Below are 106,460 nucleotides of genomic sequence, written 5' to 3' on the forward strand. Positions count from 1 at the left end.
CTCGGCGAGTTCCACGTCCTCGGCCACGTCGGGTGCGGTGAGCAACGGCTCGGGCAGCCACGGCCCGACGTAGGACTCCCTGCGCCGGCCGAGCGTGCGGAGCCGTTTGAGGGCTTGGCGGGTGGTGATGCGCACCAGGTAGGCGCGCATGTCCCGCACGGTGCCGAGATCGACGCCCGCCCACAGCAGCCAGGTCTCCTGCAGGACGTCTTCGGCGTCCGCGGCCGAGCCGAGCATCTCGTAGGCCACGGTGAACAGAAGGTTGCGGTGGGCGACGAAGGCCTCCGTGGCCGGGTCCACGGGCTCCCCCTGAGCAAACGGCCCGGCTGTGCCCGCCGGTGTGCCCGCCGGTGTGCCCGCCGGTCGCTCGCTGCGTTCGCTCATCGCTGCTTCCTGTCTGCTGGTTCTCGACGGTGCCATGCATAAGAGGCCGGTTTCCGCCGCCGTGTGACAGCCGTGCTCGGTGGCGTACGTCACACAGCGGTGCTGTCACAAGGATCGGGTCGCCGGGATCTCGTGCTCGTCAGGACGCCGCGCCGGCGATCGGCGCGGTGTGCACCACCACGAGTGAGGACAACGTCATGGGACCCCGTATCGACCTGATGGCGAGCGAGCTCGGCGCCAGGATCGCCAAGCGGATCTACAACGTCGCCGCCGTGATCCGGCAGTCGCCGCTCCCCCAGGCCATTCAGGACCTGGTGATGCTGCGGGCCAGCCAGATCAACGGCTGCGGTTTCTGCGTCGACTATCACACCAAGGATGCCGCGGCCGCCGGGGAGAGCGCGGTGCGGCTCCATCTGGTGGCCGCCTGGCGCGAGTCCACCGTGTTCACCGAGGCCGAGCGGGCCGCGCTGGCGCTCACCGAGGAGGGCACCCGGATCGCCGACGCCCACCACGGCGTGTCCGACCAGACCTGGGCCCAGGTGCGCGCGCACTACGACGACGACCAGATCGTCGCGCTGGTCTCCCTGATCGCCATGATCAACGCCAACAACCGGCTGAACGTGATCGTGCGTAACCCGGGGGGCTCCTACGAGCCCGGCATGTTCGCCGGCATGGCGAGCTGAGAGGAACATCATGAACGCAGCGCTTGAAACCCTTCGCCGTGAGTTCGGCGGCGACGTCGTCGAACCGGGAGCGGCGGAGTACGCGTCGGCCAGTCGCTCGGTGCTGGCCTCGGGCAGTCCGGCCTTTGTCCTGCGGCCCAGGAGCGTCGGGGACGTGCAGGCAGGTGTGCGGTTCGCCGCCCGCGCGGGGCTTGTGCTGTCCGTGCGGGGCGGCGGCCATGGTTTTGCGGGCTTCGGCACCAACGACGGCGGCGTCGTGATCGATCTCAGCATGCTCGCGAAGGTCGAGGTCGTCGACAAGGACCGTCATCTCGTGCGGATCGGCGGCGGCGCCACCTGGGGGCAGGTCGCGGCCGCCCTGGCGCCGTACGGGCTGGCGATCTCCTCGGGCGACACCAAGAGCGTCGGTGTCGGCGGGCTGACGTTGGGTGGCGGCATCGGCTGGAAGGTCAGGAAGCACGGCCTGGCGGTGGACAACGTGGTCGCCGCCGAGGTGGTCACGGCGGACGGCGAGGTCGTGCATGCCCGCGCGGAGGAGAACGCCGAGCTGTTCTGGGCGATTCGCGGGGGCGGTGGCAATTTCGGGATCGTGACGGCCTTCGAGTTCGCGGCCCATCCGACGACGGACGTCTTCCACGGCAGGATCACCTTCCCCGCGTCGGAGGCGGCCGCCGTGCTTCAGGGGTGGGCGGACCGCCTGCGCACCGCTCCGGACGAGCTCACCTCGATCGTGAACCTCGCCAATCCCCTGGCCGGCGGTCCTCGGGCGCCGATCGAGGTCCACGTCGCCTTCGACGGGGACGATCCGCGGCGCGCGGCCGAGGCCGTCGATCCGATCCGCCGGCTCGGCACGGTGGTCCAGGACGACGTCGCGCTGAAGCCCTACGCCGACACGCTCGTGGAGGGCGTCATCCCGCCGCCGGGCATCCGGCTGGTCACCCGCAGCGCGTTCGCCGGCGGGGAGCCGGTGCCCGAGGTCCTTCGGATCCTTGCCGAGGTGGGGGCGGCGGAGGGAGCGCCGTTCATCGCCGTGCGCAGCCTCGGCGGCGCGGTGTCGCGAGTCCCCGACGACGCCACCGCCTACGCCTTCCGCCGGGCGGAGTTGATGATCGTGACCACCGTCGCGGGGCCGGCGCCGGTCGTGGAGGCCGCCCGGCCCGCTTTGGAGACGGTCTGGAGCAGGCTCGCGCCGCACGTGGGCGGCGCCTACGCGAACTTCCTCAGTTCCGCCGGCGAGGAGGACGTGGCCGCCGTCTATCCGGCGCGGACCTATGAGCGGCTCGCGGCGGTCAAGCGGCGATACGACCCCGGCAATCTGTTCGCCCGCAACCACAACGTGCGGCCTCGGTAGGCCCCGCGGGCGGGGCCGTTCAGGGCGCCCGGCCGGGTCGGACGGTCGACGTCGTTCCCGGCCGGGCGCCGAGCGCGGCTTCGCGGGATGTGCGTGGTCAGGTGGTGGCGTCGGGCAGGCAGACGGTGACGGCCTGGGGCACGACTTTGACCGTGATGCGCGTGACCCGGTCGCGGGCTCCCCCGTCCAGTTCGTACGCCATTGGGGTGCGGAGTTTGACCGACACCTTCTTGGCGCGGGTGATGCGGACGAAGGGGGATTTCTCGGCGTTGCCTGCGCTCATGCGGCCGAGGGTGCGGGCCCATTGGATGGGGCCTTCCGCGGTGGAGACGCCGACTTCGAGCCAGCCGTCGTCGTAGCGGGCGTCTTCGAAGACGTCGATGCCGCCGGTGACGGTGCCGACGTTGCCGACGAGCACGCAGCTGGCGTCGCCTTCGAACCAGTCGTTGTCGTCGATTTTGATCTTCATGGGGCTCACGGCTCCGCCGACGTGGCGCAGGCCGGTCCAGATGTAGGCGAAGCGGCCGAGGCGGTCCTTGAGGCCGCGGTCGGCGTCGGCGATCATCTCGGCGTCGAAGCCGACGCCCGCCATGACCGCGAAGTGCTCGCCGTTGATCTTGCCGAGGTCGAGTTTGGCGCGGCGGCCCTCGAAGCCGATCCGTACGGCCTCGGGGAGGTCTTCGGGGATGCCGAGGTTGCGGGCGAGGAGGTTGGCGGTCCCGGCGGGGACGATGGCGACGGTGGCGTCGCGGCCGGCGAGGGCGTCGATGCAGCGCTGCACGGTGCCGTCGCCGCCCCAGATGAAGAACAGTTCGGCGCCGTCCTTGAGGGCCTGGCGGACCTTCTTGGGGGCCTTCTTGCTCTTGGGGACCTCATACCAGAGCAGGTCGTCGACGTCGTAGCCGGTGATGAGCTTGCGGAGCTCGTCGAGGCCGCCGCCGACGGTCTTCTTGCGGTGCGCGATGACGGCGACGCGGGGTGCCGGGGTCCGGGGGGGTGCGGGTGCGGCGGCGGGGTCGTCCGCGGGCCGCCGGTCAGCGGATTTCACCATGGACCGGCGGCTACCCGGATGAGGGCCGGTTAGGCGTCGGGGAGGGTGTAGTCGAGGAGGTAGTGGTGGCCGTCCTCCGCGCGGATGGTGCCCTCGCCGGTGAGGCCGGCGAGTTCGCCGGTGCCGCTGGTGGGGACGATCTGCCATTTCATCCACTGTTCGCCGTTGTGGCTGGCGGCGCTGTGCTGGAGTACGAAGGTGCCCTTGCGTCCGTGGAGGGTGCCTTCGACGTGTTCGATGCCGACATACGCGGCGGGGCCGTCGGGGGTGACGACGGTGAGGATTTCGGTGGTGCTGGTGCCGACGAGGTCGCCGTGGAAGGTCTTGGCGATGTGATTGCGGCCGAAGGTGGCGCCTTCCTTCTCCTCGGCGGCCAGTTCGGTCCAGTTGGTGATGTCGAAGGTGCCGATGGCGTGTCCGTTCATGTGTCCAGCATGCCGCGTGTTCCTGTCACTTCTTGTCAGGTACGGCGGTGTCTGATGGGTGAGGGGAAGGAGAAATTCTGGCGAATGCCGTGAAGCCCGTCACTTTGCAGCCGTTCATGACAGATGATCGGAGGCATGCGTTACCCCCGACCGGCCGTCCCGGTCCTCGCCGGCCGGTTCGTCCAGGCCGGGCCGGCGCGATGCTGATCTCCCCCTTCCCTTCCCTGGAGAGCCGCAGGACCGCGTACAAGGTGTTCGGGTCGGTCGCGACCGCCCCGCGCCGGGCGCGCGCGTTCGTGCGGTGCCAGTTGCGGGGGTGGGAGCTCGCGGATCTGGCCGAGACGGCGGAGCTGGTCGTCTCCGAGCTGGTGACGAACGCGGTGCGGGCGACGGACGCCGTGGTCAGCCCGCCGGTGGCCTCGTCGATGTTCCCGGTGGCCCTGCGTACGGTGGCGTTGCGGGTCCGGGTGGCGCCGGAGCCGCGCAGCCTGTTCATCGAGGTGTGGGACGTCAGCGACCGTGAGCCGGTGGCGCATGGCGACGCGGGAGGCGAGCTGGGCGACGGCGGCCGGGGGCTCGTGCTGGTCGGCAGCCTGGCCCGGCGCTGGGGTCACTATCCGGCGCCGGACCGGGGCAAGATCGTGTGGTGTGAGCTGACCATCTCGCCGCGGGAAACGGCGCGGCCGCCGGAGGCGGCGGGTGCTCCGGGGGCCGGTTTCGTGCCGCGCGTGCGGCCGAGGGCGGCGGCGAGAGCGGTGGAGGGGGCGGCGGAGGGGGCGCTGCCGCAGCGGGTGCGGCGGCATCCGGTGGGCGCGCGTGCGGACGGCCCGGACGAGGCGACGTTGCTGCGGGTGCTGGAGGGCCTGCGGGCGCTGGACGTGTCGGGCCCGGACCGCCGCTGAGCCGGCTTGCCCCTGCCGGGTGGACGCGCGGTGGTCAGGGGACGACGGTGACCGGCCAGCGGCCGGTGCGGACCAGGCGGAGCGCGACCGAGCCGATGAAGCGGTGGCCGGCCTGTGTGGAGGCTCCCACCACGACCGCGTCCGCCCTGATCTCATCGGCGATCTTGGCGAGGACGCCGGCGGCGTCGCCGTACTCGGTGCGGAAGGTGTAGTCGACACGGGAGTGGGCGGTCTGGGCGAAGCGCTCCACTTGTGCGCGCAGGTCCGCGGCGACCTCCTCCCCCGCCTCGATCACCGAGGCCGACGCGGCCGGCACCATCGTGCTGATCGCTCCGGGGTTGGTGACGTAGACGAGGACGACGTGCGAGCCCTGGCGGCGGGCGAGCCCCCAGGCGTACGCGGCGGCGCGCAGGGAGGTCTCCGAGCCGTCGATGCCGACGAGGATCACTCGCGGGCCGTCGGTGCCCAGCTCGAACGTGTTCACGCAAGTCAGGGTACGGCCACCGGGGGGCGTCCGGATACGGGCCCGGCCCCGGGGCGGGCCGTGGTGGATCAGGCGGCGGGTGACGGTCTTTACCGGGCCGGGGAGGCGGGGAGGCGGGGCAGGGCCCGGCCGGGGGCGCGGATAACCTGTTGCGGAAATGTCGGGGCCGTTGGTTAGGGTCTCGGATCGTGGCTGATCAACCTCTCATCTACGCGCGCGGCCTGGTCAAACGCTTCGGGGACTTCACCGCCGTCGACGGGATCGACCTTGACGTGGCGCCGGGAGAGGCGTTCGGTTTCCTCGGGCCCAACGGGGCCGGCAAGTCCTCGACCATGCGGATGATCGGGTGTGTGTCCACGCCGACCGCCGGGGAGTTGCGGATCCTGGGCATGGACGCGGTGCGCGACGGACCGAGGATCCGCGCGCGTCTGGGGGTCTGCCCGCAGCTCGACAACCTCGATCCCGACCTGACGGTGCGGGAGAACCTGGTGACCTACGCCCGTTACTTCGGGCTGTCGCGGGCGGAGAGCCGCAGGCGGGCCGACGAGCTGCTGGAGTTCGTGCAGCTCGCCGACCGCGCGGGCGGGAAGGTGGAGCCGCTGTCGGGTGGCATGAAGCGGCGACTGACGATCGCGCGGGCGATGGTGAACGAGCCTGATCTCGTGCTGCTCGACGAGCCGACGACGGGGCTGGACCCGCAGGCCCGCCACCTGCTGTGGGAGCGGTTGTTCCGGCTCAAGCAGCGGGGCACCACGCTGGTGCTGACGACGCACTACATGGACGAGGCCGAGCAGTTGTGCGACCGGCTGGTCGTGATGGACGGCGGCAAGATCGTGGCGGAGGGGTCGCCGAGGTCGCTGATCGAGACCCATTCGACGGCCGAGGTGGTCGAGTTGCGCTTCCCCGGCATGCCGGAGGCGGGGCCGCGGTACGCGGCGGCACTGGAGGGAATGGGCAAGCGGGTCGATCCGCTGCCCGACCGGGTGCTGGTCTACGTGGACGACGGCGACGCCGCGCTCGCCGAGATCCAGCGACGTGGCTTGGAGCCGTCGAGCGTGCTGGTGCGGCGGTCGACGCTGGAGGATGTGTTCCTCCATCTGACGGGCCGGACGTTGGTGGACTGAGATGGCCGTGACCCAGGGAGTGCATCCGACGCTCGCGGTGCTGGAGCGGCACCTGACCCTCTACCGGCGGTTGTGGCAGGCGTCGGTGTTCTCCTCGTTCGTCCTGCCGGTGCTGTTCCTGCTGAGCATCGGCATCGGTGTGGGGGGCTACGTCGGCAGGGTGCAGGGGGTCGGCTACCTGTCGTGGATCGTGCCGGGCGTGCTCGCCTCGACGGCCTTCCAGATCGCGGTGGGCGAGTCGACCTATTCGGTGCTGGGCGACTTCAAGTGGGTCAGGGCCTATCACGCGATGCGGGCCACGCCGGTGGGGCCGGCGGACATGGTCCGGGGTCATCTGCTCTACCTGGTCTTCCGGGTGACGGTCGCGGTCGTGGCCTTCCTCGTCGTGGTGGTGTTCTTCGGTGGGCTGCATTCGCCGTGGGCGCTGGTCACCCCGCTGGTGTGCGCGTTGCTGACGGTGTCGGTGGCGGCGCCGGTGACGGCGTTCGCCGCGACGATCGACCACGACAGTTATTTCTCGCTGCTGTTCCGGTTCGTGGTGATCCCTTCGACGTTGTTCGCGGGGGTGTTCTTCCCGGTCGAGCAGCTCACGGCGGTGTTGCGCCCGCTGGCGTACGCCTCGCCGTTGTGGCATGCGGTGGAGCTGTGCCGGGCGGCGACGCTCGGAAGGGCCCCGGCCTGGCCGGTTCCGGTGCATGCCGGCTATCTGCTGGTGTGGGCGGTGGCGGGTCTTCTCCTGGCGGTGCGGGCGTTCCGCCGGAAGCTGGAGGACTGATGGTGACGACGCTGGTGGCGTCCCGGGTCTCCCCCGGCCGGGTGGGCGCCGTCATCGGCCGCAATGTGGGGGCGCTGCGCTCCGGGCCGTCGTACTGGATCGTGCTGCTGTCGGGCTTCTTCGAGCCGCTGCTGTATCTGCTGTCGATCGGTGTCGGCGTCGGCGCGCTGGTCGGTGAGCTGACGGTGGACGGGCGGACCATGTCGTACGCGTCGTTCGTCGCGCCGGCGATGCTGGCGGTGTCGGCGATGTCGGGAGCGCTGGCCGAGACGACCTTCAACTTCTTCTTCAAGTTGAAGTACATGAAGACGTTCGAGGCGGTGCTGGCGACGCCGGTGCGGCCGATCGAGATCGCGGTGGGCGAGCTGGTGTGGTCGATCGCCCGGGGGTCGCTCTACACCGCGATCTTCCTGGTCGTGATGGTGGCGATGGGGCTGGCGGAGCCCGGCTGGGCGCTGGCCGCGTTTCCGGCGACCGTGCTTGTGGGGCTGGCCTTCGGCGGGCTGGGGATGGCCGTCAGCACGCTGATGCGCGGCTGGCAGGACTTCGACCTGATGGGCACCGGGCAGTTCGCGTTGTTCCTGTTCTCCGGGACGTTCTCCCCGGTGCAGGACTATCCGGTCGGGGTCGAGGTGCTGATCCAGCTCACGCCGCTCTACCACGCGGTGGAGCTGGTGCGCGGCCTGTGCATGGGAGTGCTGGAGTGGGGGCTGCTCGGGCACGCGGCCTACCTGGTCGTGCTGGCCGGGGCGGGGGTCTGGTTCGCCTCCCGGCGCCTGACCAGGACCTTGTGCGACTGACCGTGTGACCTGACCGGCGCTGTGGCCGGCTGGGCACCTGAGGTGTGTGACTGACCCCGACCCGCGCCCGCGTCCCGGCGCTCAGACGGGAGAGGGCCCGATCTGTACGCGGTCGTCGTCGCCGTCGGACAGGAACGACGCCAGTGACCGCCCCTCCTCGATCACCGCGGCATGGTCGGATCGGGACAGGCGGCGCAGCGGGGTGACGATCACGGTGCCGGCCGTGACGTTCCAGGTCGCGGCGACCCGGCCGTCCACCAGGACGACGCGCGCGCCGGCGACCGACAGGCCGCGGTGGGCGTCGTCGACGATGCGGCTGCGGTCGTGGTAGCCGAGGAGCGCATTGTCGAACGCCGGCAGGAACCTCACAGGTGCGGGGGTGTCCGGGTCGGGACGCGGCGCGTCGGGCAGGTCCAGCAGTCGCCGGCCCCGTTCGTCGCGGAAGGCGACGAGTTCCTCCCGCACGGCGTCGACCGCGGCGGGCAGCCCGGCAAGACCGCACCAGGCGCGCAGGTCGGCGGACGCGGCCGGCCCGTAGGCGGCCAGATAGCGGCGGACCAGCTCCTGCCCGGTCTGGTCGGATCCGTCCGGGTGGAGCGGGGCGACCTCGCGTCCCAGCCATGAGGCGAGGGGAAGGTTGCGTACCCCTGCTCTGGTGCGCCACAGTCCGCGCGGGGGCAGCTGGGCCATCGGGATGAGCGCGGCGACGAGCAGCTCACCCAGCGCCCGGCGCGGCGGCGCGGGCCGGCGGCCGGCGAGCGCGTCGACGAGTTCGGCCATGGTGCGGGGCCGGCCGTCGGCCATCACCTCCCTGCCGGCCGCTGCCACCTCGTCCGGATCGAGGCCGGCGAGTTCACGGCGGTACGTGGTCAGCACCCGTTGCCGCAGCATGCTGTCGTGCCGGGCGCGCCAGGCCAGTGCGTCGTCGGCGGTCACCAGGTGGACGGTGCGGCGCATGAGGTGGGTGCGCACCACGTCCCGTCCGGTCAGCAGACCGTCCAAGGTCGTGGGGTGGAAGGCTCGCACCCGCGACCACAGCCCGACGAACGGCTCCTGCGGCTCCTGTGCCTGCATGCCGCACAGGTGCGCGACGACGTCGAGGACCGGTGCGTCGGTGCGGTCGAGCAGGAACTGCCGGGCGAGCGTGGCGCGGTTGAGCGCGCGGCTGTGGAGGACCGTCATGGTGTCAGTCCGTGGCCCGGTCGCCGGCCGGGCGCCTGCGCAGCGCCGGGTTCGTGACGGCCGGTGGGTTGTAGGAGATGCCGAGCGGGCCGATGACGGCCGCGCTGATTGAAGTTGACGCCTCGCGCGTTCTCACGGTGATCCGGTTCCTCTTGATTCAGGGGGCCGCTTCCCGCGGCCTTGCCAGGCGGTCCCGCTCCTGCCGTACGGGCAGGAGCGAAGGGTTCGCAGAGGGGTGCGGCGGACAGGCGGATGCCCGCACCCCTCTGCGTGGGGAAGGTCGGTTGTGCTCAGCCGTTGTAGGGGGCCGCGACGTCCAAGACCCAGACGACGCCGAAGGGGTCCTTGAGCATGCCGTAGAGCGGCGCCCACTGCGCGGGCTCCAGCGGCCGCACGACGGTCGAGCCGGCGGCCAGCTTCTCCCACAGGGCGGCGATCTCGCCGGTGTCGTCGCCGCGTACGGAGACGAAGACGGCGTTCTCCCCCGGGTTCCACGGTGTGTGGGAGGGCACGTCGTAGGCCATGACGTGGAAGCCGTTGTCCGCGATCACCTGGCCCCACATCACCCAGTCGGCCTCTTCCGGGTTCTGCGCGGTGCCCGCGTCCTTGTAGGTGACGGCGACGACGTTCCCACCGAAGACGGAGTGATAGAAGTCGAGCGCCGCGCGGGCGTCGCCGCGGAAGTTCAGGTGGGTCGTGGTGGTGATGGACATGAAGGCTCCTCGCCTTGGATCACTCGGACAAGCGCCGGACGCGCTCGCGTCGCAAGCGGCAGGGCATGCGTCGCTGCCACGGGTGCGACCCCCGGCCCGGCGTCGATGACCTCACGCTTCCACGGGTAGAGGACAGGATGTGTCCTCTACGGGAGCAGGATGGGTCTCATGCCGAAGACGTCCGCGCGACTGCTCGCCCTTCTGTCGCTGCTCCAGACCCGTCGGAACTGGTCGGGCGAGGACCTGGCCGAGCGGCTGTGCATCAGTGCGCGTACGGTCCGCCGTGACGTGGACCGTCTGCGCGAGCTCGGTTATCCGATCACGACCTTCAAGGGGCCGGACGGCGGATACCGGCTCGATGCGGGTTCGCAGATGCCTCCGCTGCTGTTCGACGACGACCAGGCCGTCGCCCTCGCCGTGGCCCTCCAGACGGCCACCACAACCGGTGCCGGCATCGGGGAGGCCTCGGCGCGTGCGCTGAACACCGTCCGGCAGGTCATGCCCGCGCGGCTGCGCCGCCGGATCGACACCCTCCAGGTCACCGCCGTCGAGCGGCCCGCGACGCGGCCGGACGTACGGGTCGACGGCAGCGTGCTCGTGGCGCTCAGCGCCGCCGTCCACGCCGGTGAGGTGCTGCGTTTCGACTACGTGGCCGCGTCCCCGCAGGAAGCGGACGACGACGGGGTGCTGACGCCGCCGCGCCGGGTGGAGCCTCATCATCTGGTCACCTGGGGCGGGCGCTGGTATCTGGTCGCCTGGGACCTCGACCGCGAGGACTGGCGCACCTTCCGCGCCGATCGGATCACCCCCCGCTCCCCCACCGGGCCGCGTTTCCCCCCGCGCGAGGTGCCCGGAGGCGATGTGTCCGCCTTCGTGGCCGGAAGGTTCCGGGGCTTCGACGGCTCCGGCGACTGGCCCTGCCGCGGTGAGGTGATCCTCGATCTGTCCGCCGCCGTCGTGTCCCGATACACCCGCGACGGAGTCGTGGAGGCGCTCGGCCCCGACCGCTGCCGGCTCGTCCTCGGCTCGTGGTCGTGGCCTGGCCTGGCCGCCGCCATCGGCAGGTTCGACGCCGACATCGAGGTCGTCGGCCCGGCCGAGCTCAGGGAGGCTTTCGGGCAGCTGGCCCGCCGCTATGCCAGAGCCGCGAGCGGCGCGTCCACCGCCGCGACCCCCGACCGCCTCGACTCGGCCCCGTTGTCCTAGCTCAGACACCAGAGGATTCGGAAGCGCTCGCTCGACAGGGCGAGCCCGCCCACCAGTTGGCTTCGCTGTAGTCCCGGGGAAATTTCCAACGGATTTGCCTGACCTGCGGCGATACACAGGACCTGGTTACTCGGCACGCGGATACGGCGGGGGCCGGCGGGCCAATGTGAGTTCTGTGTCACAGCTGGGATGGGCCGAAGGCTCTGCCGCGAGCACGTGTTCCGCGCTCCTGAGTGGCGTGACGCACGTCACGTCACGTCCTGTCACGTCGCTGCGATCCCCGGTGTCTTGAGGGCATGACCGAATACAACACATCCCACAAGGTCGTGGTCATCGGTGGCGGTTACGCCGGAACGCTGGCGGCCAACCGTCTGCGGATGCGCGACGACGTCGACATCACTCTGGTCAATCCGCGCCCGGAGTTCGTCGAACGCATCCGGCTGCACCAGTTCGTGGCCCGTACCGGCGACGCCACGATTGACTACGGCACGCTGCTCGGCGAGGGCATCCACCTGGTCGTCGACAGCGCCACGCGCATCGACACCGCCGCCCGCACCGTGCGGCTGGCGTCGGGCCGCGCGCTGGACTACGACTACGTCATCTACGCGGTCGGCAGCACCGGCGCGGTGCCCTCGGTGCCAGGCGCGGCCGAATTCGCTTGGCCCATCGCGGAATTGGAGTCCGCGCAGCGGCTGCGCGCCAGGCTGGAGGAGTTGCCCCTCGAGGCTCGGGTCACCGTGGTCGGCGGCGGATTGACCGGCGTCGAGACGGCCGCCGAACTGGCCGAACAAGGGCGCAAGGTCACGCTGGTGTGTGGCCGGACCCTGGCGCCCTACCTGAGCGCAGGGGGGCGCCGATACGTCGCCAAATGGCTGACCCGCCATGGTGTCACCGTGCTCGAGGGCGGCGCGGTGACCGAGGTCCGGCCGGACGCGGTCGTCCTGGCCGACGGTTCTGCCGACGGTGTGGTACGTCCGAGCGCACTGACTATCTGGACGGCCGGTTTCGGCCTGCCGGAGCTGGCGGCGGCGAGCGGGCTGAGCACCGACGCGCTCGGCCGGCTGCTCACCGACGAGACGCTGACCAGCATCGACGACGACCGCATCGTCGCGGCAGGCGACGCCGCCGCACCGTCGGGCCAGCCGCTGCGGATGAGCGGCTACGCCGCCGGGCCGCTCGGGGCGCAGGCCGCCGACACCGTGCTGAGCCGCATCGCGGGGACCGAACCGGCGGTGATCAACCTGGCCTTCACTGGCGCGTGCGTCAGCCTCGGCCGGCACGCCGGCATCAGACAGATCGCCGGTAAGGACGACACCGCGGTGGACATCTACATCCCCGGCCGCATAGGCGCAATAATCAAGGAAGTGACCTGCAAGTTCGTGGTGTCGAAGCGGATCCGCGGTGAGGCACGCAAGCCCGGTTCCATGGGCTGGCTCAAGGGTGGCCCGCGCCCCGAACAGCCGGCCTCCGCTGCGCGGGCGGTCACCTCCCCGTGAGCACCGACGAGCACGCCGAGCGATTCACCGTGTTGCGGCCGCTGCTGTTCACCATCGTGTACGAGATCCTCGGCTCGGCAACCGAATCCGACGACGTGCTGCAGGACAGCTATCTGCGGTGGGCCAAGGTGGATCTCGCGGCGGTGCGGGACACCAAGTCGTATCTGGCGCGGCTGGTGACCCGTCAGGCGCTCAACGCCTTGCGGGCGAGCACGCGCCGTCGCGAGGAGTACATCGGCTCCTGGCTGCCCGAGCCGCTGCTGCTGGAGGAGAACGACGCGTCGGCCGATGTGGTGCTCGCCGAGTCGGTGTCGATGGCGATGCTTGTGCTGCTCGAAACGCTCACCCCCGATGAGCGAGCGGTGTTCGTGCTGCGCGAGGTGTTCGGGTTCGACTACGACGAGATCGCCGCAGCGGTGGGCAAGTCCGTGGTGACGGTGCGCCAGATGGCGCACCGCGCCCGCAGGCACGTACAGGCGCGGCGTAAACGTTTCGATCCCGTCGACGCTGGGACGACCATGCGGATCACCGAGCAGTTCATGTCCGCGGCGGCGACCGGTGACATGGAGGGGCTGCTCTCGCTGCTCGCGCCGGGCGCCACGTGGACCGCCGACAGCGGCGGCAAGGTCACCGCGGCGCGCCAGCCGGTGGTGGGCGCGGAGAAAGTGGCCGTGCTTGTCATGGAACTGTTCCGCGTGGGGCGGTTGCCGGACTCGCGGATCGAGATGGTCAACTGCAACAACGCGCCCGCGATGGCCGCCTACGACGGCGATCACCTGGTAGGCGTCTGCCTGTTCGAGGTCGGCGACGGGAAGATCACCAACTTCTACGTCATCCGTAACCCGGACAAACTCCTCGCGCTGACGGTTCCGCGTCAGATCAGCCGGTAGGACTCGGCGAGCCGCAGCGCAGCAGGTCGCGATCGCGCATGTCTGGCGCAAGCGGAGTTGCCGCTGCAATGCGGCGCGGCAGGTGACACGTCCTGTGGCGATCGACGAACCCGTCTCCCGCCCCTTTGCGTGTGTTGACCACTTCGACTGAAGGATGACCAAGGAGTTGACCATGACCGATACACAGGTAGTGATCGCTGGGGCGGGGCCGACCGGGCTGATGCTCGCGTGCGAGCTGGGGCTCGCCGGGATCGATGTGCTCGTCCTCGAGCGGCTCCCGGAGCCTCGAACGGTGGAATCGCGGGCCGGAGGCCTGCACATCCGCACGATGGAGATGCTCGATCAGCGGGGTCTGCTCGACGGGTTCCTCGAGCGCGGACGGCCGCGGCAGGACGTGCACTTCTCCGGACTCGGTCTCGACCTATCCGATATGGCGACGCGATATCCGTACGCTCTGCTCATCTTGCAGGCCGAGGTGGAACGGCTGCTGGAGGAGCGCGCGGCGCAGTTGGGGGTACGGCTGCGCCGCGACGCCGAGGTGACGGGGTTCACCCAGGACGAAACGGGTGTCACGGTGGAGCTCGCGGACGGGTCGCGCGTCCGGGCGGACTACCTCGTCGGCTGCGACGGGGGCCGCAGCACCGTGCGCGGGCTCGCCGGCATCGAGTTCCCCGGCACCCCGGCCACGATGACCGCGATGCTCGGCGACGTCGAGCTCGCCGAGCCGCCCGCGGCCGACATCTTCCAGGAGCGGCGCGAGCACGGCAGATTCTCAGTGCTGTCGTACGGCCCGGACTGGTACCGGGTGCTGACCAACGAGTTCGATCATGTCGCTGGCCGGGACGAACCGATGAGCCTGGAGACCCTCCGCAAGGCCATGCTCAAGATCGCCGGTACGGACTACGGGATGCACTCACCGCGCTGGCTCTCCCGGCACGGCGACGCGGCCCGCCAGGCCGACCGTTACCGTGTGGGCCGGGTTCTCCTGGCGGGCGACGCCGCCCACATCCACTTCCCGGCGGGCGGCCAAGGCCTGAACACCGGCGTGCAGGACGCGGTCAACCTCGGCTGGAAGCTCGCCGCCGTCGTCCACGGCCACGCCCCGGAACCGCTGCTCGACACCTACCACGCCGAACGCCACCCGGTCGCCGCCCGCGTCCTGCACAACACCCGCGCCCAGACCGCCCTGTGGCGGGTGGACGACCACACCTCTGCTCTACGCGAGATGCTGAACGATCTCATCGGCATCGACGAGGTACGGCTGCGGCTGGCCGGCATGATCACGGCAACCGACCTCCAGTATCCGATGGAGGGGACCGACGACCTTCTCGGCCGCCGGATCCCGGATCTCGACCTCGACCGCGGCCGCGTCTACGAACTCCTGCACCGCGCCCATGCGGTTCTGCTGGATCTTGGCGGTCTCCCACCGCTCGACAGCGTCGTGACCGGCTGGGCGGACCGAGTCGATCTCGTTCGCGCCTGTCCAGCCGAGGGCTCCGATCTGGGCGCGGACGCCGTATTCATCCGTCCCGACGGACATGTCGCCTGGGTCACCCGCGCCGGCGAGCGGCCAGACTTCGACGCGCTCCGGACCGCCCTCACGACGTGGCTCGGGCCGGCCGGCCACCTTCGCGGCGCGCACGTACACCACCAGCCCGCCCCACGGACCACGCCAACCCCGGATTAGTGCGCGAATCCCGCTCCAGCCGGCTCATCTGGCTCCTCGACCATGTCCTTGCCACCAGATCGAGCCCATGACGTTCTAGCGCTGCCGCTGCGCCCAGCCCGCCGAACTGGTACGACTCTGCGGGGACAATCCAACCTCCCGATCACACAGTCGCGTCCGTGACGGCCGGGCGCAGCGGCCGCCGGCCGCCGCCATCTAGCTTGGCCAGCTCCGCTTCTGTCAGGGTGAAGTACCGGATGAGATCGTCGCGGCCGATGCCGGGGTGGGACCGCAACCGCTCCAACTGGTCTTCCGAGAACGTCCGGGTCGACATCGACCACCCCCCGCACCGCTACCGGTCAGGACCATACGAACCGGAGCGGAAGTGATCAACAAAGGGGACAGGCCTACATCAGTGCAGGTCAGGCAGATCCGTTGGGAATTTCCCCAGGACTACAGCGAGGCCCGGTTCCACCAACCGCGGGTTGCCGATTGGACGCGAGCACGTCGAACGCGCGTCCCTCCACGAAGGCGGGCACCTGGTCACAGTCGAGACGCGACGTCCGTCTTCGTCCCCTTCGAGGAGGACGGGGGAATGCTGCCGGTCATCCTGTCCAAGGCGTTCCTGCTCGCCGGCGATGCACCCCATCACCATTCCGACGATCACCCGCCGGCTGAGGGCCGCGCCCCTCAGCTCGGGGGCGCGGCCTCGCCGCGCCAGGCGCGCTGGTGGCGGGCGATCTCCCGGAACAGGCGCTTGAACTCGGCGAAGACGTCCGCGCCGACGGCCTGGGCGTGGCGCCGTTCGATCGCCTGGAGGATGGCGTCGGAGCGGGTCATCTGGTCGAGTCCCAGTTCGGTGGGGACGACGAGCTTGGCCCGCCGGTCGGCTGGGTCCGGGCGCCGTTCGACGTAGCCGAGGGCCTCCAGCTCGTCCAGCAGCTTGCCGACGACCTGTTTGTGCTGGCCGGAGGCGCGGGCGAGATCGGTGGCGCGGCTGCCCTCGACGTCCAGGTAGGCCAGGACCGCGCCGTGCTGCGGCCGCAGGCCTGGGTGCCCCTCGCGGGCCAGAGAGTCGAACAGCTCCTCCTGCAGGGCGAACAACAGCCGGCCGGTGAGCACCCCCAGGTCGGGATCCGACTGTTTACGCTCGCTCCGTCGCATCATTTAGTCACCTCTCATGATTGTCACTTATCTTGACTATCATCAAAGGTGACTATAACGTCCGTGGTGCACGCCGATCAAGGAGGTAGTGATGAGCACGACCGTGGAGTTGACCCGTTTCAAGGTGGCCCCCGAGAAGACCGAGGCCATGCTGGCGGCGCGGCCGGGGATGCTGGCGGACTTCCGCGCCGACCGCAAGGGCTTCCTGGGCGCCCGGCTGGTGCGCCTGCCGGACGACGAGTGGCTGGACATCGTGGAGTGGCGCTCGGCCGCCGACTTCGCCGCCTCACGTGCCAAGGGCGGGAACCTGCCGGGCATCGCCGCGTTCTTCGCCACCATCGAGGCGCTCGTCAGCGCCGAGGAAGGCGTCCTGGCCGCCGAATCGACGGCGGGTTCACCACCGCGGAGCCGGCCGACGACCGCCTGATCGCCGAGCGGCTGGCGGCCCACCGGCCGTACTGGGAGCCGGGGACCGACTACGGCTACCACGCCTTCGTCATCGGGCGCTCACCGGCGAGGTGGTGCGCCGCGTCACCGGCCGGTCGACCCAGGAGCTGTACGAGGAGCGGGTGCGAGCGCCGTACGCGCTCGACTTCCACCTCGGACTGCCCGAGGAGCTCGAGCCTCGCTACGTCGAGGTGCGGCCGCTGCTCCCGGACGAGCAGGCACGGTCGGGAGCCGGCGCGCCGCCACCCGACAGCCTGACCGGCGTCGCCTTCAACCTCAACGCGACCCCGCCGACCGATCTGGTGGAGTTCGCCGACAGCCGTTCGGTACGCGCCCTCGGCCCCACCTCGTCACATGCGATACCCGTCCCTCGGCGCCGACGCCTTCGGCCACAGCGGCGCGGTGGGCGCCCAGGCGTTCGCCGACCCGCCCAGCGGCGTCAGCTACAGCTACACCCGGCGCCGCGCCTCGCCATGAAGCTCACCACGCTCACAAAGACTCGCAAGGAGAAGAACAATGTCGCTGAAGAAGATCAACACCGTCCTGGCCGCCGCCTTCATCGTCTTCATCCTCTGGTTCGGGATGGAGTTCATCTTGAGCCCGGAGACGACGGCGCCGGGCTTCGGCCTGCGGAGCTGGCCGTCCGGCGACGGCGGCGGCTTCCTGATCATCAAGGGAATCCGCGACGTCGTCTTGGCCCTGGTCCTGGGCATCCTGCTGGTGACGGGCCACCGCCGGGCGCTGGGCTGGGTGCTGGTGGTGGAGGCCCTCGCCGCGTACGGCGACATGACCACCGTGCTGGCCCACCACGGCTCCGTGGCCACCGCGCTCGGCGTCCACGGCCTGACCGCGACGCTGATGGTGGTCAACGGCCTGCTGATGATGCGCGAGACGCGCAAGGTCGCGGCCGCTCCGGCGACGCCCGCCCCGCAGCCCGCCTGACGCCACCGTGGCGCGTGTCGGCGTTCGCGTGCGACATCGCCTCAGGGCTGTTCACCTTCATCGTGCTCATCGCGGAAACCGCGCGGTCCGGCGGCCGGAGCTCTTTGGAGCGTCCCGCCATCCAGCAGCCGGTCGAGCTGGACCAGAACAGCGCGGTCGGGCGCGTGCTCCTGGCCGACGACGACGGCTTCGGACCACCGGGGCGGCTGGGCCGGCAGCTACTCGCTCCGGGACTCGGGCGCCTCGCCGGCGGCGGCCGCGTCGGCCTGGATGCCGTCCAGGAGCCAGCCGAGGCCGATGGCGAAGCTGGTGTCCCAGTCGCCGTCGACGGCCAGGGGGCCGTGGGCGGCGAGGACGGGATAGCGGTCGCTGTCGGCGCGGAACCGCTCACGGGCGGCCTGTCCTGTTGCTGATCCTGGGTGCTGCTCTGCTCTGGCCGTCCAGGTCGCCTGCATGAGCGCCGATCCGATGACGTAGTTGGACAGCCCGTACGCGGCGGCGGTCAGGTGGGGTTCGACGACCCCGGCCTTCACGAGGGTGGCGTACAGGAACTCGCTGCGGGCGAGCACGTTGGGGCCGAGCATCGGGCGACCCAGCAGGGCCGCCGACCAGGGGTGGGCCAGGAGGACGGCGCGCCATCCGGTGATCAGGGCGGTGACGGCGGCGCGCCAGTCCCTGCCGTCGTTCCCAGGGATCTCCACCGCCGCGAAGATCGCATCGAGGGCGAGGTCGAGGACGTCGTCCTTGGTCTTCAGATGCCAGTACAAGGTGGTCGAACCGGTGCCGAGGCGCTCGGCGAGCCGGCGCATGGTCAGCCGGTCGGCGCCCTCCTCGTCCAGGAGGGCGATGGCCTCCTCCACGATCCGGTCCCGGCTGAGCGGGGGCGCCTCGCGCGCCGTCCGCGTGGGTGGCCGCAGCCACACGTCCCCGGCCGATCCAGAGCCTTTCCCCGCCACTTTCGGTCCTCCTCCGCGTCCGGGGCCGAGTCTAGTATGGTGATCGAGCACTGGATCATTGATCCGGTCACTGGAACGTCGATCCGGATGGCAGGGAGGAACGACGGTGGCGGGACATGTGGAGGTGGACCGGCTCACCTACGTGCTGCCGGACGGGCGGCTGCTCCTGCACGAGGTGTCGTTCCGCGTGGGCGACGGCGTCAAGGCCGGGCTGGTGGGGCCGAACGGCGCGGGCAAGACCACCCTGCTGCGGCTGATCGCCGGGGACCTGCGCCCGGACGACGGCCGGGTCGGCCACTCGGGCGGGCTGGGGGTGATGCGGCAGTTCATCGGCGGTGTCCGCGACGACAGGACCCTGCACGACCTGCTGCTGTCCGTGGCTCCTGAGCGGGTCAGGGCCGCTGCGGCGGCCCTGGGTCGGGCGGAGTCGGCACTGGCGGCTCGTGACGACGAGACGGCGCAGCTGGCCTACGCGCAGGCGATCGGCGACTACGCCGACGCCGGCGGCTATGACATGGAGGTGGTGTGGGACACCTGCGCGACGGCGGCGCTGGGCCTGCCCTACGACGCGGTCAGGTCGCGGCCGGTGGGCACGCTGTCGGGCGGGGAGCAGAAGCGCATCGTGCTGGAGGCGCTGCTGCGCGGCCCGGACCAGGTGCTGCTGCTGGACGAACCGGACAACTACCTGGACGTGCCCGCCAAGCAATGGCTGGAAGGGCGGCTGCGCGCCACGTCGAAGACGGTGCTGCTGGTCTCCCACGACCGGCGGCTGCTGGCCGAGTCAGTGGACCGGATCGTCACGGTGGAGTCGCGCGGCGTGTGGGTGCACGGCGGGGGTTTCGCCACCTACGCCCAGGGCCGCCGCGACCGTATCGACCGGCTGGAGGAGCGGCGCCGCCGCTGGGACGAGGAGCACGCCAAGCTCAGGCGCATGGTGCAGACCCTCCGGCAGACGGCGGCCAACAACGACGCGCTGTCGTCCGCCTACCGGGCCGCCCGCACCCGGCTGGAGCGGTTCGAGGAGGCGGGCCCGCCCGAGCGCCCGCCCAGGCGGCAGAACGTGCGGATACGGCTGCGCGGCGGCCGGACCGGCAAACGCGCCGTCGTCTGCGAGGGCCTGGAGCTCATCGGGTTGATGCGGCCGTTCGACGTGGAGATCTGGTACGGCGAGCGCGTGGGCGTCCTCGGGTCGAACGGCTCGGGCAAGTCGCACTTCCTGCGACTGCTGGCCGAGGCCGCGGACGGCCCGGCCACTCCGGGCTCGGTAGCCACAGGCGCGGCCACCACGGTCCGCTACCGCGGTTCCGTACGGCTGGGCGCCCGGGTGGTGCCCGGCCACTTCGTGCAGACCCATGCCCGGCCCGAGCTGCGCGGACGCACTCCCGCCGAGCTGGTGACGTCCGGTCATGCGCTCACGTTGAACGACGCGATGGCCGCGCTGGCCCGCTATGAGCTCGCGCCGGCCGCCGGGCAGCCGTTCGAGACCCTGTCCGGCGGGCAGCAGGCGCGGCTGCAGATCCTGCTGCTGGAGCTGTCCGGTGCGACCCTGCTGCTGCTCGACGAACCGACCGACAATCTCGACCTGGCCAGTGCCGAGGCCCTGCAGCAGGGGTTGGCGTCTTACTCCGGCACGGTCCTGGCCGTCACCCACGACCGCTGGTTCGCCGCGGACTTCGACCGCTTCCTCGTCTTCGGCTCCGACGGGACCGTCTACGAGAGCGCCGAGCCGGTGTGGGACGAGGCCCGTGTCCGGCGCGGCCGCTGACGCCGTGCCGTCAGGGCGGGCGCGCACCGCCGAACGGGCACGCCGCGCCCGGCGTCCCGGGCGCGGGCTCGGGCGTGATGCGTTCAGGACACGCAGACGCAGAACTCATTGCCTTCGGGATCCCGCCAGACCTGCCAGAGATCCTCGTGCATCTCCCCTGCCGGGCTGGCTCCCAGCGCGGCGGCGCGGGCGACCGCCTCGGCGAAGTCGTCGGCGACCAGATCCAGGTGGATGCGGTTCTTCACGGTCTTGGGCTCGGGAACCCGTTGCAGGGCCAGGTCGGGACCGAGACTGATCCAGTCGTCCTCGCGGCGGGTGATGTCCCGCTCCAGCAGCCGGCTCCAGAACATGGCGAGCCCGTCGAGGTCGTTGGCGTCGATGACCACGCCACCCAGGCGAATGCTCATTCTTCCCTCTCGGCGTACGGATCGATCACGGCCGGGTCCGTTGTCCAGGCCGGCCCGGATCTCGACCATGGCAGAAAGAGGATCTTCCGAGGAAGAGCGAGGGAGCGCACGCATGAACCCGGTTGTCATACGCCGTCTCGGCGGTGAGGACTGGCGCACCTGGCGCAGCCTGCGTCTGGCGGCCCTCGCCGACGCGCCCGGCATCTTCCACGGGGACCTGGAGGAGGAACGGGCCTACGACGCGGCGCGGTGGCGCGCCTGGACCGAGGCCGGTGTCACGGTGGCGGCGTTCGAGGCGGACGAGCCGGTGGGGGTGGCCGCGGGGCATGTCCCGGCAGATTGGGCCGGGACGGTGGAACTGTTCGGCATGTGGGTGCGTCCCCGGGCCAGAGGCGGGCGGATCGCCGAGCGGCTGGCACTGGAGGTGGTGGCCTGGGCACGCGAGACAGGACGTTCCCGGGTGGAGCTGTGGGTCGTCTCCGGCAACGAGCCCGCCGAACGGCTCTACCGGCGGCTCGGATTTCACGACACGGGCGAGTACGAACTCCATCCGCACGACCCGGGCCTGCGCAAACACGTCATGGCCATGGGCATCGGCGAAGGGTGACGCCTGATCCCCGGTGGCTCCCATTGGGTGAGTCGGCGATGCCGCTGCGGGCCGGGTTGGCCTGTGGGCGTACGTCCCCGGGCCGATGCCGCGTGGGTGGCGGCCGGTTAGTCTCGCGGCATGAACCCCGTGACGGCCACCCCGTTGCCTGTGCGTGTCGCCTACCGCGGCCTTGTTCCCCGAAGGGCACACCGGCGATGACGAGAACGCCGCTGACGAGAACGAAGGCCATGGCCTGGGCCGGGGGCGTCTCCTACCTCCTCATAGTGGGCCTGCTGGTGGTGGGCACGGCGCAGACGCCGGGCACGGTCCAGGGTGCCGGTTGCCTGCTTGCCGTGGGCCTGCTCGTCGGTGTGGTGCGGCGGATGCCGCTGCCGGCTCTGGCGATGGCCTTGTTCGGATCCACCGTCGTGGTGGTGGGCGCTGCGAGCCCTGTCACCGAGAGCCTGGCAGCGGCGTATCAGGGCCGGTTCCTGTCGTATCTGGCGGTGGACCTCGTCCTGGGCTTCGTCGTCGCCACGTGCGCGCGCCGGGCTGCGATCGTCGCCGTGGCCGTGTCCTTCACCGTGCAACTCCTGGTGATCGGCGGCTTTTCGCAGGGGAACGACCTGACCGTCAACGGGGTGATCGCCCTCCTGGCGATGGCCGCGTCATGCATGGCCGGTCTGCTGATTCGCGAGCGCCGCGAGCACGCGGTGGCGCTGCGTTCGCAGGAGGTGGCCGAGGCCGTGACCGCGGAACGGCTGCGGATCGCACGGGAGCTGCACGACATGGTCGCGCACAGCATCGGCATCATCGCCATCCAGGCCGGTGTGGGGAGCCGGGTCATCGCGACGCAGCCGGCGGAGGCCGGTGAGGCGCTGCGCACCATCGAGGCCACCAGCAGACAGACCTTGTCGAGCCTTCGGCGCACGCTTGTGGCGCTCCGTCAGGCCGACGGGGGCGCGTTCGGCTCGGCGCCGCTCGCCCCCTCGCCGGGCCTGGCGAACATCGAGCAACTGGCGGCGGCGACCGCGGACGCGGGGGTACGCGTCGACGTGCGCCGCAGTGGTGAGCAGCGTCCGTTGCCGGCCGACATCGATCTGGCCGCCTACCGCATCGTGCAGGAGGCGCTGACCAACGTCGTCCGCCACGCGGGCACCGGCCATTGCCGGGTGGGCATCGAATTCGGGGATGAGGAGCTGTCGGTGGAGGTCGTCGACGACGGGTGCGGGGCCACCTGGAACGACTCGCACCAGGGCTTCGGCATCGTCGGCATGCGGGAGCGGGTCGGCCTGCTCGACGGCCACCTCAGCGCCGGGCCGCGCCCCGAGGGCGGCTTCCGGGTGGCAGCCCGGCTGCCGCTGCCCGAACCCACCGCAGTCGCGGTGGAGGCCCGATGACCGTCCGGATCCTGCTCGCCGACGACCAGCCGCTGGTGCGGTCCGGATTGCGCGTGCTCATCGCCGACCACCCCGACCTGGAAGTCGTCGGTGAGGCCGCCACGGGCTCCGAAGCGGTCCGGCTCGTCGGCGACCTCGGCCCCGACGTCGTGGTGATGGACATCAGGATGCCCGGCATGGACGGGATCGAGGCCACCCGCCGGATCACGGCCGGCCCGACGGCGACCCGCGTCCTCGTCCTGACCACCTTCGACGAGGACGAGCACGTGTACGGCGCGCTGCGGGCCGGCGCGAGCGGCTTCGTGGTCAAGGACATGGCGCTGGACGACATCCTGGCGGCGATCCGCGTGGTCGCCGCCGGCGACGCCCTGCTCGCGCCGGGTGTGACGCGCCGTCTGATCGCGGACTTCGTCGCGCGCCCCGGGGCCGCCCCGGAGCGCTCCCCACGACCGATCGAGGGCATCACCGAGCGCGAACGGGAGGTGCTGACCCTGATCGGACGCGGCCGGTCGAACACCGAGATCGCGGAGGACCTCTTCATCACGGTGGCCACCGCCAAGTCGCATGTGTCACGGCTGCTCACCAAACTGGGCGCCCGGGACCGCGTCCAGCTCGTGATCACCGCCTATGAGATGGGGCTCGTCACGCTGCCACGCTGACGGCACCCGCTCACGGCGGGGTCTGGACGCGGGTGTCCCTCAGTCCCCATCCCCACCAGGGCCCGGGGGCGGTGCGGATTCGGTCATCCGCTCGATGATCTTCGTCAGCGCGCTGTGCAGGTGGCGCCGCTCTTCGTCGGTGAGGGTCGCGGTGGCGTGTTCGGCCAGCAGGCGCCTGGCCTCGGCGATGGGTTGCTCCGCGGCGCGGGCCTTGGGGGTCAGGTGCAGCCGGACGAGCCTGCCGTCCGCCGGGTCACGGCGCCGCACCAGCAGCCCGGCCGCCTCCATCCGGGTGGCGGTGTTGACGACGGTCGGGGTGGTGACCTGCAGGCGGGCCGCCAGCTCCCCCGGCGTCAGCCCGTCGGTCTCCCACAAGACCTCCAGCACGAGGTTCTGTCCCACGCGCACGCCGTGGCGGCTCATGGCCTCGTCCGCCGCCGCGCGTAACAGCTTCTGCGCCCGCGTGAGCAGCCTCAGCACTTCGGTCACCTGGCCATCCTACGATTCGTTTGCCTGCTAGCGATCTCACCGTTACGCTGATCGTTAGCGTGCTATCGAATTGGAGGGATCCATGATCCTCGTGACGGGCGGCCGCGGCTTCATCGGCGCGCACACCGTGCGGGCCCTGCTCGACCTCGGCGAACACTGCGTGCTCGGTCAGCGGGCGGCCGGACCGCCGCCGGCCCTTGTGGACGAGCGGGAGGCCCGGGACGGGCGGGCCGTGGTGGAGCAGGTGGACTGCACCGACCTCGGCAGCGTCCTGGCGGTCGGCAGGCGTCACCGCGTCACCGGCATCGTGCACCTGGCCGCGGCGAGGATGGGCGCCTCGGAGCCGTTGGACGAGCTGTCGGCGAACGCGGCCGGGCTGTTCACCGTACTGCGCGCCGCACGGGAGTGGGGCGTCGGCCGCGTCGTCGTCGCGAGCACGATCGGCCTGTACGCGGGGGTCGCGGGCCCGGCTCTCCGCGAGGACGCGCCGTTGCCGCTCGCGAGCCCGCATCCGATCCCGGCCAGCAAGAAGATCGCAGAAGTCGTCGCCGACGTCGCCGCGTCATCCGGGCTGGACGTGGTCGCCGCCCGGATCGGGGCGATCTGGGGCCCGTTGGGCAGGCCGTCCTCGCCGTTCTTCGCCGCTCCCCGGCTCGTCCATGCCGCCGTGCGCGACGCGGCGGCGGACGGTGACGCGGGCACTTCTCCTGCCGCCGCCGAGGCCGGCAGGACAGACGAGGGGACGCCCTCCTACGCGGGGGACGCCATCGACATGTGCTACGCGCGCGACTGCGGGCGGGCCCTCGCGCTCCTGCAGACGACCACGACGCTGCGCCACCGCACCTACAACGTCGGCGGCGGCCGGGCCGTCGCCAACCAGGAGGTCGCCGCCGCCATCGGCAGGGTCGTGCCGGGGTCGGCGCCCGCGCTGCTTCCCGGGCGCTCCCCCGCAGCGCCCGCCGTGGACGCCTGTCTCGACATCACCCGGCTGCGGGAGGACACCGGCTACGCCCCCGCGTACGAGCTCGACCGGGCCGTGGCCGACTACGTCGGCTGGCTGCGGGCGGGCAACCCCCGCTGATCGCCGCGGGCACGGGATAATGCCGGGCATGTACCGGGAGAGGGTGTCGCGTGTGCCGGACGCGGTGCTGTGGTGGAGCACCGCCCCCGGCTCCGCGACCGCCGAACGGCGCGTGCTGCCGGACGGGTGCATGGACGTGATCTGGGTGGACGGCGCGCTGCTGGTGGCGGGGCCGGACACCGCCGCGCACGTCGTGACCGACCGGCCCGGCGCCCGCTACGTCGGGTTGCGCTTCGGCCCGGGCACCGGCCCGGTGGTGTTCGGGGTCCCGGCACACGAGCTGCGCGACCGGCGGGTGCCGCTGGCCGACCTGTGGCCGGCCGCCGAGGCGCGGCGGCTGACCGAGCGGGCGGGCGAGACCGCCGGCGCGGGCCCTCGTCTCGGCGCGGTGCTGGAGGAGGAGGCGGCGCGCCGGCTGGGCACGGCGCCCCGCCCCGTCGACACCGCTCTCGTCGGCGCGGTCGTCAGGGGCGTGCGCGCGGGCCTGCCGGTCGCGCGGATCGCCGCCGAGGCGGGCATCGGCGAGCGGCGGCTGCACCGCTGGTGCCTGGACGCGTTCGGGTACGGGCCGCGGACGCTCGGCCGCATCCTGCGGATGAACCGGGCGGTGGACCTGGCCCGCGGGGGCACGCCGCCGGCCACGGTGGCCGCCGTGGCGGGGTACGCCGACCAGGCCCACCTGTCTCGTGAGGTGAGGTCGCTGACCGGCGTGACCCTCGGCGCGCTGACCCGCTGACCGCCGAACCGGACCTGCCGGCCCGGCGGCCTGGGCCCGTCAGCCGGCGGGCAGGGCGGCGAACAGGTCCACGCCGTTGCCGTCAGGGTCGTGCACGACCGCGTAGCGCTGCCCCCAGAACGCGTCCCACGGCGGCAGGTGTCCCTCGTATCCGGCCTTGACCAGGTCCTCGTACAGGCGGTCGACCTCCTCGGGGGCGTCGCAGCGGAAGGCGAGCCCCATGCGCGGCCCGCCGCTCGCGGGCGACCAGGAGGGGTCGAACGAACGAACGGTCGCGGTGGTGTCCCAGGCCAGGCGCAGCCCGCCGGGAAGGGTCACCTCGACGTGGGGCTCGGTGTCGGCGGAGAGCGGGATGTCCAGCCCGAGCCGGCGGTAGAAGGACAGGGATGCGGCCATGTCGGTCACGACCAGGCCGATGAGATCGAACGTCGGTGCCATGACAGCCACGGTAGGAGGCGGGCGGGTCCGCCGTCTTGAACGAATCGGACACCCAGCGCCGGACATTCGACGCGGGGCTCTCAGCGGGAGAAGGGCGTGACGGCCGTGACGGCGGTCACCGGGATCGGCCCGTAGATGTGGGGGAACGCCTCGTCCGCCCCCTCGGGCACCTCCAGCCTGACCGGGCAGCCGAGCCGGTCCTCGTCGATCTCCAGCAGCACCAGGGGCTCGGTGACGTGACCGTAGTAGCGGCCCGCGACGCCGCGCGCCTGGGCCGGGTTCGCGGAGGCGTGGATGTAACCCTCCTCCTCCAGGGTCCGGCCGAGGGTCGAGACGCGGTACTCGCCCGCCGTGACGGCCGCGTCCCAGTCGGCGGCCAGCGCGAGATGGAAGATCATGGGCCGACCCTAGCGGGCGGTCCGAGCGCGGCCAGCGCCCGGGCCACCGCCTCCCGGGCCCGCTGCCTGCCGTCGGGGCGGGTCTCGACGACCTCTTCCACCCACAGTCCCGACAGCAGACCGGCGACGAAGCGGACCTCCCCGGGCCCGCAGGGGTAGCCGGCGCCCTCCAGCACCGCGGCGACGATGTCGTCGCAGCCGTCGGTCCAGGCGCGGGCGATGGCCTGCAGCGCCGGGTCGCGGCCCGCCTGCAGGTACAGCTCCCACAGGCCGAGCTGGCGCAGCCGGTCGGAGGCGTACACGCCGGTGAGCGTCTCGGCGACCGCGAGGGGCGTACGGCCCGCGAGCTGGTCCACCGTCGCCCGCATGCGGGCGAGTTCGCGCTCGACCAGCAGGGCGAACGCCTCGGCCAGCAGCTGGTCGCGGCTGGTGAAGTAGTAGGAGGTCGCGGCCAGGGGGAGACCGGCCCGGCGGGCGACGGCGCGGTGCGTCACGGCGGCGAAGCCGCCGTCGCCGAGCAGGTCGACGGCGGCGTCCAGCAGCGCCTCCCTGCGGCGTACGGCGCGCTCCTGCGGCCGCCGCGGCTGGGATGAGACGGCCCGCACGGCGACGCCGCGTGCGGGAGCCGCCGCCGGGACGGGTACGGGCCGGTCCTGATCGGGCACGCCGTGATCCTCCCCTGGATCGTCGAGGCTCCGCCGTCGAGCCGGGAGCCGTCCGGATCACCCATAGCGGGCGCGCGCCGCGGGGTCAAACGACGGGTGTCGATCGGTCAGTGCGCGCCGGAGAGGTTGAGCACGGCAACCCCGGCGATGATCAGGGCGATGCCCGCGGCCTTGACGAGGTTCATGTGCTCGCCGAGGAACAGCGCGCCGATCAGCGCGATCGCGGCGGTCCCGGTGCCCGCCCACACGGCGTACGCGATGCCGACGGGCATGCGGAGCTTGAGCGCCCAGGCCAGCAGGAGGAACGAGGCGATGTATCCGGTGGCGACCACGATGGTCCAGCCCCAGCGGGTCAGGCCGTCGCTGAGTTTGAGCGCGGAGGTGGCCAGGACCTCCGAGGCGATCGCGCCGACGAGCAGGAGCCAGGCCATGGGAACCTTCCGATAAAAAACCATACGCTTGTCCCAATTTTACGCGGCGTGGCTTCGCAAAGCCATGGGCGGGCCGACCAGGCGCTCCAGCCTTGTTGACCGATCGTGTGTTACAGGCGCGAGCGGGGCCGGTTCATCCCGGCCATGCGACGCGGCTTCGCGTCGACGCTGAAGTTCTTCGAGCCGGCGGCTCCGAAAGAGCCCGCGTGAGGTTGCGCTGGAGCGTCTCCGTTGCTTATCTTGGAATAATCGTTCCAAGATAAGGGGTGGCGAGATGCCCGACGTCAAGCACTTCGATCCCGAGGTGACGTTGGATCAGGTGGTGGCCTTGTTCTGGCAGCGCGGGGCCGAGGTCACCGGCATCGCCGACGTCGTCCAGGCGACGGGGGTCAGCCGCTCCAGCCTGTATGCGACCTTCGGCGGCAAGGCGCAACTGCAGGCCGCCGCGCTGGGCCGCTACCTGGAGCGGCAGTCGCGGCCGGTGTTCGAGGCCTTGGCCGCCGACGGTCGCGGCCTGCCGGCCATCGCCGCGTTCTTCGAGCGGCTGGTGGCGGCGCGGTGTTCAGGCGTACACGCTCGCTGGGGCTGCCTGGTCACCAACACCCACGTCACGGCGAACGCCGGTCTGCCGGAGATCCGGGAGATTCTGGAGCGCCACCACGATGCGCTGCGGGCGGCGATGCGCGCCGCGCTGGAGGCCGCGCGTACGAAGGGCCAGCTCCGGGCTGGTCTGGATCCGGGGGCGGCGGCCGAAGCGCTGACCCTGCAGGCCTATGCGGTCAATCTGCGCTCGCGGGCCGGCGCCGAGGCGGGCGTCCTGCTGGCCGGCGTGCGCGCCGTTCTTGATGGTTTCGCCACTAGCGAGGAGAGATGATGAGCGGCTTTCGCACCTACGACGAAAGTGACGCGCCCGAGGGGGCCCGGCCGATGCTGGAGGCGGCCAAGAAGCGGATGGGGTTCGTGACCACGCTGAACGGGGTGATGGCCGAGTCGCCGGAACTGCTGGCCGGCTACAACGCGCTGGCCGAGCAGTTCGGCAAGTCGTCGCTGCCGGCGGCGGCCAAGCAGGTGGTGCTGATCACGGCCAGCGTGGCCAACGGCTGTGAGTACTGCGTGGCCGCGCACTCCACCCTGGCGCTGCGCGCCCGGGTGCCGGCCGAGGTGGTCGAGGCCCTGCGTGCGGACCGGCCGCTGGACGACGAGGCGCTGGAAGCGGTGCGTCGCCTGACCCGTGCGATGGTGATGCAGCGCGGCTGGGTGGACGAGGCCGAGATCGAGGCGTTCCTGGCCGCCGGGCACACCCGTCGTCAGGTGCTGGACATCGTGCTCGGTGTCGGCATGAAGACACTGTCGAACTACACCAACCACATCGCCTGCACGCCGCTGGATCCGGCCTGGGCCGGCCAGGAGTGGACCCGGGAACAGGCGGCAGTGTGATCCGCGCCGGTCGGATCCCGGCGTCGTCCGGTGCACCCGGGCGACGCCGGGGCGCCTCCGGCTCAGCCTCGGTAGGCCCGACGCCAACGCGACTGCTCCGGCGGGCGGTCAGTAGTAACCCTTCTCGCCGTCGATCAGTTCTCTGATGGTGTCGAGGTGACCGGCGTGCCTGGCGGTCTCCTCGATCATGTGGAGCAGCATCCAGCGCAGGCTCCCCGCGGCCGAGCGGTAGTCGGGGTGCTTGCCCACGTCGTCGAGCGGGTGGGCGGCGACGATCTCGTTCGAGATCCGGCACTGGCGCTCGTACTCGTCGAGAAGCTGCGCCAGCGGGACGCCCTCGATCCGCATGTCGGCGTTCTCCACGCTCTCGTCGAACTGCGGGTTGCCGTCGGCGGAGCGGCCCAGGAAGAGCACCTCGAACCAGCCATGCTCGGTCCAGCGCAGGTGCGATACCAGGCCCGCCACGGTCATGAGCGGTGAGGTGGGCAGCACCGGCCGGTAGGCGTCCTCCTCCGACAGCCCTTCGCACTTCCACTGGACGATCGCGCGCTGCATGTCGAGCCAGCCGACGAGCTGGGTGCGTTCGTCGGCGGCGAGGGGCGGACGTTCGCGGGAAATGCTCATGAGGGGCGATGCTACTTCGTGATCCTGGGATCGCGCGCTATTTTCGGCCGTTCCGATATCGCCCAGGCATTCGACCGTTATAGCCAGGCGCCGGCATTGCGACGAGGTCCTCGGCGGCCTGTTTCCGTGCCCGCTGCTGCTGGCCAAAGGTCTTGCCGTGCCACCGGTGGTTGCTCACCTGGAACGTGCACTCGCCCCGCAGCCGGGCGACCGGGGTGGGGTTGTAGGAGCGGTGGCTAATTTGCCCGTGATGCTGCCGACCCGAGTGGAGGCTTAGCGAATGACGGCGCGGGCGAGCAGGCGCCGCAGGGCGTCCTGCTCTTCGGAGGCCAGGGGGGCCAGCGGGGAATCCTCGGACAGCATGCCGAGGAGACGTTCGCGGAGCTCGGCGCCCTCGGGGGTGAGGACGAGTTGCTTGGCGCGGCGGTTGCCCGGGTGCGGGTGGCGTTCGAGGTAGCCCTGCTCTTCGAGCCGGTCGGCGACGAAGGTGGCGTTGGAGGGCTCGCAGCTCATCCGTTCGGCGAGTTCGCGCAGGGTCATGGGGCGGGTCAGCTCGCGCAGCGCGGCACCCTGTGAGGCGGTCAGGCCGAGGGCGGACGCGCGGGTCCGCAGGTGGGCCTCGATCTGCTTGGCGAGACCGTTGATCAGCCCGCACAGCTCCCGGTCGGTCTGGGCTCGGGTCTCGTGCTCGGTGGTCACGGCAGCAGTCTACTGCAACTCAAATGATTGCAATTAGAATCGTTCTAGTTGTAGCTTTTGCTTCGCGTCGCCGTCCGGCGGCGATCCACCCGAGCGCAAGGCAGAGGTCCATGACCACGACCACGACCACGACCGCCGTTTTCGACCCGGCGCGGCTGAGCAGCGCGCCGCGCATCCGCACGCTCCGCCTGGGCGAGCTGACGATCAGCTATGTCCCCGACGGGGTGGTACGGCTCAAGCCGCGCGGGTGGCTGCCCGCCGCCACCCCCGCCGACTGGGCGGCCAATCCCGACCACCTCGACGAGGGCGGTTTCCTGGTCGCGGGCATCGGCGCGCTGCTGGTGGAGCGCGGTGAGCGCGCGCTGCTCATCGACACCGGATTCGGGCCCGAGTCCCAGCCCGACGACCCGGCCAACCCGCTCCTGGGCGAGCTGTACGGCGGCCTGCTGCTGGACAGCCTGCGGCGGCTGGGCCGCGAGCCGCACCAGATCGAGGCCGTCGCCATCACCCACCTGCACCCCGACCACCTCGGCTGGGCCTGGAGCGCCGCGCCCGGCGCCGGCACCCCGCCCTTCGCGCATGCCGCCCACTTCGTCGCGGCGCCCGAGTGGGAGCGGCGCGACCTCGCCGCCGAGGGCGGGGCGCCCGAGGAACGCCTGGCCGCCTTCGCCTCCCGCGTTCACCCGGCGGCGGACGGCGAGGAGATCTTCCCCGGCGTCCGGGCCTCCTTCGCGGCCGGGCATACCGTCGGCCACACCACCTACACCATCACCGGCGGCGACCGGCGGCTCATCGCGTTCGGCGACGCACTGCACTCCCCCGTCCAGGTGACCCACCCCGAATGGTCCTGCGGCATCGACCACGACCCCGGCGACTCCGCCGAGCACCGCCGCCGCCTGGTCGAGGAGCTGAGCCGCCCGGACACCGTCGGCTACGGCGGTCACTTCGCCGACGTGGTCTTCGGGCGTGCCGAGCGCCGCTCCGACGGCCGGTTCACCTGGGTCCCCGTCGCCTGACCCGGCCGCAGAGCGAGCGCGAGCCGTAGGCCGTGCCTCAGAGGGTCACCGGCAGCGCGGCCAGCCGCCAGGTGCCGGGGTCGGGGGCGCGCAGCTCGTCGGGCGGGGCGGCCATGGCCATGCCGGGGAAGCGGCGCAGCAGCGCGGTGAGCGCGACCTGGGTCTGCACGCGGGCGAGGGACGCGCCGAGGCAGAAGTGCGGGCCGTGAGCGAACCCCAGGTGGCCGGCGCCGGGCACCCGGGTGACGTCCAGCCGGTCGGGATCGTCGAACACGCGCGGGTCGCGGTTGGCCGCGGCGACCAGGGCGGTGACCTTTGCTCCCTCGGGCACGGTCGCGCCGTACAGTTCGACGTCCCGGCGGGCGTGGCGCGGGATCGCCAGCAGTGTGGGACCGCACCAGCGGATGAGCTCCTCGACGGCCCCCGGCATCAGCGCGGGATCGGACCGTACGGCGGCGAGCTGGGCCGGGTGGGACAGCAGGGCGGCCACGGCGTTGGCGATGAGGTTGGTCGGCGTCTGCCCGGCGATGACCAGATGCCAGACCATGGTGACGATCTCGACGTCGCTCAGCCGGTCCCCGTCCTCGGCCTGGACGCGCACGAGGTCGCCCAGCACGTCCCCCGGGCCGTCCTCCTCCTCCCCGGACCGCGCGCGGCGGGCGGCGACGGCGTCCCTGGCGCCCGCCATGATGCCCGGGATGGCCCGCGCGAAGTCCTGACCCGCCCCGGCGGCGACGGTGGCGCCCCATTCGCGCCAGCGCGGGCGGTCCTCCTCGGGGATGCCGACCAGCGCGCAGATGACGTCCATCGGCAGCGGCCGGGCGAAGTGCCGCAGCAGGTCGACCCGCCCGCCGTCCGCCTGAGCGGGCAGGTCGTCGAGCAGGGCGTCGACGATGGCCTCGATCCGGGGCCGGAACTCGGCGGCACGCCGAGGGGTGAAGGCCGGGGCGGCCAGTTTGCGCAGCCGCGCGTGCTCAGGGCCGTTCATCTCGCTCATGGTCCGCATGTACGGCAGGCAGTCGTCGGGGACCTGCGGGCGCATGAAGCTGTCGGCGTTGATCTCGAAACGGGCGTCACCGAGCATCGCCCGTGCCCCGTCGTGCCTGGTCAACGCCCATATCGGGCCGAGGCCGGGGACCAGCAGCCGGGCGAGCGGCGCGCGTTCGCGGACCCGTCCATAGGCGGTGAAGGGGTCGCGCAGGACCTCGGGGTCGGTGAGGTCGACCTCGGGCAGGGTGATCACGGGCAACTCCACATGTTGTGTCCAGATGCTCATATCATCTGAGTGGTGACGGTATCTTGGGTCCGCCCGTACGGCAAGCGGGCGTACGCGGACGAGGAGACGGATGGGACGCCTCACCAGGGCCGAGCTTCAGGCACGCAACCGGGCCAGGGTGCTGGCCGCCGCCCGCGACGAGTTCGCCGAGCGGGGGTTCCGCGACGCCAAGGTGGACGCGATCGCCGATCGGGCCGGACTCACCCGCGGCGCGGTCTACTCCAACTTCCCGGGCAAACGGGCCCTGTACTTCTCGGTGCTGGCCGGCCTGGCCGAGCGGGAGGCCGGGCCGGACGGGGCGTTGCGGGCCTCCACAGCGTCAGAGGAGACGCCCGACCCCGGGACAGCCGACGCATCCGATGCGGGGACATCCGGCGTGGCCACGGCCCGGGAGGCGCTCGCGGCCTTCGCCCGCGCCTGGGTCTCCCGGCTGCCGCTGGCCACCGACGGTCCGGGCAGGCTCGGCATGGACCTGATGCCGGAGGTGCTCGCCGACCAGCGGGTCCGCCAGCCGTTCGCGCAGCTCATGAAGCTGAACGCGATCGTGCTCGGTCTCGCGCTGGAACGACTCGACGGGCCCGCCTCCGGGCGGCGCCGGGTGCGGGTGGCGGAGACGGCCCTGACCACCCTGCACGGCGCGAGCCAGATGGCCGACGCGGCGCCCGGGTTCGCCGAGCCGTTCGACATCGTCACCGCGTGCGCCGCGCTGGCGGACCTCGATCTCGGCGACCGGTGGGACCCTCCTCACCTGCCCTTCGTCCCCCGCGCCCGGCCCGCCGACGAGCCCTGGTCGCCGCCGCTCGCGGTGGACGCGGTGCGGGGCGAACCGGTCCCGCTCACCCGTGACGGCGTGGTGGCCGTTCTCGGGCTCCACCGTCTGGAGGCCGTGGAGGAGGCGGTGCGGGCCACGCCGCCCGGCGGCGAGGTCACCGCGGTCCTGGTCACCGGCGATCCCGGCGAGCTGGGGCCGCTCGCCCGGCTGACCCTCGCCGACCTGCGCGCCTGCCTGCGGCAGGCGGTGCCCGCGCCGTCCTGGCCGCGCCTGCGCGTGGTGCACGACGACGAGGGGGCCGTGGCGGCGGCGGCCGGCGTGACCGCCGTGAGCGACGGGACCGAGGCGGCCGTCCTGGTGCGGTCGGGGCGTGTGGTCGCGCGCGCCGACGGATACGGAGCCTGTCACGCCGCCGCCTCCGCCGAGCCCTGACCCCCACACCGTGACGACCTCCAGAAGGCCCTACACGGGCGGGCGCGTTCGGGCGTGGACACTTGGCGCGGCGGTCGAATGCGTGTTCTACTGAACCTCATGCGTCTCGACGCCACTTCCCGCGTGGGGGACCAGCCCCCTGCGCCGCCGCGCGAGCAGCAGCAGACGGTGCGGGAGCCCGGGCAGCCTGTGCCACAGTCTGGACAGGAGTCCGTGCAGCAGTCGCTCGTCGGTGAGGGGCCCGCCCGCCCGCGCATCGAACGGCAGGCCGTCACTCGCGTCTTCGACGGCATCACCTGCTACGAGGTGCCGGCCCGCGCGGCGCTCGAGCGGGTGCCCGAGGCCGCCGAGCTGCCCTTCGCGTGGGGCGCGAGCCCCTACCGCGGCTGCGAGTCGGGCTGCGGCTACTGCACCGCCCGGCGCGGCCACCGCTACCTCGGGCTGGACCCGGGCCGCGACTTCTCCACGAAGATCGTCGTGAAGACCGACCTGGCCCGCCGCCTGCGCCGCGAGCTGGACTCCCCCCGCTGGAGCGGCGAGCCGGTCGCGCTGGGCCTCACCGGCGACTGCTACCAGCCGGCCGAGGAGATCTACCGCCTCATGCCCGGCGTCATCCGGGCCCTCGCCGACGCGGCCAACCCGTTCACCGTGCTCACCAAGAGCCCCCTCGTTCTCCGCGATCTGGACCTGTTACGCGACGCGGCGAAGGTGACCCAGGTCGGCGCCCTGGTGTCGGTCGGCTTCGTCGACGACCGCCTGCGGCGCGCCGTGGAGCCGGGGGCCGCGACACCGCAGCGCCGTCTGGAGATCTGCGCGACGCTGAACGAGACCGGCATTCCCTGCGGGGTGCTGATGGCGCCGATCCTGCCGCTCATCACCGACTCCACCGATCACCTCATGGCGACCGTACGGCGGGCGGCCGAGGCGGGCGCGGTCAGCGTGACGCCCGTCGTGCTGCGCCTGCCCCCCGGCGCGCGGGAGTGGTACATGGGATGGCTGGAGCGGGAGCACCCCGGACTCGTGCCGCGCTACCAGGCGCTGTACGGCAGGGGCCAGGTCGCCGAGGACGGCTACCGGCGGCGGATCGCCGAGCAGGTGCGCGTCCTCGCCGAGACCTACGGCATCGGCAGGGACGCCCGGCGGTGGCGGCGGCGCCGCTCCCCCACCCGCCAGCTCGCCCTTGTCTGACCGAAGTCCCGCCGAGTCCTGCCGAAGTCCGGCCGAAGTCGGATCGGGGCCGTCGCGGCGGAAGTCCTGTCACCGCTGCACGGCCAGGCCGGCGAAGCGGGCCGGACAGCTCACGACGGTGCCGGGCGCTGCGGAAAGGACAGACCCCACAGTTCGGTGATGCGACCGTTCAGCACCCGGAACATCTCCAGCATGGCCGGCGGCTGCTGCCCGAGGATGCCTCCATCGTGACGGACATAGAGGCCCACAACTGTCCTGAATAGACGGGAGGCTGACTGCCGTGAGCACACCACGACCGTTTCGCATCGACATCCCGCAGGCCGATCTCGACGACCTGGCGGGCCGTCTGGCCCGCACCCGCTGGCCCGACGAGCTTCCCGGCGTCGGCTGGTCCTACGGGGTGAACAAGGACTACCTCATGGAGCTGGTCGAACACTGGCGCACCGGCTACGACTGGCGCGAGCACGAGGCCCGCCTCAACGCGGTCCCGCAGTTCACCACCGAGATCGACGGCCAGAACATCCATTTCCTGCACGTACGCTCCCCCGAGCCCGACGCCACCCCGCTGATCATCACGCACGGCTGGCCGAGCACCGTGTACGACTTCCTGGACGTCCTCGGGCCGCTGACCGACCCGCGGGCGCACGGCGGGGACCCGGCGGACGCCTTCCATGTCGTCGCGCCCTCGGTGCCGGGCTTCGCGTTCTCCGGCCCGACCCGCGAGACCGGCTGGGGGGCCGGCCGCGTCGCGCGGGCCTGGGCCGAGCTCATGCACCGCCTGGGATATGAGCGTTTCGGCGCTCAGGGGGGCGACTTCGGCAGCATCGTCTCCCCCGAGCTCGGCCGGATCGCGCCGGAGCGCGTGATCGGCGTCCATGTCAACGCGCTGGCCACCGCCTCGACACCGATCGGCCCCGGCGAGCTGGACGAGCTCTCCGACGACGAGCGCGACCAGGTCAGGCGCAACCAGTCGTGGTGGCAGGCCCATTCCGGCTACGCCACCCAGATGTCCACCCGGCCGCAGACCCTGGCGTACGCGCTCAACGACTCCCCGGCCGGTCAGCTGGCGTGGAACCTGGAGTGGTTCGTGGACTGGGATCCGACCCGGACCGAGCGGACCCCCGTCGACCGCGACACCGTCTTGACCAATGTCACGATCTTCTGGCTGACCGGAACGGCGGGATCGGCCGCCCGGCTGTACCTGGAGACCGGATCGGAGGCGTGGGGCCGCCGCCCCCCGCCCTCGCCGGTGCCGACGGGGGTGGCGAACTTCCTCGGCGACCGGGCGATCCGCGGGCTGGCGGAGCTGTCGAACACCGTCGTCCACTGGTCGCGGTTCCCCCGCGGCGGGCACTTCGCCTCGCTGCAGGCCCCAGATCTCCTGGTCGCCGACATCCGGGACTTCTTCCGGAATCTGAAAGCCCGGTAGGCGTGTACGGCCGAGGGCGGCCGGAGACGGGCGCGGCGCAGCCCTGGGCCCGCGGACCACGTGCGGAGCCGGTCTCGGCCGCAACTCACTCCGGCTCCGGCAGGTCCATCGCCGCGAGCTTGGCCGGGTCGGCCACGACCGCGATGCCGGCGATCCGGCCGTCGACGACGGTGAACGCCATAAGCGAGAGCGGGGTGCCGTCCTCGCGCCACGTCACCATCCCGGGCAGGCCGTTGACGAGCACCGCCCGGCCTCGCACAGCCCCTCCGGCGACCAGACGGCGTTGCGCGCCGGTGGCGACCTCGGTGGCGCCGAGGACGACGACCACGCCGCCGGGGGTGTCGGCGGTCAGCTTCACCTCGGGGTCGAGCACGCGCAGCAACCCCTCGAAGTCGCCGCCGCGCGCCGCCGACAGGAAGGCTTGGATCACCTCGCGCTGCTCCCGTCCGGCGGCCGCCGGGCGCTCGGCCGCCTGCACCTTCCTTCGGGCACGGCTGGCGAGCATCTTGGCGGCGGCGGTGGACTTGCCGAGGATCTTCCCGATCTCGTCGAACGAGACCGCGAACAGGTCGTGCAGCACGAACGCCAGCCGCTCGCTCGGCCCGAGCGATTCCAGGACGACGAGGAGCGCGAGCCCGACCGAGTCGGCGAGCGCCACGTCGTCCTCGGGCGCGGGGCCGTCGTCGACCGTCACGACGAGCTCCGGCAGCCGGTCGTCGTAGGACGCCTCGGGGCGGGCCTGGCGCGACCGCAGGACGTCGAGGCTGATCCGGCCGACCACCGTGGTCAGCCAGCCGGCGAAGTTGTGGATGGCCGCGGTGTCCTGGCGGGACAGCCGCAGCCAGGCCTCCTGGACCACGTCCTCGGCGTCGGCGTGCGATCCGAGCATGCGGTAGGCGACCGCGCGCAGCCGGTCGCGCTGGGCTTCGAACGCCTCGGCCATCGGGTTCGCCGGGCTGGTGTCGGACATGGTTGTTACCTTCCTCGGATCTGCTCCGTCATGGGGATGACGGGCCCGGACGGGCCGAGGTAACCGATGAAGGAGCACGACCGATGGAAGCACGCATGAAGAGCGCGGCGAATCCCGACGTGATCACGGCGATCCAGCACCTCGTCAAGGCTATCGGCGCAGGTGGAGTGGATCCGCTCGTCCTCGAACTGGTCCACCTGCGCGCCAGCCAGATCAACGGCTGCAGCGCCTGCGTGTTCGCCGGGGTGGCGTCGGCGAAGAAGCACGGAGAGACCGACGAACGGCTGCACAACGTGGTGACGTGGCGTGAGACGCCGTTCTTCACCGAGGCGGAGCGGGCGGCGCTCGCGCTGGCCGAGGCCGCCACCCGGATCCAGGACGGCGCGCCGGGCGTGACCGACGAGATCTGGGAGGCGGCCACCGCCCACTTCGACGACAGGCAACTGTCCGCGATCATCTTGAACATCGCGATGACCAACTTCTTCAACCGGATCAACCGCACGCTCCGGGAGCCGGCCGGCAAGACCTGGTGAGCCGGGCGGGGGCGTCATCCCCGCGCGACATCACGGCGTGACGCCCCTCAGCCCCGGCATGGTCAGCGAGCAGGGCAGATCCCCGCCCTCGCCGGGCACGGCGCCGCTGCCCCTTCCTCGCCGGGGTGGTCGTAGGCGATGACCAGGAGATGCATGTGCCGGCCCTCCGCCGTCCCATCCGTCGTCGCCGTGCGATGGGGCACGGCCCCCGATCCGGACGATCCGCCCCCAGAACAGTAGTACGCCCGGGCGCCGGTCGACATCGTCGCGGAGTTCGGAGCGCCGGATTAATCGATCGACACCCCGTGCGGGGGATCGCTACCGTCCGGCCATGCCTGTTTTCACCGACGCCGACCTCGACCGCTTCGTCACCGAGGGCTTCCTCAAGGTGGAGGAGGCGTTCCCCCGCGAGACCGGGGACCGGCTCAGGAATCTGCTGTGGCGGCAGATCGGGCTGTCCCCCGACCGGCCGGAGGACTGGACGCGGCCGGTGGTGTGGGCCGCCCCCGACCCTGCGGGGCGGGGCCCGTTCGGAGAGGCGATGCGCGGCCCGCGCCTGACCGAGGCGCTGGACCTCGTCGCAGGCAAGGGCGGGTGGGTGCCGCGCGGCACCATCGGCAACACGCCGGTCCGCTTCCCCCACCCCTCCGACGCCGGGGACACCGGCTGGCACATCGACCAGAACGACCCCGGGCCGGCCGGCGCCTGGGGGAAGGTCACCCTCGCCTCCCGCACGATGCTCGTGCTGGTGCTGCTGTCGGAGATCGGACCGGACGACGCGCCCACCCGCATCAGGACGGGCTCCCACCTCGACACGGTGCGCGTGCTGGAGCCGTACGGCGAGCAGGGGCTGGAGTTCTTCGCCTCCGGCCCGCTGCTGGACGAGGCGACCGCGCACCGGCCCGAGGCCCTCGCCACGGGACTGCCCGGCGACGTCTATCTGTGCCACCCGCACCTCGTCCACGCCGCTCAGCCCCACCGCGGCGCCCGGCCCCGCTTCATGTCCCAGATTCCGCTCTTCCTGGCCGAGCCGCTGGCCTCCGGCGACGTCACCCCCCTCGCCCGGGCCGTACGGCTCGGGCTCGGCAACTGAGCGGCCGCACCGCGACACGCCTTCACCACGACGCGCCTTCACCACGACGGCCGATGCCGTCCGGTTCCTCTCGCGAGCTAAGCTGACTTTAGGTCTAAACTCTGAGGAGGAACGGGCATGACGCGCACGGTAGTGATCAGCGGGGGCGGCACCGGCATCGGCAAGGCCGTGGCGGCGCGCTTCGCGGCCGACGGGGACCGGGTGGCGATCATCGGCCGCCGCGCCGACGTCCTGGAAAGGACGGCAAAGGAGATCGGCGGCATCGCACTGGCGGCCGACCTCAGCGAGCCCGCGGAGGTCGAGCGGGTGCGCGCCGACCTGGCCGAGCGCTTCGGCACGATCGACGTGCTGGTCAACAACGCGGGCGGCAACATCGAGAGGCACGGCGGTTCCGGTGACGTCGCGGCGCGGTGGACCGGCAACTTCCGGGCCAACGTGCTGACGTCGGTGCTGCCGACCGAGGCGTTCCGCGAGCTGCTGAACCCGAACGGGACAGTCGTGTTCGTCAGCTCGATCGCGGCCTTCCGCGGCTCGGGCGGCACCTCGTACGGCCCGATGAAGGCGGCCCTGCATCCCTACGCGTTCGACCTCGCCTCCGCTCTCGGGCCGCGCGGCATCACGGTGAACGTGGTCGCCCCGGGCTTCATCGAGGACACCGAGTTCTTCCGCGGCACCATGGACGACGAACGCCGCGCGATGCTCGTCGGGCAGACGCACACCGGCCGGGCCGGGACGCCCCAGGACATCGCCGAGACCGTGCACTGGCTGGCCTCGCCCGGCGGCGGGCACGTCACCGCGCAGATCATCCAGGTGAACGGCGGGGCCGAACGTGGCCGCTGAGCCGCCGCGCGACGGCGCCGACGCGATCCAGGACGCCTGGCGGCGCGAGCTGCCGGGCGTCCCGGTGGAGTCGATCGGAGTCATCACCCGGATCTGGTGGGCCGCCAAGGTCTTCGGCGATGAGCGCCGCCGTCTGCTCGCGACCCTGGGCGTGGACGTCGCGACGCTGGATCTGCTGTCCACGCTGCGGCGCTCCGGCCCGCCCTACCGGATGAGCCCGGGTGAGCTGGCCGACGCGTGCATGGTGACGCGCGGCGCGATCACCCAGCGCGTGGAGCGGGGGGTCAGGGCCGGACTGGTCGGGCGGACCGCCGCCGGGTCGGGCTACCACGCACGCGAGGTCTTCCTCACCGACGCGGGCAACGCCCTGCTCGACCGCGTCGTCGCCGACCTTCTCGTGGCCGAGGACCGCCTCGTCGGCCATCTGACACCCGAGCGCCGCGAGCAGCTCGCCGACCTGCTGCGCGAACTGCTCGCCGGACTCGGCGGGCCGCACCTGACCGGGCAGGTCGGCGACTGACCCTTCCTCCGCTTCTGCTCAGTGGGACGGGGTGGTGGCGGCCTGCGCCGGCGGGTGCGCCGTGTCCCCGGCGCGGACGCGCTGGCCGAGGAAGAAAGCCGCGCGGTCCAGTGCCTCGTCCGCCTCGTCGAGGACGCCGGCGAACGACTGGAACACGTGCGGCACGCCGGCGGTGACGTCCAGGATGACATCCACTCCGGCCGCCCTCGCGCGCGCGGCCAGGCGCGTGGAGTCGTCCAGCAGGATCTCGTTGGTGCCCACCTGGAGCAGCATCGGGGGGAAGCCGGTCAGATCGGCGAGGACGGCCGGGCTGAGCAGGGGCTGGTGCGGGTCGGCTCCCGCGAGGTACATGGCCCCGGTGTGTCCCACGGTCTCGCGGGTGAAGATCGGGTCGATGCCGTCCTTGCTGTCCATGCTCTCACCCGTTCGGGTGGCGTCGAGGCCCGGGGAGAACGCCACGATGGCGGCGGGCAGCGGAAGACCCGCGTCGCGGGCGGCGAGGCAGGTGGTCACGGTGAGGCCGCCGCCGGCGGAGTCGCCGACGAACGCGATGGCCGAGGGGTCCGTGCCGCTGTCGAGGAGGGCGCGGTAGGCGCCCACGGTGTCTTCGATCGCGGCCGGGAACGGATGCTCGGGGGCGAGCCGGTAGTCCACCGAGTACGCCTCGAAACCGGTCTTGGCCACCATGTTTCCCGTCAGCGACAGCGCGGTCTCGGGAGAGCCGAACACCCAGCCGCCGCCGTGGAAGTACAGGATGGTCCCGGCGCGGCGCCCGCTGTCCGGCTCGACGTGCAGTGCGGGCCGGTCGCCCAGCCTGGTCTGCGTGACGCGGATGCCGCCGGGCACGATCATCCGGGACATCAGCGCCGCGAATCCCGCTCGGATCGCCTCGACCGACCGGGGGCCCTCGGGCCGCGGCTGCCGCAGCATCGCGTCGACCTGAGCGCGCTGTTCCTTGCTCATGGGTGTGCTCCCGCCATAAGTAGATGCCGCTACACTATATGCCATGGCATCTAAATCGACCGGCGGTGACAGAGCCGACCTCCAGGGCTTCTTCTCCGATCTGGTCCGATGCGAGACGCGTCTGTACAACGCGCTCAACGACCGTCTCCGCGAACGGCACGGGATCGTCACCTCACAGTTCGAGGCCCTGCGCTACCTGCGCGACCACCCCGGATCTCGCGTGGCGGACCTCGCCGCCGAGTTCGCCATCGGCATCGGCGCGACCAGCAAGAGCGTCGACCGCCTGGAGAAGCGGGGATGGGCCGTCCGGCAGCCGAATCCGTCCGATCGCCGGTCCTCGCTGCTGGCCCTGACCGACGACGGCTCGCGGCTCGCCGACGCGGCGGAGGCGACCGTCACCGACGCGCTGGCCGAGCTGGTCGGAGGCACTCTCGACGGTTCCTCTGGGTCGGCCGCCCTGCAGGCCATCTCGACGCTGCGCTCCCTGCTCGAACGCAACCAGATCGGCACCCCCACAGGCTGACGGGCACCACCTCGGCCGCCAGCCGGGTGCGGCGAGCGGCCCAGCGGGCAGGGTCACGTGCGAGAGCCGGACGCCGGCGGCGTCATGGGTCTGCCGACGATGAGCAGGTGCAGCGCGCCTGCCAGCACGGCGACGCCGGCGCCGGCGTAGCACAGCCCGGTCGCCGGGATCACGCCGAGCAGGACCCCGCCGAGCCCCGCGCCGATCGCCTGGCCGAGGTAGATGCCCGAGGAGTTGAAGGAGATGACGACGCTCGGAAGGTGCGGGACGACCTCGGTGAGCCGGTGGTTGTTCGGCGTGGACACCGCCCACCCCGCCGCGCCGTTGAGCGCCATGACGGCGAACGCGAGCGGCAGCGAGGACGAGACGGCGAACGCCGCGAGGGTCACGGCGAGCAGGCCGATCGCGACCGACAGCGTGCGGTCGGCGCCCCAGCGGTCGGTGAGCCGCCCGCTGCCGAAGGCGCCGACGGCGCCGCCGAGACCCCAGGTGAGCAGGAGCAGCGTCAGGGTCGTCCCGTGGGCGTGCACGGTGTCGTCGAGGACGTCGGCGATGTAGGTGTAGACCATGATCGCCGCCGCGCTCTCCAGGAGCATGAACCCGACGATCGCCACCACCCGGGCACGGGCCAGCACCGCGAACCGGGCGCGGAGCGGCACGGCGGGCGGCAGCGGCAGCGCGGGCAGGACGGTGAGCAGGCCGGCCAGCGCGACCGCGCCCACGCACGCGACGAAGATCAGGCTCGCCTGCCAGGACAGGCTCTGGCCGATCCAGGTTCCGGCGGGCACGCCGAGAACGGTGCCCACGGTCAGCCCGCCGAGGATGGCCGCGAGCGCCCTGCCGCGGTGAGCCGGCCCGGCGAGCGCGGCGGCCGCCGCGCTCGCGTTCGGTGTGTACAGGGCGGCGCCGAGGCCGGCCGCGATCCGCGCGACGAGCAGGAGCGCCAGCGTCGGCGCGGCGGCCGAGGCGAGGTTGGCCGCGACGAACACGGCCAGGGCGAACGCCATCAGCGGCTTGCGGGGAAGTCTGCCGGTGAACGCGGCGAGGAACGGCGCGGTCACGCCGTAGGTGAGGGAGAAGACGGTGATGGCCTGACCGGTCGCGCTGACCGTCTGGCCGAGTCCGCCGGAAATCTGCGGCAGGATCCCGGCCAGCACGAAGGAGTCGGTGCCCATGGCGAAGGATCCGACGGCGAGAATCGTGACCTGCCTGACCCAGGCGCTGTTCGCGATGCTCGACGGGCCGGTTGGAGATGTCGTTTGCGGAGTGCTCACCCGGCCATCCTTGGGCCGGTAGTTATCCTGGTACAGATTGTGTTTATGCTGGTATAAATCCCACCAGCCTGGACGCCCGCCGATTGCGGTTTCATGGTCAGCATGACGAGGCACAAGGAGCTGGCGGGCTTTCTCCGCTCGCGGCGGGAAGCCCTCAGTCCCGAGGCGGCCGGCATTCCCGGCGGCTCCCGCAGGCGCACACCCGGCCTGCGGCGCGAGGAGGTCGCGCAACTGTCCGGGGTGAGCGTCACCTGGTACACCTGGCTGGAACAGGGCCGGGACATCACCGTCTCCCGGCAGGTGCTCGAGAGCCTGTCTCGCGCGCTGCGGCTCACACCGGCCGAGCGCGGTCACCTGTTCGCCCTCGCCGGGGCGCCCCTCCCGGCCGAACCGGCACGCCGGACGCCGGTCGGTCCGACGCTACGCGCACTGCTGGAGACACTCGACCCCAACCCGGCCCACGTGATCAGCCCGTGCTGGGACCTGCTGGCCTACAACCGCGCGTACGCCGGCCTCGTCGGCGGACTGGACGACCTGCCGGAGGAGGAGCGCAACAGCGTCTGGCTGCTGTTCACCCGCCCCGGCATGCGAACGCTGCTCGTGGACTGGCAGCGTGAGGCGCGCGACATCCTCGGGCAGTTCCGGGCCGCGGCCGGCAAGAACCCCGACGACCCGCGGACCATCGCGCTGGTCGACGCGCTGCTGGCGGCCAGTCCCGCGTTCGCCTCGATGTGGTCGGCCCATCCCATCCGGGCGTTCGCCTCGGCGACCAAACACTTCGACCATCCGCAGGTAGGGCGGATCACCCTCAACTACACGAAGCTGACCGTCACCGAGGACGTCACCCAGCACCTCGTCGTCTTCCTGCCCGTGACCGCGGACGACGCGACGGCGCTGCAGCGCCTCGCGCGACTGGACCCTCCCGTGCCGCCGGGCCGAGGCTGACCCCGGCCCCCCGAGCCGGCGGCGACTTGACGGCCAAGGTCGTCGGAGAATTCGTCAGACGGGCCGAGCGAGGCGGGCAGTAGTCTGCGTTCATGTTCCACCGCAAACCCATCGAAGAGCGCATCGCCGAGCGCGTCGCCAAGCGGCCTCCGCTGAAGGAGGGCAAGCACTTCGAGCACCGCCCCGCGCTCATCGTGTTCTGCGTGGTCATCGCGCTCGTCGCGCTGAAGATCCTGGGCGCCTTCGCCCTCATGAAGTGGGGCGTCCAGTAGGACCGCGGCCTCCCCTCACGCCGTGGGCCGGGCGCCGGCGCCCTGGTCCGCGCCAGAGGGCAGCAGCGCGTCGCCGAGCATCCGCCAGTGCGGCATCGCGGACCGCCCCGGCTCGATGCCGATGACCTGGATCGCGACGTGGTCGGCGCCGGCGTCGAGGTGGGCGCGGAGCTTGGCCACGATGGTGTCCAGGTCGCCCCAGAACACCAGGTCGTCGACGAGACGGTCGCTTCCGCCGCCTGAGATCTCCTCGTCCGTGTAGCCCAGCCGCCGGAACTTCGCGATGTTGTACGGCGTGTTCAGATAGGGGTGGAGGTGCTCGCGCGCGGTCGCACGGGCCCTGGCGGGGTCGGACTCGAACAGCACCGCGTGCTCGACGCCCAGGAACGCCTCCGGCCCGAGAATCTCCCGCGCCCGCGCGGTGTGCGCCACGGTGACGTGATAGGTGAGGGCGCCGGCGGAGCGGTCACGGGCCAGCTCGAGCATCTTGGGCCCGTAGGCCGCCAGGATGCGGCGCATCGGCGTCTGCGGCAGCGGGTTGGACGTCTTCAGCCCGTCCATCTCGTCGAGATATTCGGCCATCGCCGCCAGCGGCGTGATCCCCGGCCGCGGCGTGCCGCCGAATCCCAGGCCGAGCACGTGCCGGCCGGGGTAGGCGTCGGCCAGGAGCAGCGCGGCGCCGTACGCCCACGCGGCCTCGCGCGACCAGATCCGCGCGATGCCGTTGACGACCGTGATCCGCCGGGTGCAGGAGAGCAGGTAGCCGGCGTGCGTGAACGCCTCACGCCCCGCCAGCTCGGGGATCCAGAAGGCCGGCCATCCCCGATCCTCCAGCTCCTGGATCGACTCGCGCATCCGCGCGGCGGGCTGGTGCTCGAAGTCGAAGGTGTAGATCCCGAACCTGCCCAGATCCAGGCCGTCGAGGTCGCCCATCGGTGATCTCCTCGTGCTCGCGTACGATCCGTACATATCGAAGTATCGCAGAATTTCGATATGAGTCGCAACGCGAGACGCCGTCGTACGGCGTCGTGGTTCTAGAGGGTCTCCCCCAAGGCGGCGACGAGCTGGGCGATGCGCTGCTCGTCCCGCTTGTAGTGGGTCCACTTGCCCACCCGCGTGGCCTTGACCAGGCCCGCCCGCTGCAGCTCGGCCATGTACGCCGACACCGTCGACTGCGCGAGCCCCGCCCTGGCCTGGATGTGACTGACGCACACGCCGACCTCGGCCGGGTCGGCGATCGCCTCCTCCAGCGGGAAGTGACGCTCGGGCTCACGCAGCCACATCAGCAGCTGCAACCGCATCGGGTTCGACAGCGCACGCAACGCGTCGACCAGCCCGGGATCCGGTGAGGTCGCGGTCTCCGCCATGAGCCCAGGCTACAGCTCCCCCACCGATGTTTCGGAATTCCTCGATGTGAGCCGAGAGATCACGATTCCAGGGCGCTGCCCTGCTTCCACTTGCTGAACGGCATCTGCCAGAAGCCCCAGCCGTTGTTCCACTCCAGGATCCGGTTGGTGCCGACGATCTTGACGATGTCGCCCCGGTGGAAGTTGTCGTAGAACCACTTGGCCTGGGAGGGGCTGGCGTTGACGCACCCGTGGCTCACGTTGGCCCGGCCCTGGGAGCCCACCGACCAGGGGGCGCTGTGGACGTACTCGCCGCTGTTGGAGATGCGCACCGCGTGGTTGACGACCTCCTTGTAGTAGCCGGGGTCGCCCTCCTTCTTGCCTGGAGAGATCATCGTGACCGGGTTGCCGCGTTCCATGGTCAGGTGGATGCCGCTGGTGGTGGTGTACTCGCGGGTGGTCGCCTTGCCGGCGCTGATCTTCATGGTCTGCACGACCTTGCCGTCGCGCCGGACCACCATCATGTGGGTCCTGGTGCTGACCGAGCTGACCCAGGCCGCGCCGATCTTGATGGTCGTGGAGTGGTCCTCGAGGCCGTAGGTGTTCGGCCCGGCCTTCACGCCGGTCAGGTGCGCGGTGAACTTCACCTTCTGGTGGGCGGGCCAGTACTTGGCGGTCCGATAGATCACGTACTGGTCGTCGATCCACCGCCAGGCGCCCTCGACCGGCTTCTCCGCGTCCACCTCGAGGGCTTGCTCCACGGCGGCCTTGTCCTGCACCGGCGCGTTGAACCTCACCATGATCGGCATGCCGATGCCGACGGTCTCCCCCTTGATGCCGGGGGTGACGTCCACGACCTCCAGCCCGACCTTGGGCTTGAGCGTGGTGAAGCGGCTGGTCGCGGTGGCCGGGCCGCCCTTGCCGGTCGCCTTGGCCGACACCGTGTACTTGGCGGAGGGCTTCAGCGGCTCCTTGGAGGTCCACTTGGTGTGCGTGGAGTCGAACTCGCCCTCGACCGTCTCGTCGCCCGCCTGGACGGTGACCTCCTCCAGCTCGCCGTCGGCGGCCGTGACGACCACGGTCTTGTCGGGACGCACCTTCGCGCTGCCCGTCGCCGGACTGATCGTGATCTTGGGAGCCGGGACGGCGGGCGCGGTCTCGCCGGAGTCTTTGCCCGTCGAGCCTGGCGTCTCCGATCCGCCGGAGCATGCCGAAAGAGCCGCGGTCAGCGCCACGGCGACTCCGGCGATCGGCCACCTCGAACGACTTCCAGTGCTCAGCACAACTACTCCCCCATGAGCGCGAAGGGCACCATAAGACCTTATTCGGGGTTGCCTCTTATGTTGGCATTTTCTCCTGCGCGTAGGTCACATTTCGGTCGCTTCTCCGGTGGACTCGTCTCTGTAGACGGTAAGGTGCGCGTCAAGACTGATCAAGCGGGGAGTCAGCGCCCGCCGTGACGAGGGCCTGAACGTCCTCGTACGACGGAAGACCCGCGGGGATCTGCCCACCTGTGGCGACCGCCCGGGCGGTCTCGGCCACCGCGTGCAGGGCGGCCCGCAGCAGCAGCGATCCGGTGCTGATCCGGCGGACACCGAGCGCGGCCAGACCCGCGACCGTGTGGCGGCCGGGCAGGAACAGCACGTTGAGCGGCAGATCGACCGCGTCCACCAGCGCCCGCACGTCGTCGCCGTCGGCGACCCCCGGGACGAACACCCCGTCGGCCCCGGCCTCGGCGAAGGCCCGCAGCCGGGCGACGGTCGTGCTCAGGTCCCCGGCCCCCAGCCAGTAGGTGTCGGTGCGGGCGTTGACGAACAGCCCCGGCACCCGCGACCTGACCGCCGCGATCGTCTCGCACCGCTCGCCGAGGTCCGCGAGTGTCCCGTCCGGCCGGCCGTCCTCGATGTTGACGCCGGCCACGCCGAGCGCGGCCAGTTCGGCGGCGATGTCAGCCACTCCCTCCGGTGTGTCGGCGAAGCCGCCCTCGATGTCCACCGACACCGGGCACGGCAGCCCGGCCAGCAGCCGGGCCAGCGCCAGCGTCTCCGACGCGGTGTCGCCGGTCGCGTCGGGCTTGCCCGCCGCCGCGGCGACGCCGAGGCTCGTGGTCCCGACCGCGGCGAACCCGGCGGCGGCCAGGACGGCCGCCGAGGCGTAGTCCCAGGCGTTGGGCAGCACCAGCGGACGTTCCGCATAGTGCATCGCACGGAAATCATCAGGGTGCATTGCACGGAAATCGGCAGGGTGCAGGGCGCGGAACGTCTCGGCGTCGTTGCTCATCGGGGTCCTTCCGTAGTCGTGGCGCTTTCGAGGTGGAGTCGGGCGGGCACGCGCAGGTTCGGCGACGGCTCGTATGGAATCTCGGGGTCGGCGAGGCGGTGCCCGAGGGCGGCCTCCACGACGCCCGCCGCCAGGGCGAGCGCGGCCCGCTCCCCCGGGCACGGCCTGATCCCGCTGCCGAAGCCCAGGTGCCCGCCGCCCTGCGGCAAGAGGCCCTCCCGGAAGCGGTCCGAATCGAAACGGGCAGGGTCGAAACGGGCAGGGTCGAAACGGTGCGGGTCGGGGAAGACCTCGGGGTCCCGGTTGGCCGCCGCCAGGTCCAGCACGAGGACGGCCCCCGCGGGCACGGTCGCTCCCCCGGCCGTCGCGTCCTCGGCCGCCACCCGGCGCGTGAGCCGTACGGGCGGGTCCCACCGCAGGGTCTCGGCGAGCAGCGCCTCGACCGGCCACCGCACGGACAGGTCGGCGGGCAGGCGGGCCACGACGGCGAGGGTGTTGCCCACCAGACCGGCGGTGGCGTCGCACGCCTGGATCAACGCCCCCGCCACCGCGGCCAGCAGGCCGGGGTCGGGCTCCTCCCCCTCACCCAGCGCGGCCGCCAGCACGCCCACCGCCGCGTCCCCCGCGGACGCCGTGCCGGGAGCGGGCGGAAGGTGGTAGGCGGCGGCCATGGCCGTCACCGCGGCCACCACCTCCTCCCGCCGGTCCTCCGGCACGCCGAGCCGCGTGGCGAGGACTCCGACCGGGACACGGCGGGCGAGCGTGGCCATCACGTCCACGCGGGCGCCGCCCGCCAGTTCGACGCCGGCCCGCTCGCAGGCCTCGCGGCGCAGCCGTACGGGGTCGAGGGCGTCGAGCAGCCCCGTCACGCGCGCGCGGCGGCGGGCGTGCTCGGCCCCGTTGCTGAACCTGCTGACCGCTCCGCGCAGCCACGCCATTCCGGCTTCCGGTTCTGCGGCGGGGGCGGCGGGGACGAGGAAACGGGGATCGGCGAGCACTGCGCGCACGTCCGCGTACCTCGTGAGCCGCCGGTGGCCTCCGGCGGGCGGTTCTGCTGTCATCGGTGTCCGGGGGCGCGTGGAGGCGGCCCCCTTCCCCCCTTCGCTGGGTGGTCGTCGCCTCCCTGGGAGGCTAGGGCCGCGATGCTTCGGCTCCGGTCGAACGGTGAACGTTTCACGCCCGGGCATGCGGTGGCGCGGCTTGTGGACCTTTGGGCCTTTTCAACGGTCGCCGCGCGGGTTATCACAGGGCGAGAGGGCGAATGTGATCTCCTGCCCTCCGAGCGCGATCCACGGCTCCACCGACGTACGGGTTCCACGCGCCGGGCCACCGGCGTCGACATCTGCACGCCCACTGGGCACCACCGCGATGGAGGATGGCATGCGCCTGTTACGTACCGTGGTCACTCGATTACTCCTGTTGTGCGCGATGGTCGCCGCAGGCGCCGCCGCGGGGGCGGGGGCCGCGAACGCGGCGGTTCCCGACGTGTGGGGATTCGCCTACGTCGACGTCACCTCCGGGGTGCCGAACCTGGCCTACCAGGCGGGCAGCTGGGCGCCCGGGCCGACGGTCAGCGTCTCGCCCGGCGGCACCGGCGAGTACTTCGTGCGGTTCCCGAAGATCGGCATCCCCAAGGGCGGGATCGCGCACGTGACCGCGATCTCGCAGTCGGCCGAGTGGTGCCAGATCGAGAAGTGGGGGCAGGCCGGCTCCGACGAGATCGTGGCGGTGCGCTGCTACAAGTACGGCGGAACCCCCGTCTACGCGCGCTTCTCGATCGTCTTCGCCAGCAGCAGCGGGGCGCTGGCCTCGGCGACGCAGGCGTACGGCTACGTCTACTGGGACGGCACGTCCATCGCCTCCGACTACAACTCCTCGCTCGGCGTGAACGCCGTCTTCCCCAACACGACCGGCGACTGGACCGTCTGGCTGCCCGGGCTCGGCTCCGCCGTGCAGGCCGGGAACATCCAGGTCACCGCGGTCGACTCGGGCAAGCCGGCGCGGTGCAAGGTGGGCGCCTGGAGCTGGGCGGCGTCGGGGCAGAAGATCCAGGTGCTGTGCCACGATGTGGCCGACAAGCCGTACGACACCGGCTGGACCCTCACCTACCAGCGTGAGCGGGCGATCACCGGGGCCTTCGCGCCGCCGAAGCTGTTCGCCTACACCTTCGACAACGTCCCGGCCAACCCCGGGCCGTACGCGCCGGTCCCGACCGGGATCAACTACAACTCCCAGAGCGGGGTCAACACGGTGCGGACGGCCGGGACCGGCATGCGCCTGGTGTACTTCCCCAGGGTCGGGGCGACGCCCAACAACGTGCAGGTGACGGCGTTCGGTCCCGGGCCGGAGTACTGCAACCTGCTCACGCTGTGGACGACCTCGGGTTCGGACGTCTACGTCCGTGACGTGGTCTGCTACAAGGGCACCACCCAGGTCGACCAGCCGTCGTTCGTGACCTACACCTCGAAGTACTGACCCGCGCGGGGGGCGGGCCCGGCCGGTCAGAGCACGCGGAGGCGGTGGGTGAGCCCCGTGTGGCGGCGGCCCGCCCCCCGCGTGCGCACAGCCTGGCCGAGCGCCCGCCGCGACCCGACGATGACCACGAGCTTCTTGGCCCGGGTGATGGCGGTGTAGAGCAGGTTGCGCTGCAGCATCATCCAGGCGCTGGTGGCCAGCGGAATGACGACGGCCGGATACTCGCTGCCCTGGGAGCGGTGGATGCTGACCGCGTAGGCGTGGGCGAGTTCGTCGAGCTCGTCGAAGGAGTAGTCGACGTTCTCGTCCTCGTCGGTCAGCACGGTCAGCTTGCTCTCCTCGGGGGTGATGGCGGTGACCACGCCGACCGTGCCGTTGAACACCCCGGCCGCGCCCTTGTCGTAGTTGTTGCGCAGCTGGGTGACCTTGTCGCCGACGCGGAAGACCCGCCCGCCGTACCGGCGCTCCGGCATGCCCTCGCGTGCCGGGGTCAGCGCCTCCTGCAGGGCGATGTTGAGCGCGCCCGCGCCGGCCGCGCCGCGGTGCATGGGCGCCAGCACCTGTACGTCCCTGCGCGGGTTGAGCCCGAACTTCCTGGGGATGCGCCGGGCGACCACGTCCACGGTCAGGGCGGCGATCTCCTCGGGTTCCTCGCAGGGGAACAGGAAGAAGTCGGGGAACTCGCGGACCAGCGGCTGCTGGCCGGTGTTGACGCGATGGGCGTTGACGACCACGCCGGACTCCTGCGCCTGGCGGAAGATCTGCGTCAGGCGCACCCGGGGGATGCCGGGGGCGGCCAGCAGGTCGCGCAGCACCTCGCCGGCGCCGACCGAGGGAAGCTGGTCGACGTCGCCGACGAACAGCAGGTGCGCGCCCGGGGCGACCGCCTTGGCGAGCTTGTTGGCCAGCAGCAGGTCGAGCATGGACGCCTCGTCCACCACGACCAGGTCGGCGTCGAGGGGGTTGTCGCGGTCGAAGGTGGCGTCTCCGCCGGGGCGCAGCTGGAGCAGCCGGTGCACGGTGGTCGCCTCGTGGCCGGTCAGCTCCGCCAGCCGCTTGGCCGCCCGGCCGGTCGGGGCGGCGAGGATGACCTTGGCCCGCTTCGCGCGGGCGAGGGCCACCACCGAGCGCACGGTGAAGCTCTTGCCGCAGCCGGGGCCGCCGGTCAGGACGGCGACCTTCTCCGTCAGCGCGAGCCGTACGGCCTGGGCCTGCTCGGGCGCGAGGTCGGCGCCGGTCCGGCCGCGCAGCCAGTCGAAGGCGGCGGGCCAGTCCACGTCCGTGAACGCCCCGAGCCGGTCGTGGCCCGAGGTCAGCAGGGTGCGCAGGGTGCCGGCCAGCGACAGCTCGGCGCGGTGGAAGGGGACGAGGTAGATCGCGGGGACGCTGCTCTCGCCGTTTTCGTCGCTCTGGCCGTTCTCGCCGTTCCCCCTGGCCGGGACCTCCTCGCGGACCACGCCCTCCTCGGCGACCAGCTCCTCCAGGCATGCGGAGGTGAGGTCGGGCGGCACTTCGAGGATCTTGACGGCGTCGGCGACCAGGTTGGGGGCGGGCAGGTAGCAGTGGCCGTCGTCGGCGGCCTGGGAGAGCGTGTAGCGCAGGCCGGCCTTGACCCGTTCGGGACTGTCGTGCGGAATGCCCACAGCCTGCGCGATGGTGTCGGCGGTCTTGAACCCGATGCCCCACACGTCGTCGGCGAGCCGGTAGGGCTCCTTGCGGACCACGTCGATGGAGTCCTCGCCGTACTGCTTGAAGATGCGCACGGCGATGGAGGTGGACACCCCGACGCCCTGCAGGAAGATCATCACCTCTTTGATGATCTTCTGTTCCTCCCAGGCGGCGGCGATCATCTTGGTCCGTTTGGGCCCGAGGCCGGGGACCTCGACCAGGCGCTTGGGCTCCTCCTCGATGATCCGCAGCGTGTCGGTGCCGAAGTGGTCCACGATCCGCTCGGCCATCTTCGGGCCGATGCCCTTGATCAGCCCGGAGCCCAGGTAGCGCTGGATGCCCTGGATCGTCGCCGGCAGGACGGTGGAGTACGACCAGACCTCGAACTGCCTGCCGTACTTGGGGTGGGAGCCCCACCGGCCGGTGAGCCGCAGCGACTCGCCCACCTGCGCCCCGAGCAGCGGCCCGACGACGGTCAGCAGCTCGGTGCCGGACCGTTCGGTGGCGACCCTGGCGATCGTGTAGCCGGTCTCCTCGTTGGCGTAGGTGATCCGCTCCAGCACGGCGTCGAGCTGAACGCCGGGCGGCCTGCCCGCGTCGCCTCCGGGAGGATTCGTCATGGGTGGCATTGTCTCCCACTTGGCGGGACCCGTCTGACCGGAACCGGCGCCGCCGTGGACGCACACCGCGACTTGTCGGAGGCGCGACCTAGGCTGGGGCGCATGCGGCCGAGCGGGAGATCAGGCGACTGGGCGGGGGTGGACGTCGCGGTCCCGCGCGCGGCAGGCCGGCTGCCGGGGACGAGCATGGCCGGGTTCCGCCGGCACGCCTCCGTGCCCTGGGAGATCCGCATGGTCGCGTACCCGTCCGTGACCCTGTTCGTGGACCTGGGCGAGGGGGAAACCGTCGTCTACGACACCCATGACCGGCGTGGGCGGGGCAGTGTCGTCGTCGGGCTCCTCCCCGGCGATCTGCGGGCGGCCGTCTGGAGGGTCGAGTGTCTTCAGATCCGTCTGGACCCGGTCGCGGCGGCCGCGGTGTTCGGCGCATCGCCCGAGCTCAGCGGGGAGGTGGTATCCCTCGAGGATGTCTGGGGCCGCGACGCCGGGCGGGTCGAGGACAGGCTGCGCGCCGCCGCGTCGTGGGACGAACGCTTCACGATCGCGAGGGACATCATCGGCCGGCGGCTCGACGCCCGCCCACCGGTCGATCCGGAGGTCTCCTACGCCTGGCGGCGGACGCTCGCCGGCCGGGGGCGGGTGCGAATCGACGGCCTGGCGGACGAGGTCGGCTGGAGCCGCAAGCGTTTGTGGTCCCGCTTCCGGTCCCAGTTCGGCATCACCCCCAAACGCGCCGCCCAGCTGGTGCGGTTCGACCACGCCGCCCACCTGCTCGCGGCGGGGCACGCCGCCGCCGGCGTGGCCGCCGAAAGCGGCTACGTCGACCAGTCCCACCTCCACCGCGAGGTCAAGGCGTTCGCCGGGCTTACGCCCACAGCCGTCGCCGCCGCGCCGTGGCTCGCGATCGACGACGTCGCCTGGCCGGCTTCCTCGCCGGCTTCATAACCGGCCCGGACCCCGGTGAGTGCCGAAGCACGGACACGGCCTAGCGCGGCAGGCGCAGCCCTGCGATGAGCAGTCCGGCCAGCCGGCGCGCGTCGTAGTGGGGGTCGCGCTCGGCGCCGATGCAGAGGTTTCCGACGCCGCGCATGAGCTCGATGGCCGGGATGTCCGCGCGGATCTCGCCGGCGGCGGCCGCGGCGTCGAGCAGCCGGGTGCACACGGGCACGAGACGGTCGAGGAAGTAGGCGTGCAGGGCGTCGAATCCCGCGTCGTCGGATCGCAGCACGGCGGCCAGACCGTGCTTGGTGACCAGGAAGTCGACGAAGAGGCTGATCCACCGCTCCAGCGCGGTGAAAGGCGTCGCGCTGGTCTCCAGCAGGGCCGGTCCGGCCTCGGCGCAGGCCTCCACCTGGTGCCGGTAGACGGCGATGATGAGATCCGCTCGCGTCGGGAAGTGGCGGTAGATCGTGGCCGTCCCGACGCCGGCCTTGGCCGCGATGTCGCGTACGGGCGCGTCCACGCCTGAGGTCACGAAGACGGCGGCGGCCGCGTCGAGCAGGGTCTTCTCGTTGCGCCGTGCGTCCGCCCGTTTGGGCCGGGCCGCCGGCCCCGCGCCCCGGTCGCTGTCGTTCATCGCGCGGCTCCCTCCGTTACCGGACTTGCTAAACGGGACATCGTTCCGTATGGTCGAAACGGAACACGGTCCCACTTGCTCATGATGCCAGAGCAGGGGACCGGCGACCAATCCATGCGTCGCCACCACGCTTCCCGCATCCCCTCTCGCCTGAACGCCGATGGCGCATCCACTGCGGCGCCGCCGGTGTCGAAAGGACCCACGACCCCCATGTCCCACTCCCTCCGCCCCAGTTTCGGGATCATGACCGCCCCGCAGCAGGTCGGCTACCACGACGTCCTGCGGGTCTGGCGCGAGGCGGACGCGATCCCGGAGATCGAGCACGCGTGGCTGTTCGATCACCTCATGCCGATCGGCGGCGACCCGGACGGGCCCGCCTACGAAGGCTGGACGCTGCTCGCGGCCCTCGCCGCGCAGACCCGGCGACTGCGGCTCGGCGTGATGGTGACCAGCAACCGGTTCCGGCCGCCCGCGGTGCTGGCCAAGATCGCCGCCACCGTCGACGACATCTGCGGCGGACGGCTCGACTTCGGCATCGGCGCCGGCTCGCGGCCCGGCCACCCCCTGGCCCGGCGTGAGTACGAGGCACACGGCCTGCCCTTCCACGACGCCGCACACGCCGTGGGCAGCCTGGCGGAAGCCTGCACCGTGATCCGGCGGCTGTGGACCGAGGCCGAACCGTTCGACTTCCACGGCACCTACGTCCGGCTCACCGGAGCGTTCTGCAACCCCAAACCCGTCCAGCGCCCCCATCCGCCGATCCTCATCGGCGGACGCTCGTCCCCGACGCTGCGCGTGGTCGCCGAGCACGCCGACCTGTGGAACGTCCCCGGCGGGGACATCGACGACGTCGTCCGCCGCAGCGCACTGCTCGACCGCTACTGCGCCGAGATCGGCCGCGATCCCGCCTCCGTCACCCGCTCGATCCACCTGCCCGTCTCCTACAACCGGCCGGGCCCCACCAGGGACGCGATCGGCGAGGCGATCGACGCCGGCTTCCGGCACATCGTCCTCGGACTGCCGGCGCCCTACCCCGCGGGCGTCGCCCGGTGGGTCACCGACGAACTCATCACTTCCCTGAACGACTGAGAGGAAGACCGACCCATGAACGAAGCAGGCCTGGCGACCGCCGATGTGGCCATCGGCGCGCCCACTCCCGTCATCTCGATGAAGCCGGTGGTGCTGCCCGCCCCCGGCCGCGGCGAGGACCTGCGCGTATGCGTGTCCGCGCCCGCGACCGGCGACGGACTGCCGGTCATCGTCTTCTCGCACGGCTTCGGGCAGTCGATGGACGGCTACCGCCCGCTGGTCGACTTCTGGACCGCCCACGGCTTCGTGGTGATCCAGCCCACCCATCTCGACTCGCGGACGCTGAACCTTCCTCCCGACGACCCCCGTACGCCGCTGATCTGGCGTTTCCGGGTGGAGGATCTGAAGCGCGTCCTCGACGGGCTCGAGCTTGCCGAGGCCGCCGTGCCCGGCCTGGCCGGACGCCTCGACCCTCGCCGCATCGCCGTGGCCGGGCACTCCTGGGGCGCCCAGTCGGCGAGCATGCTGCTGGGCGCGCGCGTCCTCGGCTCCGGGGGTGAGCCGGGAGAGGACATGTCCGACCCGCGGATCAAAGCGGGCGTGCTGCTCGCCCTCCCCGGCACGGGCGGAGCGGACCTGACTCCGTTCGCGGCCGAGCACTTCCCGTTCATGAACCCGAGCTTCGCGGAGATGACCACACCGGCCCTCCTGGTTGCGGGAGATCGCGACCAGTCCCTGCTGTCGGTCCGGGGGCCGGACTGGTTCACCGACGCGTACTTCCTGAGCCCGGGCGACAAGAGCCTGCTCACCGTGTTCGGGGCGGAGCACTCGCTCGGCGGGATCTCCGGATACACCGTCACGGAGACGACGGACGAAAGCCCCGAGCGGGTCGCCCTGATCCGGCGGCTCACGTGGGCCTACCTGCGCACCGCGCTCGGCCTCGACGCTTCCAGCTGGCCGGCGGCGCGGGCCGCTTCGGCGCAGTCCGCCGAGCCGCTGGGCCGGATCGAATCCCGGTGAATCCCTGACACGCGCACCGCGCCCCTCCACCGGCTCGTCACCGGCGTGAGGGCGCGGTGCGCGGTCAGTAGGGGGACGTCGCGTTGCTCGCGGCCCAGAGCCTCTCGGCGTCGGAGCCCGCCGGGGGCGGCGCGATCCCGTTGATCATCCAGAGGTCCTCGCTGGTCTCGTCGACATGGAACTCCCAGTGCAGCCCTGCGTGCCGTTCGAGGAAGGGCCGCAGCATCCCCTTGATCCACGTGGCGGTGCGGCGCCGGCTCTCCCGATCGGGGTTGCTGCGGGCGATGTGGTCGATGGCGATGCGGACCCCGGCCGAGGTGGGCTCTCCGCCGACATGGAAATCCTCGGGCCTGGTCTCATGGAACAGCGTGACCACGTAGAACCGGGGCAGCCCGACCTGTTCGTAGTGGTCGGCGATGCGAGAGGCGAGCTGGCGTTTCTCCTCGTCGGTGAAGATCCCGGGCGTGTGATGAACGGTCCACAGTGGCATGGCGGTTCGGTGCTCCTTGCGTGCTGAGGTGCGATCTCAACGGGCGGCCGAGAAGGTCAGGTTCTCCACGGGACCGGACAGCGCCGCCTTGACGGCGACGGTGACGTCGTCGGCGAGCACCTCCGCGGCCCCCGACTCCAGGCCGTCGACGATCCGCGCGGCAACCTCGGCCGGAGTCGCCTTCGGCAGCTCGACGGCGGCGACCATATCGGTGTCGATGAACCCTGCGTGCACGCCGACGACCTGGGTGTTCTGCCGCGCCAGTTCGAGCCGGAGCGAGTTCGTGAGGGACCACGCCGCCGCCTTGGACGCCCCGTAGGCGCCGCTGCCGGCCAGCCAGGACAGCACGGAGTGCATGTTGACCAGCGCTCCCCCGCCGTTCGCGGCCAGGATCGGCGCGAACGCCCGAGCCACCCGCAGCGGCCCGAAGACGTTGACGTCGAACGTCGTGGTGACGCGCTCGAAGTCACCCGTGAGCAGCGGAGCCGGCAGCAGGATCCCGGCGTTGTTGAACACGATCTCGGCGTCGGTGGCGACCTCCGCGAGGGCGGCGACCGACGCCGCCGAGCGGACCTCCAGCGCGGCGGCGACCACCCCGGGACGGTCGTCCATGTAGGCCGAGCGCGCGGTCGAGTACACCTTCCGCGCGCCGCGTGCCAGCACCTCGTCGACCAGCGCCGCGCCGAGTCCCCGCCGGCCCCCGGTCACCACGACCACCCTGCCCGCTACCGCGACCACGACATCTCCCCCTGGGTAACGTAATCGTTAGTAAGTGGATCCAATCACGCCATGCTGGATAACGCAAGCGTTAGTTACAATGGCGACGTGGTGATGAAGTTCGAAGAACGGCTGTGCGACCGGGACGCGTGGTCGATCGGCGACGGATGCTCGGCGGCGCGGGTGCTGGACCTGCTCAGCACCAAGACGGTGTTCCTGGTGGTCCGCGAATGCTTCTACGGCACGACGAGGTTCGACGACTTCGTGGCGCGGATCGGGGCCTCGGCGCCCGCGGTGTCGCGGGCGCTCAAACAGCTGAAGGCCGCGGGTATCGTCGCGCCCGTCGTCTATCGGGAGCCGGGCAGCCGGGCCCGCGACGAGTACCGGCTGACCGAGGCCGGCGAGGACCTGCTGCCGGTGTTTCTGTCGCTGATGCAATGGGGTGACAAGCACCTGCAGGAAGGACGCCCGCCCCTGTCGTTCGTCGAGGCAGGCAGCGGCCGTCCGATACAGGTCCGCGTCACCGCCGAGCCGGCGCCGGAGACGATGTGCGACGACATCGAGATCCGGCTGAACCCCGCCTGGCCGCGTGACTAGCGGCGCACCCTGAATCTCAGGTGCAGCACTCCGTCGCCCTGGACGACCACGTGCGGATCCTCCAGCAGATGCTGCCCGTCGACGCCGCCGAAGTAGCGTTTGCCCGACCCGAACACCACCGGCACCACGTCCATCGCCACCTCGTCCACGAGACCGGCCGCGAGGATCTGGCTGCCCACGTCGCCGGCGTTCACGCTGACGATTCGCTCACCCGCCAGCTCCTGCGCCTTGTCGATCGCAGCCGTCACGTCGTCGACGAAGTGGTACGACGCCTCGGGGTGCCAGCCCTCGGGCTTGGGCCGGTGGGACACCACGATCACGTGGTCACCCGCGGGCGGCCGGCCCTCCCAGCCGTTCACCAGGTCGAACAGGTTGCGGCCCATCACGATCGCGCCGATCGCCTCCCATATCGGCCGGACGTACTCCGCCGACGCACGGGAGAGCATGAAGCCGCTGCCGACGCCGGAATGGTCGTACTGCTGCTCGCCGCCTTCGGTGATCGGGGTGTCCCCGTTGAAGTACCAATCGTGGAGTGGCCCGACGCCGTCGTTCTCGTCGGCGATGAACCCGTCCACCGACACCGCGTTGTGCATGATCACTGTGCCCACTGATTCTCCTCGAGCTTCTCGCGCATTCACCCCGATCTTGTCGGTCCCGAGGGCGGCCGGGCTTGTAGAAAATCAATCAGCGGGCATCGGGCCGCTGTCCGGCGGAAACCCCTGCTCGGCGGGGAACCGGCGCCGCAGGGCCAGGTATTGCGTCGGGGTGTGGCCGGTGAAGTCCTTGAACTCCCTGCTGAAGTGGGCCTGGTCGAAGTAGCCCGCCGCATGGGCGAGCTCCGACCAGTCGACCGGACGCAGGGCGTCAACGGACAGGATCAGCCGCGCGAAGCGGTAGATCCGCGCCACCCGCTTCGGGGTGACCCCGACATGAGACTTGAACTGCGTGGCCAGATGATTGCCGCTCACCCCGGCGGCGCCGGCCAGCGCACCGACCGGGACCGCGCCGTGGGAGATCTCCAGACGCCCGCCTGTGTGCCGGACCAGGTCGAGACCGAGCGAGGGTCCCTCGGCGAATCGCGATCGCAGCTCCTCCTCCACCACCCGCAGCGTCTCGGTGGCCGATGCGATGTCGCCGATCCGGTTGCGAATGCGGTCCACCGACCGTCGCCATACGGCGTCGACCGGCACCCATCGGTCCCGCAGCTCGTTCGCCGGCATGCCGACGAACGGCGACAGCCCCCAGGGTTTGAAGTGCACCCCGACCAGCCGCACCCGTGTCGGGTACTCGATGAGGAAACGCCTGGTCCACAGCCCCATGAACCAGCCATCGGTGAACGTCGCCGGCGGCACGGCAGGGTCGCAGTCCCACAGGCGGGCGGGTTCGCCCAGGTTGACGAACAGGTGTGCCGACGGCATCGGCGGGACGTTCATCCGGTGGTGTCGCGGCACCCCGGTCAGGCAGTAGATGTCGTCGATGAACTGGTCGAGCGGCGGCGCGGGCACCCGGCCGACGTATTCCATGGACTCAGTGTGGCCGACGGGGGGTGAGTTCCGCGACAGAGGCCGCCGGCCCTGCCTGCGACTGCCTCTCCGCCTATGTCCCCCGCGATACGGGGCATGTCGAGCATCGGAACGATGTTGCTGCTCGGTCTCGCCGACGGGATGTGCCCGCGCTGCCGGTCTCACCAAGCTCGGCGGGTCATAACGGTCTCCCGCTCCACGCGCGACAGCTTCTCGGGATTGCGCACATGGTAGGCGCCGGTGACGTAGCCGTTCTCCACGCGCACCGCCACCACTCCGTCGATCTCCCCGTCGACCCGTACGAGCAGCCCGGGGCCTCCATTGATCTGAACCAGCTCGACCGACCGCTCTGCGTCGCGTTTCCACCAGCCGACGGCCAGCAGGCGAGCCACGTTGTCGATCCCCACGACGGGCCGCAGCAGGGCGTGCCTGACTCCGCCGCCGTCGCTCAGCGCGACGACATCGGGCGCGAGGACGTCCAGCAAGCTCTGCAACTCCCCGGTTTCGACCGCCCGTTGGAAGGCCTGAAGCGCGGCCTGGGTCTCGGCCGGGGAGGCGATGCCACGGGGCCGGCGGGCGGCGACATGTGCCCGCGCCCGGTAGGCGATCTGGCGTACCGCGTTCGGGCTCTTGCCGACGGCCTCGGCGATCTCGTCGTAGTCCAGGTCGAAGACCTCGCGCAGCACGAACACCGCCCGCTCGGTCGGCGACAGCGTCTCCAGCACCAGCAGCATCGCCATCGAGACGCTGTCGGCCAGCTCGACGTCCTCGGCCACATCGGGTGCGGTCAGCAACGGCTCGGGCAGCCACGGCCCGACGTAGGACTCCCTACGCCGGCCGAGCGCGCGCAGCCGGTCCAGCGCCTGCCGGGTGACGATCCGCACCAGGTAGGCGCGCTCCTCCCGCACGGTGCCGAGATCGACGTCCACCCAGCGCAGCCAGGTCTCCTGCAGGACGTCTTCGGCGTCGGCGGCCGAGCCGAGCATCTCGTAGGCCACGGTGAACAGAAGGTTGCGGTGGGCGACGAACGCCTCCGTGGCCGGGTCCACGGGGTCCACGGAGTCAACGTGGCCGGCACGATCGAGCGGCTCGGCTGGGCCCGCACTTCGTCCGCTCCGCTCGGTCATGCCCCGCCCTTGTTTGTCCGTTCTCAGCACTGCCACACGCACAAGACGTGGGTCCCCACCGCTTTGTAACACCCACGGGAGGTGGCCTATGTCACACGGCCGCGCTGTTACAGGGACCGGGGCACCGGCGTCTCGTGGTCGTCAGGACGCCGCGCGGACGATCCGTACGGCACTACGACGAGTTGAGAGTGAGAAGGGAAGTCTTCCCATGTCCACGCCCACGACGACCGATCGACGGTCACGCATGCCCAACCCCCTCCCCTTCCTCCCCGAGATGGCGGAAGTCGGCGAAGGTCTGCACAAAGCCCTCCAGAACGGCGCGATCCCGCAGACCACCATCCACCTGCTGCAGCTGCGCGCCGGACAGCTCCTCGGCAGCACGTACTTCACCATCAGGGAAACCGGCAACCTCCGCAGGATCGGGGAATCAGAGGAGCGCATCACCGCCGTGGCCACCTGGCGGGACGCCACCTACTTCACCGACGCCGAACGGGTCGCGCTGGAGCTGGTGGAGGCGGTCCTCACCCCGAACCCGGCAGGGGAGCGCGTCCCGGATGAGCTGTACGCCAGGGCGTCGGCGCACTACGACGACCAGGCGATGTGGTCGCTCATCATGGCGATCGCCCACATCGGCTTCTTCACCCCCGCCGCTCTCATCGCCAAGCCGACCCCCGGCATGCCCCCCGGCCAGAACTACAGCGAGTAAGGAAGGCATCCAGCATGAGCATCACCACGTTCGCGGTGGCGGGAGCGACCGGGCGGCTGGGCAGCCACGTCGTCGACGTCCTGACCGAGCGGGGACACCAGGTCGTGCCGATGTCGCGCGCCACCGGCGTGGACATCATCACCGGGCAGGGCCTCGCCGAGGCCCTCACCGGAGTCGAGGTCATCATCGACGTCGCCTCCTGGCACTCCTCCGACCAGGACGCCGCGACGGAGTTCTTCCGTACGTCGGCCCGCAATCTGCACGAGGCCGGCCGGAAGGCGGGGGTCGCCCAGATCGCCGTGGCGTCCATCATCGGCGCCGATAAGGCTACCGCCGGTTTCCTCGCCGCGAAGAAGGTGCACGAGGAGCTCCTCGTGCCCGGCCCGATCCCCGTCCGCATCCTGCGGGCCGCGCAGTTCCACGAGTTCGTCGGTCAGCTCCTGGACTGGCAGCAGGGCGACGTCGCCTACCTCACGGCGCTGCCCACCCAGCTCGTGGCCTGCCGCACCGTGGCCGAGGAACTGGTCGACCTGGCCACCGCCCCCGAGGCCCCAGGAACACCGATCCCCGAGATCGCCGGACCCCGCAAAGAGATCATGGCCGAGGCGGCCCAGCTCCTCGGCGCCCGCCGAGGCATCAAGGTCGTGGGCGTCGACGGGTCCGGCATGCCCGATGCCGAGATCGCCGCCGCGGGCGGGTTTCTCCCCAGCCCGCACGCCAAGCTCGCCGGACCCACCTTCCAGGAGTGGCTCGACACCCAGCCCTGAGCCGACCTTGCCCTTGTTCTCGGAACTCCACCACCCGGGGCCCCGAGAACAAGGGCTTCCGTCGTTCGGGTAGAAGAACCGCTCCAGCTTCGCCTGCGACGGAGCACCCGAGAAGCGGCCGTACGCGGCCACCTCAAACTCAACCGGCAGAGACGCCGAAGGTAGGGCAGCCCCAGCAAGTAGGACGAGCAGAAGATCAAATAGTGAGCTGTGGCCACCCGCTGACGGCCCCGGACTCCTCCCTCTGCCCCCAGGGGAATGGCGTCTGGCACTCGGTTGGGGCGCGATCGTTTGCCGGTGGAGTACTCCGCAGCGTCGCATGATGCCAAGCTCCGCTGACCCGTACACGTGGAAGCGGCTAGCGAGCTTGGAGTACGCCGGCGTCGAGAGGCGTCGCGAACGTCTGCACGTAGTCGATGGCTGTCTGCAGCGCATCTTTCAGTGGAGTGATGTCCCGCGCGACCTGGGCGAGGAGCATGCCGCCCTGGAAGGCGGCAAGGAGCAGATTGGCCAGTTGCGTGGGATTCGCCTCAGCGCTGATGCGGCCGAGTTGCTGCATGCGCTCGATTCCGTCGCGGAAGATGTGCCTCCACTGGTCGAACGCACTCGCGAGCTCGTCGTGAACGTCAAGGTCCGTCTTGATGATCTCGCTCGCCAGGGAGCCGAGGCTGCAGCCTTCCTGGTAGGCGCGCTCGTAGCGGACGTAGAAATCCGCCCACGCCCGGAACGCGTCGAGGTTGTCGAAGCAGGCGAACTGCTCGCCGCGGTGGAACGTGAGAACGCGCTCGGCCTGCCAGGCGATCACGGCCAGGACGAGATCCTCCTTCGTCGGGAAGTAGTGGTTGAGCTGCGACCCGCTGACGCCGGCGGCGCGGCGGAGCTGTTCGTTGTTCGTCGCGTGGACCCCCTTGGTGTAGATGAGCTCCGCGGCGTGCTCCAGGATGCGGGCCCGCGTCGCCTGTCCCTTGTCGGTGAGCTTGTGGGGCTCCCGAGCTCCTGTGGTGGGTTTCATGCTTCAGACGATACCTGGATTGGGCTTGACAGCCCAGTCTTGAGCGGTGTTCACTCGAGAAGTGGGCTGACAAGCCCAAAAAATCTCGAGCGCAACCCGGGTGGCGACGACCACTCGCCGGAGGCTGATTCGCCATGTCACGACTGAACGGTCCCTCTCCTGACGACGTCCCCGACGGGGTGGAGGGCATCCTCGGCAACGTCAGCGCACAGTTCGGCTTCGTCCCGAACATGTTCGCGACTCTCGCGTCGAACCCGACCGTCCTCGACGTCGTCATGACACTGCAGGGCACCTTGAGCCGGGTTCTGGACGCGAAGACGCGGCACACCATCGCGCTCGCCGTGTCGCAAGCGAACGGTTGTGATTACTGCCTGGCGATGCACACGTACGTATCGTCCGAACTCGGTGGCATGTCGAGCGATGACATCGACTTGGCCCGGGCCGGGAGCTCGGTCGATCCCAAGCGCGCCGCGGTCGCTCGTTTCGCCCAGCGGATGGTGGAGAGCCGCGGTCAGGTGAGCGACGCCGACCTGGCGGCTGTGCGAGGTGCCGGGTACACCGACCCGCAGATCCTGGCGATCGTCACGGTGGCGGTGCAGGTCCTGCTGACCAACTTCATCAACAACGTCAACCAGACCGACATCGACATCCCCGCCGTCAGTTCGGTCGGCACGCCGGGATAGAAGAAGCGCTTTACACCCACGCAATGGAGGCGCTCGAACAGGCTTCCAAGGCTCTCGTCGTGGGTGACCTCACCGCCGCGACGGCAGGAATCAGCTTCGAGCGCATCAGCGACCTACTTGCCCGCACGAACTAGCCCCAAATCACGCGAAACCACCGCTCCTCATCCATTCATCGCAAGAAGAAGGCACATCGCCATGAATCTCGACAAGCTCATGAACAAGCACCTCACCAGGTATTTCGACCCCAGCAAGACCATTCCGGAGGAGACCCTTCAGCAGCTGCTGAGGTTCCTTCGCTCCACGCCGTCATCGGTGAACGTACAGCCCAACCACTTCTACGTCCTCGCCACGCGCAAAGGCAAAGAGCGGCTCGCCAGCAACCTCGGCGAACGATTCCAGGACAACGGCGAGAAGATCCTGAACGCGTCGCACACCATCATCCTCACCACCCGGGCAGATGTGCCTGACAGCCACCTCGAGGCGGTGTTCGCGAAGGAGAGGGCCGACGGCCGGTTCCCTGACCCGTCAAAGCAGGAGCTGTGGGAATCGATGACTCGAGACTTCCTCAACCTGCGCAACTACGGCTACAAGGACCTGAACCACTGGATGGAGAAGCAGACCTACATGGCGGTGGGCCTGACCATGATGGCGGCCGCTGAGCTCGGCGTCGAGGCCACGCCGCTGGAAGGGTTCGACCCGGCCAGTGTCGACAAGGCGTTCAAGATCCGCGAGACCGGACACAGCACGACGGTGCTGCTGGCCCTCGGCTACCCCGACCCGGAGAAGGTGTACACCAGCCCGATCTCGCGATTCGACGCCGACCAGCTGTTCACCTTCATCTGAACACCCACCCGGAAACCGAAACCCACAACACATACGAGGAAGGGGACGATCTCAATGAAAGCCATTGTGGTAACCGACCAGGCGGCGGGAACGGCCGGGATGACGCTGACGGAGCGCCCTGAGCCGGTCGCGGCGATCAACGACGTCATCGTTCAGATCCATGCATCGGGCTTCGTCCCGACCGAGATGGAGTGGCCGTCGACCTGGACCGATCGCGCCGACCGTGACAGGACACCGTCGATCCCCGGCCACGAGCTGGCCGGAGTGGTCACCGCCCTCGGCTACGGCACGACGGGGCTGTCGGTCGGGCAGCGGGTGTTCGGCCTCGCCGACTGGTACCGCGACGGCACCCTCGCGGAGTACGTGGCGATCGAAGCACGCAACCTCGCACCGCTGCCCGGCGACGTCGACTTCACCGTAGGCGCATCCCTGCCGATCTCAGGTCTGACCGCGTGGCAGGGGCTGTTCCAGCACGGCCGCCTTCAGGCCGGCCAGACCGTCCTCGCCCATGGCGCAGCCGGGGCGGTCGGGACGATGGTGACCCAGCTCGCACGCGAGGCCGGCGCTTACGTCATCGGCACCGGACGCGCCGCCGACCGTGAGAAGGCACTCGACTTCGGCGCGCATGAGTTCGTCGACCTCGAGAACGACGCGCTGAAAGACGTCGGGGGCGTCGATCTGGTCTTCGATGTCATCGGCGGCGACATTCAGAAGCGGTCCGCCGCCCTGATCAGGGCCGGAGGAACGCTGGTGTCCATCGTCGGCCCGGTCGAGGCGCGGCCCGCTGACGGCCTGGCGGTGGACTTCGTCGTCGAGGCCGATCGCGCCGAGCTGGGTGAGATTGTGCAGCGGGTGCGGGACGGACGGCTGCGGACGAACATCGGTGACGTCGCGAGCTTCGACGATGCCATCAGTGCCCTCAACCCGACCACGCGACGCAGCGGGAAGACAGTCATCCGCGTACGCCCGTAGGGAGCGGATCGCCGCAGTCCGACCGGCGGCTCGAAGCCGCCGTTCGGGGCGGCCATGCGGAAGACACCACCGTGGTCCTTGGCCGGGCGGTCAGGGCACTCGGATCGACAGAGGAGTTGATCACCTTGGACGGACAGGAGCTGCAGAAGATCGCGGGCGACCGCGCTGCGGGACTGCCCGGCGCCGACGTGGAGCATCGTTTCGGCCCCGACTGGCACCTCTACAAAGTGCGCGGCAAGGTCTTCATGCTCATGACCGACATGCCAGGGCGCCCCGTCGTGATCGTGAAAGCCGATCCGGACGACGCCGCAGCCCTGCGTGAGCAGTACGCGGACATCACCCCCGGCTATCACATGGACAAGAGGCACTGGATCACGGTGGAAGGCGGGGGAACCATCGACGAGAAGCTGGTGAAGGAGCTCGTGATCGACTCCTATCGTCTCGTGGTCGGCGGGCTTCCCAAGTCCGAGCAGCCCGTGGATCCGCGCACCTACGGCCGTCGCGCCTGACCTTCGTCATGCCCAGGACGGCCGCAGCCTTGGCACCGCAGAGAGTGCGGCCAACACCCCTCACCCACGACCGTCGGCAGCACACCAGTAGCCACTCATCGTGCGCGATCGATTACATCTTTCCTTCGGCAAGTTAGCATGCTAAGTTATTGCCATGGAACGGAACCTGAGCCTGAACCTGCACGTGCTCACGGCCCGGCTGGACCGGGCGGCCGACCGGATCCTCCGGGCCGAGCACGACATCTCCTACAGCCGCTTCCTGGCGCTGACCCTGGTGGGAGAACTCGGGGCCTCGACGCAGCGGACCCTCGCCGAATACCTCGGCGTGACCGAGCCGTCGGTGAGCCGCATGACCGCCGTCCTCGCGGCCGACGGTCTCCTCGACGTCCAGCCCGACCCCGCCGGGGGCAACCGCCGGCGGCTGAGCCTCACCGACGAGGGAAAGCGGCGGGTGGCCTCGATCCGGCAGGAGTTCGAAGACCGGCTGGCCGCCGTCGTCGCGGCAAGCGGCGTGCCCTACGCCGAGTACGCCGAACACACCGCGCGGCTGCTGGCCACCTTCGACCGGCTGGAGCGGGAGGCGGGCAAATGAGTCCGAACGTCGACACCCCGGCCTTACGTTCGCGCACGGCCGTTTCGGCCGACGGCACGCCGATCGGTTACCAGACCCTGGGCGCGGGCCCCGATCTCCTCGTGGTCGGCGGCAATCTGAGGACCTCTGACGACTACCTGCCGCTGGCCGCCACCCTGGCCCGCTCGTTCACCGTGCACGTCGTCGACCGGCGCGGACGCGGCGCCAGCGGCCCCCAGGGACCTGAGTATTCCCTGGCCAAGGAAGTGGAGGACCTCCGCGCCGTCCAGGCCGCGACCGGGGCCCGCCTGGCCTTCGGGCACAGCTACGGCGGGCTCGTCGTCCTGGAGACCGCACGCTCCTTCCCGCTGTTCGACCGCATCGCGGTCTACGAGCCGGGAGTGCCCTGCTCTCCCGTCCCCACCGCCTGGATGGCCCCCTTCCGGGAACGGCTGGCCGCCGGCGACCACTACGGCGCATTCATCCACTTCATCCAAGGCTCCGGCGGGGCACCGGCCATCATGACCAAACTGCCGCACTGGTACCTGCGCATGGTCTTCCGCATCGCCTTCCGCGGGCCGGCCTGGCACAGGATGCGGCCCCTTCTGGGAGCCTGCCTGGCCGAGCACGAGCAGCTCGCCGCCCAGTACGGCCGGCTTCCCGAGTTCGCCGACGTCACCGCCCCGGTGCTGCTCCTCGTCGGCGGCCGTTCCAAGCCCGAACACCGAGCGGATTTCGCCACGCTCCGCGACACCCTTCCCGACGCCACCCTCACCACCGTCGACGGCCTCGGCCACCTGTCGCCGACCGAGCCGAAATCTGGCCCGGTCGTGGCCGAACGGGCGCTGCCCTTCCTCCTGGGACGATGACGTGGACCCCCGGATCGCCGGCCCGTGCTCACGATCACGGCACCATGCCGTGCACGTCCACGTCGCGGCCGGGCACTCGGCCGTCGGCTGACGGCACCGTGCCCCGGCCGGCCATCATCGCGACGATCACCTGGCCGACCGCGGCGACACACAGCAGAGCGATCGGTGCCTGCCAGCCGGCGCTGACGGTGCGCAGCAGTCCGAAGATCACCGGTCCTGCGGCGGCCAGCAGATAACCGATCGACTGCGCCATTGCCGACAACGCCCCCGCCACGGTCGCGTCCTGGGCGCGCAGGCTGAGGAAGGCCAATGCGAGCACCAGGCAGGCTCCACCGCCCAGCCCGAGGACGACACTCCACAGCAGTGCCCATCCAGGCGTCAGCAGAAGTCCGAGGTAGCCGACGAGCAGGACCACCGAGCTTGTCACCGCCACGGCACGTTGGTCACGCGCCCACCGCAGCGCGGCGGGCACCGCCAGGCTGGTCGACACCGCGACCGCCTGGAACACGAACAGCAGCCATCCCGCTGCTTCCGCACTCACCCCACTGGCTTGGAACACCTGAGGCAACCACGTGACGACGACGTAGAAACCCAGCGACTGCAAGCCCATGAACGCCGTGACCGCCCACGCCAGCGCCGAGTCCCACGGCAGCCGGTGCCTGCGAATCGCTTCCGAGGCCGGGCGCGAAGTCCGCACCTGCGGGAGCCACAGCACGACGGCCGCCAGCGCGAGCACGATCCAGCACCCCAGCGCGGTGTGCCAACCGCCGGGGGCGACCTGGCTCACCGGCACCGCCACCCCGGAAGCCACCGCGGCGACAGCCCCCATCACAGTCGCGTACGCGCTGGTCAGCAGGCCCACTCTCGCAGGGAAGTCGCGCTTGATAAGGCTCGGCAGCAGCACGTTGCCCACGGCGACTCCGGCCCCGATCAGCACGGTTCCCGCGAACAGCCCGATCGCCGCCGGCACCCACCGGATGGCGATCCCGAGGGTCAGCACCACGAGCGCACCCCAAAGGAGCCGTTCGGGTCCCCACCGTGCGGCCAATCGCGGAACCATCGGTGACATCACCGCGAACGCCAGCAGGGGCAGCGTGCTCAGCAGACCCGCCACGGCCGGGGCCAACTCCAGATCGGCCTGCACGCGATCCAGCAACGGCCCGACACCGGTCAAGCTGGGCCGTAGGTTCGCCGCCACCACCAGCAATCCCCACACCAGCAGCGCTCCACCGGAACGCCGTGCCGAACGCCTTGGATGTAGCGAGAACTGGATGAAACGCTCCTTCGACATGGTGTCGACCTCTCGTACATAATGAGGAATGCGGAATCCGGATTCCGCCGAGAGTCTAGGCAGAGGATCGTTTGGGATGTCAACTCCGCGGACCCGCAAGACACGCACCGATGCCGAGCGCAATCGAGATCGCGTCCTGGAGGCGGCTCGCGCGTTGTTCGCCGAGTCCGGCTACGAGGTGCAGATGTCGGAGGTCGCACGTGCGGCGGGCGTCGGCATCGGGACCCTCTACCGCAAGTTCCCGACCCGGGAGGCCCTGATCGAGGCCGTCGCCGAGCACCGGGCCGCCGACATCGTCGCCGCCGCGCGCCGGCTCGCCGACGCCGACGATCCGGCTCAAGGCCTGGCCCGCTTCCTGCACCACATGGGCGAGGTGCTGTCGGACGATCGCGGCATGTCCGAGGTCGTCGAGAAGGCCATGGGTTCGAGCGAGCCGCGAGAAGAGACCCGCGAGGCGCTGCTCGCCGTCGCCGCGGAGCTGATCGACCGGGCACGGGCGCGCGGCGCGGTTGGGCAGGAGGTGACGACCGGAGACGTCAACATGATCATCTGCGGCCTGGCCGCGGTCATCCGCAACGAGGCAGGCGATTGGCGGCGATACGTCGAGGTCGCACTCGGCGGTCTCCGGCCCCTCTGATCGGGCGCGAGTCGCGGAGCCTCCGGGCCTGGGCCGGAGGTGAAGCCTCATGTGGCGGAATCGACTTCCTGCCATGCTGCGCGCCCGCAGACACACGATTCCGTGGTCGTACGGCACAGGCGGCCGCCGGTGGGGCCTCGGGTACGTCGTCGCCGCGCGTCGAAATGCTGTACGCGTTGCGGGCGCCCGTTGCCTAGGGTTCTGCCGTGAGAGATCTCCGCCTGTTGCCCAAGGCTCACCTGCACACCCACCTGGAAAGCACCGTCCGTCCCGCTACGATCCGCGAGCTGGGAGGCGAGCCGCCGGTCCAGGAGCGGCCGTTCACCGATTTCCGGGAGTTCGCCGACCAACGGGCGATGGTGCGCGCGCTGCTGCGCGACTACGGGCATTTCCGTCGCATCGCCGAGGAGTTCTGCCAGGACGAGGCGGCCCAGGGCGTCCGCTACGCGGAGGTCACCTTCACCGCGGCGGCTCACGGCGAGCGTCTCGGCGATCCGGACATGCCGCTGCAGGCAGTGCTGGATGGACTCGCCACCGGCGCGGAGCGGTACGGCATCCAGACGCGGGTGATCCTGGACCACTCCCGCCGTCGTCCCGTCGAGCGGCTGTGGCACAGCCTCGACCTGGCCACGCGGCACCCGGAGGTGATCGCCGTCGGCCTGGCGGGAGACGAGTCCTACCCGGCGGCGCCGTTCGCCGAGGTGTTCCTGGCCGCCCGCGAGGCGGGGCTGCACCTGGTGCACCACGCCGGGGAGACGGCCGGCCCGGCCAGCGTCCGGGAGGTCCTGGCAGTGGGGCACGCGGAGCGGATCGGCCATGGCATCCGCGTGCTGGAAGATCCGGATCTGGTGGCCGAGCTGCGCCGACGCCGCGTGCCGCTGGAGGTCTGCCCCTCCTCCAACGTGCTGCTCGGGCTGGTCCCTTCGCTGGCGGAGCACCCGCTGCCGCGCCTGGTCGACGCCGGTCTGACGGTCACCGTGAACACCGACGGGGAGACGTCGCTGGCGGCGGAGTATCAGCGCGCCAGGGAGATCTTCGGGTGCAGCGACGCCGAACTGGCGAACCTGGCCCGCGCCTCCGTCGAGAGCAGCTTCGCTCCCGCGGCGGTCAAAGCGCGGCTCGGCGCCGAGATCGACCGATGGCTGAGCGGATGAAAGACCGCTCCCCGGCGCCGGCGTGCCCGAGACGAAGCGCGGCCTGGGCCGACTCCCGGGCCGCGTGGGCGGCGGGACGCTAGCCTGGTGCGGATCACGGAAAGGGGACGACCGGAATGGTGCTGGAGGGGACGGCCCGCGCGCTGCTGCGCAGGCTGGCGGCCGAGCAGGCGGAGGCCCGGGTGCCGTCGGTGGTGGCGGCGATCGTGCGGGGTGGTGAGATCGCCTGGTTCGGGGCGCGCGGCAGGGTCGGCGGGGAGCCGCCCACCCGGGACACCCAGTACCGCATCGGGTCCATCACCAAGACGCTCGTGGCGACCGTCGTCATGCGGCTGCGCGACGAGGGCCGGCTCGATCTGCTCGACCCCCTGGACAAGCACGTGCCCGGCACACCGCTCGGCGACGTGACGGTCGCCCAGTTGCTGTCCCACAGCGGCGGGCTGACCGCCGAGTCGCCCGGCCAGTGGTGGGAACGCACCCCGGGGGTGCCGGTGGGCGACCTGGTCGCCGCGCTCGGGCCCGAGTCCGCCCGGCACCGGCCCGGCCGCCGCTACCACTACTCCAACCTCGGCTTCGCCCTGCTCGGCGAGCTGGTCGCCCGCAAGCGGTCGGCGCCGTGGGACGAGGTCGTGCGCGAGGAGGTCCTTGAGCCGCTCGGCATGCGCGACACCACCCCGCGCCCCCGTGCGCCGCACGCCACCGGGTATGCCGTGCACCCGTGGGCCGACGCGCTGCTGCCCGAGCCGGAAAACGACCACGGTGCGATGGCCCCCGCCGGGCAGATGTGGTCCACGGCCGCCGACCTGGCCCGGTGGGCGGCCTTCATCGGCGGCGACACCGGCGAGGTGCTGCGCCCGGCCACGGTCGCCGAGATGCGCGAGCCGGCCGTCGTGGAGGACGGCGACGCCTGGACCCGGGGCTACGGGCTCGGCCTCCAGCTCACCCGGCACATCGGGCCCGGCGGGCCGCGGCGGCTGGCCGGCCACACCGGGTCGATGCCCGGCTTCCTCGCCACCGTCTGGGCCGACCCCGCCGACCGCGTGGCCGTGCTGTGGATGGCCAACACCACCTCGGGCGTGCGCAACCTCGACACCGCCCTGCTGGACATCCTGGCCGAGCACGAGCCGCCGCTGCCGGCCGAGTGGTCGCCCTCCCCGGTGGACGAGGACCTGCTGGCGCTGACCGGGCCGTGGTACTGGGGGCCGACGCCGTACGTGCTGCGGGTCCTGCCGCAGGGGGGCCTGTCGCTGACCCCGGTGAGCGGGCAGGGCCGCGCCTCCCGGTTCGCCGCCCGGGCCGACGGCACCTGGCTGGGACTCGACGGCTACTACGCCGGGGAGACCCTGCGGGTGGTCCGCTCCCCCGGCGGGGTGACCCACCTGGACCTCAACACGTTCATCTTCACGCGTGAGCCGTACGACCCGGCGGCCCCGGTGCCGGGCGGCGTCGACCCGGCCGGCTGGCGGTGACCGGTCAGGTGGTGGACAGCGCGACCGTCGGCGACAGGCGGGCCGCGCGCATCGCCGGGTAGAGACCGGCGAGGGTGCCGATGACGAGCGTGGCGCCGACGGCGCCCGCGAACGCCCAGGCCGGGACCACCGGCGGCCAGCCGCGCGACAGCGCGTAGCCGGCGGTGGCCAGGCCGCCCAGCACGGCGCCCGCGATCCCGCCGAGCGCCGACAGCAGCAGCGACTCGGCGAGGAACTGCAGGCGCACCTGCCCCCGGGTGGCGCCCAGCGAGCGGCGCAGGCCGATCTCCTTGCGCCGCTCGAGCACCGAGATCACCATCGTGTTGGCCACGCCGACCCCGCCGACCAGCAGCGCGACCGCGCCGAGGCCGAGCAGCAGGTTGGTGAACGCGCTCGCGGCCGCCGCCCGGGCCGCGAGCGCGTCGGAGGGCCTGCTGACCGTGACCTCCTCCGGGTTCTCCGGGTTGACCGTGCGCGGCAGCACGGCCCGTACGGCCTCCACCGACTCCTCGGCCGACCGCTCGTAGATGGTCGTCGGGTGGCCGTCGAAGCCCAGATATTTCTCGGCGGCCGGGAACCCGACGAGCGCCGAGCGCTCGATCTCGGGGGCGAGCGGCATCGGGCCGAGGACGCCGACGACGGTGAACCACCGTTCGCCCATCCAGACCTGTACGCCGGTCCTGGAGATGCCGAGCCGTTCGGCGGCCTTGGCGCCCAGCACGACGGCGGGCCGTGACTCGGTGGCGGCGTTCAGCCAGGCGCCCTTGACGACCCGGCCCTCCAGGGTGGTGAGCAGGTCGGCGGTCGCGGCCTGGACGGCGATGCCGCCGGTCACGGCCTTGGGGATGCGGTCGGTGCGCCGGATCGTGGTGTCGACCGTTCCGGTGGCCGAGGCCGTGTGGACCGGCCCGATGCGCCGGACCATGCCGAGCGCCTCGACGGGCAGCTTGGCCTCCTCGCCGAACAGCGTCTGCCCCGGCGCGACGGTGAGCAGGTTGGTGCCGAGCCGGTCGAGCTGGCGCAGCAACTGCTCGCGGGAGGAGGACGAGATGCCCAGCACCGCGATCATGGTGGCGATGCCGATGGCGATGCCGAGCGCGGACAGCACCACCCGCGCGGGGCGGGTGCGCAGCCCGGCCGCGCCGGTCCGCAGGACATCGGACGGCCCGAGCCTGGCGGGGGTCAGCCGCTGACGGGTCATCGTGGTGCTCCCTTCGCCGCCCCCGCCTCCGCTGTCCGGCGATCGGGCGCCGCTTTGGGATTGGCTCCGGGAGGGCGGCGTCCTTCGCCCGGCCCGGCGTCGGCGACGACGTGGCCGTCGCGTACGCGCACCTGCCGCGGGCACCATTCGGCGATCTCGGGGTCGTGGGTGATGACCGCGATCGTGGTGCCGGCGGCGTGCAGGTCGCGCAGAACTCCCAGCACCTCGGCGCCCGCCGCGGAGTCGAGGTTGCCGGTCGGCTCGTCGGCCAGCAGCAGCGGCGGGTCGCCCGCCACGGCGCGGGCCACCGCCACCCGCTGCTGCTCGCCGCCGGACAGCTGGTTGGGGCGGTGGCCCAGGCGGTGGCCGAGGCCCACCCGCTCCAGCGCGGCGGCGGCGCGTTCCCGCCGCACCCGCAGCGGCGTGCCGGTGTACAGCAGGCCGTCGGCGACGTTGTCCAGCGCGCTCACCCCGGGCGCGAGGTGGAACTGCTGGAAGACGAAGCCGAGGTGGCGGGCGCGCAGCGCGGACAGCTCGCGGTCGGAAAGCCCGGCCACGTCGTGCCCGGCGATCCGTACGGTGCCCGTGGTGGGCCGGTCCAGGGTGCCGACGAGGTGCAGCAGGGTCGACTTGCCGGAGCCGGACGGCCCGGCGATGGCGACCAGTTCGCCGCGTTCGACGAGCAGGTCCACTCCGCGCAGGGCCCGGACGCCGCCGCCGTACACCTTGGTCACCTCGCGCAGCTCCACCACGTAGGGCTGCTCGGGCTGCGGGATGCTCATGTGGCCGGCACCCCGACCTTCATGCCCTCGGCGAGCCCGGCGCCGGTGATCTCGACCATGCCGCTGCCGAAGGCGCCGAGCTCGACCGGGACCACGCGGGTGGACGCGCCCTCGACGACCTCGACGCCGAAGCCGCCCTCGCGCAGGGCCAGCAGCGCCTCCACGGGCACGGCCAGCACGTTCTTTCGCCGCTCGCTGACCAGCTCCACCTCGACCGGGGCCTTGTCGAGGCGGGTCTTGGGGGTCTTGCTCAGGGTGATGTCGACGTCGATGGTGCTGCCCTCGTCCTGTCCCTGCCCGGAGGGAACGGCCTCGGCCACCGTGCCGACCGAGGTGATCTTCCCGGTGACCCGCTCGCCGCCGGGCAGTTCCACGGTGACCTTGGCTCCCTTCCTGGCCAGCGACTGGTCGTCGGTGGACAGGTCCACGTGCACCAGCCGCCGTACGCCCGTCACGGTGAGGGCCGGATGCCCGGGGGCGGTCCTGCCGCCGACCTCGACCTTGGCGTCGGTCACCCGGGCGGCGGCGGGCAGGAAGACCACCTGGGAGGCGTCCACCTGCCCGGTCTCGGGCAGCCCCGCGTCGTCCTGCCACTCCTTGACGGCCAGATAGGTGGCGTAGCTGAAGTGGTCGTCCACGGTCAGGTCGTCGCCGTAGCCGAGGACCTTGAGGTTGCGTTCGAGCTGCTCGACGTCCGGGCCGTCGTCGACACCCTGCCGCAGCGGGCGGTACATCGGCAGCGAGCCGTACATGAGGACGACCGGCCTGCGGTCGACCCTGAGCAGCGGGCGGCCGCGCCGGACGACCGTGCCCTCGGCGGGCGCCCAGGTGACCGTGCCGGAGGCGTCGGTGCTCACCTGACGCTCGCCGGAGTAGGTCAGCGACCCCTCCACGGTCTTGGTGTCGATCAGGTCCTGGCGGGTGATCGACGCGGTGGCGGGGACCGGGGGCACGGACGGCTCGGCCGCGCCGGCGCCGTCGCCGCCCGCCACGGCGACGGCGGTCCCCGCGGCGGCCAGGGCGAGGACGCCGGCGCCCGCGATCACCAGGCCCTTCCTCACGGCTTCCTCCCGGGTGCGAACTCCTCGCAGGCCTTCTGCGCCTCTTCCATCGCCTTCTCCTGGCCCGGCTTGATCTTGACCTGGATCCCCTGTCCGGGGGCCGGGTCGGGCATGTCGATGCCGTGCTCGCGCATGCACTGGGCGAACTTGACCATCCGGTCGCGCGCCTCGGGGTCGTCACCGCCGAGCTTGTCGCCGACGGCGTCCTTCATGAAGTGCTGGCAGGCCTGCATGGCCTTCTGCATCGCGGCCTCGTCGCCCTTCTTGCCCATGATGCGGACGCGGCCGTCGGCATCGGGGTCGGGCACGTCCACGCCGTGCTCGCGCATGCACTGGGCGAACTTGAGCTGGGCCTCCTGGCGGTCCACCGTGGCCGACGCGGACGGCCTGGCCGCGGCGCCGCCCGCGGTGCCCGGCGTGGCGCCGCCCGCGCTGGCGATCCCGTCGTCCGCGGGGGCCGCGCCGCAGCCGGCCAGTGCCAGTGCGAGCCCGAATGCCGGGCCCAGGGCACGCAGCGGTCGTAAGCGCATGGGTCGTTCCTCCTCTGTCGCTCCTTCTCGTCCAGGGCGTCGCCCGGGATGGGGCCCAACTCCAGCGGAGGCGGTGCTAAACGCGGATAAGCGAGATCCGCTTATCCGCGGCTAACACCGCCTGCGCCAGTCTCGGAGCCGAGCGGGAGGTTGGGATGCGGGTGCTCGTGGTCGAGGACGAGGAACAGCTGGCCGAGGCCGTCGCCCGGGGGTTGCGGCTGCACGCGATCGCGGTGGACGTGGCCTACGACGGTCAGGAGGCGCTTGAGCTGGCCGCCTACGTCGACTACGACGTGGTCGTGCTCGACCGCGACCTGCCCGAGGTGCACGGCGACGACGTGTGCCGGGAGCTGGTCACGGCCAGTGGCGCGAGCCGCATCCTCATGCTGACGGCGGCCGGGCGGGTGCGGGACCGGGTCGGGGGCCTGTCCCTGGGCGCCGACGACTACCTGGTCAAGCCGTTCGCGTTCGCCGAGCTGGTGGCCCGGATCCGGGCGCTGGCCCGGCGCTCGCCCCGGGCGGTGCCTGCGGTGCTGGAGCGGGCCGGGATCCGGCTCGACCCCGCCCGCCGTACGGTGGTGCGGGACGGGCGGCAGGTGGCGCTGGGCCGTAAGGAGTTCGACGTGCTGCAGGAGCTCATGCGTGCCGGCGGAGGGCTGGTGACCTCGGCCCGGCTGCGCGCGAATGTGTGGGACGAGCACGCCGACGCCGGCACGGGCGTGCTGCGCGTCACGATCACCTCGCTGCGTCGCAAGCTGGGCGAGCCGCCGGTGATCGAGAACGTGCCGGGCCGGGGGTACCGGCTGTGATCCGCGCTCTGTTCCACGCGATGTCCTTCTGGGGCAGGCTGGGCCTGCGGATGCGGCTCACCCTGCTGTACGGCGGGCTGTTCTTCGTGGCGGGGTCGGTGCTGCTGTGGTTCACCCACCTGCTGACCGCACGGGCGCTCAACCAGCGCTTCGTGGTGGCGGTGGCGTCGAAGGTGACCGGCGTCGGCGCTCCCGGGGCCGTCATGGGGACCACGCTGCCCGACAGCGACATGCTCGCGCAGCGGGTGCGCACCAACGTCGAGCAGGGGGCGGCCGACGTGCTGAGCGATGTGCTCAGGTCGTCGGTGGCCGTCATGGTCCTCGTGGGGGCCGTCGCGGTGGTGCTGGGCTACCTGGTGGCCGACCGGGCGCTGCGCCCGCTGGACCGGGTGACCGAGACCGCGCAGCGGCTGTCGGAGAGCACGCTGCACGAGCGGATCGCCCTGCGCGGCCCGCAGGACGAGGTCAAGCGGCTCGCCGACACCTTCGACGCGATGCTCGACCGGCTGCACCGGGTGTTCGACGCCCAGCGCCGGTTCATCGCCAACGCCTCCCACGAGCTGCGCACCCCGCTGGCGGTCAACCGTACGGTCCTGGAGGTGTCGCTGGAGGAGCCGGCGGCGTCGGAGGACCTCAAGGCGCTGGCCCGCGCGCTGCTCGGCACCAACGCGAGGTACGAGCGGCTGATCGAGGGCCTGCTCATGCTGGCGCAGTCGGAGCAGGAGCTGACCGCCCGCAGGCCGGTCGACCTGCGGCAGATCGTCCGTGTGGTGATGGAGCAGATCGACCTGCAGCCGCGCCGCAGGAAGGTGGTCGTCCACGAGGACCTGTGCCCGGCGGTCGCGCACGGCGATCCGCTGTTCCTCGAACGCTGCCTGTTCAACCTGCTGGAGAACGCGATCAAGTACAACGTGCGGGACGGGGAGATCTGGGTGCGGTTGCGGGAGGACGAGGCCGGGGTGAGCGTGACGGTGGAGAACACCGGGCCCCCGGTTCCGCCCTACGAGGTGGACGACCTGTTCGAGCCGTTCCGCCGGCTCGGCGGCGACCGCGTACGCTCCGCACGGGGGGCGGGGCTCGGCCTGTCCATCGTCCGTGCCATCGCCGTGGCGCACGGCGGCGGGGTGGAGGCGCTGGCCCGGCCGGAGGGCGGCCTGTCGGTGACCGTACGCCTGCCCGGGTGAGCCCGGGTTCCGCTGCCGCCGATGATCGCTGGGGCGGCCGTTACCCGGCCCGCCGGGTTTGCTGCCTACTGGCCGGTAAAATCTGAGTTGTTCTAACTTGACCGGTTTGACCTGGTCTATTACCTTTTAGGCAGCTCAGGGCGCACTTGCTCATCTCAATGGTCAAGAAGCCCTCCTCAGACCGACGCGGCCGGCCGATCCCGGCCTGCCGCCCGGCCGCCGAGTCCGCGTCCGCGCGGAGCCGGGGACCCACCTCTCCTGGGGTGAATCGGCATGCCTGCCGTAGGGCGACTTCCAGCCCGAACCCGTCAGCTAACCCGGTAGGCGGCATGGAAGTAAGGGAGTACGCCCCACCATGCACGTCCTCAACACCTGTGTTCGCGCTGCCCTCGCGGGCGGGGCCCTCGCCTCGGCCGTGCTGATCGCGACGCCGGCCGCGCACGCGGACAACCCGGCCAGCGGCAAGGGCCCGGCGGCCGCGCAGTCCATGGCCGAGATCGCCTCCACGCTGCCCAAGGTCAGCGCGGCCGACGTGCTGACCCTGGCCAGGAGCCAGGTCGGGATCAGCGAGAACGCCAACGGCGGCGGAACCAAGTTCCAGCAGTGGTACATGTCCACTCCCCGCGCCCGCGAGACCCTCGCCCGCGACGGAGGAACCCTGAAGGGCTACCTCAACGCCGCCTGGTGCGACATGTTCGTCTCCTGGGTCGGCCACCAGCTCGGCATCGGGCCGGTCATGGGCTCCGACGCCTACACCGTCGAGCACGCCCACTGGTTCGCCGACCACGGCCGCTGGGGCCGCACGCCCAAGCCGGGCGCGGTGGTGTTCTTCAACTGGAACGGCAGCAAGGACATCGACGACATCGTGCACGTCGGCTTCGTCGTCAAGGACAACGGCGACGGCACCATCCGGACCATCGAGGGCAACACGGGCGACGGCGGCGCCGTCGAGGCCCGCGTCCGCCCCACCTGGCAGGTGGTCGGGTACGGCTACCCGATGTACCCCGCGGACGCCTCCGCCTCCGCCACCGCCTCATCCTGACGGACGACGGCTCACCAGCGCGCCGGTGATCCCGGCGCGCTTCGCCGTCCCCGCCGAGAGCGTCCCGGTTCCGAATTGACCTGTATGAGCGCGAGCTGCGAGCCTGACGGCATGCACGCGTTCGACGTCCTCGGCGATCCGGTACGCCGCCGGATCCTGGAACTGCTCGCCGAGGGCGAGCGCTCCGCCGGGGAGATCGGCGCGATCGTGCAGGAGGAGTTCGGGATCTCCCAGCCCGGGGTGTCCCAGCACCTGCGCGTGCTGCGGGAAAGCGGCTTCGCGACGGTGCGGGCGGAAGGCACCCGGCGCCTGTACGCCGTCGACCCGGCGCCGCTCCGCGAGGTCGACACCTGGCTCGACCACTTCCGCCGCTTCTGGAGCCAGCGCCTCGACGCCCTGGGCACCGAACTCGCCCGCGGCAGGCGAGAGCGCCGTCTCCAGGACGACGCCCGTCCGTGAATCGCACACCTGACCCGTGCCGGCACTACCGGGGAGCCGCACCCGGCCTGGGGGCCACGCGCTCGAGCTTGGTCCAGCCCGTCCAGCCTCGCTGCTTCAGCAGCTCGATCAGCCGGCGCGCCGGCGGCACGGTGTCGAACGCCAGCCTGTCCATCGGCGTGACAAGCGGTGACTCGATGTCGATGTCGTCGAGGTAGTCCTCGCCCCGTTCGTCGGCCATGCGCGTGATGTAGGCGGCCAGCTTGTCGGCCAGCTCGACCAGTCGCGGGTCGTCGTCGGCTCGGTCGAGAGCCTGGCTGAGGGAGCGGTAGAAGTCCACGAGCCGCGGGTCGTCGAGCTGCTCCCGCTTGCGCGCCATCCACTCGGGGACTCGCGTGGGCGAGTGCGCGGCCAGCGGGATCCAGCCGTCGCGCTCGGCCTGGACGATCCGCTCGTCGACCCCGAGCGCCCGCAACCGGCCGAGGTATTCGACCACCTCCGGCGGGAGCGCCAGGCTGTCCCCCGAGGCGAGCCGGGCGATCCGCTCGCGATGCCGCTGCCGCTCCCGGATCTCCGCCCGCAGCCGCCTGTCGATGTCCGCGACCGCAGCGGCGAACTCCTCCTCGCCGGCCCGCAGCAGCTCCCGCACCCGCGCCAGCGGGACCCCGGCCTCGGCGAGGGTCCGGATCTTGATCAGCTCGACCACCGCGCCGCCGTCGTATCTGCGGTAGCCGGAGTGGTCCCGCTCCGGCTCCGGCAGCAGTCCCCTGGCGTGGTAGTGCCGCACCGCGCGCACCGTCACTCCGGCGTACGACGCCAGCTCACCGATGGTCAGCATCCGACCAGTCTCCCGGAGTCGCACCGCGGATGATCCGGGCGATTTCCGGGGCATGGGTGAAGACCAGCTGGTGGTCGGCGTCGAGCCAGGACGTGGCGATGTGCGGGTGCTCGCGGGTAAGCCGCTCGACGCCGGCACGCCAGATCCGGTTGAACCGCGGCGCGTGTCCTGCGCCGCGGTCGCCGGCCATCGAGGCCGACATGATCATGCTGATAGGCCGGTCGATCTTCCTGTACCGGCCGAGGATGTCGGCCCGGACCGCATCGATCTCGAGGTTCAGGTCGAGGATTTCCTGCGGGGTGAGCACGACCTGACGCGCGGTGCCCCGCACGGCCTCCTGCCGCGCCGCCAGGTCCTCCCACATGGCGCGGAACTCCGGCAGGACGGCCTCGGTGATGAACGGTTCCGGCACCGGGTTCGCCCCGTCGATGAGGACAAGTCCGGCCACGGTGCCGGGATGCTCGGAGGCATAGTGCACGGCCAGATCCGCGCCCAGCGAGTAGCCCACCAGCACGGGCGCCGCGGGCAGGCCGAGGCGTCCCAGCTCCGTCATCACGGCGACGAGATCGCCGAGGAAGTCCTCGAAGGAGTAACGGTCGGCGACCGAGGCGAGGCCGTGGCCCCGCAGGTCGAAGGTCACCACGTCGTGGTCGCGCCGCAGCAGCCCGGCCAGCTCGTGCAGGCCGGCCTGTGTCGAGTTCAGCCCAGGGCACAGGACCAGCGGTCGCCCCCGGCCGCCGCGAGACACCGGGATCGTGACGCCGTCGTGTTTGATCGTGAAGTGCCGCATCGCCTCGTCGCCTCTTTCGGCCCGCTCTCCGTCATCGTCGTGCTCGCCGTACGGCCCGCGCGGTCCGGCGGCCTCTGTTTCCGTGGTCATGCCACCATGCTGAGAGGTTGACCCGGCGTCAGGGTCAAGTGGCGCGGCGACAGGACGTCCGCACCCGCGCGGCGGCCCGTGCCCCGAGCGGCCCCGGCGGCGTAGCCGCTCATCCGAAGCGGCTGCCCCGACGATCCGTTGCGTGACCCGGCCTGACGAACGGCCCGGTGTGAGCGGCTTCACCGCTCAGAAATCCTCCGCCACGTCGTCAGTTCTGGTAGCCCCTCGCCACTCGCGGAAGGATTGACGACCATGACCGACGCCAGACTGCCAGGCCACGACGAGGCCCCGTTCATCGCGGCGGCCCGCTCGAATGACGCAGCACAGTTCGCGCTCATCACGGAGCGCTACCGGCGTGAGCTGCAGGTGCACTGCTACCGGATGCTCGCGAACTACGAGGACGCCCAGGACATGACGCAGGAGACGTTCCTGCGGGCGTGGGACAAGCGGGAGTCGTTCAAGGGGCACGCTGCGCTGCGGACCTGGCTGTACCGGATCGCGACGAACGCCTGCCTCGACTTTCTGGAGAAGCGCAACGAGCGCACACCCGTGCCTGCCGAACTGCCGGGCGCGGGCTCGGAAGTGCGCTACCTGCAGCCTTATCCGGACCGGATGCTCCCGGAGGACCCGCAGGAATCGGTGGTGGCGCGGGAGACGATCGAGCTGGCGTTCATCGTCGCCGTCCAGCACCTGCCGCCGCGGCAGCGGGCGGTGTTCATCGTGCGCGACGTCCTCGGCTGGCCGGCGTCCAAGGCCGCCAACGCCCTCGAGCTGACCGTCGCATCGGTGACCAGCGCGCTGCAGCGGGCGCGCGTGACGATGCGCGAGCAGCTGCCCGACCGCCGCCTCGACTGGCGGAGCCCTGCCACGCACGAACTGTCGGATGACGAGCGCGGCGTGGTGAAGTCGTATATGGACGCCCATGAGCGCAACGACCTCAACGGGCTGACGGCCCTGCTGCGCGACGACCTGCGCTTCGCGATGCTGCCCGAGCCGGGCACCTTGACCGTCACGGCCAAGGACGCGGTGGACGGCTGGGTCTCCGGCGGGCTCTTCCAGCGCGGCCACGACGACTGGCGCTGCACCGCCACCACGGTCAACCGCATGCCTGCCGCTGCGCTGTACCTCCGCACCCCCGACGACCCGGAATACCGTTTGTTCACCATCGCGGTCCTGCACATCGTCGACGGCAAGATCGCCGAACTCACCGGATTCGACGCCGCCGACAAACCATGGCTGACCCTGCCCGCGACGCTGTGATCGGACAAGTCGCCATCGTCGACGAGTCCAGCGCACGGCCGGCGTCACCGTCGTCCTCATCTTCAGCCAGCGGTCGACAGCTCACTCGGAACGCAAGGAAGGGCCGGGAAAAGGTTCCCTCATCCCCGAGGGTCACGGTGAGCACGCCAGGAAGGATTTCGACGTGGCCTCATGGGCCGGGTATCCGGCCCGTGCTCATCGCCTCGTCTCGTATCGGGTCAGCACCACGCCACCGGGAAATGTCCGCGTCTCGACCAGGTTCAGGTTCACCCAGCTGTCCAGCGCGGTGAAGAACGGCGTGCCGCCGCCCACCAGGACCGGCACGGTGACCAGCGCGTACTCGTCGATCAGCCCGGCCCGCATGGCCGCCCCGGCGAGCGTCGCGCCGCCGATGTCCATCGGGCCGCCGTCCTCGGCCTTGAGCCGGGTGATCTCGGCGACCGCGTCGCCGGCGACCAGGCGGGTGTTCCAGTCGACCTTGTCGATCGTCGATGAGAACACCACCTTCGGCATGTCCCGCCAGAGGCGCGCGAACTCGATCTCCGCCGGGGTGGCGTTGGGCTGCTGGTCGCCGGTCGGCCAGTGGGAGCTCATCGTTTCCCACAGCTTGCGCCCGTACAGCGACAGATCGCTCGCCCGCATCTGGTCGTACCACCACTGGAACAGCTCGGCGCTCGGCGATGAGTCCGGTCCCTCCCCTCCACCCCAGCCGATGTCGTCGCCGGTCGCGGCGATGTAGCCGTCCAGGGTCACGTTCATGCCGAAAATCAGTTTCCGCATCGTGCCAGCCTCCCGTGAGTCGATCTCACACGTACAGACGGGCGGGGCGCGGAAACCTAATCGGTGCGCGATCTGCGCTGTCGGCGACCAGGTGGACGCCCGCGACGTGACCGGCGTCACTTCACGCACACAGAGCCGGGAACTCGTGCTCGCGGCCGGCGGCGCGACGCCGGCCGCGAGCCCGAGGTGTCGCGGGCCGGCGGTCGCGGACGGCCTTGGTCAGGCGCCGACGTAGGCCGCGAGGTGCTCGCCGGTGAGGGTGGAGCGGGCGGCGACGAGGTCGGCCGGCGTGCCCTCGAAGACGATCCGGCCGCCGTCGTGACCCGCGCCGGGACCCAGATCGATGATCCAGTCGGCGTGCGCCATGACCGCCTGGTGGTGCTCGATCACGATGACGGACTTGCCGGAGTCGACCAGCCGGTCCAGCAGCCCGAGCAGTTGCTCGACGTCGGCGAGGTGAAGGCCGGCGGTCGGCTCGTCGAGGACGTAGACGCCGCCCTTGTCGGCCATGTGGGTGGCCAGCTTGAGCCGCTGCCGCTCGCCGCCGGACAGCGTGGTGAGCGGCTGGCCGAGGGTGAGGTAGCCGAGCCCGACGTCGGCGAGCCGGTCGAGGATGGCGCGCGCGGCGGGCGTGCGCGCCTCGCCGGAGCCGAAGAACTCCTGGGCCTCGGCCACCGGCATCGCGAGCACCTCGCTGATGTCGCGCCCGCCGAGCTTGTGCTCCAGCACCGCTGCCTGGAACCGCTTCCCCTCGCACTCCTCGCAGGTGGTCGAGACCCCCGCCATCATCGCCAGGTCGGTGTAGATGACCCCGGCGCCGTTGCAGGTGGGGCAGGCACCCTCGGAGTTGGCGCTGAACAGCGCCGGCTTCACGCCGTTGGCCTTCGCGAACGCCTTGCGGATCGGGTCGAGCAGTCCGGTGTAGGTCGCCGGGTTGCTCCGCCGCGAGCCGCGGATCCCGCCCTGGTCGACCGACACCACGCCCGCGCCGGCGGGGACCGACCCGTGGATGAGCGAGCTCTTGCCCGACCCGGCGACTCCGGTGACGACGACGAGCACCCCGAGCGGGATGTCGACGTCGACGTCGCGCAGGTTGTTCGCCCTGGCGCCGCGGATCTCCAGCGTGCCGGTGGGCTTGCGCACCGTCTCCTTGAGGGCGGCCCTGTCGTCGAAATGGCGGCCGGTGATGGTGCCGCTGGCCCGCAGCCCCTCGACGGTGCCCTCGAAGCAGACCGTGCCGCCCGCGGTGCCGGCGCCGGGGCCGAGGTCGACGACGTGGTCGGCGATCGCGATCATCTCCGGCTTGTGCTCGACGACCAGCACCGTGTTGCCCTTGTCCCGCAGCCGGAGCAGCAGATCGTTCATTCGCTGGATGTCGTGAGGGTGCAGGCCCGTCGTGGGCTCGTCGAAGACGTAGGTGACGTCGGTCAGCGAGGAGCCGAGGTGGCGGATCATCTTGACGCGCTGCGCCTCGCCGCCCGACAGCGTGCCCGACGCCCGGTCGAGCGACAGGTAGCCCAGCCCGATCTCCACGAACGAGTCGAGGAGCTGCTGCAGCGTGGTGAGCAGCGGCGCGACCGACGGCTCGTCGAGGCCGCGGACCCAGTCGGCGAGGTCGCTGATCTGCATGGCGCAGGCGTCGGCGATGCTGATCCCCTTGATCTTCGACGAACGGGCGGCCTCGCTGAGCCGGGTGCCGCCGCACTCGGGGCAGGTGGTGAACTTCACCGCCCGCTCCACGAAAGCCCGGACGTGCGGCTGCAACGCCTCCTTGTCCTTGGACAGCATCGACTTCTGGATACGCGGGATCAGACCCTCGTAGGTGAGGTTGATGTTGTCGACCTTGATCTTGGTCGGCTCCTTGTGGAGCAGGTCGTGGAGTTCGGTCTTCGTGAAGTCGCGGATCGGCTTGTCCGGGTCGAAGAAACCGCAACCGCTGAAGATGCGGCCGTACCAGCCGTCGACGCTGTAGCCGGGGATCGTGAGCGCGCCCTCGTTGAGCGACTTGGAGTCGTCGTACAGCTGGGACAGGTCGATGTCGGAGGTCCGGCCCAGGCCTTCACAGCGCGGGCACATGCCGCCGGTGATGCTGAACTCGCGCCGCTCCTTCACGGTCGTGCCGCCGCGCTCGAACTTGACCGCGCCCGCCCCGCTGACCGAGGCGACGTTGAAGGAGAACGCCTGGGGCGAGCCGATGTGCGGCCGGCCGAGCCGGCTGAACAGGATGCGCAGCATCGCGTTGGCGTCGGTGACGGTGCCGACCGTGGAGCGGGGGTTGGGTCCCATCCGCTCCTGGTCGACGACGATCGCGGTCGTCAGACCGTCGAGCACGTCGACCTCGGGGCGGGACAGCGTCGGCATGAAACCCTGCACGAACGCCGAGTAGGTCTCGTTGATCAGCCGCTGCGATTCGGCGGCGATCGTGGCGAACACCAGCGAGCTCTTGCCCGAGCCGGAGACACCGGTGAACACCGTGAGCCGGCGCTTCGGGATCTCGATGCTGACGTCCTTGAGGTTGTTCTCGCGCGCGCCGTAGACGCGAATCAGGTCGTGGGTGTCGGCAACGTGCAGCGCAGGAGACTGCGCGTCCGTCCTCGTGGCCATGCTTATCGTGCTCTCCAAAGCGTTCGGGCGGGGCCGCCTGCGCGGCCTCCGTCGGCGTCACCAGGCTCGATCTAACCAGTTTCGAGCGGTACACCTGGTTTCGTGCGCCGGCGCGTGGACGCGACACCAGCCGTACGGCGTGGCCGGCTCAGCGCACCTGGTTGATCCGGATCATGTTGCCGGCGGGATCACGGAAGGCGCAGTCGCGAACCCCGTACGGCTGCTCGATCGGCTCCTGCACGACCTCGGCGCCGTGGGCCTCCAGCCGCTCGAAGAGGCCGTCGAGGTCGTCGGCGGCCAGGGTGATCATGGCGAAGGTGCCCTTGGCCATCATCTCGGCGATGGTGCGGCGCTCGTCTTCGGTGATGCCGGGGTTGCCGTCAGGCGGGTACAGAACGATGGACGTGCCGGGCTCGCCGACGGGGCCGACCGTGATCCAGCGCATCCCGGCGTAACCGACGTCGCCCCGGACCTCGAAACCGAGGACGTCGCGGTAGAAGGCCAGGGCCACGTCCGGGTCGTCGTGCGGGAGGAAGGCCGAGTGAATGGAGACGCGCATGTCAGTCACGCTAGCTGCGGCTGGTGACCCGCGCTTCTCGATTCCTGACAGGCCTGGTCACCTGTTTCGCCACACACGGCGGCATCCCGGCCGTCGCGCTCGCCGCCTCACGCCGGTAGGTGCTGGGCGGCACACCGACCAGCTCGGTGAAGCGGGTGCTGAAGGTGCCCAGCGACGAGCAGCCGACCGCGAAACAGACCTCCGTGACGCTCATGTCGCCGCGACGCAGCAGCGCCATCGCCCGCTCGATCCGCCGCGTCATCAGGTAGCTGTACGGCGACTCCCCGTAGGCGAGCCGGAACTGGCGGCTGAGGTGCCCGGCGGACATGTTCACCCCGCGGGCGAGCGCCTCGACGTCCAGGGGCTGGGCGTACTCCCGGTCGATCCGGTCGCGGACGCGGCGCAGCAGCGCGAGATCGCGCAGGTGCTGTTCTGAGACGGGTCGGCTGCTCACGCGAGAAGCCTACGTCGCGCCACCGACTGTCCGGCCTGCCGGACACCCCACACCGGCCGTCTGACCTGCGGCGGATCACCACGACGCCGCTCAGCCCCCCGCCCTGCGGTAGCCGTCCAGAAAGGCCCGTACGCCCGCGGTCACCATGTCCGTGATCTGCTCGCCGGTGAACGGCCCCTCGGCGGACCGGGTGGAGGCCTCGAACGTCGCCAGAGCGATGAAGTGCAGCGCCGCGCGCTGCGGGTCGGCGATCCGGAGCAGCCCCTCGGAGGCCAGCTCCCCCAGCCGGCGGACGACCTCGCCCCGTACGCGCAGCGGCCCGGCCTCCTGCCACTCCTCCAGCAGATGGCCGGGGAAGTGCGGACCCTCCACGTTGATCATCTGGACGAGCGCGAAGTGCTCGGGAAAGTCGACGCGATGGGCGACCAGCGCGCGCCCGACGGCGACGAGCCGCTCCTCCGGACCGGTGGCCTCGCGCAGCCCGCGCTCGACGTAGTCCGCGAAGGCGTCCGCCACCCGGGTCGCGCTCTCGGCGAGCACCACCGAGAACAGCCGCTCCTTACTGCCGAAATGCTTGTAGAGCGTGCGGGTCGAGACGCCCGCCTCGCGGGCGATGGCGTCGGTGGTGGTGCGGGCGTACCCGTCGCGGCCGAAGACGGCGCGGGCGGCCCGGGTGATGGCCTCGTCCTTGGCCGGCCGTCCCCGCCTCGGGCCCTCCGGCCGATCTGACCCGTCCACGTGTCCTCCATCCGGGTTACGCTAATTTCTGCCGTACACGGTTTACTTTACCTCTGGAGGGGACGTCATGCAGCCTGAACTCACTCTCGCCGTCATCATGGGAAGCGTGCGGCCGGGTCGCCGGGGCGAGGCCGTCGCCCGCTGGGTGCAGGGGCGTGCCGTGCGCCGCAAGGGCCTCACGGCCGAGGTCGTCGACATCGCCGACTACAACCTGCCGGTGCTGGACGAGCCCTGGCCCGCCGCCCACGGGCGGTACGACAGGCCGCACACCAAGGCGTGGGCGGAGGCGATCGCGCGCTTCGACGCGTACGTCTTCGTGACCCCGGAGTACAACCGGTCGATCCCCGGCCCGTTGAAGAACGCGATCGACTACCTCTACCGGGAGTGGCACAACAAGGCCGCCGGCTTCGTCAGCTACGGCATCGACGCGGGCGGCGCCCGTGCGGTCGAGCACCTGCGCGTGGTCATGGGCGAGCTGCAGGTCGCCGACGTCCGGGCGCAGGTGGCGCTGTCGCTGTCGGCGGACTTCGACGGCGAGGACTTCACCCCCGGACCGCGGCGCGACCGGGAGCTCGACGTCCTGCTCGACCAGGTCACCGCCTGGGGCGGGGCGCTGCGGTCCCTCCGGCGCCGGGCGGCGGCGTGATGACCGCCCCGACCGCCGCCGGTGCGAGGGCCGCCGACACGCCCATCCCCCGGCCCGTCTGGCGGCTCGCCCTGGTGATCGCGTTCGGCGCGTTCATGAGCCAGCTCGACACCTCGGTCGTCAACGTCGGCCTCGACACGATCGCGACGGACCTGCGTGCCGGCCTCGGCGACGCCCAATGGGTGGCGAACGCCTACCTGATCGCCCTGGGCCTGTCGCTGCCCGCGTGCGGCTGGCTCGGGCGGCGGTTCGGCGCCGGGCCGGTCTGGCTCGCCTCGCTCGCCGGTTTCACCCTCACCTCCGGGTTGTGCGCCCTCGCAGGCGACATCGGCTGGCTGGTCGCGTTCCGCGTCGCACAGGGGCTCACCGCCGGCCTGCTCCTGCCCTCCGGGCAGACCGTGCTCGGCCAGGCGGTCGGCGCGCACCGCCTCGGCCGCGTGATGGCGACCCTCGGCATCGCGGTCACGCTCGCGCCCGCGCTCGGCCCCGCCCTCGGCGGACTCGTCCTGCACCTCGGCTCCTGGCCGTGGCTGTTCCTGGTCAACCTCCCCCTCGGCGCGCTCGGCCTGTATCTCGGCCTGCGCCACGTGCCGCGCGAGCGGCCGTCGGTGCAGCCCGGCCGTCTCGACTGGCCGGGGCTGCTGCTCGTCGCCGCCGGCGTCCCGCTCCTGATCTACGGCCTGAGCGCCTGGGGCGAGCGCGGCGCCTCCTCGGGTGGATTCGGCGGCGTGCTCGGCCCGGTCGTCGCGGGCGCCCTCGCGCTCGCCGCGTTCGCCTGGCACGCGCGCCGCACCGCCCACCCGGTGCTCGACCTGCGGCTGTTCGCCAACCCGGCGTACGCCGCCGCCACCGCGACCGCCGCGCTCACCGGGGCCGCGCTGTTCGGCGCCACGCTGCTGTTCCCGCTGTACTTCCAGATCGGCCGGGACGCCGCAGTGACCGGCACCGGGCTGGCGCTGATTCCGCTCGGTCTCGGCACCGCCCTGCTCCTGCCGGTCAGCGGCCGGCTCGTGGACCGCTTCGGCGGCGGCATCGTCAGTCTGTACGGCGGCCTCGCCACCGTGGCCACCACCGTGCCGTTCGCGCTGCTCGACACGGACATGAACACGGCCGCGGTGGAGGGCCTGCTGCTGCTGCGCGGCATGGCGCTCGCGGTCGCCGTGACGCCGGCCGCCGTCGCGGCCTATCAGGCGGTCGTCCCCGAGCAGCTCGCGGACGCCACCACGCAGGTCAACATCCTGCAGCGGCTGGGCGGCGCGCTCGGCGGGACCGTGTTCGCCCTGGTGCTCACCGCCCGGCTGCCCCACGGCGTGGAGGGCGCCTTCCACGCAGCTTTCTGGGGGCTCACCGCCGCCTCTGTGCTCGGCCTGGCCGGGGCGGCCTGGCTCACCGCCGCGCAGCGCCGTGATCGGCGGGCGGAGGGAGGCCGAGCGCCTCGCTGACCGTCTCGCTGGCCGTTTCCCCGGCCGCTTCGCTGACCGCCTCGGAGGCGGCGCTCGCGTAGAGGATCTCGCGCATGCCCGGAAGGGCCTCACGGTCGGCCCGCCACACCAGGCGCAGGCTCAGGCCGGGGACGTCGAACGCGAGCCGGGTGAGGGCGCCGGCGGCGACCCGGTCGGCGACCGCGAACCACGGCAGCAGCGTGATCCCGAGGCCGCGCTCGGCCCACGCCCGCATGACGGGCACGCCGCCCGCCCGGACCCGCTCCACCCGGTCGCCCAGCAGGCGCTCCCCCGCCAGCCAGAACGAGCAGGCGGGCACGTTGACCAGCAGCCGCTGGCCGTACAGGTCCTCCCTGCGCAGCCGGGACGCGGCGGCCAGCGGGTGGTCCGGCGCGGCGACCAGCGCGAGCGGCACGGGATCGAGGTCGAGGAAGGCCAGCGGCGCGGCCGGCGCCCCGAAGCCGAGCCCGCCCAGATCCTCTCCGGTGTCGAGCAGCAGCGCCGCGTCGAGGTCCGCGGCGGCGACCGCGTCCAGGAGGCGGTCGCGGGCGCCGTCCGACCGCACCTCCACCACGAGGTCGGGACGGCGCTCGGCCAGCCGGGCCAGGACCGCGGGCACGTGCACGGCGGCGATCGTCTCCAGGGCGCCGAGCCGCAGCACCGGCCGGGCCTCCGCGACGTCGCGCCGGGCCTGGTCGGCCTGGTCCAGCAGACGGCGCGCCCAGCCGCGCAGGCGCTCGCCCGCCGCGGTCAGGCGCATCCCCCGCGGACCCCGCTCGAACAGCGCGACGCCGAGGTCCCGTTCCAGCGTCCTGATCTGCTCCGACACCGACGACGGCGCGAGATCCAGGGCGACGGCGGCGTCGGTGACCGTCCGATGTGCCACAACCGCCTCGAAGGTGCGCAACTGCCGCAGTTCCATGCCGCACCGAACGGGCCCGGAGCGTTCGGTTATTCCGAACGCCGCCTGCGGCTGGGGCGGTGGAGCCGCAGGGCGGCCGACGCCACAGTGACCCCCGTGTCGTCTACCTCCTGGAGATCCTCGTGACGTCGGCTGTTTCCGCCGCTCCCCCGGCGGCGCCCACCCGGTCCCGCGCGCTGGCCGGGATCGCGCTCGGCTATTTCATGGTGCTGCTCGACACCACGGTCCTGTCGGTCGCCGAACCCGACCTCGCCAGGTCCTTCGGCGGCGCGGGCGTCGCTGGGCTGCAGTGGACCGTGACCGGCTACACCCTCGTGTTCGCCGCCGCGCTGCTGACGGCGGGGTCGGTGGCCGACCGATACGGCGCGCACCGCGTGTTCCGGGTGGCCGTCGCCGCCTTCGGCCTCGGCAGCCTGCTGAGCGCGTTCGCGCCGTCGCTGTGGGCGCTCGTCGGACTGCGGGCGCTGCTCGGCCTGGCGGCGGCGGGCTGCGTCCCCGCGTCGATGGCCATGATCGCCCGGTTGTACCCGCTGCCCGCCGAGCGGGCCAGGGCGGTGGCCGTCTGGGCGGCGACCAGCGGCGCCGCGCTCGTGGCCGGTCCGGTCGCCGGCGGGGCGCTGACCGACCTGGCGGGCTGGCGGGCGATCTTCCTGATCAACGCCCCGCTCGCCGCCGTCACCCTCGCGCTCACAGCCGGGGCCGCCGTACGCTGCCCGCGGGGCGACCGGCGGATCGACTGGGCCGCCCAGATCCTGGCCTGCGCGGCGGTGGCCCTGCTGACCGACACGCTGATCGCGCTCGGCGCCCACTCCTTCGTCCACGCCGCCTGGTCGGCGGGTGCCACGGCCGTTGCGGCGGGCGCCTTCGCCGTGCGGCAGCGGCGCGGCCACGCGCCGGTCCTGACGCCCGCCGTGCTGCGGACACGCGGCGTCCCCGGCGCGCTGCTGGCGGGAGCGGCGGTCAACTTCGCGATGAGCGGGGTGCTGTTCGTGCTGCCGCTGCTCTTCCAGCAGGCGCTGGACCTGACGCCGGGGCAGATCGGAGCGGCGCTCCTGCCCATGACGCTGCCCTTCGCCGTCAATCCGCTGCTGACCGGCAGGATCGTCGCCAGGTCCGGGCCGCGGCCGCCCGTGCTGGCGGGGCTCGGCCTGCTCGCGGCCGGCGGCGTCGCGTTCGGCGCGGCCGTGTGGGCGGGCGCCTCCTATCCGTTCCTGCTGGCCGGGCTGGTGGCCACCGGCTTCGGTGTGTCCTTCGCGCTGCCCGCCCTGGCCACCCTGGTCGTGACCGCGGCTCCCGAAGGCGCCGCCGGCGTGGCCGGTGGGCTGCTCAACGCGGCCCGGCAGCTCGGGGCGACGATCGGCGTCGCCGTGACGGGCGCGTTCGTGACCGTCGGCGTCGCCGATCAGGGACACCGCGGCGCGGCGTACGCGCTGGTCGCGCCGGCCGTGGTCTGCGCCGTGGCGGCCGCCGCCGTGGCCCGGACGTCCCGGCGCCCGGCTGGATGAGGCGCCCGGTGGACGGCCGTCGCGATGGCCGCGGGCGCGTTCATCTCCTATTCCGTCGTTCCTTCGCCGCTCTGCCCCGGTGACCTGCGGCTTCCTGGGAATGGGAGTCAGCGCGGCCGCAGGACGGGCGGCCGGGAGTCGTGCCGGCTGCGGGGGCTGAAGACGGGGTGTGGAAGGGCACCGTGGTCATGAGGCCACAGATCGACTACGAGGCGGTGTTCAGGGTCAGTCAGGCCCCGTCGTTGCTGCTGACCGCCGATTTCGTCGTGCTCGCCGCCAACGACGCCTGTCTCAAACTGGCCGGGCGCAGCCCGCAGGACTTGGTGGGCCGCAATCTGTTCGACGTCTTCCCGCCCAACCCCGCGGCGCCGCAGGACACCGAGCATCAGGGCGCGCGGATGCTGCGCACCTCCCTGGAACAGGTGCTGACCACCCGTCGCCCCGACTTCATGCCTCTGCAGAGGTACGACATCGAGGCGGCGGGCCGGCCCGGCGTGTTCGAGGAGCGGTATTGGAGCACGGTCAACACGCCCGTGCTCGGGCCGCACGGCGAGGTCCGGTGGATCATCCTCAGCAGCGAGGAGGTCACCGACTTCGTCCGCGCGCTGCAGTGCGCCGGTGCGGGCGGCGAGCAGAACTCCCTGGCCCTGCAACTGCAGACCCTCAACGACCAGCTCAGGCGGGCGCACCGGGAGCAGCGCGAGACGACCTCCGCCCTGCGCGAGGCCATCGAACGGCAGCGGCGGCTGGTCTACGACGCCTCCCACGACCTGCGCAACCCCATCACGGGCCTGCTCACCGAGCTGGAGGTCGCGCTGTCCGAACCCGACATCGACCTGCAGCGGATCCTGCGCAAGCTGCTGCGCGACGCGGAACGGCTCAACGACATCGTGGCCGACCTGCTCGGCCTCGCCCGCCTGGACAGCGAGACGCACGAGGGCGAGCACGTGATCGACCTCACCGAGTTCGTCGGCGAGGAACTGGATCGCCGCACCCCGCGCGCCGCCGTCCTCACCCGCCTCGACCCGCACGTGTGCGTACGCGCCTCGACGATCCGCCTGGCCCGCCTGCTGGGCAACCTGCTGACCAACGCCGAGCGGTACACCACCACCAAGATCGAGGTCGTGGTCACCGCCGACCCCCCCGACGCCGTCCTCGAGGTCCTCGACGACGGCCCCGGCATCCCGCCGGAAGACCGCGAACGCGTCTTCGAGCGCCGCTACCGCCGGGAGGAGGCCCGCGCACGGGATCCCGGCGGGTCCGGGCTCGGCCTGTCCATCGCCCGGGAGATCGCCCAGGAGCATGGCGGCCGGCTGTACGCCGCGGAGCACCACGGCGGAGCCCGCTTCGTCCTGCGTCTGCCCCTCGCCACCGAGCGATGTCCCTGAAGCGATGTCCCTGAAACCGTCGAGGAGGTCCACGCGGTGGAGCATCGTGAATCAGCGCGATTGCGGTGATGGCTCCGGACGGGGAGATGTCCGCCCCGGGACACTCCTGGGGCGAGGGACCATCGGCAAGTCGCGGGAGCGCCCGATGGGGGAGAAAAGGAGGATGAGCGCGGCCAGCGGCACTCCAGCCGTCGTGATCCACATGGCGGTACGGAGATCGAAGACAGTTCCCAGCCATCCGCCGAGCAGAGCGCCCAGCGGGATCGTTCCGTAGTTGAGGAAAGCCGTACTCGCCGTGAGACGCCCGAGAAGCTCCGGCGGGCAGTAACGTTGCTGGAAGCTCGACTTGATGACGTTGCCGGCCACGACGCCTGCTACCACGCAGAATCCGCCCGTGGCGAAGAGAAGGAGCCCGGCTCCGGCAGAGGCGGCCGGGATGAGCAGCGCGAAGATCGCGAACCCGAGCTCGAACAGCAGCATCGCGCGGGCGGTCCCGATCCGGTCGGCGACCCGGCGCGCGACGAATGCCCCGGCGATACCTCCCGCGCTGGCGGCTGCGATGAGCGCGCCGACCGCTCCGGGCGCCAGGCCCACGGTATGGACGAGGAAGACGACCTGGATCGACTGATAGCCCATGAGGGCCAGGTTGGAGGCAGCCCCGAACAACGTCAGCGTGCGGAGCCAGGGATCCCGGGCGACCAGTCGCAAGCCTTCACCGACTTCGTCGAGCAGAGCTTTAGAGCGGACGGCCCTCCTTTCGCGGCGTGGCTCGCGCTTGCGGATGCTCGCGACGCAGAGGAGGGAGAAGAGAAAGGTCGCCGCGTTGGCGAACATCGCGTTGACCGCGCCTACCGTCTGCCCGATCAGGCCGGCGGAGCCGAGGCCGGCGATCTGGGCGGCCGACGCACTGCCGTGCAGCTTCGCGTTGCCTTCGAGTTGGTCTGCGGGGGTCAGGATGCTGGGAAGGTAGGCGGTGTAGGCGGTCTGGAAGAACACGGCGGCAGTGCCCGTCAGCAGCGCGATGACCACCAGCAGGCCAACGTTCAGGTGGCCGGTCCACTCCGCGACCGGAACCACGGTGAACAGCAGGAAAGACACCGCGGCAGCGGTCAGCATGACGGGCCTGCGACGCACCCGATCTACCCACGCTCCGACCGGGAGACCGATGACCAGCCACGGCAGCCAGGCCGAGGCGCTTAGTACCCCGACCTCCCATGTGCTGGCGTGCAGGGACGAGACGGCGATCAGGGGCATCGCCACGGCGGTGACGGAGGCACCGAACTTCCCCGTGGTCTCTCCACACCACAGCAGACGAAAATCCCGATCCCGACGCAGGAGACTGACATGTATCTCCTGGCTCATCCGTTTTCCCGCTCTTTGCGGGGGAACGACTGGATCTGCACGATGATCGGCAGCGCCCCAGGCGCTGCCTCCGCGCCGGGCTCGGGAGTGTGACGCGCGATCACGGCCATCAACTCGTCGTTGAGCGACTTGAGCTGTGCCGGCGTCATCCGCAGGTCCCGCCAGTCGGAGATGGTGCCGGCACGCTGCCAGTCGCCGTCCCAGCTCTCGCTCAGGTAGTTCGTGACCCGGCTGAAGTACTGCTGCACCAGCTCGTGCATGTAAACCGACAGGGCACCCCTGGTGTCGGGGTCATCGCGGAATTCAGCGGTCTCCAGGACCTTCGTGTCCTCGACGACTCTCCACCAGCGCTCGCGCTTGGTGCCGCGGCCCGTCTCCTCTTCGATGAACCCGTGCTGGGCAAGGTGCCGCAGATGCCAGCTCACGGTGCCGGTGTTCTCGCCGAGGCGTGCCGACAGCCCCGTGGCAGTGGCCGGGCCGTCGAGGGTCAGCATCTCCAGAATGCTCATGCGCAATGGGTGCGCCAGGCCTCGCAGGCTGCGGGCGTCAAGGCGCCGTACGGGCTTGTGCCGGGCCGCCGCCTTTGGTTCCACTTCGTCACTCATGCCGACAGGCTATGTTGCAGAGAACACTTTGCATAGGACTCTCTGCAACATTGTCTGCAGCGCTGCGCCACGCGGCTGATCAACCTGAGGTCATCGGATCCGAGCCGGTCGGCAGCCTTTCGTGGCCTCGGGCACCGAAAGCCCCGATCGACGCCCTCATCCATCTCCAGCCGCAAGGTTCGTCGTCGAGGGCCGGAACGGCGCCAAGCCGGGCGGCGGGGATGGCGCGATCGCCGGATTGACATTGCTAGATATTTCAGTCATGTTTGAAATAACTAGCCAAGGAGTACGGAGCAAGCCATGGAACACGTGACCTTCAACAGCCTCGGCACCCGCTGCGCGGGCGATCTCTACCTGCCCGAGACGAGCGACCCGGTCCCCGGGCTGGTGCTCGGGCACAGCGGGGTGATGGTCAAAGAGGCGCTGGCGTTCTTCGCTCCGTACTTCGTCAAGGCCGGCTTCGCGGTGCTGGCCATCGACTACCGAACGGTCGGCTCGAGCGAAGGCGAGCCGCGCGGCCTGGACTACCCCGAGCGGCAGGTGGAGGACTTCCGCAGCGCCGTGTCCTACCTGCAAACCCGTCCCGAAGTGCAGCCGGAGCGGATCGGGGTGTGGGGGGTGAGCATCGGCGGCTCGGTGGCGGCCCAGGCCGCCGTGCTCGATCGGCGCATCAAGTGCGTCGTCGTGCAGAGCCCCAGCGTGTGGAACGGATGGCGGTACATGGAACGCCTCCTGGGCCGTGCCGGTGTCCACGCGCTGCGCGACCGACTGCAGCAGGACTGGCAGCGGCGCTACGAAGGCGGGCAGAGCGCTCGCGTGCCGCACCTGACGCTGGAGGGCGACAGCGTGAAGGACACCCCCGACATGTCGACCCGCCTGTTTCCCACCTACCGCAACGAGAAGACCCTCGACTCAGCCGAGCACCTGCTCACCTTCGCTCCGGAGAACCTCATCCACCGGCTTGCACCGACGCCGCTGCTGATGATCGCCAACGGCGGCTGGGACCCGTACCACATGCTCGAGGAGGCGCAAAGCGCCTTCGCCAAGGCGGGCGAGCCCAAGCGGCTCGCGGTGCTGCCGTACGACGTGCTCGGCCTCTACACCGGCCCGGGCCTGGAGGAGGCGACGGCGCTCGCGATCGACTGGTTCGACCTCTACCTGCGCAGGACCCGGCTCGCGGACATCACCCCGACACCCACCTACGAGTCGGTGGCCGCCATGACACAGTGAACCGGCACACGATCAGCAACGGAGGACGCGACGATGAGCACTGAGGAACAGCAGGACCGGCTGCTCCGCTGGGTGGAACGGGTGGCCGCCTTCTGCGTCGAGGAGTGGGGGCTGCCGCCCATCACCGGACGCATCCTCGGCTGGCTCATGATCTGCGATCCCGCCGAGCAGTCCGCCGGCCAGATCGCGGAGATCATCCAGGCCAGCCGGGCCTCGCTCACCTCGAACATGCGCTTCCTCACGGCCATCGGCCTGGTCAAGAAGGTGAGGAGGCCCGGAGATCGCACCTCCTACTACCGCATCGAAGACGACGCCTGGCAGAAGGTCATCCAGCGCAAGCTCGAAAGCCTGAGCGCGTTCGGCGAGATCGCCGACGAAGGGCTCGACATCGTGGGCGGCGAGGGGCACCGCACCGAGCGCATCAAGGCCGCCCACGACTCCCTGACGTGGCTGCAGAACCTCGCGGCCCGCCATCCGCTACGCCGTTAAGGAATCCCCATGCACCGCTGGCAACCCAAGCTCGGGCTGATCCAGGAAACGCTGCTGCTCACTCTCCACGCCAGAGCTCTGGACGCCGGGCTGCCCAGCCCGATCCTCGGCGACACGCTCTCCGCCGACCTGGCCGGCACCATCGATTACGACTTCGGCAAGCTGAAGGTCAAGCCCAACCTCGTCCTCACCACGGCACTGCGCGCCAAGAAGCTCGACGCCGTCGTCCGCGCCTACATCGCCGCTCATCCCGGATGCGTGGTGCTCGACCTGGGCTGCGGCCTGGACACCAGGATGTTCCGCTGTGCTCCCCCGCCCGGCGTCGACTGGTACGACATCGACTTCCCGGAAGTGGTGCACCTGCGGGCCGAATGTCTGCCCGGACCTTCCCACCTGGTCGGAGCCGACCTCACCAGCTCCGACTGGCTCACAGCCATCCCCGGCGACCGGCCCGCGATGATCGTCGCCGAGGGGCTGCTCCCCTTCATGCCCGGCGACTCCTTCCAGACGATGACCCGCGCGCTGGCCGGCCATTTCCCTTCGGGCGAGCTCGCGCTCAACGGCTACACCCGCTTCGCCGCCTGGGCCATGAAGTACCACCCGACCATCAAGGCACTCGGCATCAAAGCCGCCCAGGGCTTCGACGACCCACACGAACCAGAGTCCTGGGACGCCGGCCTCGAACTGATCGAGGAGCAGATCCTCACCCGCGCACCGGAAATTGCCAGCTTCCCGCAACCCCTACGCGCGCTGACCCGTCTCACCGCCCGCAGCACGGCCCTGTCTCGGCAAGGGGCGCGAATTCTCCGCTACCGGTTCTGAGCCCTTGCCGGAGGTCTGCCGGAACCGGAACCGGCCGCGGCCTGAACACCAGCGCACACCACTTGGCCCCCTCGCCACGTCCTTGAGGGGGCCGGTCTTCGAACGGCACCCGAGGAGGGGTCCCGTCACCGGGCGAGGGCCTCCCGGAGGAACTCGGCGATCTCCGCTCGCGCGGCCCTCGCCTGCGGCACCAGGCCCGGCATGCTGAGGAACGCGTGCGTCGCCCCGTGATACTCGGTGAGGCGCGCGGGTGTCCCCGCCGCTCGCAGTCGTTCGGCGTAACAGCGGCCGTGATCGGCCACCGGGTCGAGGGTCGGCACCACCACGAGCGCGGGGGCCAGCCCGCTCAGGTCGTCGGCGCACGCCGGGGACAGCGCACGCGGATCGGTTCCCGGCGGAACGGCGAGCCGCTGGAACAGCCGCATCTGCGGCATGGTGAGGGTCGGGCTGTCGGCGTGCCGCCTCATCGAGGCGTGCTCGAACCCCGTCGACGTCAGGTCGACAGCGGCGTTGACCAGCACCTGCGCCCGCAGGAGCAGGCCGTGCTCCCTGGCCCGGATCGCGGCCAGGGCGGTGACCATCGCGCCGGTGCTCTCGCCGAAGACGGCGGTCCGCGCCGGGTCGATCCCCCACCGCGCGGCGTGCTGCACGACGTGACGGAGCGTGTCCCAGGCGTCGTCGACGATCGCGGCCAGCGGAGTCTCCTGGTCAAGGAGGCGGTGCTCGACCGAGACGACGACCGCGGGCAGCCGCGCGGCGAGGTGGCTGTTCACCCAGTCGCTCTGCACCGCCGTGCCCACGAATCCGCCGCCGTGCACGTGGAGCACGAGCGGCAGGTCGTCGCGTCCGCCGGCCTGGCCGGGCGACGGCCGGTAGACCCGCACCCGGAGCCCGCGGCCGGGCAGCGCCGCCTCCTGCCACTGGATCACGGCGTCGCGGTCCGGGAACCCGCTGACCAGCCGTGCGAGGCGGGACGCCCGCTTGCGGTTCACCGCCTCGCGGAAGGCGACCAGCTCCTCGGCCCTCATCGCCTGCCAGTCCGGTTCCTTCTGCAGGGCACGCAGCAGCCGGATGCCCAGCGGCGGCCGTTCGGTGAGCTCGCTCATGTCTCCTCCTGAGCCGGTAATTTCGCTACCTCAAGTATCGATACCGATGGTAGCGAAAGAGGTTATCGTGTGCTCATGACTCGAGCGACCGCATCCGCCCGACCACCCGGTCGCCCGCGGTCGGGCGTCAACGCCGTGGTCTTCGCCGCGACGTTGAGCACGGTCCACGAGCTCGGCTACGCGCGCGCCACCGTCGACCGGATCGCCGCCAGGGCCGGCGTCGCGAAGACGACGATCTACCGTCGCTGGCCGTCGAAGGGCGAGCTGATCGTGGACTGCCTGCTCGACGCGCTCGGCCCGGTGCCGCTGGAGGGCGCCGGCCAGGCGGAGCTCATGTCCTCGACCATCCGCTGGATCGCGGCGAAGATCGGCGAGCCCGGCATCGGCGACGCGTTCGCCGGGGTGTTCAGCGACGCCGTCAGCGATCCGCCCCTGCGCAAGATCTTGTCCGCGCGGTTCCAGGACCCGTACCGGCTCCAGTTGCAGGACGCGCTCGGCGAGCCGGAGAACCGGGTCCTGTTCTTCATCGACGTCGTCGTCGGAACCCTGCTGCACCGGATGGGCATGACCGGCGAACCGATGGCAGACGCCGACGTGGCCGCACTGGCCGACATGGTTCTGCGGCACTTCGCCGGCGGCGCCGATCCGGGCGGGACCTGATGGCCGGCCTGCTCACGACGCGTACGCGGACAGCCGCGGGACGCGGGTGTGACGGCGACGGCGCGTGCCGCCCCATCTAGGATCGGGTCATGCCCTTGACCGCGGACGACGTCGACCTGTTCGAGGCCTCCAGGCCGCGCCTGGAGGCCATCGCCTACCGTCTCCTCGGTTCCGCCGGTGAGGCGGAGGACGCCGTGCAGGAGACGTTCCTGCGCTGGCAGGCCGCCGACGTCGATCGCATCGGGATCCCCGAGGCGTGGCTGACGAAGGTCCTCACCAACCTGTGCCTCAACCAGCTCACCTCCGCGCGGGCGCGCCGCGAGACCTATGTCGGCCAGTGGCTTCCCGAGCCGCTGCTCGCCGGAGACCCGATGCTCGGCCCGGCCGACACCGCCGAGCAGCGCGAATCGGTCTCGTACGCGGTCCTCACTCTCATGGAGCGCCTGTCCCCCAGTGAGCGGGCGGTGTACGTGCTGCGGGAGGCCTTCGACTACCCGCACCGGGAGATCGCCGAGATTCTCGACATCAGTGAGGCCGCCAGCCAGCAGATCTTCCACCGCGCCAAGAAGCACGTCGCCGACGGCAAGGCCCGCGCCGCGATCGACGAGGCCGCCACCCGGCGCATCGTCGAGGAGTTCCTGGCGGCCGCCACCACCGGCCGGGTCGAGCCGCTCGTGCGCCTGCTCACCGATGACGCGATCGCAGTCGGCGACGGCGGCGGGAAGGTCCCGGCCCGTGCGAAGGCGTTCGAGGGCGCGGTCACGGTCGCGAAGTTCCTGCGGGGCCTGTTCAAACCCGCCGAGGCCAAGCGCGCCCTGGTCGGCGGCACGGCCGAGGTCTACCTCTGGACCGCCAACGGCGACCCCGCCGTCGTGGCCGTCGTGGACGGCCGCGTCATCGGGGTCATGTGCCTGGAGGTCACCGCCGAAGGCATCGCCGCCTTCCGCAACCAGGTCAACCCCGACAAGCTCGAACGCGCGACCGCGCGCTGGGCCGCCGCCGACCACGGGGAGCCCCTGTTTTCTGTGTGAGGTGCTTCACATCGCGTTCCTGTCAGGAATCCGCGCGCTGCCCGGTTCAAGTGGCAAATCGCGCAAGACAGGAGCAAGGGGCATGCAGCACCGAATCATCGTCCTCGGAGCCGGATACACCGGAGCCGTCGCCGCCGGGCGCCTGGCCAAGCGGCTTCACCGCGAGGACGTCGCCATCACCCTCGTCAACGCCGAGCCCGACTTCGTCGAACGCGTCCGCATGCACCAGCTGGCGACCGGCCAGAACCTCAGGCCCCGGCCGCTGAGCGAGATGTTCGCGGGCACCGGCGTCGAGCTGAAGTTCGCGAAGGTCACCGGCGTGGACGTCGACCGGAAGACCGTCACCGTCGTCGGCGCGAACGGCGCCGCCGCGAACGCGCCCGGGTCCGGCGCCGAAGAACTCCCCTATGACACGCTCGTCTACGCACTCGGCAGCGGCTGGAACGCCCAGGCCGTCCCCGGGGCCGCCGAGCACGCCTATGAGATCGCCGGCCGGCCCGGAGCACTGCGGCTGCGCGAACGCCTGGCCCGTCTCGACGCCGGGCAGACCGTCGTCGTCGTCGGTGGCGGCCTCACCGGCGTGGAGGCCGCGGCCGAGATCGCCGAGGCCCGCCCGGACCTCGACGTCGCCCTCGCCGCCGGCGGCGCTCTCGGCGACTGGCTCTCCCCCAAGGGCCGCGCGCACCTGCGGAAGGTCTTCGGCACGCTCGGAATCACCGTGCACGAGCACACCACCGTCACCGGCGTCGAGGCCGACCGCGTCACCACGGCCGACGGCGCGGCCATCCCGGCCGCGGTCACCGTGTGGGCCACCGGCTTCGCGGTCCACCCGATCGCCAAGGCGACCGCCCTGGAGGTCACCGGCACCGGCCAGATCGTGGTCGACGCGACCATGCGCTCGGTCTCGCACCCCGACGTGTACGCCGTCGGCGACGCGGCCTGGGCGATGGGCGCCGGCGACAAGCCGCTGCGCATGTCGTGCGCCTCGGGAACTCCGGCCGCCTGGCGGGCAGCCGACGCGATCGCGGCGCGCCTGACCGGCGGGAAGCTGCCGAACGCCCCGATCCGCTACTTCAACCAGTGCATCTCCCTGGGCCGCAAGGAGGGCCTGATCCAATACGTCACCGCCGACGACCGCGCCATGCGGGGGGTCCTGACCGGACGGCTGGCCGCGGTCTACAAGGAGCTGATCTGCAAGAGCGCCGCCTGGGGCGTCGCCAACCCGACGCTCGGGCTGCCGGCGCGGCGCCGCCGCGTCACGCGGAAGCCTGCCGGGGCGGGCTCGGCCGTCAAGGCCCCGGCGTAGAGGCCCCCGCAGGAGGCGGCGGTACCGGGGGGCGAAGTAGCTCTGCGTGATCGCTGCGACTCCACCTCGATCCCAGCGGCCTGCGACTCGCCGGCCGGCACCATCAGCTCGGCGGCGCTGCGCGCCGACGCGGTCGGACCGACCCCGTCATCGGATCCGGCGACCGCCACCGGCGGCAGCACCTGCCACGGTGTGCCCGGTCCGCGCCGCCGGGACCTAACCTCCAGCAGCCCGCGCCGTGCGGCGCCCGAATCAGCCGGGGCGAATCACGCACGGGCCCGTTCGAAGCCGTGATCACGCGGCCGGGAAAGAAGTGGACGGGATGATGCCCGGACTTGTAGCTTGCAGTCGACCGTGACACCGCCCGAGGAGGTGAGACCCATGAACGCTGTATCGATGTGGGTGCTCCCCCTTCGCGCCACGGTCGGGCGATTGACGTAGGTGTCGCCGGGAGCGCCTCCCCAGCAAGGCACTCCCGAAAGGCAACACCTATGCATTCCCAGTTCACCGCCGAGCCGTCGTCGAACGACAGGGGCGAGCGTGATTCCACGGTGGGCGACGCCCTCAAAGATGTCTGGTCGCCGGCCTCCGGCGCCGATCGCACGTCCCTCATCTTCGATGTGATCATTGCCGGGTGCGGGCCGACCGGTGCGATGCTGGCCGCCGAACTGCGGCTGCACGATGTGCGGGTACTCGTCCTGGAGAAGGAGACCGAGCCCAAGTCGTTCGTCCGCATCGTCGGTCTGCATGTTCGCAGTCTCGAGCTGATGGCGATGCGCGGACTGCTGGATCGCGTTCTCCCGCATGGAAGACAGCGTCCGGCCGGCGGTTTCTTCGCCGCCATCCCCAAACCCGCGCCCAAGGGCCTGGATTCCGCGTACGCCTATCTGCTGGGCATCCCGCAGCCGGTCATCGAGCGTCTGCTCGAAGAACATGCGGTCGAACTGGGTGCGCAGGTCCGGCGCGGCTGCGCGGTGACCGGTTTCAAGCAGGACGACGAGGGTGTGACCGTCGAACTGGCCGACGGGGAAAAGCTGCGATCGCGCTACCTCGTCGGCTGTGACGGCGGCCGCAGTACGGTGCGCAAACTGCTCGGCGTCGGCTTCCCCGGCGAGCCCTCACGGGCCGACACGCTGATGGGCGAGATGGAAGTGGGCGTGTCGCAGGAGGAGATCGCCGCCAAGGTGACCGCAACCCGCGAGACCCATCAGCGATTCTGGCTCCGGCCCTTCGGCAGAGGGATTTACAGCGTCGTAGTCCCCGCCGCGGGAGTCGGCGACCGCGTGAAACCGCCCACCCTCGATGATTTCAAGCAACAGTTGCGTACCATCGCCGGAACCGATTTCGGCGTGCACTCCCCGCGCTGGATGTCCCGCTTCGGGGATGCCACCCGGCTGGCCGAACGCTATCGGGTCGGGCGGGTCCTGCTGGCCGGCGATGCGGCACACATCCATCCGCCCATCGGCGGACAGGGCCTCAACCTGGGCGTTCAGGACGCATTCAACCTCGGCTGGAAACTGGCCGCACAGATCCGGGGCTGGGCGCCGGAGACACTGCTGGACACCTACCAGGCCGAACGTCATCCGGTCGCCGAGGACGTGCTGGACAACACCCGCGCCCAGATGGAACTGCTGTCCACCGAACCGGGCCCGCGGGCCGTGCGCAGGCTGCTCACCGAACTGATGGACTTCGACGAGGTGAACCGCCACCTGATCGAGAAGATCACCGCGATCGGCATCCGCTACGACTTCGGCGAAGGCCCCGACCTGCTCGGCCGCCGTCTGCCCGACATCGACGTGAAACAGGGCCGCCTCTACGGTCTGCTGCATCGTGGCCGCGGCCTGCTGCTGGACCGCACCGGACGCCTGACCGTCGGCGGCTGGTCAGACCGGGTCGATCACCTCGCGGATCCCACTGCGGCACTTGACGTTCCGTGCGTCCTGCTACGCCCCGACGGCCACGTCGCCTGGATCGGCGACGATCAGCAGGACCTGGACGCCCACCTCTCCCGCTGGTTCGGCAAGCCCGCCGACTGATCCGACCACGGTGGGTTGTAAGGGTGCCTCTGGTGATGCCGGCGTGGCGGCGGGCGTGCGCGCGTCGAGCGCTCTCGTCCAGCCGCCGTAGCCGCGTCAGCGGCCGTGTCAGCACGGCAACGGCCCGCTATCAGGGCGGTCGGCCATGGTGGGTGCCGTGCGAGGTTCAGCGATCGCGGCACCGCACATCCGTCCATTCATCTGCCTCGTGACAGGTCCGAAGGAGCACACCATGTCCATCATCCTTGCCGACCAGGACAAGATCACCCTGCGCACCGCCGCCTACGGCGCCGTCTCGTTGATGGCCGCCGCGGACGCCACCGGCAAGCCCCACCGGGCCGCCACCGACGGCTCCATCGCCCTGGGCTCCGCGACCGGCCTGGTCGGGCACGTGCTCGCCGAGTGGCCCAAGGGTGTGAACCTCAGCGGCAAGACCGTGGCCGAACTCGCCGACCTGGTGCTGCCGGCCCTGACCGCGGCCATGAGCCTGCTCAAGAAGCAGGCTCCGGCAGAGGCCGACAACCTCCGCAGCACCGTCATCGTGGCCATCGAGGCGGCTGCCCGCACCCACCAGAGCCGGCCCAGCCCCACCCTGGCGGACATGATCCGCAAGATCACCGCAGCCCTCGACGCCGCGTGACGGCATGACGACCCGCGCCGCTACCGCTTGCCACGGGTGCTGATCACCGGCGTCCCGGGAAAGTTTTTGAGTAAATCCGAGGAGGCGGTGTCGGATCGGGGCGGCGGTGTTCGTAGCAGGGGTGAGGCCGCCCACAAGGGGCGGCGCCAAGGTGAAGGAACCGCGATCATGAAGCTGACGACCATGACTCAGGTCACCGTCGATGGAGTGATGCAGGGCAACGGCGGGGCGTCGGATGAGGACCGCAGGAACGGATTCGAGCGCGGCGGATGGGCCCTGGGCAAGGGCGACGACGAAACCCACGCGTTCATCAAGCAGACCTACCAGCGCGCCGACGCGTTCCTGTTCGGCCGGCGGACCTACGAGCTGTTCGCCGACTCGTGGGGGTCCCGGACGGACCAGGACGTTCCGGGGTGGGAGCCCGTCGTGCGGGCGTTGAACTCACGGCCCAAGTACGTGGCGTCGACCACGCTCGCCAATCCGGCGTGGTCGGGCAGCACCGTCCTGTCCGGCGACCTTGCGACCGCCGTCGCGGACCTGAAGGCCAAGCCGGGCGGTGAGCTGCAGGTGCACGGCAGTGGCACCCTGACCCAGTGGCTGCTGGAGAACGATCTGGTCGACGAGATCACTCTGATCGTCGTTCCCGTGATTGTCGGCCAGGGCGCGCGGCTGTTCCCGGACGCCGGCCCGGATCTTGCGCTCGACCTGGTCTCCTCGCGCGTCGACTCGAAAGGCGTGATGACCCAGGTCTACCGGCCGGCCGGGCGCCCGCAGTATGCGACAGCGTGAAGCCCCTGACCGGTACGCCACACCGGCCGACACCATAGGAGATGATTTCCCGATGCAGTATCTGTTTTCCGTGATCCACGACCAGGTCGGCCTCGCCACCCCGGACGAGGACGCTGCGATCGACGTGTTCAACGACCGGCTCCAGGCCGAGGGCCACTGGGTCTTCGCCGGCGGCCTCGCCTCGCCCAGCACGGCCACCGTCATCGACAACCGGGGTGGGGAGGCGATGGTCACCGACGGGCCCTTCCTGGAGTCGAAGGAGTACCTCGCCGGCTTCTGGATCATCGAGGCAGCCGACCTCGACGTGGCGCTCAAGCTGGCAGCCGAGGGGTCGAAGGCCTGCAATCGGAAAGTCGAGGTGCGGCCGTTCCTGTGAACAGGATCGACGTGCGTGAGGCGATCACCCAGGCCCACCACGAGGAGTGGGCACGGGTGGTCGCCTCCCTGGCCAGGCGGTTCGGTGACCTCGACATCGCCGAGGAGGCGGCGGCCGAGGCGTTCGCGACCGCCGTCGAGCGGTGGCCGTCCGACGGTCTGCCCCCCAACCCGGGCGCGTGGCTGACCACCACCGCCAACCGCAAGGCCATCGACCGGATCCGGCGCGAGAACAAACGCGACGACAAGCACAAGGAGGCTCAGATGTCGTACGACGCCCCGTCCGAGCCTCTCGGCGCCGTCGACGACGACCGGCTCCGGCTGATCTTCACCTGCTGTCACCCGGCGCTGGCGATGGAGGCCCGCGTGGCGCTGACGCTGCGTATGGTCGCCGGCCTGACCATGCCCGAGATCGCCCGCGCCTTCCTGGTGGCCGAGAGCGCGATGGGGCAGCGCATCACCCGTGCCAAGGCCAAGATCAAGGCGGCTC

The 106,460-nt window shown here is 71.3% G+C and carries 120 protein-coding genes and 1 riboswitch (1 of these 121 running past the window's edge); of the genes, 68 read left to right on the forward strand and 52 right to left on the reverse strand.

Translation table 11 applies throughout. The features are described from left to right. On the reverse strand, positions 1-384 hold a 384-nt coding region (locus ABZ860_RS30610; protein ID WP_357226574.1), incomplete at its 3' end, for a sigma factor. A gap of 197 nt (positions 385-581) precedes the next feature. Here ABZ860_RS30610 and ABZ860_RS30615 point away from each other — a divergent pair. Both ABZ860_RS30615 and ABZ860_RS30620 read left to right on the forward strand, forming a co-directional pair. Next, on the forward strand, positions 582-1,067 hold the full coding sequence (locus ABZ860_RS30615) for a carboxymuconolactone decarboxylase family protein (RefSeq protein ID WP_357226577.1): 486 nt from the start codon (positions 582-584) through the stop codon (positions 1,065-1,067). A 10-nt stretch (positions 1,068-1,077) separates the two neighbouring features. Continuing rightward, the gene (locus tag ABZ860_RS30620) at positions 1,078-2,418 is read left to right on the forward strand and encodes an FAD-binding oxidoreductase (RefSeq protein ID WP_357226580.1); all 1,341 of its coding nucleotides are present in this window, start codon (positions 1,078-1,080) and stop codon (positions 2,416-2,418) included. A 97-nt stretch (positions 2,419-2,515) separates the two neighbouring features. Here the strand turns inward: ABZ860_RS30620 and ABZ860_RS30625 are convergent, their stop codons facing one another. Together ABZ860_RS30625 and ABZ860_RS30630 are read right to left on the reverse strand one after the other, a co-directional pair. Further along, on the reverse strand, positions 2,516-3,469 hold the full coding sequence (locus ABZ860_RS30625; RefSeq protein ID WP_357226581.1) for a YegS/Rv2252/BmrU family lipid kinase: 954 nt from the start codon (positions 3,467-3,469) through the stop codon (positions 2,516-2,518). A gap of 29 nt (positions 3,470-3,498) precedes the next feature. Continuing rightward, on the reverse strand, positions 3,499-3,894 hold the full coding sequence (locus tag ABZ860_RS30630; RefSeq protein WP_357226584.1) for a DUF3224 domain-containing protein: 396 nt from the start codon (positions 3,892-3,894) through the stop codon (positions 3,499-3,501). A 200-nt stretch (positions 3,895-4,094) separates the two neighbouring features. Here ABZ860_RS30630 and ABZ860_RS30635 point away from each other — a divergent pair, with 200 nt between their 5' ends. Further along, the gene (locus ABZ860_RS30635) at positions 4,095-4,796 is read left to right on the forward strand and encodes an ATP-binding protein (protein ID WP_357226586.1); all 702 of its coding nucleotides are present in this window, start codon (positions 4,095-4,097) and stop codon (positions 4,794-4,796) included. A gap of 34 nt (positions 4,797-4,830) precedes the next feature. On the opposite strand, the gene ABZ860_RS30640 is transcribed toward ABZ860_RS30635, so the two are convergent. Continuing rightward, positions 4,831-5,280: a universal stress protein gene (locus ABZ860_RS30640; RefSeq protein ID WP_357226589.1), complete on the reverse strand. Its 450-nt coding sequence runs from the start codon at positions 5,278-5,280 to the stop codon at positions 4,831-4,833. Between the two features lie 188 nt (positions 5,281-5,468). Between ABZ860_RS30640 and ABZ860_RS30645 the strand changes: the two genes are divergently transcribed. The 3 genes from ABZ860_RS30645 to ABZ860_RS30655 are packed head-to-tail and all read left to right on the forward strand — an operon-like array spanning position 5,469 to position 7,979. After that, entirely contained in the window at positions 5,469-6,404 is a 936-nt protein-coding gene (locus tag ABZ860_RS30645; protein WP_357226590.1) for an ABC transporter ATP-binding protein, read from the forward strand. 1 nt (position 6,405) lies between these two features. Continuing rightward, positions 6,406-7,179 (forward strand): ABC transporter permease, encoded by a 774-nt coding sequence (locus ABZ860_RS30650; RefSeq protein WP_357226592.1) that lies wholly within the window; start codon positions 6,406-6,408, stop codon positions 7,177-7,179. Then, positions 7,179-7,979: an ABC transporter permease gene (locus ABZ860_RS30655; RefSeq protein ID WP_357226594.1), complete on the forward strand. Its 801-nt coding sequence runs from the start codon at positions 7,179-7,181 to the stop codon at positions 7,977-7,979. The genes ABZ860_RS30650 and ABZ860_RS30655 overlap by 1 nt, the downstream gene beginning before the upstream one ends. A gap of 81 nt (positions 7,980-8,060) precedes the next feature. Here the strand turns inward: ABZ860_RS30655 and ABZ860_RS30660 are convergent, their stop codons facing one another. The 3 genes from ABZ860_RS30660 to ABZ860_RS30670 all read right to left on the reverse strand — a co-directional run bounded on the left by ABZ860_RS30660 (position 8,061) and on the right by ABZ860_RS30670 (position 9,874). Continuing rightward, positions 8,061-9,161 carry a winged helix DNA-binding domain-containing protein gene (locus ABZ860_RS30660; protein ID WP_357226595.1) on the reverse strand — a complete coding sequence of 367 codons (1,101 nt, stop codon included), beginning with the start codon at positions 9,159-9,161 and terminating at the stop codon, positions 8,061-8,063. Between the two features lie 4 nt (positions 9,162-9,165). Next, complete coding sequence (locus ABZ860_RS30665; RefSeq protein WP_357226598.1) at positions 9,166-9,297, reverse strand: hypothetical protein; 132 nt, start codon at positions 9,295-9,297, stop codon at positions 9,166-9,168. Between the two features lie 154 nt (positions 9,298-9,451). After that, positions 9,452-9,874: a VOC family protein gene (locus ABZ860_RS30670; RefSeq protein ID WP_357226599.1), complete on the reverse strand. Its 423-nt coding sequence runs from the start codon at positions 9,872-9,874 to the stop codon at positions 9,452-9,454. 168 nt (positions 9,875-10,042) lie between these two features. Between ABZ860_RS30670 and ABZ860_RS30675 the strand changes: the two genes are divergently transcribed. From ABZ860_RS30675 to ABZ860_RS30690, 4 genes are all read left to right on the forward strand, one after another. Then, positions 10,043-11,080, forward strand: coding sequence for a YafY family protein (locus ABZ860_RS30675; protein WP_357226601.1), 1,038 nt, complete (start codon positions 10,043-10,045; stop codon positions 11,078-11,080). Positions 11,081-11,376: 296 nt separating this feature from the next. Continuing rightward, positions 11,377-12,576 (forward strand): FAD-dependent oxidoreductase, encoded by a 1,200-nt coding sequence (locus ABZ860_RS30680; RefSeq protein ID WP_357226604.1) that lies wholly within the window; start codon positions 11,377-11,379, stop codon positions 12,574-12,576. Further along, positions 12,573-13,466 carry an RNA polymerase sigma factor SigJ gene (gene sigJ / locus ABZ860_RS30685; RefSeq protein WP_357226605.1) on the forward strand — a complete coding sequence of 298 codons (894 nt, stop codon included), beginning with the start codon at positions 12,573-12,575 and terminating at the stop codon, positions 13,464-13,466. Before ABZ860_RS30680 ends, sigJ begins: the two co-directional genes overlap by 4 nt. 172 nt (positions 13,467-13,638) lie before the next feature. Further along, the gene (locus tag ABZ860_RS30690) at positions 13,639-15,153 is read left to right on the forward strand and encodes an FAD-dependent monooxygenase (RefSeq protein ID WP_357226608.1); all 1,515 of its coding nucleotides are present in this window, start codon (positions 13,639-13,641) and stop codon (positions 15,151-15,153) included. Positions 15,154-15,295: 142 nt separating this feature from the next. Here the strand turns inward: ABZ860_RS30690 and ABZ860_RS30695 are convergent, their stop codons facing one another. Both ABZ860_RS30695 and ABZ860_RS30700 read right to left on the reverse strand, forming a co-directional pair. Next, complete coding sequence (locus ABZ860_RS30695) at positions 15,296-15,466, reverse strand: hypothetical protein (RefSeq protein ID WP_357226610.1); 171 nt, start codon at positions 15,464-15,466, stop codon at positions 15,296-15,298. 356 nt (positions 15,467-15,822) lie between these two features. Then, a complete protein-coding gene (locus ABZ860_RS30700; protein WP_357226611.1) occupies positions 15,823-16,299 on the reverse strand; it encodes a MarR family transcriptional regulator in 477 nt (158 codons plus the stop codon). Positions 16,300-16,387: 88 nt separating this feature from the next. Here ABZ860_RS30700 and ABZ860_RS30705 point away from each other — a divergent pair, with 88 nt between their 5' ends. The 3 genes from ABZ860_RS30705 (at position 16,388) to ABZ860_RS30715 (ending at position 17,685) form a co-directional block, all read left to right on the forward strand. After that, on the forward strand, positions 16,388-16,723 hold the full coding sequence (locus ABZ860_RS30705; RefSeq protein WP_357226614.1) for an antibiotic biosynthesis monooxygenase: 336 nt from the start codon (positions 16,388-16,390) through the stop codon (positions 16,721-16,723). A 374-nt stretch (positions 16,724-17,097) separates the two neighbouring features. After that, on the forward strand, positions 17,098-17,220 hold the full coding sequence (locus tag ABZ860_RS30710) for a hypothetical protein (RefSeq protein ID WP_357226616.1): 123 nt from the start codon (positions 17,098-17,100) through the stop codon (positions 17,218-17,220). A gap of 39 nt (positions 17,221-17,259) precedes the next feature. After that, positions 17,260-17,685, forward strand: a complete 426-nt coding sequence (locus ABZ860_RS30715) for a DUF4267 domain-containing protein (protein ID WP_357226618.1) — start codon at positions 17,260-17,262, stop codon at positions 17,683-17,685. A gap of 218 nt (positions 17,686-17,903) precedes the next feature. On the opposite strand, the gene ABZ860_RS30720 is transcribed toward ABZ860_RS30715, so the two are convergent. After that, complete coding sequence (locus tag ABZ860_RS30720; protein ID WP_357226620.1) at positions 17,904-18,641, reverse strand: TetR/AcrR family transcriptional regulator; 738 nt, start codon at positions 18,639-18,641, stop codon at positions 17,904-17,906. Positions 18,642-18,747: 106 nt separating this feature from the next. Here ABZ860_RS30720 and ABZ860_RS30725 point away from each other — a divergent pair, with 106 nt between their 5' ends. Then, on the forward strand, positions 18,748-20,406 hold the full coding sequence (locus tag ABZ860_RS30725) for an ATP-binding cassette domain-containing protein (RefSeq protein ID WP_357226623.1): 1,659 nt from the start codon (positions 18,748-18,750) through the stop codon (positions 20,404-20,406). Between the two features lie 83 nt (positions 20,407-20,489). Here the strand turns inward: ABZ860_RS30725 and ABZ860_RS30730 are convergent, their stop codons facing one another. Continuing rightward, positions 20,490-20,813: a VOC family protein gene (locus ABZ860_RS30730; protein ID WP_357226626.1), complete on the reverse strand. Its 324-nt coding sequence runs from the start codon at positions 20,811-20,813 to the stop codon at positions 20,490-20,492. 112 nt (positions 20,814-20,925) lie between these two features. Here ABZ860_RS30730 and ABZ860_RS30735 point away from each other — a divergent pair, with 112 nt between their 5' ends. From ABZ860_RS30735 to ABZ860_RS30745, 3 genes are all read left to right on the forward strand, one after another. After that, entirely contained in the window at positions 20,926-21,420 is a 495-nt protein-coding gene (locus ABZ860_RS30735; protein WP_357226628.1) for a GNAT family N-acetyltransferase, read from the forward strand. A gap of 266 nt (positions 21,421-21,686) precedes the next feature. Then, a complete protein-coding gene (locus ABZ860_RS30740) occupies positions 21,687-22,802 on the forward strand; it encodes a sensor histidine kinase (RefSeq protein WP_357226631.1) in 1,116 nt (371 codons plus the stop codon). Further along, positions 22,799-23,461, forward strand: coding sequence for a response regulator transcription factor (locus ABZ860_RS30745; RefSeq protein ID WP_357226634.1), 663 nt, complete (start codon positions 22,799-22,801; stop codon positions 23,459-23,461). Before ABZ860_RS30740 ends, ABZ860_RS30745 begins: the two co-directional genes overlap by 4 nt. Positions 23,462-23,500: 39 nt before the next feature. On the opposite strand, the gene ABZ860_RS30750 is transcribed toward ABZ860_RS30745, so the two are convergent. After that, on the reverse strand, positions 23,501-23,950 hold the full coding sequence (locus tag ABZ860_RS30750) for a MarR family transcriptional regulator (protein ID WP_357226637.1): 450 nt from the start codon (positions 23,948-23,950) through the stop codon (positions 23,501-23,503). A gap of 82 nt (positions 23,951-24,032) precedes the next feature. On the opposite strand from ABZ860_RS30750, the gene ABZ860_RS30755 reads away from it, so the two are divergent. Continuing rightward, positions 24,033-25,031, forward strand: a complete 999-nt coding sequence (locus tag ABZ860_RS30755; RefSeq protein ID WP_357226639.1) for an NAD(P)-dependent oxidoreductase — start codon at positions 24,033-24,035, stop codon at positions 25,029-25,031. Positions 25,032-25,059: 28 nt separating this feature from the next. Beyond that, positions 25,060-25,767, forward strand: coding sequence for a helix-turn-helix transcriptional regulator (locus ABZ860_RS30760; RefSeq protein ID WP_357226641.1), 708 nt, complete (start codon positions 25,060-25,062; stop codon positions 25,765-25,767). 39 nt (positions 25,768-25,806) lie between these two features. On the opposite strand, the gene ABZ860_RS30765 is transcribed toward ABZ860_RS30760, so the two are convergent. The 4 genes from ABZ860_RS30765 to ABZ860_RS30780 all read right to left on the reverse strand — a co-directional run bounded on the left by ABZ860_RS30765 (position 25,807) and on the right by ABZ860_RS30780 (position 27,699). After that, on the reverse strand, positions 25,807-26,205 hold the full coding sequence (locus ABZ860_RS30765; protein ID WP_357226642.1) for a VOC family protein: 399 nt from the start codon (positions 26,203-26,205) through the stop codon (positions 25,807-25,809). 80 nt (positions 26,206-26,285) lie between these two features. Further along, positions 26,286-26,603 carry a DUF952 domain-containing protein gene (locus ABZ860_RS30770; protein WP_357226644.1) on the reverse strand — a complete coding sequence of 106 codons (318 nt, stop codon included), beginning with the start codon at positions 26,601-26,603 and terminating at the stop codon, positions 26,286-26,288. Then, positions 26,600-27,268: a TetR family transcriptional regulator gene (locus tag ABZ860_RS30775; RefSeq protein ID WP_357226647.1), complete on the reverse strand. Its 669-nt coding sequence runs from the start codon at positions 27,266-27,268 to the stop codon at positions 26,600-26,602. The genes ABZ860_RS30770 and ABZ860_RS30775 overlap by 4 nt, the downstream gene beginning before the upstream one ends. Before the next feature lie 107 nt (positions 27,269-27,375). Then, complete coding sequence (locus tag ABZ860_RS30780) at positions 27,376-27,699, reverse strand: multidrug efflux SMR transporter (protein WP_357226649.1); 324 nt, start codon at positions 27,697-27,699, stop codon at positions 27,376-27,378. Between the two features lie 274 nt (positions 27,700-27,973). On the opposite strand from ABZ860_RS30780, the gene ABZ860_RS30785 reads away from it, so the two are divergent. Further along, the gene (locus ABZ860_RS30785) at positions 27,974-28,573 is read left to right on the forward strand and encodes a helix-turn-helix domain-containing protein (RefSeq protein WP_357226651.1); all 600 of its coding nucleotides are present in this window, start codon (positions 27,974-27,976) and stop codon (positions 28,571-28,573) included. Beyond that, positions 28,573-29,136: a carboxymuconolactone decarboxylase family protein gene (locus ABZ860_RS30790; protein ID WP_357226653.1), complete on the forward strand. Its 564-nt coding sequence runs from the start codon at positions 28,573-28,575 to the stop codon at positions 29,134-29,136. The genes ABZ860_RS30785 and ABZ860_RS30790 overlap by 1 nt, the downstream gene beginning before the upstream one ends. A gap of 108 nt (positions 29,137-29,244) precedes the next feature. On the opposite strand, the gene ABZ860_RS30795 is transcribed toward ABZ860_RS30790, so the two are convergent. Continuing rightward, complete coding sequence (locus tag ABZ860_RS30795) at positions 29,245-29,760, reverse strand: DinB family protein (protein WP_357226656.1); 516 nt, start codon at positions 29,758-29,760, stop codon at positions 29,245-29,247. A gap of 273 nt (positions 29,761-30,033) precedes the next feature. After that, positions 30,034-30,459: a MarR family transcriptional regulator gene (locus tag ABZ860_RS30800; RefSeq protein ID WP_357226658.1), complete on the reverse strand. Its 426-nt coding sequence runs from the start codon at positions 30,457-30,459 to the stop codon at positions 30,034-30,036. Positions 30,460-30,569: 110 nt separating this feature from the next. Between ABZ860_RS30800 and ABZ860_RS30805 the strand changes: the two genes are divergently transcribed. Further along, the gene (locus ABZ860_RS30805; RefSeq protein WP_357226661.1) at positions 30,570-31,475 is read left to right on the forward strand and encodes an MBL fold metallo-hydrolase; all 906 of its coding nucleotides are present in this window, start codon (positions 30,570-30,572) and stop codon (positions 31,473-31,475) included. 37 nt (positions 31,476-31,512) lie between these two features. On the opposite strand, the gene ABZ860_RS30810 is transcribed toward ABZ860_RS30805, so the two are convergent. Continuing rightward, positions 31,513-32,718: a cytochrome P450 gene (locus ABZ860_RS30810; protein ID WP_357226664.1), complete on the reverse strand. Its 1,206-nt coding sequence runs from the start codon at positions 32,716-32,718 to the stop codon at positions 31,513-31,515. A gap of 103 nt (positions 32,719-32,821) precedes the next feature. Between ABZ860_RS30810 and ABZ860_RS30815 the strand changes: the two genes are divergently transcribed. Then, positions 32,822-33,955, forward strand: coding sequence for a helix-turn-helix domain-containing protein (locus ABZ860_RS30815; protein ID WP_357226666.1), 1,134 nt, complete (start codon positions 32,822-32,824; stop codon positions 33,953-33,955). Between the two features lie 99 nt (positions 33,956-34,054). After that, a complete protein-coding gene (locus tag ABZ860_RS30820; RefSeq protein ID WP_357226668.1) occupies positions 34,055-35,143 on the forward strand; it encodes a radical SAM protein in 1,089 nt (362 codons plus the stop codon). 110 nt (positions 35,144-35,253) lie between these two features. Here the strand turns inward: ABZ860_RS30820 and ABZ860_RS30825 are convergent, their stop codons facing one another. Further along, a complete protein-coding gene (locus ABZ860_RS30825) occupies positions 35,254-35,391 on the reverse strand; it encodes a hypothetical protein (RefSeq protein WP_357226670.1) in 138 nt (45 codons plus the stop codon). A 32-nt stretch (positions 35,392-35,423) separates the two neighbouring features. On the opposite strand from ABZ860_RS30825, the gene ABZ860_RS30830 reads away from it, so the two are divergent. Then, positions 35,424-36,572 (forward strand): epoxide hydrolase family protein, encoded by a 1,149-nt coding sequence (locus tag ABZ860_RS30830; RefSeq protein ID WP_357226673.1) that lies wholly within the window; start codon positions 35,424-35,426, stop codon positions 36,570-36,572. An 85-nt stretch (positions 36,573-36,657) separates the two neighbouring features. On the opposite strand, the gene ABZ860_RS30835 is transcribed toward ABZ860_RS30830, so the two are convergent. Further along, positions 36,658-37,542, reverse strand: coding sequence for a sigma-70 family RNA polymerase sigma factor (locus ABZ860_RS30835; protein ID WP_357226676.1), 885 nt, complete (start codon positions 37,540-37,542; stop codon positions 36,658-36,660). An 83-nt stretch (positions 37,543-37,625) separates the two neighbouring features. Here ABZ860_RS30835 and ABZ860_RS30840 point away from each other — a divergent pair, with 83 nt between their 5' ends. From ABZ860_RS30840 to ABZ860_RS30855, 4 genes are all read left to right on the forward strand, one after another. Continuing rightward, a complete protein-coding gene (locus ABZ860_RS30840) occupies positions 37,626-38,075 on the forward strand; it encodes a carboxymuconolactone decarboxylase family protein (protein WP_357226678.1) in 450 nt (149 codons plus the stop codon). A 331-nt stretch (positions 38,076-38,406) separates the two neighbouring features. Further along, the gene (locus ABZ860_RS30845) at positions 38,407-39,168 is read left to right on the forward strand and encodes a phytanoyl-CoA dioxygenase family protein (protein ID WP_357226681.1); all 762 of its coding nucleotides are present in this window, start codon (positions 38,407-38,409) and stop codon (positions 39,166-39,168) included. Between the two features lie 117 nt (positions 39,169-39,285). After that, the gene (locus ABZ860_RS30850; RefSeq protein ID WP_357226684.1) at positions 39,286-40,008 is read left to right on the forward strand and encodes an SDR family oxidoreductase; all 723 of its coding nucleotides are present in this window, start codon (positions 39,286-39,288) and stop codon (positions 40,006-40,008) included. Continuing rightward, positions 39,998-40,528: a MarR family winged helix-turn-helix transcriptional regulator gene (locus ABZ860_RS30855; RefSeq protein WP_357226685.1), complete on the forward strand. Its 531-nt coding sequence runs from the start codon at positions 39,998-40,000 to the stop codon at positions 40,526-40,528. The genes ABZ860_RS30850 and ABZ860_RS30855 overlap by 11 nt, the downstream gene beginning before the upstream one ends. An 18-nt stretch (positions 40,529-40,546) precedes the next feature. On the opposite strand, the gene ABZ860_RS30860 is transcribed toward ABZ860_RS30855, so the two are convergent. Then, the gene (locus ABZ860_RS30860) at positions 40,547-41,491 is read right to left on the reverse strand and encodes an alpha/beta hydrolase (protein WP_357226688.1); all 945 of its coding nucleotides are present in this window, start codon (positions 41,489-41,491) and stop codon (positions 40,547-40,549) included. Between the two features lie 43 nt (positions 41,492-41,534). Between ABZ860_RS30860 and ABZ860_RS30865 the strand changes: the two genes are divergently transcribed. Further along, complete coding sequence (locus tag ABZ860_RS30865) at positions 41,535-42,014, forward strand: MarR family winged helix-turn-helix transcriptional regulator (protein ID WP_357226689.1); 480 nt, start codon at positions 41,535-41,537, stop codon at positions 42,012-42,014. 53 nt (positions 42,015-42,067) lie between these two features. On the opposite strand, the gene ABZ860_RS30870 is transcribed toward ABZ860_RS30865, so the two are convergent. Continuing rightward, positions 42,068-43,288, reverse strand: a complete 1,221-nt coding sequence (locus ABZ860_RS30870) for an MFS transporter (protein WP_357226691.1) — start codon at positions 43,286-43,288, stop codon at positions 42,068-42,070. Between the two features lie 102 nt (positions 43,289-43,390). On the opposite strand from ABZ860_RS30870, the gene ABZ860_RS30875 reads away from it, so the two are divergent. Then, positions 43,391-44,233, forward strand: a complete 843-nt coding sequence (locus ABZ860_RS30875; RefSeq protein ID WP_357226692.1) for a helix-turn-helix transcriptional regulator — start codon at positions 43,391-43,393, stop codon at positions 44,231-44,233. 92 nt (positions 44,234-44,325) lie between these two features. After that, the gene (locus tag ABZ860_RS30880; RefSeq protein ID WP_357226695.1) at positions 44,326-44,505 is read left to right on the forward strand and encodes a hypothetical protein; all 180 of its coding nucleotides are present in this window, start codon (positions 44,326-44,328) and stop codon (positions 44,503-44,505) included. A 15-nt stretch (positions 44,506-44,520) separates the two neighbouring features. Here the strand turns inward: ABZ860_RS30880 and ABZ860_RS30885 are convergent, their stop codons facing one another. From ABZ860_RS30885 to ABZ860_RS30905, 5 genes are all read right to left on the reverse strand, one after another. After that, the gene (locus ABZ860_RS30885; protein WP_357226697.1) at positions 44,521-45,438 is read right to left on the reverse strand and encodes a TIGR03620 family F420-dependent LLM class oxidoreductase; all 918 of its coding nucleotides are present in this window, start codon (positions 45,436-45,438) and stop codon (positions 44,521-44,523) included. A 101-nt stretch (positions 45,439-45,539) separates the two neighbouring features. Beyond that, positions 45,540-45,872 carry a metalloregulator ArsR/SmtB family transcription factor gene (locus tag ABZ860_RS30890; RefSeq protein WP_357226700.1) on the reverse strand — a complete coding sequence of 111 codons (333 nt, stop codon included), beginning with the start codon at positions 45,870-45,872 and terminating at the stop codon, positions 45,540-45,542. Between the two features lie 59 nt (positions 45,873-45,931). Beyond that, positions 45,932-47,086: an Ig-like domain-containing protein gene (locus tag ABZ860_RS30895; protein ID WP_357226702.1), complete on the reverse strand. Its 1,155-nt coding sequence runs from the start codon at positions 47,084-47,086 to the stop codon at positions 45,932-45,934. 187 nt (positions 47,087-47,273) lie between these two features. After that, on the reverse strand, positions 47,274-48,053 hold the full coding sequence (locus tag ABZ860_RS30900; protein WP_357226705.1) for an isocitrate lyase/phosphoenolpyruvate mutase family protein: 780 nt from the start codon (positions 48,051-48,053) through the stop codon (positions 47,274-47,276). A gap of 74 nt (positions 48,054-48,127) precedes the next feature. Continuing rightward, entirely contained in the window at positions 48,128-49,138 is a 1,011-nt protein-coding gene (locus ABZ860_RS30905) for a cytochrome P450 (RefSeq protein ID WP_357226707.1), read from the reverse strand. 373 nt (positions 49,139-49,511) lie between these two features. Here ABZ860_RS30905 and ABZ860_RS30910 point away from each other — a divergent pair, with 373 nt between their 5' ends. Beyond that, positions 49,512-50,606, forward strand: a complete 1,095-nt coding sequence (locus tag ABZ860_RS30910) for a hypothetical protein (protein ID WP_357226710.1) — start codon at positions 49,512-49,514, stop codon at positions 50,604-50,606. Between the two features lie 26 nt (positions 50,607-50,632). On the opposite strand, the gene ABZ860_RS30915 is transcribed toward ABZ860_RS30910, so the two are convergent. Continuing rightward, positions 50,633-52,894 carry an ATP-dependent RecD-like DNA helicase gene (locus ABZ860_RS30915; RefSeq protein ID WP_357226713.1) on the reverse strand — a complete coding sequence of 754 codons (2,262 nt, stop codon included), beginning with the start codon at positions 52,892-52,894 and terminating at the stop codon, positions 50,633-50,635. A gap of 102 nt (positions 52,895-52,996) precedes the next feature. Between ABZ860_RS30915 and ABZ860_RS30920 the strand changes: the two genes are divergently transcribed. Beyond that, the gene (locus ABZ860_RS30920; RefSeq protein ID WP_357226715.1) at positions 52,997-53,839 is read left to right on the forward strand and encodes a helix-turn-helix domain-containing protein; all 843 of its coding nucleotides are present in this window, start codon (positions 52,997-52,999) and stop codon (positions 53,837-53,839) included. 40 nt (positions 53,840-53,879) lie between these two features. Here the strand turns inward: ABZ860_RS30920 and ABZ860_RS30925 are convergent, their stop codons facing one another. Next, positions 53,880-54,470: a helix-turn-helix domain-containing protein gene (locus tag ABZ860_RS30925; RefSeq protein WP_357226718.1), complete on the reverse strand. Its 591-nt coding sequence runs from the start codon at positions 54,468-54,470 to the stop codon at positions 53,880-53,882. Between the two features lie 243 nt (positions 54,471-54,713). On the opposite strand from ABZ860_RS30925, the gene ABZ860_RS30930 reads away from it, so the two are divergent. Both ABZ860_RS30930 and ABZ860_RS30935 read left to right on the forward strand, forming a co-directional pair. Beyond that, complete coding sequence (locus ABZ860_RS30930) at positions 54,714-55,559, forward strand: LLM class flavin-dependent oxidoreductase (protein WP_357226719.1); 846 nt, start codon at positions 54,714-54,716, stop codon at positions 55,557-55,559. A gap of 15 nt (positions 55,560-55,574) precedes the next feature. After that, positions 55,575-56,519: a chlorophyllase gene (locus ABZ860_RS30935; protein WP_357226722.1), complete on the forward strand. Its 945-nt coding sequence runs from the start codon at positions 55,575-55,577 to the stop codon at positions 56,517-56,519. Positions 56,520-56,583: 64 nt separating this feature from the next. On the opposite strand, the gene ABZ860_RS30940 is transcribed toward ABZ860_RS30935, so the two are convergent. Further along, positions 56,584-57,009: a tautomerase family protein gene (locus ABZ860_RS30940; protein ID WP_357226724.1), complete on the reverse strand. Its 426-nt coding sequence runs from the start codon at positions 57,007-57,009 to the stop codon at positions 56,584-56,586. A gap of 36 nt (positions 57,010-57,045) precedes the next feature. Beyond that, positions 57,046-57,747 carry an SDR family oxidoreductase gene (locus tag ABZ860_RS30945; RefSeq protein WP_357226727.1) on the reverse strand — a complete coding sequence of 234 codons (702 nt, stop codon included), beginning with the start codon at positions 57,745-57,747 and terminating at the stop codon, positions 57,046-57,048. 93 nt (positions 57,748-57,840) lie between these two features. Here ABZ860_RS30945 and ABZ860_RS30950 point away from each other — a divergent pair, with 93 nt between their 5' ends. Next, positions 57,841-58,323: a helix-turn-helix domain-containing protein gene (locus ABZ860_RS30950; protein WP_357226916.1), complete on the forward strand. Its 483-nt coding sequence runs from the start codon at positions 57,841-57,843 to the stop codon at positions 58,321-58,323. On the opposite strand, the gene ABZ860_RS30955 is transcribed toward ABZ860_RS30950, so the two are convergent. The 3 genes from ABZ860_RS30955 to ABZ860_RS30965 all read right to left on the reverse strand — a co-directional run bounded on the left by ABZ860_RS30955 (position 58,320) and on the right by ABZ860_RS30965 (position 60,904). Beyond that, on the reverse strand, positions 58,320-58,931 hold the full coding sequence (locus tag ABZ860_RS30955) for a dihydrofolate reductase family protein (RefSeq protein ID WP_357226729.1): 612 nt from the start codon (positions 58,929-58,931) through the stop codon (positions 58,320-58,322). The genes ABZ860_RS30950 and ABZ860_RS30955 overlap by 4 nt on opposite strands. A gap of 72 nt (positions 58,932-59,003) precedes the next feature. Beyond that, positions 59,004-59,846 (reverse strand): helix-turn-helix domain-containing protein, encoded by an 843-nt coding sequence (locus ABZ860_RS30960; RefSeq protein ID WP_357226732.1) that lies wholly within the window; start codon positions 59,844-59,846, stop codon positions 59,004-59,006. A gap of 161 nt (positions 59,847-60,007) precedes the next feature. Next, entirely contained in the window at positions 60,008-60,904 is an 897-nt protein-coding gene (locus tag ABZ860_RS30965) for an RNA polymerase sigma-70 factor (protein ID WP_357226734.1), read from the reverse strand. 277 nt (positions 60,905-61,181) lie between these two features. On the opposite strand from ABZ860_RS30965, the gene ABZ860_RS30970 reads away from it, so the two are divergent. Together ABZ860_RS30970 and ABZ860_RS30975 are read left to right on the forward strand one after the other, a co-directional pair. Further along, on the forward strand, positions 61,182-61,679 hold the full coding sequence (locus ABZ860_RS30970) for a carboxymuconolactone decarboxylase family protein (protein WP_357226736.1): 498 nt from the start codon (positions 61,182-61,184) through the stop codon (positions 61,677-61,679). Positions 61,680-61,693: 14 nt separating this feature from the next. Beyond that, positions 61,694-62,446, forward strand: coding sequence for an NAD(P)H-binding protein (locus tag ABZ860_RS30975; protein WP_357226738.1), 753 nt, complete (start codon positions 61,694-61,696; stop codon positions 62,444-62,446). A 358-nt stretch (positions 62,447-62,804) separates the two neighbouring features. On the opposite strand, the gene ABZ860_RS30980 is transcribed toward ABZ860_RS30975, so the two are convergent. After that, positions 62,805-63,458 carry a TetR/AcrR family transcriptional regulator gene (locus ABZ860_RS30980; RefSeq protein WP_357226740.1) on the reverse strand — a complete coding sequence of 218 codons (654 nt, stop codon included), beginning with the start codon at positions 63,456-63,458 and terminating at the stop codon, positions 62,805-62,807. A gap of 134 nt (positions 63,459-63,592) precedes the next feature. On the opposite strand from ABZ860_RS30980, the gene ABZ860_RS30985 reads away from it, so the two are divergent. The 6 genes from ABZ860_RS30985 to ABZ860_RS31010 all read left to right on the forward strand — a co-directional run bounded on the left by ABZ860_RS30985 (position 63,593) and on the right by ABZ860_RS31010 (position 67,905). Beyond that, complete coding sequence (locus ABZ860_RS30985) at positions 63,593-64,141, forward strand: carboxymuconolactone decarboxylase family protein (protein ID WP_357226742.1); 549 nt, start codon at positions 63,593-63,595, stop codon at positions 64,139-64,141. A gap of 195 nt (positions 64,142-64,336) precedes the next feature. After that, positions 64,337-64,984, forward strand: coding sequence for a nitroreductase family protein (locus tag ABZ860_RS30990; protein WP_357226745.1), 648 nt, complete (start codon positions 64,337-64,339; stop codon positions 64,982-64,984). Positions 64,985-65,083: 99 nt separating this feature from the next. Further along, positions 65,084-65,956, forward strand: coding sequence for an NADP-dependent oxidoreductase (locus ABZ860_RS30995; RefSeq protein WP_357226747.1), 873 nt, complete (start codon positions 65,084-65,086; stop codon positions 65,954-65,956). 125 nt (positions 65,957-66,081) lie between these two features. Further along, entirely contained in the window at positions 66,082-66,465 is a 384-nt protein-coding gene (locus ABZ860_RS31000) for an MmcQ/YjbR family DNA-binding protein (protein ID WP_357226750.1), read from the forward strand. Between the two features lie 154 nt (positions 66,466-66,619). Further along, positions 66,620-67,057 (forward strand): MarR family transcriptional regulator, encoded by a 438-nt coding sequence (locus tag ABZ860_RS31005; protein WP_357226753.1) that lies wholly within the window; start codon positions 66,620-66,622, stop codon positions 67,055-67,057. Further along, a complete protein-coding gene (locus tag ABZ860_RS31010) occupies positions 67,054-67,905 on the forward strand; it encodes an alpha/beta hydrolase (RefSeq protein ID WP_357226754.1) in 852 nt (283 codons plus the stop codon). The genes ABZ860_RS31005 and ABZ860_RS31010 overlap by 4 nt, the downstream gene beginning before the upstream one ends. Before the next feature lie 34 nt (positions 67,906-67,939). Here the strand turns inward: ABZ860_RS31010 and ABZ860_RS31015 are convergent, their stop codons facing one another. Further along, on the reverse strand, positions 67,940-69,196 hold the full coding sequence (locus tag ABZ860_RS31015) for an MFS transporter (RefSeq protein ID WP_357226756.1): 1,257 nt from the start codon (positions 69,194-69,196) through the stop codon (positions 67,940-67,942). 76 nt (positions 69,197-69,272) lie between these two features. On the opposite strand from ABZ860_RS31015, the gene ABZ860_RS31020 reads away from it, so the two are divergent. The 3 genes from ABZ860_RS31020 to ABZ860_RS31030 all read left to right on the forward strand — a co-directional run bounded on the left by ABZ860_RS31020 (position 69,273) and on the right by ABZ860_RS31030 (position 72,456). Continuing rightward, entirely contained in the window at positions 69,273-69,833 is a 561-nt protein-coding gene (locus tag ABZ860_RS31020) for a helix-turn-helix domain-containing protein (protein ID WP_357226759.1), read from the forward strand. Positions 69,834-70,039: 206 nt separating this feature from the next. Continuing rightward, complete coding sequence (add, locus tag ABZ860_RS31025) at positions 70,040-70,987, forward strand: adenosine deaminase (protein WP_357226762.1); 948 nt, start codon at positions 70,040-70,042, stop codon at positions 70,985-70,987. Between the two features lie 116 nt (positions 70,988-71,103). Beyond that, positions 71,104-72,456 carry a serine hydrolase domain-containing protein gene (locus ABZ860_RS31030; protein WP_357226764.1) on the forward strand — a complete coding sequence of 451 codons (1,353 nt, stop codon included), beginning with the start codon at positions 71,104-71,106 and terminating at the stop codon, positions 72,454-72,456. Between the two features lie 4 nt (positions 72,457-72,460). Here ABZ860_RS31030 and ABZ860_RS31035 read toward each other — a convergent pair whose 3' ends face one another. The 4 genes from ABZ860_RS31035 to ABZ860_RS31050 are packed head-to-tail and all read right to left on the reverse strand — an operon-like array spanning position 72,461 to position 76,030. Further along, on the reverse strand, positions 72,461-73,657 hold the full coding sequence (locus tag ABZ860_RS31035; protein WP_357226766.1) for an ABC transporter permease: 1,197 nt from the start codon (positions 73,655-73,657) through the stop codon (positions 72,461-72,463). Then, a complete protein-coding gene (locus ABZ860_RS31040) occupies positions 73,654-74,439 on the reverse strand; it encodes an ABC transporter ATP-binding protein (protein WP_357226767.1) in 786 nt (261 codons plus the stop codon). Before ABZ860_RS31040 ends, ABZ860_RS31035 begins: the two co-directional genes overlap by 4 nt. Beyond that, positions 74,436-75,500, reverse strand: coding sequence for a peptidoglycan-binding protein (locus ABZ860_RS31045; protein ID WP_357226769.1), 1,065 nt, complete (start codon positions 75,498-75,500; stop codon positions 74,436-74,438). The genes ABZ860_RS31040 and ABZ860_RS31045 overlap by 4 nt, the downstream gene beginning before the upstream one ends. After that, positions 75,497-76,030, reverse strand: coding sequence for a hypothetical protein (locus ABZ860_RS31050; protein ID WP_357226771.1), 534 nt, complete (start codon positions 76,028-76,030; stop codon positions 75,497-75,499). The genes ABZ860_RS31045 and ABZ860_RS31050 overlap by 4 nt, the downstream gene beginning before the upstream one ends. A 155-nt stretch (positions 76,031-76,185) precedes the next feature. Here ABZ860_RS31050 and ABZ860_RS31055 point away from each other — a divergent pair, with 155 nt between their 5' ends. The 4 genes from ABZ860_RS31055 to ABZ860_RS31070 all read left to right on the forward strand — a co-directional run bounded on the left by ABZ860_RS31055 (position 76,186) and on the right by ABZ860_RS31070 (position 79,524). Beyond that, on the forward strand, positions 76,186-76,839 hold the full coding sequence (locus ABZ860_RS31055; RefSeq protein ID WP_357226772.1) for a response regulator transcription factor: 654 nt from the start codon (positions 76,186-76,188) through the stop codon (positions 76,837-76,839). After that, positions 76,836-78,023: a HAMP domain-containing sensor histidine kinase gene (locus ABZ860_RS31060; RefSeq protein WP_357226774.1), complete on the forward strand. Its 1,188-nt coding sequence runs from the start codon at positions 76,836-76,838 to the stop codon at positions 78,021-78,023. Before ABZ860_RS31055 ends, ABZ860_RS31060 begins: the two co-directional genes overlap by 4 nt. Positions 78,024-78,230: 207 nt before the next feature. Continuing rightward, positions 78,231-78,364, forward strand: a riboswitch (cyclic di-AMP (ydaO/yuaA leader). Positions 78,365-78,378: 14 nt separating this feature from the next. After that, on the forward strand, positions 78,379-79,065 hold the full coding sequence (locus tag ABZ860_RS31065; RefSeq protein ID WP_357226775.1) for a CHAP domain-containing protein: 687 nt from the start codon (positions 78,379-78,381) through the stop codon (positions 79,063-79,065). A gap of 111 nt (positions 79,066-79,176) precedes the next feature. Next, positions 79,177-79,524: a metalloregulator ArsR/SmtB family transcription factor gene (locus ABZ860_RS31070; RefSeq protein ID WP_357226777.1), complete on the forward strand. Its 348-nt coding sequence runs from the start codon at positions 79,177-79,179 to the stop codon at positions 79,522-79,524. Between the two features lie 25 nt (positions 79,525-79,549). Here ABZ860_RS31070 and ABZ860_RS31075 read toward each other — a convergent pair whose 3' ends face one another. Beyond that, positions 79,550-80,341: a MerR family transcriptional regulator gene (locus ABZ860_RS31075; protein WP_357226779.1), complete on the reverse strand. Its 792-nt coding sequence runs from the start codon at positions 80,339-80,341 to the stop codon at positions 79,550-79,552. Next, the gene (locus tag ABZ860_RS31080; protein WP_357226780.1) at positions 80,325-81,221 is read right to left on the reverse strand and encodes an alpha/beta hydrolase; all 897 of its coding nucleotides are present in this window, start codon (positions 81,219-81,221) and stop codon (positions 80,325-80,327) included. The genes ABZ860_RS31075 and ABZ860_RS31080 overlap by 17 nt, the downstream gene beginning before the upstream one ends. 252 nt (positions 81,222-81,473) lie before the next feature. Here ABZ860_RS31080 and ABZ860_RS31085 point away from each other — a divergent pair, with 252 nt between their 5' ends. After that, positions 81,474-82,481, forward strand: a complete 1,008-nt coding sequence (locus ABZ860_RS31085; protein ID WP_357226782.1) for an RNA polymerase subunit sigma-70 — start codon at positions 81,474-81,476, stop codon at positions 82,479-82,481. A 195-nt stretch (positions 82,482-82,676) separates the two neighbouring features. Here ABZ860_RS31085 and ABZ860_RS31090 read toward each other — a convergent pair whose 3' ends face one another. The 5 genes from ABZ860_RS31090 to ABZ860_RS31110 form a co-directional block, all read right to left on the reverse strand. Next, a complete protein-coding gene (locus tag ABZ860_RS31090) occupies positions 82,677-83,261 on the reverse strand; it encodes a dihydrofolate reductase family protein (protein ID WP_357226783.1) in 585 nt (194 codons plus the stop codon). A 219-nt stretch (positions 83,262-83,480) separates the two neighbouring features. Continuing rightward, on the reverse strand, positions 83,481-85,865 hold the full coding sequence (locus tag ABZ860_RS31095; RefSeq protein WP_357226785.1) for an excinuclease ABC subunit UvrA: 2,385 nt from the start codon (positions 85,863-85,865) through the stop codon (positions 83,481-83,483). 148 nt (positions 85,866-86,013) lie between these two features. Beyond that, entirely contained in the window at positions 86,014-86,424 is a 411-nt protein-coding gene (locus ABZ860_RS31100) for a VOC family protein (RefSeq protein ID WP_357226787.1), read from the reverse strand. Between the two features lie 10 nt (positions 86,425-86,434). Continuing rightward, complete coding sequence (locus tag ABZ860_RS31105) at positions 86,435-86,878, reverse strand: helix-turn-helix transcriptional regulator (RefSeq protein WP_357226789.1); 444 nt, start codon at positions 86,876-86,878, stop codon at positions 86,435-86,437. Positions 86,879-86,968: 90 nt separating this feature from the next. Next, positions 86,969-87,616, reverse strand: coding sequence for a TetR/AcrR family transcriptional regulator (locus ABZ860_RS31110; RefSeq protein WP_357226791.1), 648 nt, complete (start codon positions 87,614-87,616; stop codon positions 86,969-86,971). A gap of 67 nt (positions 87,617-87,683) precedes the next feature. On the opposite strand from ABZ860_RS31110, the gene ABZ860_RS31115 reads away from it, so the two are divergent. Continuing rightward, positions 87,684-88,262 carry an NAD(P)H-dependent oxidoreductase gene (locus ABZ860_RS31115; protein ID WP_357226792.1) on the forward strand — a complete coding sequence of 193 codons (579 nt, stop codon included), beginning with the start codon at positions 87,684-87,686 and terminating at the stop codon, positions 88,260-88,262. Then, on the forward strand, positions 88,262-89,704 hold the full coding sequence (locus ABZ860_RS31120; RefSeq protein WP_357226795.1) for a DHA2 family efflux MFS transporter permease subunit: 1,443 nt from the start codon (positions 88,262-88,264) through the stop codon (positions 89,702-89,704). Before ABZ860_RS31115 ends, ABZ860_RS31120 begins: the two co-directional genes overlap by 1 nt. Here the strand turns inward: ABZ860_RS31120 and ABZ860_RS31125 are convergent. Then, complete coding sequence (locus ABZ860_RS31125) at positions 89,649-90,626, reverse strand: LysR family transcriptional regulator (protein ID WP_357226797.1); 978 nt, start codon at positions 90,624-90,626, stop codon at positions 89,649-89,651. The genes ABZ860_RS31120 and ABZ860_RS31125 overlap by 56 nt on opposite strands. A gap of 122 nt (positions 90,627-90,748) precedes the next feature. Here ABZ860_RS31125 and ABZ860_RS31130 point away from each other — a divergent pair, with 122 nt between their 5' ends. Further along, the gene (locus ABZ860_RS31130) at positions 90,749-92,131 is read left to right on the forward strand and encodes an MFS transporter (RefSeq protein ID WP_357226798.1); all 1,383 of its coding nucleotides are present in this window, start codon (positions 90,749-90,751) and stop codon (positions 92,129-92,131) included. Positions 92,132-92,319: 188 nt separating this feature from the next. Next, entirely contained in the window at positions 92,320-93,519 is a 1,200-nt protein-coding gene (locus tag ABZ860_RS31135) for a PAS domain-containing sensor histidine kinase (protein WP_357226800.1), read from the forward strand. Positions 93,520-93,570: 51 nt separating this feature from the next. On the opposite strand, the gene ABZ860_RS31140 is transcribed toward ABZ860_RS31135, so the two are convergent. Both ABZ860_RS31140 and ABZ860_RS31145 read right to left on the reverse strand, forming a co-directional pair. Then, positions 93,571-94,881, reverse strand: a complete 1,311-nt coding sequence (locus ABZ860_RS31140; protein ID WP_357226802.1) for an MFS transporter — start codon at positions 94,879-94,881, stop codon at positions 93,571-93,573. Further along, the gene (locus ABZ860_RS31145; protein WP_357226803.1) at positions 94,878-95,486 is read right to left on the reverse strand and encodes a helix-turn-helix domain-containing protein; all 609 of its coding nucleotides are present in this window, start codon (positions 95,484-95,486) and stop codon (positions 94,878-94,880) included. The genes ABZ860_RS31140 and ABZ860_RS31145 overlap by 4 nt, the downstream gene beginning before the upstream one ends. A 300-nt stretch (positions 95,487-95,786) precedes the next feature. Here ABZ860_RS31145 and ABZ860_RS31150 point away from each other — a divergent pair, with 300 nt between their 5' ends. The 3 genes from ABZ860_RS31150 to ABZ860_RS31160 are packed head-to-tail and all read left to right on the forward strand — an operon-like array spanning position 95,787 to position 98,027. Further along, positions 95,787-96,716 (forward strand): alpha/beta fold hydrolase, encoded by a 930-nt coding sequence (locus tag ABZ860_RS31150; protein ID WP_357226806.1) that lies wholly within the window; start codon positions 95,787-95,789, stop codon positions 96,714-96,716. Positions 96,717-96,749: 33 nt separating this feature from the next. Next, on the forward strand, positions 96,750-97,205 hold the full coding sequence (locus tag ABZ860_RS31155) for a transcriptional regulator (protein ID WP_357226808.1): 456 nt from the start codon (positions 96,750-96,752) through the stop codon (positions 97,203-97,205). Between the two features lie 9 nt (positions 97,206-97,214). Further along, positions 97,215-98,027 carry a class I SAM-dependent methyltransferase gene (locus ABZ860_RS31160; protein ID WP_357226809.1) on the forward strand — a complete coding sequence of 271 codons (813 nt, stop codon included), beginning with the start codon at positions 97,215-97,217 and terminating at the stop codon, positions 98,025-98,027. A gap of 125 nt (positions 98,028-98,152) precedes the next feature. Here ABZ860_RS31160 and ABZ860_RS31165 read toward each other — a convergent pair whose 3' ends face one another. Continuing rightward, positions 98,153-99,133, reverse strand: a complete 981-nt coding sequence (locus tag ABZ860_RS31165) for an alpha/beta hydrolase (protein ID WP_357226811.1) — start codon at positions 99,131-99,133, stop codon at positions 98,153-98,155. 75 nt (positions 99,134-99,208) lie between these two features. Here ABZ860_RS31165 and ABZ860_RS31170 point away from each other — a divergent pair, with 75 nt between their 5' ends. The 8 genes from ABZ860_RS31170 to ABZ860_RS31205 form a co-directional block, all read left to right on the forward strand. Beyond that, positions 99,209-99,793, forward strand: coding sequence for a TetR/AcrR family transcriptional regulator (locus tag ABZ860_RS31170; protein ID WP_357226813.1), 585 nt, complete (start codon positions 99,209-99,211; stop codon positions 99,791-99,793). Positions 99,794-99,882: 89 nt separating this feature from the next. Next, positions 99,883-100,824, forward strand: coding sequence for an RNA polymerase sigma-70 factor (locus tag ABZ860_RS31175; RefSeq protein ID WP_357226814.1), 942 nt, complete (start codon positions 99,883-99,885; stop codon positions 100,822-100,824). Positions 100,825-100,906: 82 nt separating this feature from the next. Further along, positions 100,907-102,130 carry an FAD-dependent oxidoreductase gene (locus tag ABZ860_RS31180; RefSeq protein ID WP_357226816.1) on the forward strand — a complete coding sequence of 408 codons (1,224 nt, stop codon included), beginning with the start codon at positions 100,907-100,909 and terminating at the stop codon, positions 102,128-102,130. Between the two features lie 611 nt (positions 102,131-102,741). Beyond that, entirely contained in the window at positions 102,742-104,166 is a 1,425-nt protein-coding gene (gene rox / locus ABZ860_RS31185) for a rifampin monooxygenase (RefSeq protein ID WP_357226919.1), read from the forward strand. A gap of 232 nt (positions 104,167-104,398) precedes the next feature. Further along, a complete protein-coding gene (locus tag ABZ860_RS31190) occupies positions 104,399-104,806 on the forward strand; it encodes a hypothetical protein (RefSeq protein WP_357226818.1) in 408 nt (135 codons plus the stop codon). A 168-nt stretch (positions 104,807-104,974) separates the two neighbouring features. Further along, positions 104,975-105,595, forward strand: a complete 621-nt coding sequence (locus ABZ860_RS31195; RefSeq protein WP_357226820.1) for a dihydrofolate reductase family protein — start codon at positions 104,975-104,977, stop codon at positions 105,593-105,595. 52 nt (positions 105,596-105,647) lie between these two features. Further along, positions 105,648-105,971: a YciI family protein gene (locus ABZ860_RS31200; protein ID WP_357226822.1), complete on the forward strand. Its 324-nt coding sequence runs from the start codon at positions 105,648-105,650 to the stop codon at positions 105,969-105,971. Then, positions 105,968-106,460 carry the 5' end (the start) of a sigma-70 family RNA polymerase sigma factor gene (locus ABZ860_RS31205; RefSeq protein ID WP_357226824.1) on the forward strand. The gene runs 746 nt beyond the window's last position, so only the first 493 of its 1,239 coding nucleotides appear in the window; its start codon is at positions 105,968-105,970; its stop codon lies off the right edge, out of view. Before ABZ860_RS31200 ends, ABZ860_RS31205 begins: the two co-directional genes overlap by 4 nt.

This window comes from Microbispora sp. NPDC046973 (assembly GCF_040644495.1).
Lineage (GTDB): Bacteria > Actinomycetota > Actinomycetes > Streptosporangiales > Streptosporangiaceae > Microbispora.

What these genes read in the sequence shown, in the direction of transcription:
- ABZ860_RS30620 (WP_357226580.1), top strand. Translation starts at nt 1,078, where the DNA reads ATGAACGCAGCGCTTGAAACCCTTCGCCGTGAGTTCGGCGGCGACGTC.
- ABZ860_RS30910 (WP_357226710.1), top strand. Translation starts at nt 49,512, where the DNA reads ATGCGCCTGTTACGTACCGTGGTCACTCGATTACTCCTGTTGTGCGCG.
- ABZ860_RS31020 (WP_357226759.1), top strand. Translation starts at nt 69,273, where the DNA reads ATGTCAACTCCGCGGACCCGCAAGACACGCACCGATGCCGAGCGCAAT.
- ABZ860_RS30690 (WP_357226608.1), top strand. Translation starts at nt 13,639, where the DNA reads ATGACCGATACACAGGTAGTGATCGCTGGGGCGGGGCCGACCGGGCTG.
- ABZ860_RS31155 (WP_357226808.1), top strand. Translation starts at nt 96,750, where the DNA reads ATGAGCACTGAGGAACAGCAGGACCGGCTGCTCCGCTGGGTGGAACGG.
- ABZ860_RS31085 (WP_357226782.1), top strand. Translation starts at nt 81,474, where the DNA reads ATGACCGACGCCAGACTGCCAGGCCACGACGAGGCCCCGTTCATCGCG.
- ABZ860_RS30865 (WP_357226689.1), top strand. Translation starts at nt 41,535, where the DNA reads ATGGCATCTAAATCGACCGGCGGTGACAGAGCCGACCTCCAGGGCTTC.
- ABZ860_RS30950 (WP_357226916.1), top strand. Translation starts at nt 57,841, where the DNA reads ATGAAGTTCGAAGAACGGCTGTGCGACCGGGACGCGTGGTCGATCGGC.
- ABZ860_RS30940 (WP_357226724.1), bottom strand. Translation starts at nt 57,009, where the DNA reads ATGCCACTGTGGACCGTTCATCACACGCCCGGGATCTTCACCGACGAG.
- ABZ860_RS31095 (WP_357226785.1), bottom strand. Translation starts at nt 85,865, where the DNA reads ATGGCCACGAGGACGGACGCGCAGTCTCCTGCGCTGCACGTTGCCGAC.
- ABZ860_RS31190 (WP_357226818.1), top strand. Translation starts at nt 104,399, where the DNA reads ATGTCCATCATCCTTGCCGACCAGGACAAGATCACCCTGCGCACCGCC.
- ABZ860_RS30840 (WP_357226678.1), top strand. Translation starts at nt 37,626, where the DNA reads ATGGAAGCACGCATGAAGAGCGCGGCGAATCCCGACGTGATCACGGCG.
- ABZ860_RS31140 (WP_357226802.1), bottom strand. Translation starts at nt 94,881, where the DNA reads ATGAGCCAGGAGATACATGTCAGTCTCCTGCGTCGGGATCGGGATTTT.
- ABZ860_RS30625 (WP_357226581.1), bottom strand. Translation starts at nt 3,469, where the DNA reads ATGGTGAAATCCGCTGACCGGCGGCCCGCGGACGACCCCGCCGCCGCA.
- ABZ860_RS30755 (WP_357226639.1), top strand. Translation starts at nt 24,033, where the DNA reads ATGATCCTCGTGACGGGCGGCCGCGGCTTCATCGGCGCGCACACCGTG.
- ABZ860_RS31055 (WP_357226772.1), top strand. Translation starts at nt 76,186, where the DNA reads ATGCGGGTGCTCGTGGTCGAGGACGAGGAACAGCTGGCCGAGGCCGTC.
- ABZ860_RS30635 (WP_357226586.1), top strand. Translation starts at nt 4,095, where the DNA reads ATGCTGATCTCCCCCTTCCCTTCCCTGGAGAGCCGCAGGACCGCGTAC.
- ABZ860_RS30615 (WP_357226577.1), top strand. Translation starts at nt 582, where the DNA reads ATGGGACCCCGTATCGACCTGATGGCGAGCGAGCTCGGCGCCAGGATC.
- ABZ860_RS30935 (WP_357226722.1), top strand. Translation starts at nt 55,575, where the DNA reads ATGAACGAAGCAGGCCTGGCGACCGCCGATGTGGCCATCGGCGCGCCC.
- ABZ860_RS30680 (WP_357226604.1), top strand. Translation starts at nt 11,377, where the DNA reads ATGACCGAATACAACACATCCCACAAGGTCGTGGTCATCGGTGGCGGT.
- ABZ860_RS30835 (WP_357226676.1), bottom strand. Translation starts at nt 37,542, where the DNA reads ATGTCCGACACCAGCCCGGCGAACCCGATGGCCGAGGCGTTCGAAGCC.
- ABZ860_RS30880 (WP_357226695.1), top strand. Translation starts at nt 44,326, where the DNA reads ATGTTCCACCGCAAACCCATCGAAGAGCGCATCGCCGAGCGCGTCGCC.
- ABZ860_RS30890 (WP_357226700.1), bottom strand. Translation starts at nt 45,872, where the DNA reads ATGGCGGAGACCGCGACCTCACCGGATCCCGGGCTGGTCGACGCGTTG.
- ABZ860_RS31050 (WP_357226771.1), bottom strand. Translation starts at nt 76,030, where the DNA reads ATGCGCTTACGACCGCTGCGTGCCCTGGGCCCGGCATTCGGGCTCGCA.
- ABZ860_RS31070 (WP_357226777.1), top strand. Translation starts at nt 79,177, where the DNA reads ATGCACGCGTTCGACGTCCTCGGCGATCCGGTACGCCGCCGGATCCTG.
- ABZ860_RS31065 (WP_357226775.1), top strand. Translation starts at nt 78,379, where the DNA reads ATGCACGTCCTCAACACCTGTGTTCGCGCTGCCCTCGCGGGCGGGGCC.
- ABZ860_RS30915 (WP_357226713.1), bottom strand. Translation starts at nt 52,894, where the DNA reads ATGACGAATCCTCCCGGAGGCGACGCGGGCAGGCCGCCCGGCGTTCAG.
- ABZ860_RS30805 (WP_357226661.1), top strand. Translation starts at nt 30,570, where the DNA reads ATGACCACGACCACGACCACGACCGCCGTTTTCGACCCGGCGCGGCTG.
- ABZ860_RS30885 (WP_357226697.1), bottom strand. Translation starts at nt 45,438, where the DNA reads ATGGGCGACCTCGACGGCCTGGATCTGGGCAGGTTCGGGATCTACACC.
- ABZ860_RS30745 (WP_357226634.1), top strand. Translation starts at nt 22,799, where the DNA reads ATGACCGTCCGGATCCTGCTCGCCGACGACCAGCCGCTGGTGCGGTCC.
- ABZ860_RS31035 (WP_357226766.1), bottom strand. Translation starts at nt 73,657, where the DNA reads ATGACCCGTCAGCGGCTGACCCCCGCCAGGCTCGGGCCGTCCGATGTC.
- ABZ860_RS31135 (WP_357226800.1), top strand. Translation starts at nt 92,320, where the DNA reads ATGAGGCCACAGATCGACTACGAGGCGGTGTTCAGGGTCAGTCAGGCC.
- ABZ860_RS30730 (WP_357226626.1), bottom strand. Translation starts at nt 20,813, where the DNA reads ATGAGCATTCGCCTGGGTGGCGTGGTCATCGACGCCAACGACCTCGAC.
- ABZ860_RS31075 (WP_357226779.1), bottom strand. Translation starts at nt 80,341, where the DNA reads ATGCTGACCATCGGTGAGCTGGCGTCGTACGCCGGAGTGACGGTGCGC.
- ABZ860_RS30790 (WP_357226653.1), top strand. Translation starts at nt 28,573, where the DNA reads ATGAGCGGCTTTCGCACCTACGACGAAAGTGACGCGCCCGAGGGGGCC.
- ABZ860_RS30960 (WP_357226732.1), bottom strand. Translation starts at nt 59,846, where the DNA reads ATGGAATACGTCGGCCGGGTGCCCGCGCCGCCGCTCGACCAGTTCATC.
- ABZ860_RS30990 (WP_357226745.1), top strand. Translation starts at nt 64,337, where the DNA reads ATGAATCTCGACAAGCTCATGAACAAGCACCTCACCAGGTATTTCGAC.
- ABZ860_RS31200 (WP_357226822.1), top strand. Translation starts at nt 105,648, where the DNA reads ATGCAGTATCTGTTTTCCGTGATCCACGACCAGGTCGGCCTCGCCACC.
- ABZ860_RS30630 (WP_357226584.1), bottom strand. Translation starts at nt 3,894, where the DNA reads ATGAACGGACACGCCATCGGCACCTTCGACATCACCAACTGGACCGAA.
- ABZ860_RS30715 (WP_357226618.1), top strand. Translation starts at nt 17,260, where the DNA reads ATGTCGCTGAAGAAGATCAACACCGTCCTGGCCGCCGCCTTCATCGTC.
- ABZ860_RS30795 (WP_357226656.1), bottom strand. Translation starts at nt 29,760, where the DNA reads ATGAGCATTTCCCGCGAACGTCCGCCCCTCGCCGCCGACGAACGCACC.
- ABZ860_RS30875 (WP_357226692.1), top strand. Translation starts at nt 43,391, where the DNA reads ATGACGAGGCACAAGGAGCTGGCGGGCTTTCTCCGCTCGCGGCGGGAA.
- ABZ860_RS31040 (WP_357226767.1), bottom strand. Translation starts at nt 74,439, where the DNA reads ATGAGCATCCCGCAGCCCGAGCAGCCCTACGTGGTGGAGCTGCGCGAG.
- ABZ860_RS30815 (WP_357226666.1), top strand. Translation starts at nt 32,822, where the DNA reads ATGGGACGCCTCACCAGGGCCGAGCTTCAGGCACGCAACCGGGCCAGG.
- ABZ860_RS31115 (WP_357226792.1), top strand. Translation starts at nt 87,684, where the DNA reads ATGCAGCCTGAACTCACTCTCGCCGTCATCATGGGAAGCGTGCGGCCG.
- ABZ860_RS30930 (WP_357226719.1), top strand. Translation starts at nt 54,714, where the DNA reads ATGACCGCCCCGCAGCAGGTCGGCTACCACGACGTCCTGCGGGTCTGG.
- ABZ860_RS31170 (WP_357226813.1), top strand. Translation starts at nt 99,209, where the DNA reads ATGACTCGAGCGACCGCATCCGCCCGACCACCCGGTCGCCCGCGGTCG.
- ABZ860_RS31080 (WP_357226780.1), bottom strand. Translation starts at nt 81,221, where the DNA reads ATGACCACGGAAACAGAGGCCGCCGGACCGCGCGGGCCGTACGGCGAG.
- ABZ860_RS30980 (WP_357226740.1), bottom strand. Translation starts at nt 63,458, where the DNA reads ATGAAACCCACCACAGGAGCTCGGGAGCCCCACAAGCTCACCGACAAG.
- ABZ860_RS31090 (WP_357226783.1), bottom strand. Translation starts at nt 83,261, where the DNA reads ATGCGGAAACTGATTTTCGGCATGAACGTGACCCTGGACGGCTACATC.
- ABZ860_RS31015 (WP_357226756.1), bottom strand. Translation starts at nt 69,196, where the DNA reads ATGTCGAAGGAGCGTTTCATCCAGTTCTCGCTACATCCAAGGCGTTCG.
- ABZ860_RS30695 (WP_357226610.1), bottom strand. Translation starts at nt 15,466, where the DNA reads ATGTCGACCCGGACGTTCTCGGAAGACCAGTTGGAGCGGTTGCGGTCC.
- ABZ860_RS31100 (WP_357226787.1), bottom strand. Translation starts at nt 86,424, where the DNA reads ATGCGCGTCTCCATTCACTCGGCCTTCCTCCCGCACGACGACCCGGAC.
- ABZ860_RS30925 (WP_357226718.1), bottom strand. Translation starts at nt 54,470, where the DNA reads ATGAACGACAGCGACCGGGGCGCGGGGCCGGCGGCCCGGCCCAAACGG.
- ABZ860_RS30860 (WP_357226688.1), bottom strand. Translation starts at nt 41,491, where the DNA reads ATGAGCAAGGAACAGCGCGCTCAGGTCGACGCGATGCTGCGGCAGCCG.
- ABZ860_RS30770 (WP_357226644.1), bottom strand. Translation starts at nt 26,603, where the DNA reads ATGATCTTCCATCTCGCGCTGGCCGCCGACTGGGACGCGGCCGTCACG.
- ABZ860_RS30650 (WP_357226592.1), top strand. Translation starts at nt 6,406, where the DNA reads ATGGCCGTGACCCAGGGAGTGCATCCGACGCTCGCGGTGCTGGAGCGG.
- ABZ860_RS31125 (WP_357226797.1), bottom strand. Translation starts at nt 90,626, where the DNA reads ATGGAACTGCGGCAGTTGCGCACCTTCGAGGCGGTTGTGGCACATCGG.
- ABZ860_RS31175 (WP_357226814.1), top strand. Translation starts at nt 99,883, where the DNA reads ATGCCCTTGACCGCGGACGACGTCGACCTGTTCGAGGCCTCCAGGCCG.
- ABZ860_RS30735 (WP_357226628.1), top strand. Translation starts at nt 20,926, where the DNA reads ATGAACCCGGTTGTCATACGCCGTCTCGGCGGTGAGGACTGGCGCACC.
- ABZ860_RS30670 (WP_357226599.1), bottom strand. Translation starts at nt 9,874, where the DNA reads ATGTCCATCACCACCACGACCCACCTGAACTTCCGCGGCGACGCCCGC.
- ABZ860_RS31145 (WP_357226803.1), bottom strand. Translation starts at nt 95,486, where the DNA reads ATGAGTGACGAAGTGGAACCAAAGGCGGCGGCCCGGCACAAGCCCGTA.
- ABZ860_RS30660 (WP_357226595.1), bottom strand. Translation starts at nt 9,161, where the DNA reads ATGACGGTCCTCCACAGCCGCGCGCTCAACCGCGCCACGCTCGCCCGG.
- ABZ860_RS30785 (WP_357226651.1), top strand. Translation starts at nt 27,974, where the DNA reads ATGCCCGACGTCAAGCACTTCGATCCCGAGGTGACGTTGGATCAGGTG.
- ABZ860_RS31120 (WP_357226795.1), top strand. Translation starts at nt 88,262, where the DNA reads ATGACCGCCCCGACCGCCGCCGGTGCGAGGGCCGCCGACACGCCCATC.
- ABZ860_RS31010 (WP_357226754.1), top strand. Translation starts at nt 67,054, where the DNA reads ATGAGTCCGAACGTCGACACCCCGGCCTTACGTTCGCGCACGGCCGTT.
- ABZ860_RS30700 (WP_357226611.1), bottom strand. Translation starts at nt 16,299, where the DNA reads ATGATGCGACGGAGCGAGCGTAAACAGTCGGATCCCGACCTGGGGGTG.
- ABZ860_RS30820 (WP_357226668.1), top strand. Translation starts at nt 34,055, where the DNA reads ATGCGTCTCGACGCCACTTCCCGCGTGGGGGACCAGCCCCCTGCGCCG.
- ABZ860_RS31195 (WP_357226820.1), top strand. Translation starts at nt 104,975, where the DNA reads ATGAAGCTGACGACCATGACTCAGGTCACCGTCGATGGAGTGATGCAG.
- ABZ860_RS31160 (WP_357226809.1), top strand. Translation starts at nt 97,215, where the DNA reads ATGCACCGCTGGCAACCCAAGCTCGGGCTGATCCAGGAAACGCTGCTG.
- ABZ860_RS31030 (WP_357226764.1), top strand. Translation starts at nt 71,104, where the DNA reads ATGGTGCTGGAGGGGACGGCCCGCGCGCTGCTGCGCAGGCTGGCGGCC.
- ABZ860_RS30675 (WP_357226601.1), top strand. Translation starts at nt 10,043, where the DNA reads ATGCCGAAGACGTCCGCGCGACTGCTCGCCCTTCTGTCGCTGCTCCAG.
- ABZ860_RS31150 (WP_357226806.1), top strand. Translation starts at nt 95,787, where the DNA reads ATGGAACACGTGACCTTCAACAGCCTCGGCACCCGCTGCGCGGGCGAT.
- ABZ860_RS30655 (WP_357226594.1), top strand. Translation starts at nt 7,179, where the DNA reads ATGGTGACGACGCTGGTGGCGTCCCGGGTCTCCCCCGGCCGGGTGGGC.
- ABZ860_RS30975 (WP_357226738.1), top strand. Translation starts at nt 61,694, where the DNA reads ATGAGCATCACCACGTTCGCGGTGGCGGGAGCGACCGGGCGGCTGGGC.
- ABZ860_RS30780 (WP_357226649.1), bottom strand. Translation starts at nt 27,699, where the DNA reads ATGGCCTGGCTCCTGCTCGTCGGCGCGATCGCCTCGGAGGTCCTGGCC.
- ABZ860_RS30995 (WP_357226747.1), top strand. Translation starts at nt 65,084, where the DNA reads ATGACGCTGACGGAGCGCCCTGAGCCGGTCGCGGCGATCAACGACGTC.
- ABZ860_RS30845 (WP_357226681.1), top strand. Translation starts at nt 38,407, where the DNA reads ATGCCTGTTTTCACCGACGCCGACCTCGACCGCTTCGTCACCGAGGGC.
- ABZ860_RS30710 (WP_357226616.1), top strand. Translation starts at nt 17,098, where the DNA reads ATGCGATACCCGTCCCTCGGCGCCGACGCCTTCGGCCACAGCGGCGCG.
- ABZ860_RS30760 (WP_357226641.1), top strand. Translation starts at nt 25,060, where the DNA reads ATGTACCGGGAGAGGGTGTCGCGTGTGCCGGACGCGGTGCTGTGGTGG.
- ABZ860_RS31180 (WP_357226816.1), top strand. Translation starts at nt 100,907, where the DNA reads ATGCAGCACCGAATCATCGTCCTCGGAGCCGGATACACCGGAGCCGTC.
- ABZ860_RS30900 (WP_357226705.1), bottom strand. Translation starts at nt 48,053, where the DNA reads ATGCACTATGCGGAACGTCCGCTGGTGCTGCCCAACGCCTGGGACTAC.
- ABZ860_RS30985 (WP_357226742.1), top strand. Translation starts at nt 63,593, where the DNA reads ATGTCACGACTGAACGGTCCCTCTCCTGACGACGTCCCCGACGGGGTG.
- ABZ860_RS30765 (WP_357226642.1), bottom strand. Translation starts at nt 26,205, where the DNA reads ATGGCACCGACGTTCGATCTCATCGGCCTGGTCGTGACCGACATGGCC.
- ABZ860_RS30920 (WP_357226715.1), top strand. Translation starts at nt 52,997, where the DNA reads ATGCGGCCGAGCGGGAGATCAGGCGACTGGGCGGGGGTGGACGTCGCG.
- ABZ860_RS30970 (WP_357226736.1), top strand. Translation starts at nt 61,182, where the DNA reads ATGTCCACGCCCACGACGACCGATCGACGGTCACGCATGCCCAACCCC.
- ABZ860_RS31165 (WP_357226811.1), bottom strand. Translation starts at nt 99,133, where the DNA reads ATGAGCGAGCTCACCGAACGGCCGCCGCTGGGCATCCGGCTGCTGCGT.
- ABZ860_RS30850 (WP_357226684.1), top strand. Translation starts at nt 39,286, where the DNA reads ATGACGCGCACGGTAGTGATCAGCGGGGGCGGCACCGGCATCGGCAAG.
- ABZ860_RS31005 (WP_357226753.1), top strand. Translation starts at nt 66,620, where the DNA reads ATGGAACGGAACCTGAGCCTGAACCTGCACGTGCTCACGGCCCGGCTG.
- ABZ860_RS30705 (WP_357226614.1), top strand. Translation starts at nt 16,388, where the DNA reads ATGAGCACGACCGTGGAGTTGACCCGTTTCAAGGTGGCCCCCGAGAAG.